This is a genomic window from Collimonas rhizosphaerae (assembly GCF_038896935.1).
GTDB lineage: Bacteria > Pseudomonadota > Gammaproteobacteria > Burkholderiales > Burkholderiaceae_D > Collimonas > Collimonas rhizosphaerae.
The window spans coordinates 171,438-283,981 of the sequence record NZ_JBANDC010000001.1; the positions used below are offsets into that span (position 1 = coordinate 171,438).

General features: G+C 60.5%; 112 protein-coding genes, 2 tRNA genes and 1 pseudogene (2 of these 115 cut by a window edge). 75 read left to right on the top strand and 40 right to left on the bottom strand.

The annotated features are described in order from the left end of the window. A protein-coding gene (gene modB / locus V8G57_RS00790; RefSeq protein ID WP_342827782.1) for a molybdate ABC transporter permease subunit crosses the window boundary here: on the bottom strand, window positions 1-419 show its 5' portion. Its footprint begins 259 nt before the window's first position; the window shows 419 of its 678 coding nt (coding positions 1-419); it begins with the start codon at window positions 417-419; the stop codon falls past the left edge of the window. A gap of 83 nt (window positions 420-502) precedes the next feature. Next, entirely contained in the window at window positions 503-1,264 is a 762-nt protein-coding gene (gene modA, locus V8G57_RS00795) for a molybdate ABC transporter substrate-binding protein (protein ID WP_342827783.1), read from the bottom strand. 170 nt (window positions 1,265-1,434) lie between these two features. Between modA and V8G57_RS00800 the strand changes: the two genes are divergently transcribed. The 8 genes from V8G57_RS00800 (at window position 1,435) to pnuC (ending at window position 9,991) form a co-directional block, all read left to right on the top strand. After that, a complete protein-coding gene (locus V8G57_RS00800) occupies window positions 1,435-1,803 on the top strand; it encodes a winged helix-turn-helix domain-containing protein (protein WP_342827785.1) in 369 nt (122 codons plus the stop codon). 41 nt (window positions 1,804-1,844) lie between these two features. Next, entirely contained in the window at window positions 1,845-3,608 is a 1,764-nt protein-coding gene (locus V8G57_RS00805; protein ID WP_342827787.1) for a ClcB-like voltage-gated chloride channel protein, read from the top strand. 143 nt (window positions 3,609-3,751) lie between these two features. Then, a complete protein-coding gene (locus tag V8G57_RS00810; RefSeq protein WP_144736001.1) occupies window positions 3,752-4,006 on the top strand; it encodes a GlsB/YeaQ/YmgE family stress response membrane protein in 255 nt (84 codons plus the stop codon). Then, window positions 4,006-4,551 (top strand): hypothetical protein, encoded by a 546-nt coding sequence (locus V8G57_RS00815; RefSeq protein WP_342827788.1) that lies wholly within the window; start codon window positions 4,006-4,008, stop codon window positions 4,549-4,551. Before V8G57_RS00810 ends, V8G57_RS00815 begins: the two co-directional genes overlap by 1 nt. A 401-nt stretch (window positions 4,552-4,952) precedes the next feature. Beyond that, window positions 4,953-5,861: a 23S rRNA (adenine(2030)-N(6))-methyltransferase RlmJ gene (locus tag V8G57_RS00820; protein WP_092357568.1), complete on the top strand. Its 909-nt coding sequence runs from the start codon at window positions 4,953-4,955 to the stop codon at window positions 5,859-5,861. A 43-nt stretch (window positions 5,862-5,904) separates the two neighbouring features. Beyond that, window positions 5,905-8,166, top strand: a complete 2,262-nt coding sequence (locus tag V8G57_RS00825) for a TonB-dependent siderophore receptor (RefSeq protein ID WP_342827789.1) — start codon at window positions 5,905-5,907, stop codon at window positions 8,164-8,166. A gap of 20 nt (window positions 8,167-8,186) precedes the next feature. Further along, window positions 8,187-9,398, top strand: coding sequence for a phosphotransferase enzyme family protein (locus tag V8G57_RS00830; protein ID WP_342827790.1), 1,212 nt, complete (start codon window positions 8,187-8,189; stop codon window positions 9,396-9,398). Then, window positions 9,398-9,991 (top strand): nicotinamide riboside transporter PnuC, encoded by a 594-nt coding sequence (gene pnuC / locus V8G57_RS00835; RefSeq protein WP_342827791.1) that lies wholly within the window; start codon window positions 9,398-9,400, stop codon window positions 9,989-9,991. Before V8G57_RS00830 ends, pnuC begins: the two co-directional genes overlap by 1 nt. A gap of 22 nt (window positions 9,992-10,013) precedes the next feature. Here the strand turns inward: pnuC and V8G57_RS00840 are convergent, their stop codons facing one another. Continuing rightward, complete coding sequence (locus V8G57_RS00840) at window positions 10,014-11,234, bottom strand: EAL and HDOD domain-containing protein (RefSeq protein ID WP_342827792.1); 1,221 nt, start codon at window positions 11,232-11,234, stop codon at window positions 10,014-10,016. Between the two features lie 478 nt (window positions 11,235-11,712). On the opposite strand from V8G57_RS00840, the gene V8G57_RS00845 reads away from it, so the two are divergent. From V8G57_RS00845 to V8G57_RS00860, 4 genes are all read left to right on the top strand, one after another. Then, on the top strand, window positions 11,713-12,252 hold the full coding sequence (locus V8G57_RS00845) for a fimbrial protein (RefSeq protein ID WP_425458206.1): 540 nt from the start codon (window positions 11,713-11,715) through the stop codon (window positions 12,250-12,252). A gap of 234 nt (window positions 12,253-12,486) precedes the next feature. After that, window positions 12,487-13,272, top strand: a complete 786-nt coding sequence (locus V8G57_RS00850) for a fimbrial biogenesis chaperone (protein ID WP_342827796.1) — start codon at window positions 12,487-12,489, stop codon at window positions 13,270-13,272. An 87-nt stretch (window positions 13,273-13,359) separates the two neighbouring features. Then, window positions 13,360-15,930, top strand: coding sequence for a fimbria/pilus outer membrane usher protein (locus V8G57_RS00855; protein WP_342827798.1), 2,571 nt, complete (start codon window positions 13,360-13,362; stop codon window positions 15,928-15,930). A gap of 27 nt (window positions 15,931-15,957) precedes the next feature. After that, complete coding sequence (locus V8G57_RS00860; RefSeq protein WP_342827800.1) at window positions 15,958-17,013, top strand: fimbrial protein; 1,056 nt, start codon at window positions 15,958-15,960, stop codon at window positions 17,011-17,013. A gap of 27 nt (window positions 17,014-17,040) precedes the next feature. Here V8G57_RS00860 and V8G57_RS00865 read toward each other — a convergent pair whose 3' ends face one another. Further along, window positions 17,041-17,979, bottom strand: a complete 939-nt coding sequence (locus tag V8G57_RS00865) for a methylglyoxal synthase (protein ID WP_342827802.1) — start codon at window positions 17,977-17,979, stop codon at window positions 17,041-17,043. A 122-nt stretch (window positions 17,980-18,101) separates the two neighbouring features. On the opposite strand from V8G57_RS00865, the gene greB reads away from it, so the two are divergent. Beyond that, window positions 18,102-18,662 (top strand): transcription elongation factor GreB, encoded by a 561-nt coding sequence (greB, locus tag V8G57_RS00870; RefSeq protein ID WP_092399644.1) that lies wholly within the window; start codon window positions 18,102-18,104, stop codon window positions 18,660-18,662. Window positions 18,663-18,688: 26 nt separating this feature from the next. On the opposite strand, the gene V8G57_RS00875 is transcribed toward greB, so the two are convergent. The 4 genes from V8G57_RS00875 to V8G57_RS00890 all read right to left on the bottom strand — a co-directional run bounded on the left by V8G57_RS00875 (window position 18,689) and on the right by V8G57_RS00890 (window position 22,112). Continuing rightward, complete coding sequence (locus tag V8G57_RS00875) at window positions 18,689-19,381, bottom strand: glutathione binding-like protein (RefSeq protein ID WP_342827804.1); 693 nt, start codon at window positions 19,379-19,381, stop codon at window positions 18,689-18,691. Between the two features lie 41 nt (window positions 19,382-19,422). After that, entirely contained in the window at window positions 19,423-20,520 is a 1,098-nt protein-coding gene (locus V8G57_RS00880) for a pyridoxal phosphate-dependent aminotransferase (protein WP_425458210.1), read from the bottom strand. Between the two features lie 185 nt (window positions 20,521-20,705). Then, entirely contained in the window at window positions 20,706-21,185 is a 480-nt protein-coding gene (locus V8G57_RS00885) for a putative toxin-antitoxin system toxin component, PIN family (RefSeq protein ID WP_092399638.1), read from the bottom strand. Between the two features lie 30 nt (window positions 21,186-21,215). Beyond that, window positions 21,216-22,112 carry a type 1 glutamine amidotransferase domain-containing protein gene (locus V8G57_RS00890; RefSeq protein ID WP_342827807.1) on the bottom strand — a complete coding sequence of 299 codons (897 nt, stop codon included), beginning with the start codon at window positions 22,110-22,112 and terminating at the stop codon, window positions 21,216-21,218. Between the two features lie 108 nt (window positions 22,113-22,220). Here V8G57_RS00890 and V8G57_RS00895 point away from each other — a divergent pair, with 108 nt between their 5' ends. From V8G57_RS00895 to V8G57_RS01005, 23 genes are all read left to right on the top strand, one after another. Next, the gene (locus V8G57_RS00895) at window positions 22,221-22,730 is read left to right on the top strand and encodes a GNAT family N-acetyltransferase (protein WP_175501084.1); all 510 of its coding nucleotides are present in this window, start codon (window positions 22,221-22,223) and stop codon (window positions 22,728-22,730) included. Between the two features lie 81 nt (window positions 22,731-22,811). Then, a complete protein-coding gene (locus V8G57_RS00900; RefSeq protein ID WP_175501083.1) occupies window positions 22,812-23,063 on the top strand; it encodes a transcriptional regulator in 252 nt (83 codons plus the stop codon). An 89-nt stretch (window positions 23,064-23,152) separates the two neighbouring features. Then, window positions 23,153-23,929 carry a peroxide stress protein YaaA gene (gene yaaA / locus V8G57_RS00905; protein ID WP_342827808.1) on the top strand — a complete coding sequence of 259 codons (777 nt, stop codon included), beginning with the start codon at window positions 23,153-23,155 and terminating at the stop codon, window positions 23,927-23,929. A 54-nt stretch (window positions 23,930-23,983) separates the two neighbouring features. Beyond that, window positions 23,984-24,979 carry a threo-3-hydroxy-L-aspartate ammonia-lyase gene (locus tag V8G57_RS00910; protein WP_342827809.1) on the top strand — a complete coding sequence of 332 codons (996 nt, stop codon included), beginning with the start codon at window positions 23,984-23,986 and terminating at the stop codon, window positions 24,977-24,979. A gap of 127 nt (window positions 24,980-25,106) precedes the next feature. Further along, window positions 25,107-25,856 (top strand): triose-phosphate isomerase, encoded by a 750-nt coding sequence (gene tpiA / locus V8G57_RS00915; RefSeq protein ID WP_144736021.1) that lies wholly within the window; start codon window positions 25,107-25,109, stop codon window positions 25,854-25,856. A 49-nt stretch (window positions 25,857-25,905) separates the two neighbouring features. Further along, window positions 25,906-26,328 (top strand): preprotein translocase subunit SecG, encoded by a 423-nt coding sequence (secG, locus tag V8G57_RS00920; RefSeq protein WP_092399624.1) that lies wholly within the window; start codon window positions 25,906-25,908, stop codon window positions 26,326-26,328. 85 nt (window positions 26,329-26,413) lie between these two features. Further along, a tRNA-Leu gene (locus tag V8G57_RS00925) sits at window positions 26,414-26,498 on the top strand. A 181-nt stretch (window positions 26,499-26,679) separates the two neighbouring features. After that, window positions 26,680-27,039, top strand: a complete 360-nt coding sequence (locus V8G57_RS00930) for an NADH-quinone oxidoreductase subunit A (RefSeq protein WP_092399622.1) — start codon at window positions 26,680-26,682, stop codon at window positions 27,037-27,039. Window positions 27,040-27,042: 3 nt separating this feature from the next. Continuing rightward, the gene (locus tag V8G57_RS00935; protein WP_014005578.1) at window positions 27,043-27,519 is read left to right on the top strand and encodes a NuoB/complex I 20 kDa subunit family protein; all 477 of its coding nucleotides are present in this window, start codon (window positions 27,043-27,045) and stop codon (window positions 27,517-27,519) included. Window positions 27,520-27,528: 9 nt separating this feature from the next. Beyond that, window positions 27,529-28,125, top strand: a complete 597-nt coding sequence (locus tag V8G57_RS00940) for an NADH-quinone oxidoreductase subunit C (protein ID WP_092399620.1) — start codon at window positions 27,529-27,531, stop codon at window positions 28,123-28,125. Beyond that, a complete protein-coding gene (locus V8G57_RS00945; protein WP_092399618.1) occupies window positions 28,125-29,378 on the top strand; it encodes an NADH-quinone oxidoreductase subunit D in 1,254 nt (417 codons plus the stop codon). The genes V8G57_RS00940 and V8G57_RS00945 overlap by 1 nt, the downstream gene beginning before the upstream one ends. A 131-nt stretch (window positions 29,379-29,509) precedes the next feature. Further along, window positions 29,510-30,001 carry an NADH-quinone oxidoreductase subunit NuoE gene (gene nuoE, locus V8G57_RS00950; RefSeq protein ID WP_342827811.1) on the top strand — a complete coding sequence of 164 codons (492 nt, stop codon included), beginning with the start codon at window positions 29,510-29,512 and terminating at the stop codon, window positions 29,999-30,001. Then, window positions 29,998-31,293, top strand: coding sequence for an NADH-quinone oxidoreductase subunit NuoF (nuoF, locus tag V8G57_RS00955; RefSeq protein WP_014005582.1), 1,296 nt, complete (start codon window positions 29,998-30,000; stop codon window positions 31,291-31,293). The genes nuoE and nuoF overlap by 4 nt, the downstream gene beginning before the upstream one ends. 48 nt (window positions 31,294-31,341) lie before the next feature. Beyond that, complete coding sequence (nuoG, locus tag V8G57_RS00960; RefSeq protein ID WP_342827813.1) at window positions 31,342-33,684, top strand: NADH-quinone oxidoreductase subunit NuoG; 2,343 nt, start codon at window positions 31,342-31,344, stop codon at window positions 33,682-33,684. After that, window positions 33,684-34,751 carry an NADH-quinone oxidoreductase subunit NuoH gene (nuoH, locus tag V8G57_RS00965; RefSeq protein ID WP_342828050.1) on the top strand — a complete coding sequence of 356 codons (1,068 nt, stop codon included), beginning with the start codon at window positions 33,684-33,686 and terminating at the stop codon, window positions 34,749-34,751. Before nuoG ends, nuoH begins: the two co-directional genes overlap by 1 nt. A gap of 16 nt (window positions 34,752-34,767) precedes the next feature. Beyond that, window positions 34,768-35,256 (top strand): NADH-quinone oxidoreductase subunit NuoI, encoded by a 489-nt coding sequence (gene nuoI / locus V8G57_RS00970; protein ID WP_014005585.1) that lies wholly within the window; start codon window positions 34,768-34,770, stop codon window positions 35,254-35,256. Between the two features lie 83 nt (window positions 35,257-35,339). Beyond that, complete coding sequence (locus tag V8G57_RS00975; protein ID WP_342827814.1) at window positions 35,340-36,002, top strand: NADH-quinone oxidoreductase subunit J; 663 nt, start codon at window positions 35,340-35,342, stop codon at window positions 36,000-36,002. Window positions 36,003-36,014: 12 nt separating this feature from the next. Then, window positions 36,015-36,323, top strand: coding sequence for an NADH-quinone oxidoreductase subunit NuoK (gene nuoK / locus V8G57_RS00980; RefSeq protein ID WP_014005587.1), 309 nt, complete (start codon window positions 36,015-36,017; stop codon window positions 36,321-36,323). Between the two features lie 86 nt (window positions 36,324-36,409). Continuing rightward, the gene (gene nuoL / locus V8G57_RS00985; RefSeq protein WP_342827815.1) at window positions 36,410-38,506 is read left to right on the top strand and encodes an NADH-quinone oxidoreductase subunit L; all 2,097 of its coding nucleotides are present in this window, start codon (window positions 36,410-36,412) and stop codon (window positions 38,504-38,506) included. Between the two features lie 33 nt (window positions 38,507-38,539). Next, the gene (locus V8G57_RS00990; protein WP_342828051.1) at window positions 38,540-40,030 is read left to right on the top strand and encodes an NADH-quinone oxidoreductase subunit M; all 1,491 of its coding nucleotides are present in this window, start codon (window positions 38,540-38,542) and stop codon (window positions 40,028-40,030) included. Between the two features lie 42 nt (window positions 40,031-40,072). Then, entirely contained in the window at window positions 40,073-41,584 is a 1,512-nt protein-coding gene (gene nuoN, locus V8G57_RS00995) for an NADH-quinone oxidoreductase subunit NuoN (RefSeq protein WP_342827817.1), read from the top strand. 4 nt (window positions 41,585-41,588) lie between these two features. Beyond that, a complete protein-coding gene (locus tag V8G57_RS01000; protein ID WP_342827818.1) occupies window positions 41,589-41,903 on the top strand; it encodes a DUF2818 family protein in 315 nt (104 codons plus the stop codon). 90 nt (window positions 41,904-41,993) lie between these two features. Beyond that, a complete protein-coding gene (locus tag V8G57_RS01005; RefSeq protein ID WP_092399604.1) occupies window positions 41,994-42,551 on the top strand; it encodes an NUDIX domain-containing protein in 558 nt (185 codons plus the stop codon). A gap of 80 nt (window positions 42,552-42,631) precedes the next feature. Here the strand turns inward: V8G57_RS01005 and V8G57_RS01010 are convergent, their stop codons facing one another. Beyond that, window positions 42,632-44,323, bottom strand: coding sequence for an electron transfer flavoprotein-ubiquinone oxidoreductase (locus V8G57_RS01010; RefSeq protein ID WP_342827819.1), 1,692 nt, complete (start codon window positions 44,321-44,323; stop codon window positions 42,632-42,634). 136 nt (window positions 44,324-44,459) lie between these two features. Between V8G57_RS01010 and V8G57_RS01015 the strand changes: the two genes are divergently transcribed. Further along, window positions 44,460-44,879, top strand: coding sequence for an acyl-CoA thioesterase (locus V8G57_RS01015; RefSeq protein ID WP_342827820.1), 420 nt, complete (start codon window positions 44,460-44,462; stop codon window positions 44,877-44,879). A gap of 3 nt (window positions 44,880-44,882) precedes the next feature. Here V8G57_RS01015 and V8G57_RS01020 read toward each other — a convergent pair whose 3' ends face one another. After that, window positions 44,883-45,458, bottom strand: coding sequence for a LuxR C-terminal-related transcriptional regulator (locus V8G57_RS01020; RefSeq protein ID WP_092399598.1), 576 nt, complete (start codon window positions 45,456-45,458; stop codon window positions 44,883-44,885). 127 nt (window positions 45,459-45,585) lie between these two features. On the opposite strand from V8G57_RS01020, the gene V8G57_RS01025 reads away from it, so the two are divergent. The 6 genes from V8G57_RS01025 (at window position 45,586) to V8G57_RS01050 (ending at window position 50,898) form a co-directional block, all read left to right on the top strand. Further along, the gene (locus V8G57_RS01025; protein ID WP_092399596.1) at window positions 45,586-46,284 is read left to right on the top strand and encodes a CoA transferase subunit A; all 699 of its coding nucleotides are present in this window, start codon (window positions 45,586-45,588) and stop codon (window positions 46,282-46,284) included. A 22-nt stretch (window positions 46,285-46,306) separates the two neighbouring features. Continuing rightward, entirely contained in the window at window positions 46,307-46,960 is a 654-nt protein-coding gene (locus V8G57_RS01030; RefSeq protein ID WP_092399594.1) for a 3-oxoacid CoA-transferase subunit B, read from the top strand. A gap of 246 nt (window positions 46,961-47,206) precedes the next feature. Next, on the top strand, window positions 47,207-48,073 hold the full coding sequence (locus tag V8G57_RS01035) for an alpha/beta fold hydrolase (protein WP_144736037.1): 867 nt from the start codon (window positions 47,207-47,209) through the stop codon (window positions 48,071-48,073). A gap of 30 nt (window positions 48,074-48,103) precedes the next feature. After that, the gene (locus tag V8G57_RS01040; protein WP_092399592.1) at window positions 48,104-48,454 is read left to right on the top strand and encodes a RidA family protein; all 351 of its coding nucleotides are present in this window, start codon (window positions 48,104-48,106) and stop codon (window positions 48,452-48,454) included. A gap of 10 nt (window positions 48,455-48,464) precedes the next feature. Next, window positions 48,465-50,732 carry a RelA/SpoT family protein gene (locus V8G57_RS01045; RefSeq protein WP_342827821.1) on the top strand — a complete coding sequence of 756 codons (2,268 nt, stop codon included), beginning with the start codon at window positions 48,465-48,467 and terminating at the stop codon, window positions 50,730-50,732. Between the two features lie 91 nt (window positions 50,733-50,823). After that, window positions 50,824-50,898, top strand: a tRNA-Val gene (locus V8G57_RS01050). A 480-nt stretch (window positions 50,899-51,378) separates the two neighbouring features. On the opposite strand, the gene V8G57_RS01055 is transcribed toward V8G57_RS01050, so the two are convergent. The 3 genes from V8G57_RS01055 to V8G57_RS01065 form a co-directional block, all read right to left on the bottom strand. Further along, window positions 51,379-52,140 (bottom strand): SDR family NAD(P)-dependent oxidoreductase, encoded by a 762-nt coding sequence (locus tag V8G57_RS01055; protein ID WP_342827822.1) that lies wholly within the window; start codon window positions 52,138-52,140, stop codon window positions 51,379-51,381. Between the two features lie 38 nt (window positions 52,141-52,178). After that, window positions 52,179-52,769 carry an NADPH-dependent F420 reductase gene (locus tag V8G57_RS01060; RefSeq protein ID WP_342827823.1) on the bottom strand — a complete coding sequence of 197 codons (591 nt, stop codon included), beginning with the start codon at window positions 52,767-52,769 and terminating at the stop codon, window positions 52,179-52,181. 66 nt (window positions 52,770-52,835) lie between these two features. Next, entirely contained in the window at window positions 52,836-53,261 is a 426-nt protein-coding gene (locus V8G57_RS01065; RefSeq protein ID WP_342827824.1) for an Rrf2 family transcriptional regulator, read from the bottom strand. 465 nt (window positions 53,262-53,726) lie between these two features. Here V8G57_RS01065 and V8G57_RS01070 point away from each other — a divergent pair, with 465 nt between their 5' ends. The 3 genes and pseudogenes from V8G57_RS01070 to V8G57_RS01080 all read left to right on the top strand — a co-directional run bounded on the left by V8G57_RS01070 (window position 53,727) and on the right by V8G57_RS01080 (window position 56,448). Continuing rightward, window positions 53,727-54,299 (top strand): TetR/AcrR family transcriptional regulator, encoded by a 573-nt coding sequence (locus V8G57_RS01070; protein ID WP_342827825.1) that lies wholly within the window; start codon window positions 53,727-53,729, stop codon window positions 54,297-54,299. Between the two features lie 832 nt (window positions 54,300-55,131). After that, window positions 55,132-55,614 (top strand): DinB family protein, encoded by a 483-nt coding sequence (locus tag V8G57_RS01075; RefSeq protein ID WP_342827826.1) that lies wholly within the window; start codon window positions 55,132-55,134, stop codon window positions 55,612-55,614. 177 nt (window positions 55,615-55,791) lie between these two features. Continuing rightward, window positions 55,792-56,448 (top strand): annotated as a pseudogene (locus V8G57_RS01080) (DsbA family oxidoreductase). A 190-nt stretch (window positions 56,449-56,638) separates the two neighbouring features. Here the strand turns inward: V8G57_RS01080 and V8G57_RS01085 are convergent. Next, window positions 56,639-57,571, bottom strand: a complete 933-nt coding sequence (locus V8G57_RS01085; RefSeq protein WP_342827827.1) for an alpha/beta fold hydrolase — start codon at window positions 57,569-57,571, stop codon at window positions 56,639-56,641. 19 nt (window positions 57,572-57,590) lie between these two features. Beyond that, on the bottom strand, window positions 57,591-58,358 hold the full coding sequence (locus V8G57_RS01090) for an SDR family oxidoreductase (RefSeq protein WP_342827829.1): 768 nt from the start codon (window positions 58,356-58,358) through the stop codon (window positions 57,591-57,593). Between the two features lie 178 nt (window positions 58,359-58,536). Between V8G57_RS01090 and V8G57_RS01095 the strand changes: the two genes are divergently transcribed. Beyond that, a complete protein-coding gene (locus V8G57_RS01095; protein ID WP_342827830.1) occupies window positions 58,537-59,439 on the top strand; it encodes a LysR family transcriptional regulator in 903 nt (300 codons plus the stop codon). Between the two features lie 46 nt (window positions 59,440-59,485). Here V8G57_RS01095 and V8G57_RS01100 read toward each other — a convergent pair whose 3' ends face one another. Then, entirely contained in the window at window positions 59,486-60,031 is a 546-nt protein-coding gene (locus V8G57_RS01100; protein WP_342827832.1) for a hypothetical protein, read from the bottom strand. 134 nt (window positions 60,032-60,165) lie between these two features. Between V8G57_RS01100 and V8G57_RS01105 the strand changes: the two genes are divergently transcribed. Further along, complete coding sequence (locus V8G57_RS01105; protein WP_342827834.1) at window positions 60,166-62,097, top strand: eCIS core domain-containing protein; 1,932 nt, start codon at window positions 60,166-60,168, stop codon at window positions 62,095-62,097. A 35-nt stretch (window positions 62,098-62,132) separates the two neighbouring features. On the opposite strand, the gene V8G57_RS01110 is transcribed toward V8G57_RS01105, so the two are convergent. Continuing rightward, a complete protein-coding gene (locus V8G57_RS01110; protein ID WP_342827835.1) occupies window positions 62,133-63,056 on the bottom strand; it encodes a LysR family transcriptional regulator in 924 nt (307 codons plus the stop codon). 96 nt (window positions 63,057-63,152) lie between these two features. Between V8G57_RS01110 and V8G57_RS01115 the strand changes: the two genes are divergently transcribed. From V8G57_RS01115 to V8G57_RS01130, 4 genes are read left to right on the top strand one after another with little or no spacing between them, the layout of a single operon-like run. Next, entirely contained in the window at window positions 63,153-63,782 is a 630-nt protein-coding gene (locus V8G57_RS01115) for an HAD family hydrolase (protein WP_342827836.1), read from the top strand. 14 nt (window positions 63,783-63,796) lie between these two features. After that, window positions 63,797-64,957, top strand: a complete 1,161-nt coding sequence (locus V8G57_RS01120) for a DSD1 family PLP-dependent enzyme (protein WP_342827837.1) — start codon at window positions 63,797-63,799, stop codon at window positions 64,955-64,957. 45 nt (window positions 64,958-65,002) lie between these two features. After that, window positions 65,003-65,395, top strand: coding sequence for a Rid family hydrolase (locus V8G57_RS01125; RefSeq protein WP_144736055.1), 393 nt, complete (start codon window positions 65,003-65,005; stop codon window positions 65,393-65,395). 46 nt (window positions 65,396-65,441) lie between these two features. Continuing rightward, window positions 65,442-65,846 (top strand): SRPBCC family protein, encoded by a 405-nt coding sequence (locus V8G57_RS01130; protein WP_342827838.1) that lies wholly within the window; start codon window positions 65,442-65,444, stop codon window positions 65,844-65,846. Here the strand turns inward: V8G57_RS01130 and V8G57_RS01135 are convergent. From V8G57_RS01135 to gcvA, 3 genes are all read right to left on the bottom strand, one after another. Continuing rightward, window positions 65,843-66,361, bottom strand: a complete 519-nt coding sequence (locus V8G57_RS01135) for a DUF1697 domain-containing protein (protein ID WP_342827839.1) — start codon at window positions 66,359-66,361, stop codon at window positions 65,843-65,845. The two genes, V8G57_RS01130 and V8G57_RS01135, sit on opposite strands and share 4 nt — an antisense overlap. A 7-nt stretch (window positions 66,362-66,368) precedes the next feature. Next, window positions 66,369-66,974, bottom strand: a complete 606-nt coding sequence (locus V8G57_RS01140; protein ID WP_342827840.1) for a pyridoxamine 5'-phosphate oxidase family protein — start codon at window positions 66,972-66,974, stop codon at window positions 66,369-66,371. Between the two features lie 101 nt (window positions 66,975-67,075). Further along, a complete protein-coding gene (gene gcvA, locus V8G57_RS01145) occupies window positions 67,076-68,002 on the bottom strand; it encodes a transcriptional regulator GcvA (RefSeq protein WP_342827841.1) in 927 nt (308 codons plus the stop codon). Between the two features lie 97 nt (window positions 68,003-68,099). Between gcvA and V8G57_RS01150 the strand changes: the two genes are divergently transcribed. After that, the gene (locus V8G57_RS01150) at window positions 68,100-68,816 is read left to right on the top strand and encodes an FMN-dependent NADH-azoreductase (protein ID WP_342827842.1); all 717 of its coding nucleotides are present in this window, start codon (window positions 68,100-68,102) and stop codon (window positions 68,814-68,816) included. 74 nt (window positions 68,817-68,890) lie between these two features. Then, on the top strand, window positions 68,891-70,261 hold the full coding sequence (locus tag V8G57_RS01155; RefSeq protein WP_342827843.1) for an alpha/beta hydrolase family protein: 1,371 nt from the start codon (window positions 68,891-68,893) through the stop codon (window positions 70,259-70,261). Between the two features lie 2 nt (window positions 70,262-70,263). On the opposite strand, the gene V8G57_RS01160 is transcribed toward V8G57_RS01155, so the two are convergent. Beyond that, window positions 70,264-70,698, bottom strand: coding sequence for a hypothetical protein (locus V8G57_RS01160; protein WP_092391936.1), 435 nt, complete (start codon window positions 70,696-70,698; stop codon window positions 70,264-70,266). A 164-nt stretch (window positions 70,699-70,862) separates the two neighbouring features. Between V8G57_RS01160 and V8G57_RS01165 the strand changes: the two genes are divergently transcribed. Beyond that, entirely contained in the window at window positions 70,863-72,776 is a 1,914-nt protein-coding gene (locus V8G57_RS01165; RefSeq protein WP_342827844.1) for a sigma-54-dependent Fis family transcriptional regulator, read from the top strand. A gap of 8 nt (window positions 72,777-72,784) precedes the next feature. Here the strand turns inward: V8G57_RS01165 and V8G57_RS01170 are convergent, their stop codons facing one another. Continuing rightward, complete coding sequence (locus V8G57_RS01170) at window positions 72,785-73,303, bottom strand: spore coat protein U domain-containing protein (RefSeq protein ID WP_342827845.1); 519 nt, start codon at window positions 73,301-73,303, stop codon at window positions 72,785-72,787. A gap of 167 nt (window positions 73,304-73,470) precedes the next feature. After that, window positions 73,471-75,195: a CocE/NonD family hydrolase gene (locus V8G57_RS01175; RefSeq protein ID WP_342827846.1), complete on the bottom strand. Its 1,725-nt coding sequence runs from the start codon at window positions 75,193-75,195 to the stop codon at window positions 73,471-73,473. Between V8G57_RS01175 and V8G57_RS01180 the strand changes: the two genes are divergently transcribed. From V8G57_RS01180 to V8G57_RS01190, 3 genes are all read left to right on the top strand, one after another. After that, window positions 75,194-75,406: a hypothetical protein gene (locus V8G57_RS01180; protein ID WP_139219954.1), complete on the top strand. Its 213-nt coding sequence runs from the start codon at window positions 75,194-75,196 to the stop codon at window positions 75,404-75,406. The genes V8G57_RS01175 and V8G57_RS01180 overlap by 2 nt on opposite strands. Window positions 75,407-75,532: 126 nt before the next feature. After that, on the top strand, window positions 75,533-76,414 hold the full coding sequence (locus V8G57_RS01185) for an alpha/beta fold hydrolase (protein ID WP_342827847.1): 882 nt from the start codon (window positions 75,533-75,535) through the stop codon (window positions 76,412-76,414). Window positions 76,415-76,436: 22 nt separating this feature from the next. Further along, entirely contained in the window at window positions 76,437-77,843 is a 1,407-nt protein-coding gene (locus tag V8G57_RS01190) for an HdeD family acid-resistance protein (RefSeq protein ID WP_342827848.1), read from the top strand. Between the two features lie 21 nt (window positions 77,844-77,864). Here V8G57_RS01190 and V8G57_RS01195 read toward each other — a convergent pair whose 3' ends face one another. From V8G57_RS01195 to V8G57_RS01215, 5 genes are all read right to left on the bottom strand, one after another. After that, window positions 77,865-78,359, bottom strand: a complete 495-nt coding sequence (locus tag V8G57_RS01195) for a DinB family protein (RefSeq protein ID WP_144736065.1) — start codon at window positions 78,357-78,359, stop codon at window positions 77,865-77,867. 119 nt (window positions 78,360-78,478) lie between these two features. Further along, on the bottom strand, window positions 78,479-79,249 hold the full coding sequence (locus tag V8G57_RS01200) for a slipin family protein (protein WP_342827849.1): 771 nt from the start codon (window positions 79,247-79,249) through the stop codon (window positions 78,479-78,481). Window positions 79,250-79,425: 176 nt separating this feature from the next. After that, window positions 79,426-80,055, bottom strand: a complete 630-nt coding sequence (locus V8G57_RS01205; RefSeq protein ID WP_342827850.1) for a 2OG-Fe(II) oxygenase — start codon at window positions 80,053-80,055, stop codon at window positions 79,426-79,428. A gap of 152 nt (window positions 80,056-80,207) precedes the next feature. Continuing rightward, window positions 80,208-80,894: a Fe2+-dependent dioxygenase gene (locus tag V8G57_RS01210; RefSeq protein WP_092391952.1), complete on the bottom strand. Its 687-nt coding sequence runs from the start codon at window positions 80,892-80,894 to the stop codon at window positions 80,208-80,210. Window positions 80,895-80,906: 12 nt separating this feature from the next. Next, the gene (locus V8G57_RS01215) at window positions 80,907-83,132 is read right to left on the bottom strand and encodes a TonB-dependent receptor (RefSeq protein ID WP_342828052.1); all 2,226 of its coding nucleotides are present in this window, start codon (window positions 83,130-83,132) and stop codon (window positions 80,907-80,909) included. A gap of 435 nt (window positions 83,133-83,567) precedes the next feature. Between V8G57_RS01215 and dkgB the strand changes: the two genes are divergently transcribed. Both dkgB and V8G57_RS01225 read left to right on the top strand, forming a co-directional pair. Next, a complete protein-coding gene (gene dkgB / locus V8G57_RS01220; RefSeq protein ID WP_342827851.1) occupies window positions 83,568-84,377 on the top strand; it encodes a 2,5-didehydrogluconate reductase DkgB in 810 nt (269 codons plus the stop codon). Window positions 84,378-84,504: 127 nt separating this feature from the next. Beyond that, the gene (locus tag V8G57_RS01225) at window positions 84,505-85,503 is read left to right on the top strand and encodes an aldo/keto reductase (RefSeq protein ID WP_342827852.1); all 999 of its coding nucleotides are present in this window, start codon (window positions 84,505-84,507) and stop codon (window positions 85,501-85,503) included. 31 nt (window positions 85,504-85,534) lie between these two features. Here the strand turns inward: V8G57_RS01225 and eutC are convergent, their stop codons facing one another. From eutC to adh, 5 genes are all read right to left on the bottom strand, one after another. Continuing rightward, entirely contained in the window at window positions 85,535-86,341 is an 807-nt protein-coding gene (eutC, locus tag V8G57_RS01230) for an ethanolamine ammonia-lyase subunit EutC (RefSeq protein WP_092391958.1), read from the bottom strand. 9 nt (window positions 86,342-86,350) lie between these two features. After that, the gene (locus V8G57_RS01235) at window positions 86,351-87,754 is read right to left on the bottom strand and encodes an ethanolamine ammonia-lyase subunit EutB (protein WP_092391960.1); all 1,404 of its coding nucleotides are present in this window, start codon (window positions 87,752-87,754) and stop codon (window positions 86,351-86,353) included. Between the two features lie 47 nt (window positions 87,755-87,801). Further along, window positions 87,802-89,193, bottom strand: a complete 1,392-nt coding sequence (gene eat / locus V8G57_RS01240; protein ID WP_342827853.1) for an ethanolamine permease — start codon at window positions 89,191-89,193, stop codon at window positions 87,802-87,804. Between the two features lie 196 nt (window positions 89,194-89,389). Then, a complete protein-coding gene (locus V8G57_RS01245) occupies window positions 89,390-89,788 on the bottom strand; it encodes a DUF779 domain-containing protein (protein WP_342827854.1) in 399 nt (132 codons plus the stop codon). Between the two features lie 76 nt (window positions 89,789-89,864). Next, on the bottom strand, window positions 89,865-91,385 hold the full coding sequence (adh, locus tag V8G57_RS01250; RefSeq protein WP_092391966.1) for an aldehyde dehydrogenase: 1,521 nt from the start codon (window positions 91,383-91,385) through the stop codon (window positions 89,865-89,867). A 430-nt stretch (window positions 91,386-91,815) separates the two neighbouring features. On the opposite strand from adh, the gene V8G57_RS01255 reads away from it, so the two are divergent. Both V8G57_RS01255 and V8G57_RS01260 read left to right on the top strand, forming a co-directional pair. Beyond that, complete coding sequence (locus V8G57_RS01255) at window positions 91,816-92,841, top strand: patatin-like phospholipase family protein (RefSeq protein ID WP_092391968.1); 1,026 nt, start codon at window positions 91,816-91,818, stop codon at window positions 92,839-92,841. 5 nt (window positions 92,842-92,846) lie between these two features. Further along, the gene (locus V8G57_RS01260) at window positions 92,847-93,734 is read left to right on the top strand and encodes an alpha/beta fold hydrolase (protein ID WP_092391970.1); all 888 of its coding nucleotides are present in this window, start codon (window positions 92,847-92,849) and stop codon (window positions 93,732-93,734) included. A gap of 20 nt (window positions 93,735-93,754) precedes the next feature. Here the strand turns inward: V8G57_RS01260 and V8G57_RS01265 are convergent, their stop codons facing one another. Genes V8G57_RS01265 through V8G57_RS01285 form a run of 5 tightly spaced genes read right to left on the bottom strand, consistent with a single transcriptional unit; the run spans window position 93,755 to window position 98,656 of the window. Then, window positions 93,755-93,937 carry a hypothetical protein gene (locus V8G57_RS01265; protein WP_092391972.1) on the bottom strand — a complete coding sequence of 61 codons (183 nt, stop codon included), beginning with the start codon at window positions 93,935-93,937 and terminating at the stop codon, window positions 93,755-93,757. 27 nt (window positions 93,938-93,964) lie between these two features. Then, window positions 93,965-94,393 carry a MarR family winged helix-turn-helix transcriptional regulator gene (locus V8G57_RS01270; protein ID WP_342827856.1) on the bottom strand — a complete coding sequence of 143 codons (429 nt, stop codon included), beginning with the start codon at window positions 94,391-94,393 and terminating at the stop codon, window positions 93,965-93,967. Between the two features lie 36 nt (window positions 94,394-94,429). Further along, window positions 94,430-95,968 carry a DHA2 family efflux MFS transporter permease subunit gene (locus V8G57_RS01275; RefSeq protein WP_342827857.1) on the bottom strand — a complete coding sequence of 513 codons (1,539 nt, stop codon included), beginning with the start codon at window positions 95,966-95,968 and terminating at the stop codon, window positions 94,430-94,432. An 18-nt stretch (window positions 95,969-95,986) separates the two neighbouring features. Then, window positions 95,987-97,177: an HlyD family efflux transporter periplasmic adaptor subunit gene (locus V8G57_RS01280; RefSeq protein WP_342827858.1), complete on the bottom strand. Its 1,191-nt coding sequence runs from the start codon at window positions 97,175-97,177 to the stop codon at window positions 95,987-95,989. 24 nt (window positions 97,178-97,201) lie between these two features. Beyond that, on the bottom strand, window positions 97,202-98,656 hold the full coding sequence (locus V8G57_RS01285; protein ID WP_342827859.1) for an efflux transporter outer membrane subunit: 1,455 nt from the start codon (window positions 98,654-98,656) through the stop codon (window positions 97,202-97,204). 184 nt (window positions 98,657-98,840) lie between these two features. Between V8G57_RS01285 and V8G57_RS01290 the strand changes: the two genes are divergently transcribed. The 8 genes from V8G57_RS01290 (at window position 98,841) to V8G57_RS01325 (ending at window position 105,895) form a co-directional block, all read left to right on the top strand. Further along, a complete protein-coding gene (locus V8G57_RS01290; protein WP_342827860.1) occupies window positions 98,841-99,440 on the top strand; it encodes a TetR/AcrR family transcriptional regulator in 600 nt (199 codons plus the stop codon). 116 nt (window positions 99,441-99,556) lie between these two features. Then, complete coding sequence (locus V8G57_RS01295; protein ID WP_342828053.1) at window positions 99,557-100,387, top strand: 3',5'-nucleoside bisphosphate phosphatase; 831 nt, start codon at window positions 99,557-99,559, stop codon at window positions 100,385-100,387. Between the two features lie 206 nt (window positions 100,388-100,593). Then, a complete protein-coding gene (locus tag V8G57_RS01300; protein WP_342827861.1) occupies window positions 100,594-101,094 on the top strand; it encodes a hypothetical protein in 501 nt (166 codons plus the stop codon). A 162-nt stretch (window positions 101,095-101,256) separates the two neighbouring features. Next, the gene (locus tag V8G57_RS01305) at window positions 101,257-102,417 is read left to right on the top strand and encodes a c-type cytochrome (RefSeq protein ID WP_342827862.1); all 1,161 of its coding nucleotides are present in this window, start codon (window positions 101,257-101,259) and stop codon (window positions 102,415-102,417) included. A gap of 12 nt (window positions 102,418-102,429) precedes the next feature. Further along, window positions 102,430-104,196, top strand: a complete 1,767-nt coding sequence (locus V8G57_RS01310; protein ID WP_342827863.1) for a cytochrome c oxidase subunit I — start codon at window positions 102,430-102,432, stop codon at window positions 104,194-104,196. Beyond that, window positions 104,193-104,858, top strand: a complete 666-nt coding sequence (locus tag V8G57_RS01315) for a cytochrome c oxidase subunit 3 family protein (RefSeq protein ID WP_092391986.1) — start codon at window positions 104,193-104,195, stop codon at window positions 104,856-104,858. Before V8G57_RS01310 ends, V8G57_RS01315 begins: the two co-directional genes overlap by 4 nt. Window positions 104,859-104,867: 9 nt before the next feature. After that, complete coding sequence (locus V8G57_RS01320; protein ID WP_342827864.1) at window positions 104,868-105,572, top strand: heme-copper oxidase subunit III family protein; 705 nt, start codon at window positions 104,868-104,870, stop codon at window positions 105,570-105,572. Window positions 105,573-105,580: 8 nt separating this feature from the next. Continuing rightward, window positions 105,581-105,895, top strand: a complete 315-nt coding sequence (locus tag V8G57_RS01325; RefSeq protein WP_092391990.1) for a cytochrome C oxidase subunit IV family protein — start codon at window positions 105,581-105,583, stop codon at window positions 105,893-105,895. Between the two features lie 31 nt (window positions 105,896-105,926). On the opposite strand, the gene V8G57_RS01330 is transcribed toward V8G57_RS01325, so the two are convergent. Next, window positions 105,927-107,015, bottom strand: coding sequence for an acyltransferase family protein (locus V8G57_RS01330; protein ID WP_342827865.1), 1,089 nt, complete (start codon window positions 107,013-107,015; stop codon window positions 105,927-105,929). 45 nt (window positions 107,016-107,060) lie between these two features. Next, on the bottom strand, window positions 107,061-108,200 hold the full coding sequence (locus V8G57_RS01335) for an SLC13 family permease (protein WP_342827866.1): 1,140 nt from the start codon (window positions 108,198-108,200) through the stop codon (window positions 107,061-107,063). 169 nt (window positions 108,201-108,369) lie between these two features. On the opposite strand from V8G57_RS01335, the gene htpX reads away from it, so the two are divergent. From htpX to V8G57_RS01360, 5 genes are all read left to right on the top strand, one after another. Further along, window positions 108,370-109,254, top strand: a complete 885-nt coding sequence (gene htpX, locus V8G57_RS01340; protein ID WP_092391996.1) for a protease HtpX — start codon at window positions 108,370-108,372, stop codon at window positions 109,252-109,254. Between the two features lie 70 nt (window positions 109,255-109,324). Then, window positions 109,325-109,948, top strand: coding sequence for an L-threonylcarbamoyladenylate synthase (locus tag V8G57_RS01345; RefSeq protein WP_092391998.1), 624 nt, complete (start codon window positions 109,325-109,327; stop codon window positions 109,946-109,948). 154 nt (window positions 109,949-110,102) lie between these two features. Next, window positions 110,103-110,768 carry a site-2 protease family protein gene (locus V8G57_RS01350; RefSeq protein ID WP_092392000.1) on the top strand — a complete coding sequence of 222 codons (666 nt, stop codon included), beginning with the start codon at window positions 110,103-110,105 and terminating at the stop codon, window positions 110,766-110,768. Window positions 110,769-110,803: 35 nt separating this feature from the next. Beyond that, on the top strand, window positions 110,804-112,006 hold the full coding sequence (locus V8G57_RS01355) for a tryptophan--tRNA ligase (protein WP_092392002.1): 1,203 nt from the start codon (window positions 110,804-110,806) through the stop codon (window positions 112,004-112,006). Between the two features lie 48 nt (window positions 112,007-112,054). Beyond that, a protein-coding gene (locus V8G57_RS01360) for a class I SAM-dependent methyltransferase (protein ID WP_342827867.1) crosses the window boundary here: on the top strand, window positions 112,055-112,544 show its 5' portion. Its footprint extends 77 nt past the window's final position; only the first 490 of its 567 coding nucleotides appear in the window; it begins with the start codon at window positions 112,055-112,057; its stop codon lies off the right edge, out of view.

Genomic DNA, 112,544 nt, shown 5'->3' on the forward strand with positions numbered 1-112,544 from the left:
GGCAAGGTGACGCGGAAGAACACGCCGACCTCGGATACGCCCAGCACGCGGGCGGCGTTTTCGAGCTGTACGTCGACATTGTCAAAAGCGGCGCGGGCTGACTTGAGCACCAGCGGAAAGGCGACGATGGTGGCCGCGATCACCGCGCCTTGCCAGGTGAATACCAGTTCGATGCCCCATTTTTCCAGCCAGGCGCCGAACACGCCGCGGCGGCCCAGCAGCACCAGCAGATAGTAGCCGAGCACGGTCGGCGGCAGCACCAGCGGCAGGGTCAGGACGGCGTCGACCAGGTCGCGCGCCGGCGAACGCCAGCGCGACAGGCCATAGGCGGCGGCGACCCCAAGCAGCATGTTGAGCAGGGTAGCCCAGCCGGCAACTTTCAGCGACAGCAGGAGGGCGACCCAGGCCCCATTGTTCATGGCTTCTGCTTTCTATTCACTACTTACCCTTGATGTGATGCGCCTGATCCCGTGCGGAAGAACTTGACGATAACACTCTGTCATCAGGGTTTCAAGAAACCGTAGCGCGCCAGCGTGGCCTGGCCGGCCGGCGACAGTACGTAGGCGACGAACTTGGCCGCCATGTCAGCCTGTTTGGTGTTGCTGGTGACGGCGATCGGATAACTGACCGCGGTTTGCGAAGGCACGCGCAGTGCGACCTTGACCTTGTCCGGCATGATCGCGGCGTCGGTGGAAAAAACGAAGCCGGCGTCGACTTCGCCGCGCGCCACATAGTCCAGGCTCTGGCGCACGTTTTGCGCCGGCACGCCCTTGGCGGCAACCGCGTCCCACAGGCTGGCGTGTTCCAGGGCGGCCTTGGTGTAGCGGCCGACCGGCACCGAAGCCGGATTGCCGTAGGCTACGCGCTTGACCGCCGGCTGCGCCAGGTCCTGCAATTGCTGAATGTGCAGCTGGCTGTCGGCCGGCACGATCAGCACGATCTGGTTATTGGCGAAATTCTTGCGGCTGCCGGCCGCCACTGCCTTTTCGGCTTCGGCCTTGTTCATGGCTTCCTGGTCGGCCGAAGCGAATACGTCGGCCGGCGCGCCTTTGATGATCTGCTGCAGCAAGATATCGGAGGCGGCAAAGTTGAGGATCACCTTGGTGTCCGGGTTCTGCGCTTCAAACGATTGGCTGAGATCCTTGAAAGCGTTGGTCAGGCTGGCCGCAGCGGAGACCACCAGGTCGGCCGCATGAACTGCCGGCGTCAACAGCAACAGGGGAAGGGCGCTGGCAAGAACGAGGCGTTTGAGGCGGCACAACATGGAATGTCTCCTGGGCGGTGGGTGGCAAGATCGGACAACATCGAAATATATGGCAGGATATAGCGTAGGTCAACTTTAAAACACCGAGCCTGCGTGAAATCTTGCCGGCATGGCGAGTCTGCCAACAAAATAGCTGATTTGCCGCCGACCTCCTTGCTACAATCCCGCATATGGCAAATTCCAAATCGATTCGGCTCAGAGTGCTGCAGGGCGATGCAATCGCCTTCGGTCCCGGCAAGGCAGCGTTGCTGCTGGCCATCCATCAGAGCGGTTCGATTTCTGCGGCGGCGCGTTCGCTCGGCATGTCATACCGCCGGGCCTGGCTGCTGGTGGAGGCGATGAACCAATGTTTCAAGCTGCCGCTGGTGGCCACTGCGACCGGCGGCGCCAAAGGCGGCGGCGCGCAGGTGACGGCCAGCGGGCATGAAGTCATCGCCCGTTACCAGGCCATGCAAAGCAAGGCGGAAGCGGCGGTAGCCGCGGATATGGCGTACTTCGACGCGCTGATGGCGGCGCCCGGCAACCCCCCAGCCAATTGATGCGGCAGCATTCCAACCATATCTCCTTGCGACCAGCCACCATGTCCTCACGCAGTACCGCGCGCAGCACACTCCTAAGATACCGGATCCGCCTGCAACGCCTGTTCCATTTTTCCGAAAGCCATTCGATGCTGCTATGGGCAGCGGTGGTCGGTTTCCTGGGCGCGCTGGCGACAGTGCTGTTCCGCGAGTGCATCTACGGTTTGCAGTCGCTGCTGACCGGCCATAGCGGCAGTTTTGTCGCCATGGCCAAGAGCCTGCCATGGTGGATGCGCCTGATGCTGCCGGCGGCGGGCGGCCTGCTGGCCGGGGCGATCCTAGTGCTGGCGAAGCGCGTGCCGTCCAGCGCGACCTCGGATTACATGGAAGCGGTAGCCATCGGCGACGGCAACATCCCGGTGCGGCAAAGCCTGCTGCGCAGCCTTTCCTCGCTGGCGACTGTGGTTTCCGGCGGCTCGATCGGGCGCGAAGGGCCGATGGTGCAGCTGGCGGCGCTGGCGGCATCGCTGGTGGGCCGCTTCACGCATTTCAGTCCGGCCCGCTTGCGCCTGCTGGTGGCTTGCGGCGCGGCGGCAGGGATTACTTCGGCATACAACGCACCGATCGCCGGCGCTTTTTTCGTTACTGAAATCGTGCTGGGCGCGATCGTCATGGAAAGTTTCGGGCCGGTGGTGGTGGCGTCGGTGGTCGCCAACATCACCATGCGCGAATTGCCCGGCTACCATCCGGCCTACGAGATGCCGCCGTTCCCGCCGGTCGCCGGCATCGAGATCCTGTGGTTCGTCCTGCTGGGCATCATGGCCGGAGTTGCGGCGCCGCAATTCCTGCGTTTGCTGGCATTTTCCAAGAAATTGTTTACCCGGACCGCCTTGCCGCTGCCGCCGCGGCTGGCGCTGGGAGGTTTGCTGGTGGGCCTGATTTCGATCTGGCTGCCGGAGGTATGGGGCAATGGCTACAGCGTGGTCAATTCGCTGCTGCATACGCCCTGGCTGTGGTGGAGCGTATTGCTGATGCTGGTGTTCAAGGTCCTGGCCACCGCCATCACCACCGGTTCCGGCGCGGTCGGCGGCATCTTCACGCCGACCTTGTTCGTCGGCGCCGCCATCGGCTATCTGTTCGGGCAGCTGCTGCATATCGTGCTGCCGGACCTTACCTCGGCGCCGTTCGCGTATGCCATGGTGGGCATGGGCGCCTTCCTGGCGGCGGCCACCAGCGCGCCGCTGATGGCGATCCTGATGATTTTCGAGATGACCCTGAGCTACCAGGTGGTGCTGCCGCTGATGCTGTCCTGCGTGGTGGCTTATTTTGTTGCACGCAGCATCAACGGCGCCTCCATGTACGACATCACGATCAAGCGCAACCGCGATGCGCAGGAACGGGTGCGCCTGCGCGGCATCCACATGAGCGAGCTGATCCGGCCGGCGGACACCGTGCTGCCGCTGACGGCGCCGTTTGCCGAAATCAGCGGCATGTTCCTGAAGTATCCGGTGAAATACATCTACATCGTCGACCAGCGCAATCGTTATTGCGGCGTGGTGGCCTTGCAAGACATTACTTCCTGCCTGCTGGAAAAGAGCGAGACACAAGAGAAGGTGGCTGCCGATTTCGTGCGGCGCGAATTCCTGCATGTGGTGACGCCCGAGATGTCGCTGGGCGACGCCTTGCAGTCTTTCCTTGACCACCAGGGCGAGCGGCTGCCGGTGGTGCGCAGCCATGAAGATCCGGAACTGCTGGGCGCGGTCTACAAGACCTCCTTGCTGGATGCGTATTTCCGGCTGGACCGCTCGAAGGAGCTGCACGCCTGAATAATGTTGCCGAGACAATATTTCACATAAATTTACCTCGCAATCGCTGCGTGCGGCCGGAGTTTGCTCTATATTGGACAGCGGGCCACCGGCTTTGCCCAAGGCAGCCGCCCCGCAAACAATATCAACTCTTAGGAGCAGCAATGGAAATTCTGTGGACAATCATCGTAGGTTTCATCGTCGGCGTGATTGCTAAATTTCTTCATCCAGGGAGGGAAAACATGGGTTTTATCGTGACTACCTTGCTGGGTATTGCCGGTTCGTTTTTGGCTGGTTATATCGGCCAGGCCCTCGGCTGGTACCACGCCGGCCAAGGTGCGGGTTTTATCGGCTCGATCGTCGGGGCTTTTATCCTGTTGCTGATTTACGGCTTTGTCAAAGGCAAGGCAGCTAGCTGATGCTGGACGCCTTGCGTGGCCGCCTGCCTGGACGCAAGATGCCGTCCAGGCAGGCTGACCTGGTCCTGATCCCCGCTACCGAGCGTGCGCTGCACGCGGTGCGCCACCGCTGCCGCCAGATGGTGGCGAAGCGGGCCTTGCTGTCGGCCGGCGCTTCGGCGCTGCCGATCTTGGGCGTCGATATCGCGGTCGACATCCACCTGCTGTCGCGGCTGATCGAAGATATCAACGCCGAGTTCGGCCTGACGCCGCAGCAGATCGACAAACTCCAGCCAAAACTCAAGGTGGCTACCTACAGCACCATCGTCGGCCTCGGCAGCACGCTGATCGGGCGGGCGGTGACGCGTGAACTCATGCTGAAAATCCTGACCCGCAGCGGCGTCAAGGTGCTCTCCAAGAACGCCACCCGGCTGGTGCCGATCGCCGGCCAGATGGTGTCGGCGGCAATCGGCTTTTCTGCCTTCCGGGCCATAGGCAACCGCCATATCGAAGCCTGCGTCAAGGTGGCGGAAGAGATGTTGAAAATGCAATCTTCCGCCGAATAGCTTTTTCTTATCGAATGCTGCGATGGTTAACCTAGATTCGGTAGTTGAACGGGAGCGAGTGTGCATTTTTCCGGCCCTCTGGCTAGGCGCGACGACGACGTGGACTGTAATTCCACTAGGAGGAGCAACGACGCCAGAGGGCCGGAAAAGTGTGCAATCGCTCCCGTAGCGTTCTCAATCCAGTAGCGGGATTTATCGAAAGAGCGGCGGCAGATGCCTATCGGGCTTCACGGGGCCAATGAGCGGTCAACTACCGAATCTAGGTTAAAATGCGGGTCGTTTGCGCTGCGGGGTTGTGCTACGCAGCCTCCCCAAGCCATCTACGCCTCACCTCTACACGGCAGCCGACCGGCGCTTTGATGTAGAGTGTGGCAACACACTTCACCACGATAGAGTTTCCTATGTTGAGTTACCGCCATGCCTTCCATGCGGGCAATCATGCCGACGTGCTGAAGCACTTGGTCACCATCCAGCTGTTGCGTTACCTGGGTCAGAAAGACACTTCCTACATGGTGATCGACACCCATGCCGGCGCCGGCGTGTATGCGCTGGATGGCGGCTACGCGTCGAAAAACGCCGAATTCGAAACCGGCATCAGCCGCCTCTGGGACCGCAAGGACCTGCCGCCGGCGGTGGCGGAATACGTGGATGTCGTCAGGCAGCTCAACCCGGACGGCAAGCTGCGTTATTACCCGGGTTCACCGTATTGCGCCGATGCCGTCATGCGCGAGCAGGATCGCCTGCGCCTGTTTGAGCTGCATCCGAGCGACGGCAAGATCCTGACGGATAATTTCCGCCGCCTGGAAGCGGAGCGCAACCCGCGCGGCAACGGCCGCGGCAAGCGCGTCATGATCCAGCTGGGCGACGGTTTCCTCGGCCTGAAGGCCTTGCTGCCGCCGCCGTCGCGCCGCGGCCTGGTGCTGATCGATCCGCCGTATGAGGTGAAAGAAGACTACCGCCACGTCAAGAACACCATCGAAGACGCGCTCACGCGTTTCTCCACCGGCACTTACGCCGTCTGGTATCCGCTGCTGAACCGCATGGAATCGCGCCAGATGCCGGACAAGCTAAAGCGCATGAAGGCGAATGGCTGGCTGAACGTCACGCTGACGGTGAAGACGCCGTCGCCGGACGGCTTCGGCCTGCACAGCAGCGGCATGTTCGTGATCAACCCGCCGTGGACGCTGGAGCCGATGCTCAAAGAGCTGATGCCCTACCTGGTGAAAGTGCTGGGCACCGATTCCGGCGCCGGGTTTACGCTGGAATCGGGCCAGACCAAAGCGGTCGACACCGGCACCCGCCGGGTATAAGGACAGGCAGCGCGGACTTCGGTTTTGGACTGGCAATAAAGTAATGATAAATATAAAAGCGTTTTACCCGGCGTTTGGCGGCGGCTTGCCGCTCCCGGCCAAAAGAAAATTCCTGATCACCCTGATTGCCGCGGCGGCCGCCCAGATGGCGCATGGACAGGGCGTTCCCGATCAAAAGGAAACGGCGCCAGGCGCGTCGGCCAAGGCGGATGGCGATCCGGTCCTGCCGACCATTACCGTGACTGGCGCCGGTACCGGCGCCGACAGTTATCGCAAGAGCTCGGCTTCGGTTGCTACATTCGGCCAGGCTTCGCTGCTCGATACCCCCGCTTCGATTTCGGTCGTCACGCGCGGTCAGCTCGACGACCAGCAATCGCGCCTGCTGAGCGAGGTGGTGCGCAACGATGCCGCGGTCGGCGACAATTACACGCCGGTCGGCTATTACGAAAACTTCACCATCCGCGGTTTTGCGCTGGACCTTGCCTCCAGCTACCAGATCAACGGCATGAGCATTGCCGGCGAACAGAACGTGGCGCTGGAAAACAAAGAGAGCATCGAAATCCTGAAGGGTTTGGCCGGCCTGCAAAGCGGCATGGCGGCGCCCGGTGGCCTGATCAACTACGTGACCAAGCGGCCGGCCGACGTGCGTTCGGTGACGCTGGAAACCGATTCGCGCGGCTCGCGTTACCTGGCGGCCGATATCGGCACCCTGTTCGGCCAGCAAAAGCAGTTCGGCATCCGCATCAATGCCGCACATGAAACCCTGCATTCATATGTGAACGATACCGACGGCCAGCGCAATTTCGCCTCGCTGGCGGCCGACTGGGTGATCACGCCGCAGGCGCGGCTGCAGTTCGACGCCGAATACCAGCATCGCGAACAACGCTCGGCGCCCGGCTACCAGCTGCTGGGCGGCACCGGCATTCCAAGCGACGTTGCGCCGAGCAAGCTGCTGGGCGCGCAGCCGTGGGCCAAGCCGGTGACGATCAATTCGCTGAACCTGAACTTGCGCCTGGACCTCGACCTGGCGCCGGACTGGCGCGCTTATGTGGCGGCCAGCCGCAGCCGGGTGGTGATCGACGATAACTCGGCGTTTCCATATGGGCATTGTGTTGATCCTAGTACATGTACCAATGACGGAACACCGTCGCGTTATTTTGGTGCAAACGGTGACTTTGATATTTACGATTACCGATTTCCAGATGACACGCGTCGCAATGACCAACTGCAAGCTGTACTGCAAGGCCATCTAGATACTGGCAAGTTGCGTCATGAACTGACTATGGGAGCTAGCTTTTTTCGGCGTACCGTGTCACAAAGTGATGGAGTGAATATTCCAGTCGGCAGCGACAATATCTATAATCCGAACCCGATCGTCTACGCACCATCGGCATTGACGCCGGACGCTTCCTACCTGCGTCTGGACAGCCGGCAGAAAGCCCTGTTTGCGGTCGATCGCCTCAGCTTCAATCCGCAGTGGCAGCTGATCGCCGGCGCGCGCCAGGTGTGGGTCAACGAACGAGCGCTGGACATCACCGGCGCGGCGACGCGCACCACCGACAAGACATTGCTGTTGCCGCAGATCGCCCTGGTCTACAAGCCGCAAGCCGACCTGTCGCTGTACACCAGCTACAGCAAAGGCTTGACGATGGGCGGCCAGGCGCCGTGGTGGACCGAGAACGCTTTTGCCTTCCTGCCGCCGACCGTGTCGCGCCAGATCGAGGCCGGCGTCAAATACGACTGGCTGGACCAGCTCAGCCTGAGCGCGGCGATCTTCCAGATGCGCAAGCCTTACGAATATCCGATGCCGGACGCAGGCGGTTTCAGCTACGTCCAGCAAGGTACCGAAACCCACCGCGGGATCGAACTGAGCGCGGCCGGGCAGGTCAGCAAGCAGTTGCGGCTGACGGCCAGCCTGGCCTTGATCCAGGCGCGCGCCGAAGACACAGGCACGCCGGCCTACGACGGCCACCAGGCGCTCAACGTGCCGCGCCTGCGCGCCGCCCTGTATGCCGCTTATGCCGTACCCGAGGTCGCCGGCCTGAGCCTGCTGGGCGGCTGGCAGTACAGCGGCAGCAAGGCGGCGACGCGGGAAGGCAACGTCGATGTGCCGGCCTACCATCTGTTCAACGCCGGCTTGCGCTACAAGACCAGCTGGCGGGGCCACTCCACCGTGCTGCGCCTGAGCGTGGACAATCTGTTCGACAAGCGTTACTGGAAAGATGTCGGCGAATACATCGGCGACGGTTACCTGCACCTGGGTGCGCCGCGCACGGCTCGCCTGTCGGTCCAGTACGACTTCTGATCCGGACCGGGAAACGCTGCATGAGCGACGCGAGACAAGATGGCGTGGACGGACACGGGACGGTGTTGAGCCACGGCATGGGCCTTGACGCGGTGGCGTCGAGCTGGCCGGCGCTGACCCTGGACGAGGTGGCGCGGCTGTTGCGCCACTATCCGCAAGCCGGCGTCGTCACGCGCCTGGAGTGGCACAGCCCGCGGCCGTTTTCCAGCGCCTGCGTGGCCGCCACCGAATCGGGTCCGCTGTTCGTCAAGCGCTTGCTGCGGGCGATCCGCAGCGCCGACGAATTGATGGACGAGCACCGCTTCATGGCGCACCTGCGGCAGCGCGGCCTGGCGGTCAGCGAGGTATTGCAGGCCAGCGACGGCAGCACTGCCCACGCAGACGGCGGCTGGATCTACGAGGTGCAGAGCCTCGGCCAGGGCGTCGACCGCTATCGCGACGCCACCTCGTGGACCCCGTTTGCCAGCACCGAAGACGCGGCGGCGGCAGGCAGCGCGCTGGCCAAGCTGCATCTTGCCGCGCGCGGTTACGATGCACCCGCACGCCGCACCAAATTACTGGCCTCCGGTTTCACCTTGTTCAATACCGACAATCCGCAACAGGTGCTGGAACGGATCCGGCACTACATACAGGAAAGGCCGGCGTTGGCCGGCTACCTGGCGCAGCGCGACTGGCCGCAGGAGGTAACCCGTGCGCTGCTGCCGTTCCACGCCCGCCTGAGTCCGATGCTGCACGGCCTGGCGCCGTTGTGGACGCATAACGACTGGCATGCCTCCAACCTGCTATGGCAGGCGCACGGACCGGCCGCGGTAACGACGATAGTCGATTTCGGCCTGGCCGACCGCACCTGCGCGGTCTATGATCTTGCCATCGCCATCGAGCGCAACATGATCGAGTGGCTGGCTTTGCCGTCGACGCCGCCGCCCGAACAGCGGCCGCTGGTGCACATCGGCCAGCTGGACGCCATGCTCGACGCCTATGAAGCGCTGCGGCCATTGTCGCTGCTGGAAGCGGCTGCCTTGCCGGCGCTGCTGCCGCTGGCGCATGCCGAATTTGCGTTGTCGGAGCTGGCGTATTTCCACGGCGTGCAGCAGTCCGCCGAAAACTCGGCACTGGCCTACGACATCTATTTCCTCGGCCATGCCGAGTGGTTCAACAGCGACGCCGGCCAGTATTTGCTGGATCACCTGCAGCGCCGCTGCGCGCGTAAAACCGGTCAACAGGAGCCTTGATGTCAGCTCTGGAAATCGTTGCAGTCATATTGAGCGCCCTGGCAGTCTGGCTGACTGCGCGCCGTCATTTGTGGTGCTGGCCGATAGGGTTGGTATCGGTGCTGCTGTATGCGCGCATCTTCCTGGTGGCGAAACTGTACTCGGACCTGCTGCTGCAGCTGATCTTTGCCGTCATGCAGCTGTACGGCTGGTGGCAGTGGAAGCGGGGAGCGCCAGGGCAGGACAGCCAGCATATCCAGCCGCAGCGCTTGCCGAAGCAAGGTTTGCTGATCGGCCTGCTGGCCGGCGTGGCGGGCAGCGTTATGCTGGGTTATGTCATGGCCAGTTTTACCGACGCCCACATTCCATGGCTGGATTCAGCCCTGACCAGCTTCAGCCTGGTGGCCCAGTTCTGGATGGCGCGCAAATACGTCGCCAACTGGTGGCTGTGGATCGCGGTCGACATTATCTACGTCGGCGTATATGTCTATAAAGACCTGAACCTGACCGCGGGCTTGTATGCCGGTTTCATCGTGCTGGCGGTGATCGGCTTGCGCAGCTGGCAGCGGCAGCTGCCGGGGAACCACCCGCCGGCAGCCGCCGCGGCACTGTAGCCGGCCCGGAAACCGGCAGCGCCTAAGAAGCCGCCGGCACGCCCAGTTTCTGCGCCCATGCCAGCGCCGACAGGTGCGCCAGGTTGGCTTCCATCGGGCTGATCTTGAGCGAACTCGCCAGCGGCCCGACCAGCGGCGAATTCAGTTCGCAAGCCTCGGCCAGCGCCACGTAAGGACCGTACGGCCCGGAACGGGTCAGCAAGGCCGCAGCCACCTGGTCGGACAGCTTGATGCTGGCCAGCACTTCTTCCATGCTGACGCCCAGCAGCCGGTCCAGCAGTGAAAAAATCCCCGCCACGAACAGGTTTTCCGATTCGCCCTTGGGCAGGTATTTTTGTCCCAGCAGCTCCGAGAAACGGCCGCGGATGATCGCGGTTTCCATCAGCACCGGCGAATAACCGCTGCTGCTGGCGGTGGCCAGCAGCAAGGACAGCCACTGGAACAGCGCCTCGTAGCCGAGCAGGGCGAGGGCGGCGCGCAATGACTGGACTTCCGTCTTCAAGCCGAATGCGGCGGAATTGATGAAACGCAGCAGCTCATAGGACAAGCCGGGATCGCGCTTGAAGATTTCTTCGATCTTTTGCAGGTTCTCATTCTTGGCGACCAGGTTCATGATCTGCACGATGATCTGCTGCGCCGGGTTCAGGCCGGTGGCGCGTTTGCCCGGGCGCGGCGTCAAATGCAGCTTACCGACGAAGGCGTCCAGCCCCAGCATGGCGCAAGCATCGTAGTCTTGCCAGTTGCTGACCGGCCGGCCGACCATGCGCAGCGACGATTTTTTCAGCGCGGCGTAGCGCCGCGCTTGCGCTGCAAAATCGCCGGCGGAGAACCGCACTTCAAGATGCGAGATGTCGGTGGGCAGCGCACCGCCGCCGAGCTCGGCGCCACGCAGGGAAATGCCGTAACCCGCGGAGCGCAGGTTTTTTACCGCCGCCAATGTGGCGGGGTCGGCCAGGTCGTCGTGCTTGAGGGTCAGCACCGTGCTGGCGGCTGGCATCCTTTGGATCGCTGCGCTGTTCAGCAGGGCCGGGGATGCTTCCAGGAACAGCAGTTTATTGCCCAGCAGCCAGCCGTTTTTCTCGTCGCTCAACTGGCCGGCGACGAAATCCAGCAAGGCATGCAAATCCTCTTCATCCGCTTGCCCGTCGGCGCCGCCAGTTTCCTGCCAGGTGAGGTCGTAACCGACCACGCCTTGTTTCGGATCAAGCAAAGGTTCTCGAACTATGAAATTTTCATTACGCATCTTGGATTTTTTTATGTGGATGGTGAAGGGGACTGAAAATCGGTTTTCCTGAATAGTGTTAACGGTTGTTTGCAGGAAAAATTAAGCAGATATCTTGATTCGCAAGGAAATGTGTCACGGGATTTAATAAAGTTGTCGTATTTGCACGACAAAGTTACATATTGCCGCCAGGCATTGATGATGTTTCCGCCGAATAATTGATTGCTTTAAGGATCCTTTCAGATTTCTTTCATCGCCCGGAAAGGTAATCCAGTATTGAAGTTTCCGCGTTTAATTGATTGTTGAAGATAGTAATAAAGATACAAATCCCCCTAAATTCCCATGTCATTTATTGCACATTAATAATTAGTGATGGTTAGTAATTGTTAAACATTGTCATGAATGCATTTTTGTGTCTTTTTGCCCCTAGAATGTGTTTCGCCGTGTTGGCAATTCATTAATTTGAATCGAACATCTACTTTTATATTTGAGGGTAAAAATGAAACAAATGACTATCGCTAAGTTGGTTGCAGTTGCTGCTGCAGGTCTGTTGTCCCAAGCGGCCTTCGCTGACGGCGGCACGGTTAACTTCAACGGCAATATCGTTGACTCCCCATGCACTGTCGACCCGTCCAGCCAAAACATCACCGTACCCCTGGGCGACGTGTCGCGCACAGTGTTCGGCAGCGTTGCCGGCAAGAAGTCGACACCGTCGAAGTTCACGATCCTGCTGACCGACTGCGGCCCGACAGCCAAGGGCGCAACCGTGACCTTTACCGGCACCACCGACGCTACCGTGAAAGACGACCTGGCTATCGCTAACGCCGGCCAAGTCGGCGTGACTGCTGCAACTGGCGTGGCGATCGAGCTGGGCGACTCGGCCGGCACCAAGATCCCTGTCGGTTCGGCATCGGGCACTTACGTTCTGGGCCTGGGCAACAATCCTTTGAAGTTCCAGGCTGCCTACATTTCGACCAGCACTGCGGTGACAGTCGGTCCAGCTAACTCGACAGCACAGTTCGTCGTTTCTTACCTGTAATCGACGCGCTTCGCAAAAATCCTAAAACGGCTTTATCCCGTTTCGCGCAGTTGCGCGAAACGGGCAGCCTGGCGCTTGCGACGGCCAGGCTTTAAGGATGGGCTGGCCTGCGGCAACGGTAGCGGCAAGCCAGCCATCATTTTCCCGCATTACCCATGCATCAATTTGTGAGCACGCTAGCCTGTGCTTGCTTAGAAATTTGTGCATAGGACATTTTGATAGACGAGGTCTTCCATGTTGAGCAAACAATTCTTTTCTTCCCTTGCGGTCGGGAGCGTGCTGGCGTTCAGCGCACTGTCGGCCGGCGCCGGCGTGATGCTGGGTGGCACCCGCGTGATCCTGGGCGAGAAAGACCGGCAGGCGTCGATTCCGCTGAAGAACACCGGCACCGCGCCCTATGTCGTGCAAACCTGGATCGATGCCGGCGAAGGCAAGAACAAGACGCCGCTGCTGGTGACGCCGCCGCTGGCGCGCATGGATCCCGGCGCGGAAAACATCTTGCGCATCGTCCGCATTGGCGGCGACCTGCCGAGCGACCGCGAATCGGTGTTCTGGCTCAACGTCAAGGAAATCCCGGAAAAATCGGACCAGCAAAATGTACTGCAGGTCGCCGTGCGCACCCGCATCAAGGTGTTCTACCGGCCCGCCGGCCTGGCGGGCAAGCCTGACGAGGCGCGCGGACTGGTCACCTTGTCGGTGGTGCCTGGCGAGGACGGCAAGGGCGCCGCGCTGCGGGTGAGCAATCCAAGCGCTTACAACGTCACGTTTACCGGTTTCAAAATCAACGGCAACAAAGAGCAGACCAGGGCTGGCATGGTGCCGGCTTTCGGCGCGCTGGATTTCCCGCTGACCGTTATCGGCGCCCCGCAGGCGATCGAAGCCAGCTACACCACGATCAACGACTACGGCGGTGAAACGCCGGAAGTAACGGCCAAGGCCGCGGTTGGCGGCGCCGGGTCGCAAGTATTGCAGCAAGTGCAGCAGCCGATCCCGGAAGCCGCGCCTGCCGCAGGCAAATAACACCGTCGTCTCCCAGATAGCAAGCAACAGATCCTGTCAAGGCAAGTCAGTCTGCCGCGCAAGGCAGAAACAAAGGAAGGGAAAACTGTGATCAGATTGTCGCATCAACGCAAACCGGTACGCCTGGCGCTGTCCGCGATTACGCTGGCCGTGCTGGCGCAGGTAGCGCACGCCCAAGGCCAGGGCGGCTCGGTATTCAACGAGCAGTTCCTGGACATCGGCGGCGATCAAAGCCGTGCCGACCTGTCCTTGTTCGCGTTCGGCAACCGGGTCTTGCCCGGCAGCTACCTGGTGGACGTCAGCCTCAATGAAAGCAGCGTTGGCCAGAGCCAGGTCAATTTTGTCGACAATCCAGACGATGCTGCGGACAGCAAGAGCGCCCAGGCCTGCATCACCCGCAGCATGCTGGAAGGCTGGGGCGTCAAGGTCGAAGTATTCCCGGCGCTGATGGCGGCCGGCGACCAGTGCATTGACCTGGCAAAGGCGATTCCCGGTTCCAGCGTTTCTTATAACGGCGAGAAACTGCGCCTGACGCTCAGCATCCCGCAGGCCGCCATGAAGCGCCAGGCGCGCGGCGCCATCAGTCCTGACAAGTGGGACAAGGGCATCAATGTCGGCATGCTGGACTATCAGTTTTCGGCGGCGCGCTATGATGGTGGCAACAACTTCGGCGGCACCGGCAACAGCATTACCGATTTCAACGCCAACCAGAACACCACCAGCCAGGCGCGCAATACCTTGTATGCCGGCCTGCGCGGCGGCTTCAACCTGGGTGACTGGCGCTTCCGCAATTTCTCGACCTACAACCGCGGCCTCGACGGCCAAGGCCATTGGCAATCGGTGACTTCCTACCTGCAGCGCGACATCGCTGCGCTGGGCGGCCAGCTGACGCTCGGCGACAGCACCACGCCGGGCAATTTTTTCGATTCCTTCCAGTTCCGCGGCGTCCAGCTGGCGTCCGACGACGGCATGCTGCCCGACAGCCAGCAAGGCTATGCGCCAACCATCCGCGGCGTGGCGCAAACCAACGCCCGCGTCACGGTGCGCCAGAACGGCTTCGTGGTGTACAGCACTTACGTCGCACCTGGTCCATTTGTACTGGACGATCTATACCCGACGTCCACCAGCGGCGACCTGGAAGTGACGATTACCGAAGCGGATGGCCGCGAAACCAGGTTCAAGCAAGCGTTCTCCGCCGTGCCGACCTTGCTGCGCGAAGGCGTCTGGCGCTACAGCGCTACCGCGGGCCAATACCGCAACGGCCTGGGCTCGAATGTCAGCGGCGCCAAGCCGTTTTTCATGCAAGGCACGCTGGCACGCGGGCTGGGCCGGGAATTTTCGCTGTACGGCGGCGTCATCGGTTCCGAGATCCACCAGTCGGTGGTGTTTGGCGTCGGCAAGAACTTGCGCGATTTCGGCGCCATCTCGGCGGACCTGTCGCAAGCGCATACCAAGGGACCGTTCAACCAGAGCTACGACGGCCAGTCGCTGCGTTTCCTGTACGCCAAGTCTTTCGAGAATTACGGCACCAGCGTCCGCATGGCCGGTTATCGTTACTCCACCGGCGGCTTCCGTACGTTCCAGGAAGCGGCGCAGATGCAGGACCTGCAAAACGGCCAGGTGCTCAACAACCGCCGCAGCCAGCTGCAGCTGGATTTCGCCCAGCAGCTGGGCAGCAGGGGCGGCAGCGTCTACGCCTCGGCGCAGCAGCAAAGCTATTGGGGCACGAGCCAGAAGACACGCCTGATCCAGCTCGGTTATTCGAATTTCTACAAACAGTTCACCTACAGCTTTTTCTATAACAACAGCACCAACCTGAGCGGACCGTCCAGCCGCCAGCTGATGGTGACCTTGTCGATGCCGCTGGGCGATAGCCGCTCCTACGCCCGCTACTCGGCGGCGCAGGGCAACAACGGCGAAGTCAGCCAGCAAGCCAGCGTCTACGGCTCGGCGCTGGACGACGGCCGCCTGACCTATAACGTATCGACAACCCATTCGAACCGCAGCGACAACAGCGGCAGCGCGTCCGCCAGCTACCTCTCGCAATACGGCCGGTTCGACTTCGGCCGCGCACAAGGTTCCGGCTACGGCCAGACCACGCTGGGCGTGGCGGGCGGGCTGGTGGTGCATGGCGGCGGCGTGACCTTGTCGCAGCCGCTGGGCGAAACCATGGCGCTGGTGGAAGCGCCGGACGCCGCCAATGTCGGCTTCGAGGTGTATCCGGGCGTCCGTACCGATAGCCGCGGCAATGCGGTGCTGGCGAACCTGAGCCCGTACCGGGTCAACCGCCTGGCGGTGCGCACCGAGGACCTGGGCGACGAAGTGGAAATCAAGAACGCCGCCATGGATGTGGTGCCGACCCGCGGCGCGGTGGTGCTGGCCAAGTTCGCGACTTCGATAGGCTTGCGCTTGATGCTGAACCTGGCCGACAAGAGCGGCAAGCCGCTGCCTTTCGGCGCCAAGGTCGAGGATGGGCAGGGGCAAGAGATGGGCATCGTCGGCAGCGAGGGCCAGACTTTCGTTACCGGCGCCAAGGATGCCGGCGTGTTCAAGGTCAAGTGGGGCCAGGGCGCGGCCGAACAATGCAGCATCAAATACCAGGTGCCGGCCGAGAAAAATCCGGCGCCGATTCGTCAAATGAATGCGCAGTGCGAATGAGCACACCATGAAAACCAGGATGATGTCATGAACAACGGAAATACCATGTTAAGCAGATGCGCGCAAAAATTGGCGGGACGGCATCGCGGCCTGGCCGGCATGCTGGTCTTCATGTGCTTGCTGGCCGGCGCCCAGGTAGCGCAGGCGGCCTGCTTTAAAAATCCGGCATATACGGAAAAAACGATCAACATGTTTTTCGGCAAGGTCTATCTGCCGAGCGACCTGGCTGTGGGGGCGCTCATCGCAAGAAAAGAATTCAACTTGCCGCTGCAGGGCGGGCAACTCGACAAACCATGGAATTGCACCAACGGCGGCACGGTAAACGGCGACATGCTGCAAGGACAGATGATCACGGGATACGACCATGTGTATTCCACCAACGTCACCGGAATCGGCGTTCGCCTGTCACGCTATTTCACTGGGGTCAGCTCCACTTATTATGCCCATACTCGCTCCACTACTACCGATTTCGGCCTATTCGACGTCAACTCCAAATTTGTCGTCGAGCTGTTCAAGACCGGTCCCAAGACCGGCAGCGGTCCTCTGGCGCCAGGCATCTATACCAAGTACTACAGCGTCGCGGACAATTTGTCCGTGCTCACCACCTATCTCGATGTCAACGCAATTACCATCGTTACGCCCACCTGTACGGTTGACGTCGGTTCAAAGAACATCGCGGTGAACCTGGGGGCCGTTTCCAGGAGCAATTTCAAGGGAGTCGGCAGTACGGCCGGCGAAAAGGATTTCAATATCAAGCTGAATTGCCAGCGCGGCGAGAATACCCAGAACATCATCGCATTGAACATGGCGGCGACCTCCGATCCCGCCAACAAGCCGGGCGTCCTGCAGCTGACCCAGGAGCCCGGCGTGGCGACCGGGGTCGGCATCCAGGTGCTGGACCAGACCAGGACGCCGGTGAAATTCACGACATCGACGGTTGCCGACACCAACTCCATCAATGTCGGTCCTTCCGACGACATACAGTACGTCGTGCCGTTCAAGGCCCGGTACTACCAGACCACGCCCAACATCAATACCGGCAAGGCCAACGGCACCGCAACCTTCACCATCGTTTATCAATAGCGGATTGCGCCGGCTGCCGCTTAAAGCCTAGCGCGGCGCGGCAGGCTGGTTTTGCGCGGCGCGCTGCTGCAACAGCGTGAGCCAGCGCTCGCCGCATTCGGCGTCGCTGATGCACAGCGCATAGTCGGTGACGGTGCGGGCGGCGCGTTCCAGCAGCTGGATGTCGGCTTCGTGCTGGCGGGCGACATGCGGGTCTTCCAGGAACAATACGCGCCGGCATTGCTGGCGGTCGAGGATCAGCTCGGCGATCTGGGCGTCGCCGCCGAGCGGGCCGCTGAGAAAGGGCTTGACCCAGTTGCGGCCGGCTTCTTCGCCCTTGATTTTCTGCGCCAGCTTGTTGAGCAGGCTGCCGGTAGTGCCGGTGGCGCAGCGGAATGCGAACTGGTCAAGCAGGGCGAAATGGCGTTCCGCAATTTCCAGCATCCGGTCTTTCATGGCGTCGTGGGCGATCAGGGCGATGCCTTCCTGCGCCAGGTCGAAGGTCGGATCCAGTGCCGGATTTGGCGCGGCGCCGTCCGCCGTGGCCTCCAGCTCCAACCATTCGCGGGCGCCGGCCAGCGTCGACAAAAACGGTTTGCCATGGATCACGCATTGGCGTTTCAAGGCTACCGCTTCCGGAAAGATCGAAGAAGGATCGACCGGATCCATCAGGTAAATCACCGCATCCAGGGTGCGCGCCGGATCGGCGTCGACCACCCGCGACACCAGCTTCATCAAGCCGCCGTGACGGCCGTAGGGGAAGCGTTCGATGTGCGGATAATTTTCCAGCAGGCCCAGCTGCTGCATGGCGTCCAGGGTGCGGCCGACCACGACCAGCTGCGGCTTGAGCTGCTGTTCGATGCTGCTGCGGCTGCCGGTCAGCAGCTGCGCCAGCGCCGATTCCGGGCCTTGCTGGTGGCTGCGGTTGGCGGCGAGGCCGATCCGGAACGGAGCGGAAGATGTATTGCGGGAAAGGGAGGAAGGCATATGGCGGAAGTCAGCACGGGCAACATTGCACTAATCCGACTTTACCATACCGCTATGCAAGAAAAGCCATGGTTCGGGGCAAAATCGGCAGCCGTAGTGTATTTGGAACTACAATGTCAGCTATGAACAAGGCATTTGTAAAAGAATCCGAAGGCGATGACGACGATCTCGAATTCGGATTGCCGGCGATTCCGCCCGGCACCAAGAATTACATGACTCCCGAAGGCTACCAACGCATGAAGGACGAGCTGTTGCGCCTGATCGACGTCGACCGGCCGGAAGTGGTGCGCATCGTTTCCTGGGCCGCCTCGAACGGCGACCGTTCGGAAAACGGCGATTACATCTACGGCAAGCGCAGGCTGCGTGAAATCGACCGCCGCATCCGCTTTCTCACCAAGCGGCTGGACCTGGCGGAAGTAGTCGATCCAAGCGTGCACCATGGCCGCGACCAGGTGTTTTTCGGCGCCACCGTGAGTTACCAGAACCATGCCGGCGAAGAACATACGGTGACCATCGTCGGCATCGACGAACTCGATCCGCTGCATGGCAAGATCAGCTGGATTTCGCCGGTGGCGCGCGCCTTGACCAAGGCGCATGAAGGCGAGAGCGTGACCCTGATGACGCCGGCCGGGATCGACGAACTGGAAATACTGGCGGTCAGCTACCCCGCACCGCAGTCGTAGGACGGGCGCCGCCCGCCACGAGGGTTTTACCGCTTCTGGTACTGCTGGCTGCCGAACAGGATATCCCGCGCCTTGTCGTCGGTCAGCGGCTTGCGCGCCGAGGCCAGCACCTCGACGCCGCGTTTCACCGCCGGCCGTTCGCTGATGGCGTCGAACCAGGTTTTCAGGTGCGGATATTCGCTCAGCTCTATGCCTTGGTTTTTCCAGGAACGGAGCCACGGGAACGTGGCGATATCGGCGATCGTGTATTCATTGCCGGCCAGGTATGGGTGTTGCGACAACTGCTTGTCGATCACGCCATAGAGACGCTTGGCTTCATTGGTATAGCGGTTGACCGCGTACTCGATCTTTTCCGGCGCGTAGATGCGGAAATGGTGAGCCTGGCCCAGCATCGGCCCGACGCCGCCCATCTGGAACATCAGCCATTGCAGGGTATTGAATTTTTCACGGTCGGTATGGCCGAGGAAACGGCCGCTCTTGCCGGCCAGGTAAAGCAGGATCGCGCCGGATTCAAACAGCGAGATCGGTTTGCCGTCGGGGCCGTCGGCATCGACGATGGCGGGGATCTTGTTGTTGGGCGAGATCGACAGGAAATCCGGCTTGAACTGGTCGCCGGCGCCGATATCGATGGCGTGTACGCGATACGGCAGGCCCAGCTCCTCCAGCAGGATGTGGATCTTGTGGCCGTTAGGCGTGGCCCAGCTATAGACATCGATCATGGCTATTTCCTTTGTTGTGCGGTTGCGTGTTCGGGTTGTATCTAGATTTTTGCCAGCCGCTGCAGCGCCTGCTGCAAGGTCTGCTCTTGTTTGGCGAAGCAGAAGCGGACGATGCCCGATTCGCGCGGGGACTGGTAGAACGCCGATACCGGAATCGCCGCGACGCCGATTTCGGACGTCAGCCAGATCGCGAAATCGGCTTCGCTCAGCGATGAAATGGCGGAGTAGTCGACGCACAGGAAGTAGGTGCCGTCGGCCGGCAGCAGCTTGAAGCGGGTGTGCTTCAGGCCGTCGCGGAACAGGTCGCGCTTGCGCTGGTAAAACGCCGGCAGTTCGAGATAGGGCGCGGGGTCCTGCATGTACTGCGCGATCCCATGCTGCACCGGCGTATTGACGGTGAAGATATTGTATTGATGCACCTTGCGGAATTCCGCGGACAGCATCGCCGGCGCCGCCACATAGCCGATTTTCCAGCCGGTCACGTGATAAGTCTTGCCGAAGCTGGAAACGACAAAGGCGCGCGCCGCCAGTTCCGGATCGCGGCAGACTGATTCGTGGCGCGCGCCGTCGAACACCATGTGTTCATAGACTTCGTCCGACAGGATCAGGATTTCGGTGCCGCGCACGATATCCTTGAGCGCCGCGATGTCCGCCGGTTTCAGCACGCTGCCGGTCGGATTGTGCGGCGAATTGATCATGATCATGCGGGTGCGCGGGCTGACTGCCGCTGCAATCCGGTCCCACGGCACCTGGTATCCGTCCGCGCCCAATGTCATCTGCACCAGCACCGGCTTGCCGCCGGCCAGTTCGATCGACGGCACGTAGCTGTCGTAGGCCGGTTCGATCACGATCACTTCGTCGCCCGGATGCACTGCGCACATGATGGCGGTCAGCAAGCCCTGGGTGGCGCCGGCGGTGACGGTGATTTCGGTGGCCGGATCGTAGCTGTGGCCGTAGATTTTTTCTATCTTGGCGGCGATGGCCTGGCGCAAGGCGGGTACGCCGGGCATCGGCGGATACTGGTTGAAGCCGTTCTTCATGGCGCCGCTGACGGCGTCGACCAGCGCCGGATCGCAGTCGAAATCGGGGAAGCCTTGTCCCAGGTTGACTGCCGATTTCTCGCTGGCCAGCGTCGACATCACCGTAAAGATGGTAGTGCCGACTTTGGGCAGTCTGGATTGAAGTTGTGTGGGCTTGGTGTCTGCGCTGGCTGCGCTGTCGGGAATTCTTAAATCGCGGTTCATCTGCTGTCAATCCTGGTGTCTGGATTTCGCATTTTAGCGTTTTGTCCGAGACTGCACAGGGTTGCGCGTTTTCCTGGCTCCTAGGTGCCGGCCGGGTCCCATGCCTGCGGCGCGACGATGGCGAAAAGCCCGGCCTTGGCGGTCTTGCGCGCCAGTTTCAGCAGCGCCTTGTCCTTGGTGATCAGGGTGACGGCGTTGGCGCCCAGCGCCAGCTCCAGGAATTTCTGGTCGTCGCGGTCGGTGCAGATGGGCAGGCGGACGCCGGGACGCGGGCTTAGCGCCTCGGCCTCCAGGCAGGTGATCAAGGCGTCGAATTCAGCATTGCAGGCCGGCCGGGTGTCGTCGGTGACGGGCAGATGCGAATAATGCAACACCATTTGCCATTCCTGGCGGCAGTCGGCGCGGGTGACTGCTTCGACCGCGCCGCTCTGCAAGGCGGCCATCAGGCTGGCCCAACGGGGGTCGCGAAAGACAAACAGGTCAAGGCAGACATTGGTGTCGATGACGATGCGCGGTCTGGTCTGGCTGGCTTGGGCCGGCGCCGGTAAATCTGGGTTCATGCGGGTTTCCATCAAACGATAGCGCGCATTTTACCTCGGTTGCTGACGCGGCAAACGATCTTCCAGCAGCAGGGAGAAAGTGGCGGCGAAGTGGTGCACGTCGCCCGGCCAGCGCGCAGATACATAGTTGTCGTCTTGCACCACGAAAGCCGGGCGGCTGTCGCCGGCGCTGTCGCGGAACAAGCCGCTGCTTTTGCGGAAATGATCCGGCGCACCGGCGGCGATGTCGACAAAGTCGCCGGGCTGGGCCAGCGCTCGCGTCACTTCCGCCTGGACTCCGCGATAGCCGGCGGCTTCGCCTTCTTGTTCGCCGTAGGTGCGGTAATAGGCGGGGTCCCAGAAGCGGCCGCAGAATTTCATCAAGGTCCAGGCGCTGTGCTCCAGCTGCCATGTCAGCGCGGTGGTTTTGCGCCCGTGAAGGGCGGATTTCCCGCTGCGCGGCGAACGGCTGCGGGCGGCCAGGACGACACCATGGCAGATTGCCGCCACCGGTTTGCCGCTGTCGAAGAACGCGCCGGTGAAATCCTGCAGCGGCTGGCTTTCCAGGTAGGCCAGCATGCCGCGCGCGCGATGGCCGCCGGGCAGCAGCAGGCCGTCGTAGTCGGCTACCTGCAGCGCGGCGTAGGGCAGCGGCGCCTGGAACGCGCCATCGTCCGCAAGCGCGGCATAGTCGGCGCGTGCCGCGGCATTGGCGCGCAGCGCCAGCCCCAGCAGCCTGATTTTCCTGAGCAGCGGTATCCAGCCCCAGGCATCCAGGCCTTCGCCGGACAGCATCAGCGGATCGGCTGATGCCGCCTTGCCGTCTGGCGTGGCGAATACTACATGGTGTCCGCGCGAAGTCAGGATGCGCCACGAGACCGCCACTTCGCTGGGATCGAAATCCAGGTTGGGCAAGGGAATCAGGACGGTTTTCGGGGTTGGGTTCATTAGTGGTCTTCTAGACGGGGTCGCCGAGACGGGGTCGCCTAGACAAGCTTCAAGGCATTGCTTATGCTGCGATCCTACAGGGAAATGCCCGATCTCAAGGAAAAATCGATGACAGTTCTAGCAACAGAACGGCTGGTCTTGCGCAAGCTGACCACGGACGACGCCGGGTTCTACCTGCGCCTGGTGAACGAACCCTCATGGCTGCAGTTCATCGGCGACAAGGGCATACGCACTGTCGAGGCGGCGCGCTCTGCCTTGCTCAACGGGCCGATGGCGATGTACGAGAGCCACGGCTTCGGTTTCTACATGGTGGAACTGAAGGACAGCGCCACGCCGATCGGCATGTGCGGCCTGATCAAGCGCGAGAGCCTGCCGGACGTCGATATCGGATATGCCTTCATGCCGGACTTCTGGGGCAAGGGCTACGCTTGCGAAGCGGCGTCGGCGGTGCTGGCGTTCGGCCACAAGACCTGCGGCTTGCAGCGGATCGTGGCGATTACGGCGCCCGACAACCAGCAGTCGATCAGGTTGCTGGAAAAGATAGGCTTGCAGTTTGAAGGATTGCTGGAGCTAAAGGGCGACGGCGAGAAAACCAAATTGTTTGCCCGTCAATTCTAGGCCGCCGCCGCTGCGGCGGAAAGCGCGGCCGGCGCCAGCGTGCTATGGTGGCAGTTCGCAATCTCACTCCAGGAGGCGGCAATGAAGCTGATTGAGCCGGATGAAATGGATGATTTCCAGGCAGTCCTGCGGGCGCGCCACCTTCCTGCGGACGACTTCGAATTGCACCAGGTGGATACGACCGATCCCAAAACCGATGAAATCTTCGGACTGACCGGTTTTGTCACCGTCAGCAGGAAATCCAGTGGACACAAACAGCAATATCCGATCGGAGACGGTTCGAGCTGGGTGGCCGAATTCGAGCGCGACCTGCTGCGGGGCGCTTTCGGCTAAGCGCCGATGGCAGGGCGGGGCGGCCGCCAGCGCCGTTGCCTTTGTTTCGGTATCATTGCGGACATTCTCAGGTTTATTTGGATGTTCACATGCTGATTGTTTTGTCGCCCGCAAAATCCCTCGATTACAGCACCCCCAGCAAGACAGAAGTCCACACCACCCCCGATTTCATCGATCATTCCGCCGAACTGATCGGCGTCCTGAGGCAGCTGTCGCCGGCCCAGATCGGCAGCATGATGAAAATCTCCGATCCGCTGGCGCAGCTGAACACCGCGCGGTTCGCCTCGTGGTCCAGGAAATTCACCAGCGCCAATTCCAAGCAGGCGATCATGGCGTTCAACGGCGATGTCTACGAAGGCCTGGATGCGCCCTCCCTGAACGCGGCGCAGCTGACCTATGCACAGAGCCGCATCCGGATCCTGTCGGGCTTGTACGGCGTATTGCGGCCGCTGGACCGGATGCAGCCGTACCGGCTGGAGATGGGGACCAGCCTGGCCAATCCGCGCGGCAAGAATCTTTATGCGTTCTGGGGCGACACCGTGACCCAGGCGCTGAACCAGCAGCTGGACGAACAAAAATCCGACACGCTGGTGAACCTGGCTTCGGAAGAATATTTCAAGGTGGTGCGGCCAAAGGTGCTGGCCGCCGGCATCGTCACGCCGGTATTCGAGGATTGGAAAAACGGCAAGTACAAGATCATTTCCTTCTACGCCAAGCGGGCGCGCGGGCTGATGGCGCGTTACGCGGCGCTGAACAAGATCCGCGATGCGGAAAAGCTGAAAGCCTTCGACCTGGACGGTTATCGCTATGTGCCGCAGGATTCCGACGGCGGCCGCTGGATGTTCCGGCGCCGCCTGGCGGAGTGATTGGCGAGATGCGAGTATTGTTGTCTGGCGCGGATTAACTACAAAGGATGAAAAATGGCTGCAACCGAACTTGCCGGATTGGCGGTAACTTACAAGGATATCGCCGCTGCGGCTAAACGCCTTGAGAGCGTTGCTTACAAGACGCCGGTGCTGACTTCCAGCCAGGCCGACCACCAGGCGGACGCCAGCGTATTTTTCAAATGCGAAAATTTCCAGCGGGTGGGCGCCTTCAAGTTCCGCGGCGCCTATAACGCCATCAGCTGCCTCAGCGAAGAGCAGAAGCAGCAGGGCGTGGTGGCTTTTTCATCCGGCAACCATGCGCAAGGCATGGCGCTGGCGGCGCGCATGCTGGGCGTGCACGCAACCATCGTCATGCCAAGCAACGCGCCGGCGATGAAACTGGCGGCGACGCGTGAGTATGGCGCCGAGATCATCCTGTACGACCGCGAGCGCGAAGACCGCGAAGTGATCGCCGCGCAGTTATCTGTTGAGCGCGGCTGCGCCGTGATTCCTGCGTATGACCATGCGGACATGATCGCCGGCCAGGGTACGGCGGCGAAAGAGCTGTTTGATGAAGTGGGGCCGCTCGATTACCTGTTCGTGTGCACCGGCGGCGGCGGCTTGCTGTCCGGCTGCGCCATCGCCGCGGCGCAGCTGTCGCCCGGCTGCATCGTGATCGGCGTCGAGCCGGAGGCGGGCAATGACGCCCAGCAGTCGTTGCGGACCGGCAATATCGTCCACATCCCGGTGCCGGACACGATTGCCGACGGCGCCCAGACGCAGCATATCGGCAAGCTGGTGCTGCCTATCCTGCAGGCATATGTAAAAGACATCGTCACCGTCAGCGACGACCAGCTGCGCACCCAGATGCGCTTTTTTGCCGAGCGCATGAAGATCGTGGTCGAGCCGGCCGGCTGCCTGGCTGCCGCCGCGGTCCTGCACCGGGTGCTGCCGTTTGCGGGAGAGAAGGTTGGAGTCATAGTGAGCGGCGGTAATGTCGATATGGAACTTTTCGCGCGCAGTATTGCTGCTGCGAAACCATTTGCTTGAGCTTCCACAGGCAAAACCGGCCGCCGGCAGAGCCCATGCCGCCCGTCATATATTTCTTGCCGGTTTGACCGCCTTCCCTGCGAAGCGTTAGAATGCCGGGTTATTGAAAACTTGGGCCTCGGTAAATATGCGTCGTAAACTTGTAGCCGGTAACTGGAAAATGAACGGCAGTCTGGTTGCCAATGCTGCATTGCTGGCGGAAATCAAGGCTGGGCTGGCCGCTCCTGCTTGCGACATCGCTGTCTGCGCGCCGGCTCCTTACCTCGCGCAATGCCAGTCCGAGCTTGCCGGATCGGCAATTGCCTGGGGCGCGCAAGATGTTTCCGCGCATGCCGCAGGGGCTTATACCGGCGAAGTCGCGGTCGGCATGTTGCAGGATTTTGCTTGTCAGTACGTTATCGTCGGCCATTCCGAGCGGCGCGCTTATCATGCCGAAAGCGATGAGCTGGTGGCGCAGAAGGCGTTGCGCGCCTTGCAGGCGGGTGTCGTTCCTATCGTGTGCGTCGGCGAGACCCTGGCTGAGCGCGAAGCCGGTCAGACCGATGCAGTCGTAGGGCGGCAGCTGGCGGCGGTGCTGGATGTGCTGGATGCCGCCGACCTGGCCAGGATCGTGGTGGCGTATGAGCCGGTATGGGCGATCGGCACCGGCAAGACGGCGACGCCGCAGATGGCGCAAGATGTGCATTCGGCCTTGCGCGCCAAGCTGGCAGGGAAAAATCCCGCAGCGGCAGTTGAAGTAAGGATTTTGTATGGCGGCAGCATGAAGCCTGACAACGCTGCCGAATTGCTGGCCATGCCGGATATAGACGGCGGCCTGATTGGCGGCGCAGCGTTGAAGGCGGTTGATTTTCTGGCGATTGTCGCTGCAGCCCGGTAATTCGGATTTAGTAAAAATAAAGCATTAACTCTCCTTGGAAATCTATTAAATGAACACAGTATTTAACATCATTGTCATCGTTCAGGTGTTGTCGGCGTTGACGATCATCGGCCTGGTGCTGCTGCAGCATGGCAAAGGCGCCGACATGGGTGCGGCTTTCGGCTCCGGTGCTTCCGGCAGCCTGTTCGGCGCCACCGGCTCTTCGAATTTCCTGTCGAAATCGACCGGCCTGGCGGCAGCGATTTTCTTTATCGCGACACTGGCTCTGGTATACCTCGGCAATCATCGCTCGGCGGTTACCGGCGGCGTGATGGAAAACCTGCCGGCGGCTTCGGCGCCTGCAGCAGCAATTCCAGAGACATCGGCAGCGCCGGCTGCAGCTTCCGCGGCGGCTTCGGGATCGGCTAGCGCGGCGGCTTCAGTGCCGGCGCCATCGACTGGCAGCGCGCAGTCGAATCAAATTCCAAAGTAAGGCTGCTTTCGCAGTGAAATTGCTGACTTTTAATCCGATTGTGCATTGAACAAAAGTACCAAATCAGGTTAAAATACGCGCTTATGCCGACGTGGTGAAATTGGTAGACACGCTATCTTGAGGGGGTAGTGGCGAAAGCTGTGCGAGTTCGAGTCTCGCCGTCGGCACCAAAGAATATGAGGCCAGCAACGGTTGCCCCTGCGCTGGCTTTTTGTCGAGGAACTTGTGGCGTGGTTTGCCGGATTGGGGGCGTCAGGTTTGATCATTCAAACCGGCAAATCATTCTGCAAAGGGGCTGCGAGGGGATAACTCTCTCGTAGCCTCGATTGTTCAAACTACTGGCGCAAAAACGTGAACCTCGAAAATTATTTTCCCGTCCTGCTGTTTATCCTGATCGGTATCGCGGTTGGCATTGCCCCGCAACTGCTGGGTCGCATACTTGGGCCGCACCGGCCTGATTCCCAAAAAACTTCTCCATACGAATGCGGTTTTGAAGCATTCGAAGACGCGCGCATGAAGTTCGATGTGCGTTATTACCTTGTCGCCATTTTGTTCATTTTGTTCGATCTGGAAACCGCATTTTTCTTCCCGTGGGGGGTTGCCATGCGCGACCTCGGTTGGCAGGGCTTTGTCACGATGATGGTGTTTATCGCCGAATTCGTGGTGGGCTTCTGGTACATCTGGAAACGCGGCGCTCTGGATTGGGAGTAAGCCATGTCTATTGAAGGTGTATTGAACGAAGGTTTTGTCACTACTACTGCTGACAAACTGATCAACTGGACCCGCACCGGCTCGCTGTGGCCGATGACTTTCGGCCTGGCCTGCTGCGCCGTCGAAATGATGCATGCCGGCGCCTCGCGCTACGACATGGACCGTTTTGGCGTAATCTTCCGGCCGTCGCCGCGTCAGTCTGACGTGATGATCGTGGCCGGCACGCTGTGCAACAAGATGGCGCCGGCCTTGCGCAAGGTGTACGACCAGATGCCGGAGCCGCGCTGGGTGATTTCCATGGGTTCCTGCGCCAACGGCGGCGGCTACTATCACTACTCGTATTCGGTGGTGCGCGGCTGCGACCGCATCGTGCCGGTCGACATTTACGTGCCGGGCTGCCCGCCGACCGCGGAAGCGCTGCTGTATGGCATCATCCAGCTGCAAAACAAGATTCGCCGCACCAATACGATTGCGCGCTAAGAGAGCACCATGACGACCAAACTGGAAAACCTGGAAGCCGCCGTGCGCAATGCGCTTGGCGACGACCTCCAAAGCCTGGCTGTGGCCTTCGGCGAGATCACGATCGTGGTCAAGGCTGCGAACTACCTGTCGGCGATGCGCGTGCTGCGCGACCACGCCGATACCCGTTTTGAAGAACTGATCGACCTGTGCGGCGTCGATTATTCGACCTATGGCGACGGCGCCTGGGACGGCGCCCGTTTTGCGGCGGTTTCCCATCTGTTGTCGATAGAACACAACTGGCGCCTGCGGGTGCGCGTGTTCGCGCCGGACGACGAGATGCCGCTGCTGGCTTCGCTGACCGATATCTGGCCCTCGGCCAACTGGTACGAGCGCGAAGCATTCGACTTCTTCGGCATCCTGTTCGAAGGCCACAACGACTTGCGCCGCATCCTGACCGACTACGGCTTCATCGGCCATCCGTTCCGCAAGGATTTCCCGGTCTCGGGTTATGTCGAGATGCGCTACGACGCTGAACAAAAACGCGTAATTTATCAACCCGTAACGATCGATCCGCGCGAAATCACGCCGCGGGTGATTCGTGAAGAACATTACGGGATCAAATAATGGCAGAAATCAAGAACTACACGCTGAACTTCGGCCCGCAGCATCCGGCCGCGCACGGCGTTTTGCGCCTGGTGCTGGAGCTGGACGGTGAAGTGATCCAGCGTGCCGACCCGCATATCGGCCTGCTGCATCGCGGCACCGAAAAGCTGGCGGAACAGAAAACCTACCTGCAGTCAGTGCCTTACATGGATCGCCTCGACTACGTGTCGATGATGTGCAACGAGCACGGCTACGTGATGGCGATCGAGCGCCTGCTGGGCCTCGAAGTGCCGCTGCGCGCGCAGTACATCCGCGTCATGTTCGACGAAATTACGCGCCTGCTGAACCACCTGATGTGGATCGGCGCGCATGCGCTCGACGTCGGTGCGATGGCGGTGCTGCTGTACGCATTCCGCGAACGCGAAGACCTGATGGACTGCTACGAAGCCGTTTCCGGCGCCCGCATGCACGCTGCCTATTATCGTCCGGGCGGCGTTTACCGCGACCTGCCGGACACCATGCCGCAGCACAAGGCATCGCTGGTGCGCAACGCCAAGGCGATCAGCGCCCTGAATGAAAACCGCCAGGGTTCGCTGCTGGACTTCATCGAAGATTTCACCGTGCGCTTCCCGAAATACGTGGATGAGTACGAAACCCTGCTGACCGACAACCGCATCTGGAAACAGCGCCTGGTCGGCATCGGCGTGGTGTCGCCGGAGCGCGCCAAAGCGATGGGCTTTACCGGCCCGATGCTGCGCGGTTCAGGCGTCGAGTGGGATTTGCGCAAGAAGCAGCCGTACGAAGTGTACGACTTGCTGGACTTCGACATCCCGGTCGGCAAGAACGGCGATTGCTACGACCGTTATCTGGTGCGGGTGGAAGAAATGCGCCAGTCCAACCGGATCATCAAGCAATGCGTAGAATGGCTGCGCAACAACGGCGGTCCTGTGATGACGACCAACCACAAGGTTGCGCCTTCGTCGCGGATCGACATGAAATCGAACATGGAAGAGCTGATCCATCACTTCAAGCTCTTCACGGAAGGTTTCCATGTGCCGCCGGGCGAAGCGTATGCAGCGGTGGAGCATCCGAAGGGCGAGTTCGGGGTGTACCTGGTATCGGACGGCGCCAACAAGCCTTACCGCCTGAAAATCCGCGCGCCTGGCTTCCCGCACCTGCAAGGTTTGAACGAAATGGCCAAGGGCCACATGATCGCCGATGCCGTCACCATCATCGGTACGCAGGATATCGTGTTCGGTGAGATCGACCGTTAAGGCTGTCGTTATCAATTGCTGTTGGTGCCAAGCAGTCATTGCCACGCAGTTATTACCAACGCAGTTATTACCAACGCAGTTATTACCAATTTAACTACTCGCGCAAAACATCGCGCACGAATGGCCAACACATGTTGTTAAGTCAAGATACATACAAAAAAATCGATCGCGAAGTAGCGAAATTTCCCGCCGACCAGAAACAGTCGGCGGTGATGGCTGCGCTGGCGATTGCGCAGGATGAAAAGGGCTGGCTGGCGCCGGAAACCATGCAGGATGTCGCAGACTACCTGGGCATGCCGGCCATTGCGGTGCAGGAAGTCGCAACCTTTTACAATATGTACAACACCAAGCCGGTCGGCAAGCACAAGATCAGCATCTGCACCAATCTGCCATGCCAGTTGTCCGGCGGCGATCGGGCGGCGGAGCATCTGAAGCGCAAGCTCGGCATCGATTTCCGCGAAACCACCGCAGACGGCCAGTTCACGCTGATTGAAGGCGAGTGCATGGGAGCTTGCGGCGATGCGCCGGTGCTGCTGGTCAATAACAAACGCATGTGCAGCTGGATGTCGAACGAAAAGATTGACGGCTTGCTCAAGGAACTCAGCGAGGTAGCCCCGAAATGACCAGCCTGCACAACCGTCATATCAATCCGCTGATCCTGGCCAACCTGGATGGCGACAACTGGCACTACGCCGATTACGTCAAGCGCGGCGGCTATACCGCCCTCAAGCGCATCCTCTCCGAAGGCATTACCCCGGAACAAGTCATCGCCGAACTGAAGGCCGGTTCGCTGCGCGGCCGCGGCGGCGCCGGTTTCCCGACCGGCCTGAAGTGGAGCTTCATGCCGCGCCAGTTCCCGGGGCAGAAGTACCTGGTCTGCAATACCGACGAAGGCGAGCCGGGCACATTCAAGGACCGCGACATCATCCGCTACAATCCGCATTCGCTGATTGAAGGCATGGCCATCGGCGCTTACGCCATGGGCATTTCGGTCGGCTACAACTACATCCACGGTGAAATCTGGTCCGGCTACGAACGCTTTGAAGAAGCGCTGGACGAGGCACGTGCCGCGGGCGCCTTGGGCGACAAGATTTTCGGCAGCGAATTCAACTTCCAGCTGCATGCATTCCACGGCTACGGCGCATATATCTGCGGCGAAGAAACCGCCTTGCTGGAGTCGCTGGAAGGCAAGAAAGGGCAGCCGCGCTTCAAGCCGCCTTTCCCTGCCAGCTTCGGCCTGTACGGCAAGCCGACCACGATCAACAATACCGAGACTTTCGCAGCCGTGCCGTTCCTGCTGAACATGGGCGGCGCAGCCTACCTGGAACTCGGCAAGCCGAACAACGGCGGCACCAAGATTTTCTCGATCTCGGGCGACGTCGAAAAGCCGGGCAACTACGAAGTGCCGCTGGGCACGCCGTTCGCCAAGCTGATGGAGCTGGCCGGCGGCATGCGCGGCGGCAAGAAGATCAAGGCCGTGATCCCTGGCGGTTCATCCGCACCGGTGATCAAGGGCGACGTCATGATGGACACCGATCTCGATTACGATTCAATCGCCAAGGCCGGCTCCATGCTCGGTTCGGGCGCCGTGATCGTGATGGATGAAACGCGCTGCATGGTGAAATCGCTGCTGCGCCTGTCCTACTTCTACTTTGAAGAATCCTGCGGCCAGTGCACGCCATGCCGCGAAGGCACCGGCTGGCTGTACCGCCTGGTGCACCGGATTGAAACCGGCCACGGCCGTCCGGAAGACATGGACCTGCTGGATACGGTCGCAGGCAACATCATGGGCCGCACCATCTGTGCGCTCGGCGATGCTGCAGCGATGCCGGTGCGCGGCTTCCTGAAGAATTATCGCGAAGAATTTGAATATCACATCGAGCATAAGCATTGCTTGGTGCCGGCATACGTTTAAGCCTGCGCAAGCAGCGTGCAAAACACTTAGGCAAGAAAAGCAAAAGCCATGGTTGAAATCGAAATAGACGGCAAGAAAGTGGAAGTCCAAGAGGGCAGCATGGTAATGGATGCTGCCAACAAGATCGGCACTTACATTCCACACTTCTGCTATCACAAAAAACTCTCCATCGCGGCCAACTGCCGCATGTGCCTGGTCGAGGTGGAAAAAGCGCCGAAGGCGCTGCCGGCCTGCGCCACGCCGGTGACTGCCGGCATGATCGTGCGCACCGCCAGCGAAAAGGCCACCACCGCGCAAAAGAGCGTGATGGAATTCCTGCTGATTAACCATCCCCTGGATTGCCCGATCTGCGACCAGGGCGGCGAATGCCAGTTGCAGGACCTGGCGGTCGGCTACGGCAAATCGTCTTCCCGCTACGAAGAAGAGAAGCGTGTCGTGGCGCCGAAAGACGCCGGTCCGCTGATCTCGATGCAGGAAATGAGCCGTTGCATCCAATGCACGCGTTGCGTCCGCTTCGGCCAGGAAATCGCCGGCGTGATGGAGTTCGGCATGGTCGGCCGCGGCGAACACTCGGAGATCACCACGTTCGTCGGCAAGACTGTCAATTCCGAACTGTCGGGCAACATGATCGACCTGTGCCCGGTCGGCGCGCTGACATCCAAGCCTTTCCGCTACAGCGCCCGTACCTGGGAATTGTCGCGCCGCAAATCGGTCAGCCCGCATGATGGCCTGGGCGCCAACCTGGTGGTGCAAGTCAAGTCCGGCAAGGTGATGCGTGTGCTGCCGCTGGAAAACAACGACGTCAACGAATGCTGGCTGTCGGACAAGGATCGCTTCGCCTATGAAGGCCTGAACAGCGATGAGCGCCTGACCAGGCCGATGCTGAAGCAGGACGGCAAGTGGCAGGAAGTGGAATGGCAAACCGCGCTGGAATATGTGGCGCACGGCCTGCGCAACATCCGCCATGAGCATGGCGCTGACGCCATCGCTGCCGTCGGCACACCGTATTCGACGCTGGAAGAATTGTCGCTGCTGCAAAAAGTGACGCGCGGCCTGGGTTCGGAAAACATCGATTTCCGCCTGCGCCAGTCAGACTTCGCACTGGATGGCAAAGTCATGCCATGGCTGGGTATGTCGATCAACGAATTCGCACAGCTGGACCGCACTTTCATCATCGGCTCGTTCCTGCGCAAGGATCATCCGCTGCTGTCAGCACGGCTGCGCCTGGGTATCAAGCGCGGCGCCAAGCTGAGCATCCTGCATGCCACCGACGATGACCTGCTGATGCCGGTCGCCAACAAGATGATCGTGGCGCCGTCGGCCTGGCTGTCGGCGCTGGGACAGGTGGCCGCCGCCGTGGCGCAAGCCAAGGGCGTGGCCGCGCCTGCCGGTTTCGAAAATGCCGAAGTGTCGGCTGAAGCCAAGCAAACCGCCGCCAGCCTGCTGTCCGGCGAATCCAAGGCAGTATTGCTGGGCAACGCTGCCGCACAGCATCCGCAAGCTTCGCAACTGCACGCAGTGGCGCAGTGGATCGCAGAGCAGGCCGGCACGAAGTTCGGTTACCTGACCGAAGCCGGCAACACCGTCGGCGGCTACTGGGCCAACGCCCTGCCTGCAGCGGGCAAGGGCCGTAACGCACAACAGATTTTCGCGCAGCCGCACAAAGCGTATGTGCTGCTGAACGCCGAACCGGAGCTGGACAGTTTCGACCCGCAAACGGCAGTTGCAGCGCTGAAGCAAGCCGAGATGGTTGTGACCCTGTCGGCGTATAAGCACGGTGCTGAATACTCCGACGTGCTGCTGCCGATCGCGCCGTTCACCGAAACCTCCGGCACTTTCGTCAACTGCGAAGGCCGCGCCCAAAGCTTTAACGGCACCGTCCGCCCAATGGGCGATGCCCGTCCGGCATGGAAGGTGCTGCGTGTGCTGGGCAACCTGCTGGGCTTGCCTGGTTTTGACTACGATACTTCCGAAGCGATCCGCGATGAAGTGCTGGGTACCGGCGAAGTCGCCGAAGCTAACCTGGCCGCACGCCTGAACAACTTCAGCGACCTGGCTCCGCAGGCTGCGGCCCAAGCCGCCAACGGCGCGCTGGAACGCATCGCCGATGTGCCTATCTATTTTGGCGATGCAGTGGTGCGCCGCGCGGTTTCGCTGCAGGAAACCGTTGACGGCCAGGCGCCGCAGGCATGGCTGTCGGCCGCACTGGCTGCAAAACTGGGTATCGCCGCCGGCGATCGCGTCAACCTCAAACAAGGGCAGGGCGCTGCCGCGCTGACAGCGGCGATCGATCCTGCGCTGCCGGAAAATGTGGTGCGGGTAGCCGCTGCGCATGCCTCGACCTCGGCCCTGGGCGGAATGTTTGGTTCTATCGTAGTGGAGAAAGCATGATGGATCACTTCATCGCCGTCATCAATGCCACCGGCGCCGACTGGTTCGGCTTCATCTGGCCGCTGGTCTGGAACCTGATCAAGATCATCGTCGTAGTCGTGCCGCTGCTGTTGTGCGTGGCCTACATGACTTATTGGGAACGCAAGCTGATCGGCTGGATGCATATCCGCCTCGGCCCTAACCGCGTCGGCCCGGCTGGTTTGCTGCAACCTATCGCCGACGCCCTCAAGCTGCTGCTGAAGGAAGTCACGCTGCCGGCGCGCGCCAACAAGGTACTGTTCTTCATTGCCCCGATCATGACCATCATGCCGGCGCTGGCCGCCTGGGCAGTGGTGCCGTTCGGTCCGGAAACCGTGCTGGCCAACGTCAACGCCGGCCTGCTGTTCGTGATGGCGATCACTTCGATGGAAGTCTACGGCGTGATCATCGCCGGCTGGGCATCCAACTCCAAGTACGCCTTCCTCGGCGCGATGCGCGCTTCGGCGCAGATGGTGTCCTACGAGATCGCCATGGGTTTTGCGCTGGTCATCGTGCTGATGGTGTCCGGCAGCCTGAACCTGATCGATATCGTGATGGCGCAAAGCAAGGGCTACTTCTACGACCACGGCGTCGGTTTCCTGTCGTGGAACTGGCTGTCCCTGCTGCCGGTGTTCCTGATTTATTTTATCTCGGGCATCGCTGAAACCAACCGCCATCCGTTCGACGTGGTGGAAGGCGAATCGGAAATCGTCGCCGGCCACATGATCGAATACTCGGGCATGTCGTTCGCGATGTTCTTCCTGGCCGAATACGCCAACATGATCCTGGTCTCGATCCTGACCACGCTGCTGTTCATGGGCGGCTGGGCTTCGCCGCTGGCGATGCTGGACTGGATTCCGGGCTGGATCTGGCTCGGCGCCAAGACCTTCTTCATGCTGTCGGTGTTTATCTGGGTGCGTGCCTCGTTCCCGCGTTATCGCTATGACCAGATCATGCGTCTCGGCTGGAAAGTGTTCATCCCCTTGATTCTCGCCTACCTGGTGATTGTCGCTGCCTGGATTCAAAGTCCATGGAATATCTGGAAGTAATGGAAGGTTAGTGAAAATGGAAGCCATCAAGGATTTTTTCGGCAGTCTGATGCTGCTGGAGTTGCTCAAAGGGTTGCGGCTGACAGGCCGCTACCTGTTCGCCCGCAAGATTACGGTGCTGTTCCCGGAAGAGAAGACGCCGCAATCGCCGCGTTTCCGCGGCCTGCACGCGCTGCGCCGCTATCCGAACGGCGAAGAACGCTGCATCGCCTGCAAGCTGTGCGAAGCGGTTTGCCCGGCAATGGCGATCACGATCGAGTCGGAGCAGCGCGCCGACGGTTCGCGCCGCACCACGCGTTACGACATCGACCTGACCAAGTGCATTTTCTGCGGTTTCTGCGAAGAGTCTTGCCCGGTCGATTCGATCGTCGAGACCCACATCCTGGAATACCACGGTGAAAAGCGCGGCGACCTGTACTACACCAAGGAAATGCTGCTGGCCGTGGGGGATCGCTACGAACCCGAGATTGCCGCGGCGCGTGCTGCGGATGCTGCATATCGCTAACTGTTTGATTAGTTGGGGACAGAGTAATTCGTCGCGCTACGGCGACTCTTAAACTCTGTCCCGCAATTTGTTTATAGGCCATTATGGAATTTAAGACCTTCTTGTTCTACGCGTTTTCGGTGGTGCTGGTAATCGCCGCCTTGCGCGTGATTACCGCACGCAATCCAGTGCACGCCGCGTTGTTCCTGGTATTGTCGTTTTTCTCCGCGGCCGGCATCTGGATGCTGCTGAAAGCCGAGTTCCTGTCCATCGTGCTGGTGCTGGTGTATGTCGGCGCGGTGATGGTGCTGTTCCTGTTCGTGGTGATGATGCTGGATATCAACCTGGACAAGATGCGAGAGGGATTCTGGGGCTACTTCCCGCTGGCGGCGACCGTCGGCACCGTCATCGTGCTGGAAATGGCCGCGGTCATCTTCCACGGCTTCCAGGGTTCCGAATCCGATGTTCCTGCCATCTCGGCCAACATCGGCAACACCAAGGAACTGGGCAAGCTGATCTACACCGAATACGTGTACGCCTTTGAAATCGCTGCGGTCATCCTGCTGGTGGCGATCGTCGCCGCGGTTGCCCTGACGCTGCGCCGCCGCAAGGATAGCAAGTATTTCTCGCCTTCCGCGGCAGTCAAGGTCAAGAGCAGCGACCGGGTGCGCATCGTGAAGATGAAATCGGAAGCCAAGGTCGACCCGGTTGCGCCTGCGAATCCTGCTGCAACCCCGCCGGCCGCACCAGCGGCTCCACAAAAATAACAAGGACGCACCATGGCAATTTCTCTCGCTCATTATCTGATCCTTGGCGCGATCCTGTTTTCGATCGGCATTGTCGGCATTTTCCTGAACCGCAAGAACCTGATCGTGTTGCTGATGGCAATCGAACTGATGCTGCTGGCGGTGAACATGAACTTCATCGCCTTCTCGTATTACCTGGGCGATGCGGCCGGACAGATTTTCGTTTTCTTCATCCTTACCGTAGCAGCTGCCGAGTCGGCGATCGGCCTGGCGATCCTGGTGGCGTTGTTCCGTAACCTGGACACCATCAACGTGGAAGACCTGGACAGCCTTAAGGGCTAAGAGGCTTGTCTCCCGCGAACCCAGGTTTGCGGGGGCAGGCAGGTAAAGAATACACAGACAAATAACGAATAAAGATAAGGTTCATCATGGCGGGGCAACTTAACCCACAATTACTTCTTGCCGTACCGTTGGCGCCCCTGGCTGGCGCTGCGATCGCGGGCTTATTCGGCACCAAATTCTTCGGCAACCTGGTCGGACGCAAGACCTCGCATACGGTCACGATCCTGGGCGTGCTGGTCGCCCTGATCATTTCCGTGCAGACCTTGCTGGCGGTGATCGACGGCGCCAGCTTCAACGGCACCTTGTACACCTGGATGACGGTCGGCGGCGTCAAGCTGGAAATCGGCTTCCTGATCGACAGCCTGACGGCCATGATGATGTGCGTGGTGACCTTTGTCTCGCTGATGGTGCATATCTACACCATCGGCTACATGCAGGACGACGAAGGCTACAACCGTTTCTTCGCCTATATCTCCCTGTTCACGTTCTCGATGCTGATGCTGGTCATGAGCAACAACTTCCTGCAGCTGTTCTTCGGCTGGGAAGCGGTGGGCCTGGTGTCGTACCTGCTGATCGGTTTCTGGTATACCCGTCCGACTGCGATTTTCGCCAACATGAAAGCGTTCCTGGTCAACCGCGTCGGCGACTTCGGCTTCATTCTCGGCATCGGCTTGCTGCTGGCGTATTCCGGTTCGATGAACTACAGCGAAGTGTTCGCGCAAAAAGGCATGCTGGCGCAATTGACGCTGCCGGGCAGCGACTGGATGCTGCTGACAGTGGCCTGCATCTGCCTGTTCATCGGCGCCATGGGCAAGTCGGCGCAGTTCCCGCTGCACGTCTGGCTGCCGGACTCGATGGAAGGCCCGACCCCGATTTCCGCGCTGATCCACGCCGCCACCATGGTGACCGCCGGCATCTTCATGGTGACCCGCATGTCGCCGCTGTTCGAGCTGTCCGACACCGCCTTGTCCTTCATCCTGATCATCGGCTCGATTACCGCCTTGTTCATGGGTTTCCTCGGCGTGATCCAGACCGACATCAAACGCGTGGTGGCGTATTCGACCCTGTCGCAGCTCGGCTACATGACCGTGGCCCTGGGCGCTTCGGCCTACTCGGTTGCGGTTTTCCACCTGATGACGCACGCTTTCTTCAAGGCCTTGCTGTTCCTTGGCGCCGGTTCGGTCATCATCGGTTTGCACCACGACCAGGACATGCGCAACATGGGCGGCCTGCGTAAATACATGCCGATTACCTGGATCACTTCGCTGGTCGGTTCGCTGGCGCTGATCGGCACGCCGTTCTTCTCCGGTTTCTACTCGAAGGACAGCATCATCGAAGCGGCGCATGCGTCGACCCTGTTCGGTTCCGGCTTTGCCTATTTCGCCGTGCTGGCAAGCGTGTTTGTCACCGCTTTCTACTCGTTCCGCATGTATTTCATGGTGTTCCATGGCGAAGAGCGTTTCGGCAAGGCCCATGACGGCCACGATGCTCATGCTGCGCATGCCGCCAACGACGCCCATGCGGCGCATGGCGGCCACGACGATCATCACGGCGAGGCAGAAGAAGAGCACGAACACCACGGCCTGGCTCCTGGCCAGAAACCGCACGAGTCGCCTTGGGTGGTGACTTTGCCGCTGATCCTGCTGGCGATCCCGTCGGCCGTCATCGGTTTCCTGGCGATCGAACCGATGTTGTACGGCAGCTTCTTCAAGGACGTGATTTTCGTCAACGAAGCGCACCATGCAATGGAAGAACTGCGGCACGAATTCCACGGCCCGGTCAGCATGGTCAGCCATGCCTTTGCATCGGCGCCGCTGTGGCTGGCGATCGCCGGCGTGGCGGCAGCGTATTACTGCTACATGGTCAATCCGCGCCTGCCTGCGGCGATCAAGCAGAAGGCTGGTCCGATCTTCACGCTGCTCGACAATAAATACTATATGGACAAATTCAACGACGTGGTGTTTGCCGGCGGCGCCCGCCTGCTGGGCCGCGGCTTGTGGAATGCCGGCGACCGTGGCCTGATCGACGGCCTGATCGTCAATGGCAGCGCCAAGGCAGTCAGCTGGTTCTCGAAAATTACCCGTCTCTGGCAGTCCGGATATATCTATCACTACGCATTCGTGATGATTATCGGGGTGCTGGGTTTCCTGGTCTGGTTCATGCCGTTTCCGTTTGCCAAGTAAGCTGGCGAAGCAACTCAGTTAGGTAGAGCAATAATAAATATGTCAACTTTCCCTCTTCTCAGCCTCGCGATCTGGTGCCCGGTCGCGTTCGGTATCCTGGTCCTGGCAGTCGGCCGCGACGATAATCCAACCCTGGTGCGTTGGCTGTCGCTGCTCGGCGCAGCAGTCAGCTTCGTGGTGACGCTGCCCCTGGTCAGCCAGTTCGACAACGCTTTCCATGGCATGCAGTTCGTTGAAAAGACCACCTGGATCGACCGTTTCAACGTCAACTACTACCTGGGCATCGACGGCATTTCCCTGTGGTTCGTGCCGTTGACGGCGTTCATCACCGTACTGGTGGTGATCTCCGCCTGGCAAGTGATCGAGAAAAAAGTCGCGCAGTACATGGGCGCTTTCCTGATCCTGTCAGGCCTGATGATCGGCGTCTTCTGCGCGCTGGACGGCATGCTGTTCTACGTGTTCTTCGAAGCGACGCTGATCCCGATGTTCATCATCGTCGGCGTCTGGGGCGGCGCCAACCGCGTCTACGCAGCGATCAAGTTCTTCCTGTACACCCTGATGGGTTCGCTGCTGATGCTGATCGCGCTGCTGTATCTGTATATCCAGTCGGGCGGCAGTTTCGAGATCCTGACCTGGCACCAGCTGCCGCTGACAATGACGGCGCAGGTCCTTATTTTCCTGGCTTTCCTGATGGCGTTTGCCGTCAAGGTGCCGATGTGGCCGGTGCATACCTGGCTGCCGGATGCCCACGTGGAGGCGCCGACCGGCGGTTCCGTGGTGCTGGCGGCCATCATGCTGAAGCTGGGCGGTTACGGCTTCCTGCGTTTCTCGCTGCCGATCACGCCTGACGCCAGCCATTACCTGGCCGGTTTCATCATCACCTTGTCGCTGATCGCCGTGATCTATATCGGCCTGGTGGCGCTGGTGCAAAACGACATGAAAAAGCTGATCGCCTATTCGTCGATCGCCCACATGGGTTTCGTTACCCTCGGTTTCTTCATTTTCAACGAAATCGGCGTGCAGGGCGGCATCGTGCAAATGATCTCGCACGGTTTTGTGTCGGGCGCGATGTTCCTTTGCATCGGCGTCCTGTATGACCGCATGCATACCCGCCAGATCGCCGAATACGGCGGCGTGGTCAACGTCATGCCGCGTTTCGCCGCCTTGTTCGTGCTGTTCTCGCTGGCCAATTCCGGCCTGCCAGGCACCTCCGGTTTCGTCGGCGAGTTCATGGTGATCCTGGGCGCGGTCAAGTTCAATTTCTGGATCGGCCTGCTGGCGGCGACGGCCTTGATCCTGGGCGCGGCGTATTCGCTGTGGCTGGTCAAGCGCGTGGTGTTCGGCGCCATCACCAATTCGCATGTGAAAGAAATGCTGGACCTGAACAAGCGTGAGTTCGTCATGCTGGGCGTGCTGGCGATTGCCGTCATCGCGATGGGCGTGTATCCGGCGCCGTTCACCGATGCGATGCAAGTGTCGGTGGCCGATCTGCTGAAGCATGTCGCGGTCACCAAGTTAAACTGATTACATAGCGTACGCGTTGCATAAAAAATAAGCGGCAAATAAATGAATAACATGAATCTGATCCCTGTTTATCCGGAAATCTTTCTGCTGATCGCGACGTCTGTCGTGCTGCTGATCGATATGTTTGTTTCGGATGCCAAGCGCTACCTCACTTACTACCTGACGCTGGCCGTGCTGGCCGTGTGTTTCGTACTGACGTTCGGCGCATTCCAGAGCGGGGAGACGGTCTATACCTTCCACAACATGTTTGTCTCGGACCCTTTGAGCAGCCTGTTGAAGCTGGTGTCCTACGTGGCGGTGGCGATGACGCTGGTGTATTCGCGCCGTTATGTGAACGAGCGCGGCATGGTCAGCGGCCATCTCGGCGGCGAGTTCTACCCGCTGGCGCTGTTTACCCTGCTGGGCCAGATGGTGATGATCTCGGGCAGCAATTTCCTCAGCATCTACCTGGGCCTGGAACTGATGTCCCTGTCGCTGTATGCACTGGTGGCATTGCGGCGCGACAGCGCCAATGCGACCGAAGCGGCCATGAAGTATTTCGTGCTGGGCGCGATGGCTTCCGGTTTCCTGCTGTACGGGATGTCGATGCTGTATGGCGCCACCGGTTCGCTCGACCTGATCGAAGTTACCCGTGCAGCATCCTCCGGCGGCATCAACGCGACCGTGCTGGTGTTCGGCGTGGTGTTCATTGTCGCCGGCCTCGCGTTCAAGCTGGGCGCGGTGCCGTTCCACATGTGGGTGCCTGACGTCTACCAGGGTGCGCCGACTGCCGTCACCCTGCTGCTGGGCGGCGCGCCGAAGCTGGCCGCTTTTGCGATCTGCTTCCGCCTGCTGGTGGAAGCGCTGTTGCCGCTGGCGACCGACTGGCAGCAAATGCTGGTGGTGCTGGCGGTGCTGTCGATGGCGATCGGCAACATCACCGCGATTGCCCAGACCAATATCAAGCGCATGCTGGCTTATTCGACCATTTCCCACATGGGCTTCATGCTGCTCGGCCTGCTGGCCGGGGTAGTCGACGGCAACCTGTTCTCGACCGCCAATGCCTATAGCTCGGCCATGTTCTATTCGATCACTTACGTGATGACCACGCTCGGCACTTTCGGCGTCATCATGCTGCTGGCGCGTTCCGGTTTCGAAGCGGAAAACATGGACGACTTCAAAGGCTTGAACCAGCGCAGCCCGTGGTTCGCCGCGGTGATGCTGGTCCTGATGCTGTCGTTGGCGGGGATTCCGCCGCTGATGGGTTTCTACGCCAAGCTATCGGTGCTGCAAGCCGTGCTTGGCACCGGCAGCGGCCAGCTGTGGCTGGTGGTGGTGGCGGTACTGTTCTCGCTGATCGGCGCCTACTACTACCTGCGCGTCATCAAGCTGATGTATTTCGACGAACCGCAAGACAGCTCGCCGATCGTGGCCCACCTCGATGTCCGGGTATTGCTCAGCCTGAACGGCTTGGCGGTGCTGGTGCTGGGCCTGTGGCCAGGCTGGCTGATGGATGCCACCACCACGGCCATCGTGAAAACCCTGACCGCCTTCCTTGGCAGAGTGGTGCAGTAACTTCGTGAATGCCTCTCTCTCCAGCTGGTTCGTGATCCTGTTGGCGCTGCTGGCTGCCAACCTGCCGTTCATCAACGAACGCGTGTTTGCCCTGGTGCCGCTCAAATCGGGTGGCCAGGCGGCGTCCAAGCCGGTCTGGGTGCGCTTGCTTGAGCTGTTTGCCTTGTATGCGCTGGTTGGTCTGTTTGCCCATGTGCTGGAAGCGAATATCGGCAATACCTTTAGCCAGGGCTGGGAATTTTATGCCGTAACCGGCTGCATGTTCCTGGTGCTGGCCTATCCTGGCTACGTGCTGCGCTATCTGAAAAAGCACCGCTGAACCGGCTTCGTGCCTGGCGTCGGGCGGCCCGGCCAGCGCCTGCATTACAATCTTCTTCTCGTCTGCCTTATCTTCCCTCGGAGTACCCGCATGGATAGCCACCTGAAAGAAACCCGGATTGCCAGCGCCGAAGCCTATGACGGCAACTTCCTCAAAGTGCAGCGCGATACGGTGCAGCTGCCCGACGGCAAGGCGACCACGCGCGAATACATCAAGCATCCCGGTGCGGTAGTCATCCTGCCGCTGTTCGAGGACGGCACGGTCTTGCTTGAGCGGCAATACCGCTATCCGCTGGAACGCGTGTTCATCGAATATCCGGCCGGGAAGATCGATCCGGGCGAAGATCACCTGGCCTGCGCCAAGCGTGAATTGCTGGAAGAAACCGGCTACACCGCTACCGAATGGCAGCACGTCTGCACCATCCACAATGCGATTGCCTATTCCGACGAACATCTGGAGCTGTACCTGGCGCGCGGCCTGGCCGGCGGCGAGCGCAAGCTGGACGACGGCGAATTCCTGGACGTCTTCAAGGCGCCGCTGACGGATATGCTGGACTGGGTGAGGGAAGGCAAGGTCACCGACGTCAAGACCGTGATCGGCACGTTCTGGCTTGAAAAAATTGTCGCCGGCGATTGGAAGCTGCCTTAAGGCAGGATAGGGATTGCCCCAGATCCGTCGGCAAGCGGGCGGGACATAAAAAAGGCTGCATACGCAGCCTTTTTCGCACATCACATGTTCGGATAGTTCGGCCCGCCGCCGCCTTCCGGCGTCACCCACACGATATTCTGCGTCGGATCCTTGATGTCGCAGGTTTTGCAATGCACGCAGTTTTGCGCATTGATCTGCAGCCGTTCGGTATTGTCTTCATTGGTCACGAATTCATACACGCCGGCAGGGCAGTAGCGCGCTTCCGGCCCCGCATAGTCGCGCAGGTTGACGTTGACCGGCACGTTCGGATCCTTCAAGGTCAGGTGGATCGGCTGGTCTTCGGCATGGTTGGTGTTGGAGATGAACACCGACGACAGGCGGTCGAAGGTCAGCTTGCCGTCCGGTTTCGGATACTTGATCGGCGCGTAATTGGCCGCCGGCTTCAGGCATTCATGGTCGGCATGGGTGTGGCGCAGGGTCCATGGCGCTTTGCCGCCGAACACGACCTGGTCGATGCCGACCATCAGGGTGCCGAGATACAGGCCCTTGCTCATCCACGGCTTGAAGTTGCGCGCCTTGTGCAGTTCCTGGTGCAGCCAGGACTGCTCAAATGCCGCGCCATAGGCCGTCAGCTCGTCGAACTGGCGGTTGTTGCCCAGGGCTTCGAAGGCAGCGTTGGCGGCCAGCATGCCGGTCTTGATGGCGGCGTGGCTGCCTTTGATGCGGCTGGCGTTGAGGAAGCCGGCGTCGCAGCCGATCAGGGCGCCGCCGGGGAAAGTCAGCTTGGGCAGCGATTGCAGGCCGCCGGCGGTAATCGCGCGGGCGCCGTAGGAAATGCGCTTGCCGCCTTGGAAAAATTTGCTGATTTCCGGATGCGTCTTGTAGCGCTGGAATTCTTCGTAAGGCGACAGGTAGGGATTTTCGTAAGCCAGGCCGACCACGTAGCCGACCGCAACCTGGTTGTTTTCCAGGTGGTACAGGAAAGAGCCGCCGTAGGTCTGGGTATCCAGCGGCCAGCCTGCGGTATGCACCACCAGGCCCGGCTGGTGCAGCTTGGGATCGATTTCCCACAATTCCTTGATGCCGATCGCATAGGTTTGCGGATCCTTGCCCTTGTTCAGGTCGAATTTCGCCATCAGCTGCTTGCCCAGGTGGCCGCGCGCGCCTTCGGCAAACAAGGTGTACTTGGCGTGCAGCTCCATGCCCAGCTGGAAGGCATCGGTAGGCTGGCCATGGCGGTCCACGCCCATGTTGCCGGTGGCGACGCCCTTGACCGAGCCATCCTCGTTGTACAGCACTTCGGCCGCCGGGAAGCCCGGGAAAATTTCCACGCCCAGGATCTCCGCCTGCTGGCCCAGCCAGCGCACCACGTTGGCCAGCGAGATGACGTAATTGCCATGGTTCTGGAAGCAGGCCGGCAGCATCCAGTTAGGCGTCTTGTAGGCTTTTTTCTCGGTCAGGAACAGGAAACGGTCTTCGCTGACTTCGGTGGTCAGCGGCGCACCCAGCTCTTTCCAGTTTGGCAGCAGTTCGGTCAGCGCCTGCGGGTCCATCACCGCACCGGACAGGATATGGGCGCCGATTTCGCTGCCTTTTTCCAGCACGCAGACTGATACTTCGCGTCCTTTTTCGGCAGCCTGCTGTTTCAGCCGGATCGCCGCCGCCAGGCCGGCCGGCCCGCCGCCGACCACCACCACGTCATATTCCATGGCTTCGCGCGGACCGTATTGTTCCAGGAGATTCTGCTGGTTCTGCCCTTGGGTTGGAGTCATTGTCTCTTTACCTATAATTAATTTTCGAACGGATGTGCTAATTGTCCGGGATTTTGCGGCAGAATGCTAGCAGGCAGGCTAGTGTTGTTCCTCGCCTGCAGGACGCCAATTTACAGTATTGAGGAAAGTCAGGGCAATGGAAAACAGAAAACACATCCATACCACGCGCATCGCCATGCGCTGGGGCGACATGGATGCGCTCGGCCACGTCAACAACACCGTGTATTTCCGCTACATGGAGCAGGCTCGTATCGAGTGGCTGCAGCAGATCGGCAGCGATTTCAATGCGCGCCACGGGCCGGTGCTGGTCAATGCCCAATGCAGTTTCCTGCGGCAATTGAAATATCCCTGCGAAGTCGAAGTCAAATCCTACATCGGCGCCGTCGGCCGCTCCAGTTTCGAGGCCAGCTACGAAATCCGCCGCGCCGATTTGCCGGAAGTGGTGTTTGCCGAAGGCACGGCGAAGATCGTCTGGGTCGATTTCGACCTGGAAAAATCGATGCCCCTGCCTGACGACCTGCGCAAGTTGCTGCTCGATCCCGCGCCTGCGGCCTGAATACTAAACGCCTTCGCTCTGGGCAATGCCCAGCAGGCGGTGCACCAGTTCGCTGGAGGTCGACGCCGTGAACTTCTTCATCAGGTTGGCCCGGTGCATCTCCACCGTGCGCGGGCTGAGGCCGATCTGCTTGCCGATCAGCTTGCTGGTCTTGCCCTCCACCAGCAGCGCCGCGATTTCCCGCTCGCGCGGCGACAGCGTGGATGAGGCGCGGCGTTTTTCACTCAGGTCTTCAAAGGTCCAGATGCCCGCGGCGTGGGTGTCTTCCGGCACCAGGGCGTGGCCGGTGACGTGGCACCAGAACAGCTCGCCGTTGGCGCGCCGCATGATCCGTTCGTCGGAATAGATGCCCTTGGCGTTCATGATCGGTACGATGCGGGCGCCGGTGCGCTCGAACTCGTCCTGGGTCGGGTACAGCACCTTGAACGACTCGCCGTTCAGTTCGCCCGGCAGGTAGCCGAACATGCGCGCCAGCGCCAGGTTGCAGACCTGCATGATGCGGCGTTCAGAGACGCACATGCCGATCGGCGCGTGCGCAAAGATGGTTTCATAATCGACGGCTAAATTAGGCAATGGCACTTGGCAGATCAGTCTGGTGTTGGTTTCGTATTTTTACGGTATTGTTGCAAGCAGCGCTTCGTCATATGCTAACAGACTGCACGCAAAGCAATAATAGTTGGAGTTTACACAAACAGGAGGCATTGGCATGAACAAAGTTTATCCTGACGCGGCAAGCGCGTTGGCCGGCATAGTCAAAGATGGCCAGACCATCGCCGTAGGCGGCTTCGGCCTGTGCGGCATCCCTGAAGCGCTGATCCTGGCGCTGCGCAATTCGGCGGTGCAGAACCTGACTGCGATATCGAACAACGCCGGCGTCGACGGTTTCGGCCTGGGGCAATTGCTGGCGACGCGCCAGATCAAGAAAATGATCGCCTCGTATGTCGGCGAGAACAAGGAATTCGAACGGCAGTACCTGGCTGGCGAACTGGAGCTTGAATTCACGCCGCAAGGCACGCTGGCGGAAAAGCTGCGCGCCGGCGGCGCCGGCATCCCGGCGTTTTTCACCAAGACCGGCGTCGGCACGCTGGTCGCCGAAGGCAAGGAAATCCGCGAATTCGACGGCGCCAAGTACGTGATGGAACGTTCGCTGGTGGCCGACATTTCCCTGGTCAAAGCCTACAAGGCGGACCGCAGCGGCAACCTGGTGTTCAACAAGACTGCCCGCAATTTCAATCCTAACGTGGCCATGGCCGGCAAGATCACCGTGGTGGAAGTCGAGCATCTGGTGGAGGTCGGCGAGATCGATCCCGACCAGGTGCATACGCCTGGCATATTTGTCCACCGCATCGTGGTCAATGCGACGCCGGAAAAGCGTATCGAACAGCGTACTGTCCGCACTGCATAACCTAGAGAATACGGAGAACGACATGGCATGGACACGTGACGAAATGGCCGCGCGCGCGGCAAAGGAATTGCAGGACGGGTTTTACGTCAACCTCGGCATCGGCTTGCCGACCCTGGTGGCGAACCATGTGCCGCAAGAGATAGAAGTCTGGCTGCAGTCGGAGAACGGCCTGCTGGGCATCGGCCCGTTCCCGACCGACGACGCGGTCGATCCCGACCTGATCAACGCCGGCAAGCAGACTGTGACTTCGCTGCCCGGATCCTCGTATTTCAGCTCGGCGGATTCGTTCGCCATGATACGCGGCGGCAAAATCAATATCGCCATCCTCGGTGCAATGCAGGTTTCCAAAAACGGCGACCTGGCGAACTGGATGATCCCCGGCAAGATGGTCAAGGGCATGGGCGGCGCCATGGACCTGGTGGCCGGCGTGGGCAGGGTAGTGGTGCTGATGGAGCACGTCGCCAAGTCCAAGGACGGTTCGACTTCGCACAAGATCCTTGATGCCTGCAACCTGCCGCTGACCGGCGTCGGCGTCGTCAACCGCATCATCACCGACCTCGGCGTGCTGGATGTGACGCCGCAAGGGTTGAAAGTGATCGAGCTGGCGCCGGGCGTGAGCCAGCAGGACATCATCGAACAGACTGGCGCGCCATTGGAGATCGCACTGGCGCAATGACCCGGACGCAGTCGTAGGGAAGCGGCGTTTGACACCAGGTGTCAAACGCCGTTTTTTATTGCGTCATATGCTTGAGAGCGGCGTGCAACAGCTTTTTAGCGGGATTTTCGGACTTCGCCGCGTACGGGAGCGTGCAAGGGTGGGGCCATATGCGATAAGATGTTGCATATACGCAAAGCAAAACATATTGTCCGACCATCGTTTTGCCTGTCGCCACCCATCAAGTTCGACCGCAACGGGATTGCAATGACCATCGCCACCCACAAATCTGTCCAGTGTATTTCCCCCGCCGGCCTGCATAAAATGGCCTACCAGGAATGGGGCGATCCGCATAATCCGAATGTGCTGCTGTGCCTGCATGGCGTGACCCGGGTATCGGACGATTTCGACCAGCTGGCGCGCACGGTGTGCGATACCTACCGGGTGGTGTGCCCGGACGTGGTCGGCCGCGGCCGTTCCGGGTGGCTGCGCGACCCGCAATATTATGTGCTGCCGCAGTACCTGAACGATGTGGTCACCTTGCTGGCCCGGCTCAATGCCGAAACCGTCGACCTGGTCGGCACCTCGATGGGCGGCCTGATCGGCATCGGCCTGGCGTCCCTGCCGGAAAACCCGATACGCAAGCTGGTGCTGAACGACATCGGCCCGAGCCTGAATGCCGAGGCGATGGGGCGCATCGGCGCTTATATCGGCGCCGACATGCGTTTTGCCACGTTCGACGAAGCGGCCGCCTATGTGCGCGCCATCTCGGCCTCGTTCGGCCCGCATACCGACGCCGAATGGCACAAGCTGGCCAGCGATGTATTGCGCCAGAACGCGGACGGCCAGTGGATCCGCCACTACGACTTGAAACTGGCCCAGCCTTTCATTTCGACCAGCGAAGAAACCTTCAGGCTGTCCGAACAGCTGCTGTGGAAAGCGTACCAGGCGATCACTTGCCCCACGTTGCTGGTGCGCGGCGCCGAATCCGACCTGCTGTCGCCCGAGACGGCCCGCATCATGACGGAAAGCGGACCAAAAGCCAAATTGGTGGAACTGGCCGGCGTCGGCCATGCTCCAACCTTTTTGCATATCGACCAGATAAAAGTCGTCACCGATTTCCTGATCGGCTGATTTGTTAATGTTCAATTGAGGAGACGAAATATGACTATCCAGCGCCTGCACGTCGGCAAGAGACTTTCGGAAGTCGCCATCCATAACGGCACGGTCTACCTGGCCGGCCAGCTGGCCGAAGACACCACCCAGAACATCGAGGGCCAGACGCGCGAATCGCTCGGCCATATCGACCGCCTGCTGGCCGAAGCCGGCAGCGACAAGCATCACATCCTGTCCTGCCAGATCTACCTGGCCGACGTCAAGGATTTCGATGGCATGAATGCGGTCTGGGACAGCTGGGTTTCGGCCGACAACGCACCGCCGCGGGCAACGGTGGAAGCCAAGCTGGCGCGTTCGGAAATCCTGATAGAAATTATCGTGGTCGCAGCACAAAAATAAAGATGTAAGCATGGTTTCGCTCACTGCAACACAACGCGCTACGCAAATCCAGCTGTGCACCGCCGGCTTGAGTGCCGAGGATAGCGCGCGCGTGCTCGACGCGCTGGCGTTCGTCGAGCCGCTATACGCCGACAATGTCATCACCACCGGCCAGAGCACGCTCGATTTCTCGCAGGGCGTGACCAGCATCCTGGCGCTGCTCGATACCGATGTCGAAACCCGCATCGCCGGCCTGCTGTTTGAGCTGCCTTTGCTCGACGCCAGTTACGCCGATACCATCGAACAGCGCTTCGGCAAGGAGATCTCCGACCTGGTCGGCGGCATCCGCCAGCTGATGCGGCTGCACGGCTTTACCTTCGGCTTGCCGCAGGAAGTCATGCGCGGCAAGAACGCCGCCCAGCAGGCTGCCAGCCAGGTGGAAACCTTGCGCAAGATGCTGCTGGCGATGGCGACCGACATGCGCGTGGTGCTGGTGCGGCTGGCTTCGCGCGTGACGGCGCTGCGCTATTTCGCCGAACACAAGATGGAAAACGAGCGCACCAGCCGGTATGCGCGCGAGACCCTGGACCTGTATGCGCCGCTGGCCAACCGGCTCGGGATCTGGCAGCTCAAGTGGGAGCTGGAAGACCTGTCGTTCCGCTTCATCGATCCGGTCACCTACAAACGCATCGCCAAGATGCTGGAAGAGCGGCGCATCGAGCGCGAAGGTTTTGTCGACGCCGCCATCACGCGCCTGCGCAGCGAACTGGCGGCGGCCGACATCAAGGCCGAAGTATCGGGCCGGCCGAAACACATCTACAGCATCTGGAACAAGATGCAAGGCAAGGAGCTCGATTTTTCCGAGCTGTACGACGTGCGCGCTTTCCGCGTGATCGTCGACGACGTCAAGACTTGCTACACGGTGCTGGGCATCGTCCACAATATCTGGATCCCGATCCCGAAAGAATTCGACGACTACATCTCGCGGCCCAAGCAGAACGGTTACCAGTCCTTGCACACGGTGGTGCTGGCCGACGACGACCGGGCCCTGGAAGTGCAGATCCGCACCAACGAAATGCACCATTTCGCCGAATACGGGGTCGCCGCCCACTGGCGCTACAAGGAAGCCGGCGGTTCCAATTTCTCTGCGCAGAAATACGACGAAAAGATCGCCTGGCTGCGTCAGCTGCTGGCCTGGAAAAGCGAGGTGGTGGATGCCGTTGTCGAGCAAGAGGACAGCCGCCGCGAATGGCTGGAAAAGCTCAAGCAAGCCACGCTCAACGACCACATCTACGTGCTGACCCCGCAGGCGCGCGTGATCGAACTGCCGAGCGGCGCCACGCCCATCGATTTTGCCTACTACCTGCATACCGATGTCGGCCATCGCTGCCGCGGCGCGCGGGTGGACGGCAGCATGGTGCCGCTGAATACGCCGTTGAAGAATGGCCAGACAGTGGAGATCATCACCGCCAAGAACGCGCCCGGCGGTTCCGGCCCTTCGCGCGACTGGCTGACGCCGGGTTACGCCGCCAGCGCGCGTACCCGCTCGAAGGTGCGCGCCTGGTTCAACGCCATCGAACAGCAGGAAACCCTGGCCACCGGCCGCAGCCTGCTCGACAAGACCTTGCAGCGCGAAGGCAAGACCGCGGTCAACCTGGAAGAGCTGGCGCGCAAGCTTGAATTCGCCAAGCTGGAAGACCTGCTGCTGGCGCTGGGCAAGGACGAATTCAGCCTGCGCCATGTTGAGCAAGCCCTGCACGACGATCCTGGCGCCAAGCTGGCCGAGCATGGCAGCGAACTGGAAGAAGCCGCGATCACCCGCAAGAGCCGCGCTTCCAGCGTGGCGCACGGCGGCAGGTCAGGGGTGCTGGTAGTAGGCACCGACGGCTTGATGACGCAGCTGGCCAAGTGCTGCAAACCGGCGCCGCCGGACCCGGTGGTCGGCTTCATCACGCGCGGCAAAGGCGTTTCCATCCATCGTGAAAACTGCAAGAATTTCGCCGAGATGCGCATCAAGGCGCCGGAACGCGTGATCCAGACCACCTGGGGCGCGCCGGAAGCGGAAACCGTTTATCCGGTCGATATTTTCGTGCTGGCCAGCGACCGCCAGGGCTTGCTGCGGGATATTTCGGAAGTGTTCCTGCGCGAAAAAATCAACGTCATCGGCGTCAGCACCCAAAGCGCCAAGGCGCACGCGCGGATGGCGTTCACCGCCGAAATCGCGTCCACCGCCCAGCTGCAGAAGGCGCTGGCCGTGATCCGCGAGGTAAAAGGAGTGCTGGAAGCCAAGCGCCAATAAGGCTGGCGGAGCAGGGGCCGGGAAATGTGTTGCATCATCGCGGCGCCTGCTTTATTTACTGGAAATTCTATGTCATAATAGCGGCCTCTCCGGGAGGTTAGCTCAGGGGTAGAGCGATCGCCTCACACGCGATAGGTCACAAGTTCGAAACTTGTACTTCCCACCAATTCAAAGTCAATATCCATGCGGGTCTCAGCCGAAAACGGGAAATTCGTTTTTGCGTTTGGGGTGAATTTGGGTGAAAATGACTTCAAGTCGCCGTCTACGGTCCTCATCCAGCCAGCACCGATCCACTTCCCACATGTGCGCATGACCATCGTGGTATCGGTATGCCCCATTTGCGTCGCCACGTTATCGGCTTCGTCCCGGTCCAGGGTCCGCCGTGAAGGGGATTGTGAAATACGGATTTCCCAAGCTTTATTCCTGTGGCTGTATACAAGCTTTCAAGATGGCGTCGATTTCATCGATATTATCGTCTTTGCTTGTTCGATCGTTAGATGAACGTGTGAATTAAAAAATGGCGGATGTTCGTGGGATCATCCGCCGTTTTATTTTGGTTCGATAGAATTCTTCTCAACAGCTAATCAGCAGACTCTTGTCTCAGGCGCCCGGTGAGTCGCTGTCATGTGCCGAAGACATCTTCATGTCAGACCTGCGCCATGCCCCCATCGACGGCGAGATCCACACCGGTGATATATGAACTTTCATCGGAAGCAAGGAACACGACGACGGCAGCGATTTCCTCGGGCTTGCCTCTGCGGCCGAGCGGAACTTGCGAGGCGAACTGAGCTGCCGCCTGTTCTGCCTGTTCAGCTGTGAGGCCCGCCTTCTCCAAAGCTTGAGTTTCGATTGGGCCCGGACTCATCGAATTCACGCGAATCTTGCGATCCTTTAGCTCCATCGTCCAGCCGCGCGCGAAGCTGCGCACGGCTGCCTTGCTAGCGGCGTAGGCAGTAAAGGCTGGCACACCCAGTACGTTTGCGTTTGAAGAGGTTAGGATGATCGAGCCGCCATCTTTGAAAAGGGGAAGAGCTTTTTGCACGGTAAAGAATAATCCCTTTACGTTGACATCGAAGATCTTGTCGAAATGAGACTCGGTCGCCGTTGCAAGCGGCGCGACTGTTCCTCCGCCTGCGTTCGCAAAGAGAATATCGATGTGGCCATGCTTCTCTTTCACAACGGCATAGAGACGGTCGAGATCTTCTAAGTTCGAGACGTCGCCTGCGACCGTCGTCACGTTTATCCCGATGAAAGCTGCGGCTTCAGCCAGCTCTTTCTCTCTTCGCCCGGTGATCACGACATGCGCACCTTCTTCGACAAAGCGCTTGGCTGTGGCCAAGCCCATGCCACTATTGCCGCCTGTGATGACCGCGATTTTTCCTGCTAATTTTTTTGTGCCGTTGTTCATTGTTTTCACCTTTAAACGTTAATCGTTATACTTTGGATTCAGGAATTCATTCGCTTGATCAGATCCATGTGAAGTCCGCTTAAGGGAGCGCCGAATTCCTGGAGTCTTCCAGACTCAATCAGCCCCCCAAGATCCACCGGGGCAAAGCCGGCTTCGTCGAGAATGCGCGCTAGTTTCTGCTTCGCGGCTTTATCGTCGCCCGACATAAACAGAACCAATTTGCGGTCGTTCTCTGAGGGGGCTGGCATCCAATTCATGACGAGCGTATTGAGCGCCTTGATGACTCCAGCCCCAGGCGCATAACTTGCGATGATCTCGCTCGAAGTCTTGCCCTCGGCGTCCTCGCTGGAAGGTCGATTTGTCGCGTCGACAAGAATCCGCCCACTCCAATCCGAAACCTCGGCGAGCGCCTGCTTTGCCTGCTCCCACCGGACACATAAGATCGCGATATCTTGCATCGCTGCTTCCTGGACAGTGCCTGTTTTGGCATTCGAGCCGATACCACGCACGAGTTCGTTTAACGAATCCGGCCCTCTGCTGTTGCTAAGCACAACCTCGTGCCCATACCGTACCAAGTACTTAGCGTATGTTTGGGCTACGTTTCCCGCTCCGATAAATCCGATTTTCATAAAATTCGCTGCCTTTCGCTTATGTTGTAGATACTATTAAAGTATCTATTTAGATCAAAAAAAACGCTAACGAGATTTGTTCCTGATTTTTGAAACAACATCTGCTAGTGTGGTCTGCTTCAAATCATTCTCAACAGCTTTCTGCGTACCGACCAGAACCTCGCCCATCACTTCCTTGATATTACTGCTCACTACGCACCATTCCTTTTTCTCATAGGTGTGGATAGCAAAAACATCAGGAGGGTTTATTGCATGTGAGATGTTTAATAGCGAAATGTCTTTTGGATTTTTAGTAAGCGTGTAGCCCCCTGCTTTACCAACAGTGGCTTTGACCAACTTCGCTTTTGAGAGCTTCGCCAGGATTCTCTTAACAAAAATCGGGTTCGCATTCACGCTGCCGGCTAAAACTTCAGACGTAAAAGACGTTTCATAGTGGGCGATCGCCGCCAACACATGAACCGCAATTGAAAACTGAGTATTTATCGATGCCATAACGGATATTATTATCGTATCCATTTGGTAAGTCAAGCATAAAAATATGAGGAGACCATAAGCAATTGGCAGCCGCCTTCAATCCAGATTAATACAATCTGTCAAACGTCTGCAGCCGGCCAGAAGCGGCCAGTTACAAATTTTCCAGAAAGCGGTCAGACATGTGCGCGAGATATAGCGTGCTTGGCGGGCCGTTGTTTGGCGCCGACGCCATAGTCATTTAATAGCTTGAAAGATGAACTATGGACACAGTACTTTTTCTTGTCGTATTTCTGGGGCTAATAATATTTCCGAGCAAATACATCAGTGTTGGTAGATAGAGCTCAATCCACCGGTTGAATCCACAGTCGAAAGTAGTCAGTCTGCTCGGGCATTGGTAATCACTGCGATCCGATCCATTGTGGAAATAATAATAGTAAGTCAAACGCCTTGACAAGCTACCTACTAGTATGTAGAGTGCCTGGAATGAAACCCAATAACACGTCCGACGAAATCATAAATTGCGCCCGTTCACTGATAATTTCCGGTGGCTATAACGGCTTCAGCTACGCCGACATTTCCAAAGTGGTTGGAGTACGCAATGCGACCATTCATCATCACTTCCCAACCAAATCCAATTTGGTTCGAGCACTTATAGTTAACTATCGAGAGCAGGTTCAGCTGGGACTGGCGGAATTGGAGCGTAACGTCCCTGAACCAGTTGAGCAGCTTCGTGCGTACATTCATTATTGGGAGTCCTGCATCGCTGACGCTACTGCTCCGTTCTGCGTGTGCGCATTGCTCGCAACTCAATTACCAGTTCTTCCCGAAGAAGTTGCGCTCGAAGTACGAGCCCATTTTCGGACTCTATCGACCTGGTTGACCTCTGTCCTGGAGCGTGGCGTAGCACAAGGCCGCATTCGACTAACAACGTCAGCCAAAATCGAAGCCGAAAGTTTTATGGCCACGGTTCATGGCGCAATGCTCTCAGCACGCGCTTACGACGACGCGAAGATATTCGGCGCAATAACCCATCCACTGCTGAAGCGTCTTCTGTAAATCTGAAATTTCTTAAGTGGAACTTAATTTCGCCCAATTACCTGCCAACTAGTAGGTAGCTTTCAGGGGCTTGGATTTTTTTGGTTAGCAGCATCATTTTGTCAATATACGAAAGGAATCATTATGTTTGGGATAACGCCTCTAGGCTGGTTACATACAATTGGCAGCCTACCTGCCATACCTTTAGTCATCTACATGTTTGTACGGCATGGCAGGATTGCACCTCGCAGTGCTCCGGGTATTGCGTACTTTATTTCGATGCTAATAGGCGCGACTACGGTATTTCTTGTCGCACATCAGCCAGTGAGCTATGGCATTGCCACTGCTACGATTTTGCTTTTGGTGACGGGTTACGGAATAGCCCACATTACTTCCGTTGGGCGAGCGGCTATTTACATCGAAACCATTAGCCTCAGCCTTACTGCGTTCTTATTGATGGTTCCCACCGTAAGCGAGACGCTACGCCGCGTTCCGGACGGCCATCCATTCGTAACTGACCTAAAGTCTCCACTTCTTCTTGGATCTCAGGGCGGTCTATTCGTCATTCTTATCGTTGGAGTGATAGCTCAAATAATATTTCTACGCAAAAAAGGAAGAACAATTGAGCTTAAGCCGCAAAGATGATGCAGGATCGTCTAAAAATCTTGATGCGAAGTCTGCATTGGGTCGTTTGCTTGCCTGGCAAGCAGGTATCAGTTGATCATGGCGTACTGCGTGGTCAACGAGGTCCGCCGCAGTCGATCAGATCAAATCGGCGCAGAGGGCATTTCGGACCTGAGCCTGCAGCAACCGGTACTTGCCTTTAGCGGACGCAATTCCAGAAAGGTTGTACATGAGCGCACAAACCTTACTGCTTTCGGTCTTCAAGTATAAAGCTTGGGCCAACGAGGGACTCTTTACTGAACTCGCAAAGGTCGATGCAGCGGCTCGCCAATCGGAACGACACTCTGTGATTCGCCTCTTAAACCACATATACATCGTTGATCGCATCTTTGCTGCCCATCTGTCAGGGGAAATGCCCGGCTACACAGGAATTAACACGCCGGAGACACCGACAATCGAGGAGCTACGCTCTGCGGTGGTTAAATCAGACCGCTGGTATGTGGAATATATCGGGAAATTGGCAGCGGAACGGTTTTCGGAAAGCCTCCAGTTTACGTTCACGGACGGCGTGTCAGGATGCATGTTGCGCGAGGAAATGCTTGTTCACGTTGCAACTCATGGTGACTATCATCGTGGAGCCATAGGGCTGCTCTTGCCCCAAGCTTCCGTGCATCCTTTCACAGTCTATTTGCATAAGGCCGAATCTCGTTGACGGCAACGGTGATAAGGCATGCCATGACGCCTCGAATGAAACGGACGGATTCGTAGAAATGGAGTCCATATACGGACATCTCTGCGACACCCCCGGATGACGCTCGCACATCCGACTTACAATATCTTCATCCATTAACGCCACCTGACGACAGGTGCCATGCCATGAGGTATTGCCATGAATAACGCTTTGAAAATCGATTTCGTCTCCGATGTCGTATGCCCCTGGTGTGCTATCGGGCTGGCGGGTCTCAATATCGCGCTCGAACGCCTCGCTCCGGAGACGCACGTCGACTTCACCGTCCACCCGTTCGAGCTCAACCCTGGTATGCCCGCAGCCGGGCAGGAATAACTTGAACACATCACCGAAAAATACGGCATCACCGCCGATCAGGCGCGCATCAACCGTGAACAGATCCGGGCCAGGGCGGCTGCCGTCGGTTTCACCATGAACCGGGATGACGCCAGTCGTGTCTACAACACTTTCGACGCGCATCGTCTGCTTGCCTGGGCGAAAGAGAAGAATGCGCAAGCAACGCTCAAACTGGTCTTGCTCAAAGCCTATTTCACCGACGGGAAAAACATCGCGGACAGGAATGTGCTGGCGGAACTTGCCAGGCAAGCCGGCCTGGATGGCGCCGAAGCCGACGAAGTACTGGCATCGGATCGGTTTGCTCAGGAAGTGAAGGAAGAGGAAACGCTGTGGGCCCAGCGCGGCATCAGCAGCGTGCCCGCAGTCATCGTGAATGATCGCTACCTGATCTCGGGCGGCCAGCCGCCGGAGGTATTTGAAGAGAAGCTTCGGGCGATCCTGGCGAGCGACGAGCGGGAGTGATTGTCGCGGGAGAGTGTTCGCGAACTGGTGCTGACCGGGAATGGCCGGTGCCAGCCGCGGTCATTCAACCATTCCACCTAATCGAATTGATTCGTTAATGTTTGTGTGCCAGGACATACGAGCCGGATATGGGTTACGCACATGGAAAGACGAGCACCCTCGTTGGCGCACGTCCCTTCATTGAACTATGTCAGTTCGTGTTGAGGAAGGACTGCACCGTCTTCACAGTCTCTGCAGGTGCCTCGTCCATCAGCCAGTGACCGGAACCGGGCACTACAACTTCAGTGACATTAGTTGCGGCGTTGCGCATGACCGCAGCTTCGTTCGCACCAAAGGACTTCTCGCCGCCAATTGCCAGGACCGGCATGCCGAGTTTGGTCTTCACGGATTCGGCATTGTCGTCAGCGTCTTTACGGATTGACTGGAACTGGGCAAAGGCCGCTTTCATGGCGCCGGGGCGAGCATAGAGCTTCGCGTAGTGGACGCGTGTGGCCTCATCGACTTTGCTGGCATCGCCGGCGAAATCATTCCAGAACCGGTCGAGGTAGATGCGCTCACGTCCCTGGACTAAGCGCAGCATGTCCTTACCGCCGAGGTCAAAGTGCCACAGCACCGGCAGGCGGACAATTTGTTCCCAAGGAGGCACGCCTGGCACTGGTGCGTCCATCACCACCAGCTTCGTGGTCTTCTCCGGGTAGCGCGCTGCATAAGCGTAGGCCACCATGGTGCCGATGTCGTGACCAACGATGTCCGCTTTGTCGATGCCGAGTTTGTCTAAGACCGCACGGATGTCGCCAGCCTGGGTTTTCTTGTCGTAGCCGCCCTCGGGCTTGGAAGACAACCCCATGCCACGCAGGTCGGGGACAACCACCCGGTGGTCCTTGGCAAGAGCAATCGCCATTGGCGTCCACATGTCTCCGGTGTCTCCAAAGCCGTGGATGAGAACAACGGCGGGCCCGGCACCGCCGACACGTACGTGAATCGTGGCGCCATCCGTATTGATGCTTTCTGTTTTGAAGTTCGCCGGATACGGTTTGGGTTCAGAGTGTACCGGCAGCGAAGCGGTCAGCGCGGCGACTGCAAAAAGGCTGGCACCAAGGGCGCGATTAAAAGTGCTGAGCATGATGTTGTTCTCCTTGGGTTCAGGTGCGTGTAATCGAGGCGCCGCCATCCACAAGGGATGCGGTGCCGGTGACAAAGGATGAATCGTCCGAAGCGAGGTACAGGACGGACCGAGCCAGCTCCTGGGGCGTGGCGACGCGCTTCAAAGCGTGCAAGTTGGTCACGAAAGATTGCGCTTCAGGAGTGTTATTCATGCCGCGATACATGTCGGTGTCCACAGCGCCGGGCAGTACCGCATTGACGCGCACTCCTTGGGGACCGAACTCGGCAGCCAGGGCCTGAGTCAGACCGATGAGGCCGGACTTGCTTGCAGCATAGGCGGCGACCCCAGGAAAAGCAAAGGTATGGCCCACGAAGGTGGAAGTGAAGATGAGCGAGCCGCCGCCGTTCCTCAGCATCTGGGCAATTTGGTGCTTGGCGCCGAGGAAGGAGCCGGTCAGGTTGATTGCCAAGGTGTCCGTCCAACCGGCTTCGGAGACGTCAGTGGAGGGGCCGCCTTCACCCAAAGTGCCGGCATTATTGAATGCGATATCCAGGCGCCCAAAGCGTTCGACCGCCAGCGCCACCAGCGCTTTGGCGTACTCCTCGGACCGAACGTCGCCGGCCAGAGCCACGGCTTGGCCGTCCGCGCTGCGAATTTGGCCGATCAATTGGTCTAGCTCGGCCTGTCGGCGCGCTCCAACGACAACCTTGGCTCCTTCAGCGGCAAACAGTTGTGCAGTTGCAAAGCCGATGCCCGAACTTGCGCCGGTAATGATGGCAACCTTGCCCTCAAGTCGCTTGCTCATTTGAATCTCCTAGAAAGTGATTAAAGAAAAATGAATTACTGAACTCAGTGTAGTAGTCGAAGTCTGTTTGGATAAGTGGGCAACTAAAGGAATTTGTGTTCGGTATAATCGAACAATTGAAGTTGCACTACCGGATTGATTTGGTCGCAGCACACACCGCATGGGCGCCGGAGGACGCATGGTCAAGCTGGACGGGATTACGAACTTTGTTGCTATAGCGGAAGCTGGCTCTATCAGTGCAGCAGCCAGGAGGCTGCACCTTTCAAAGTCGGTTGTCAGCGAACGGCTCGCCGGACTTGAGCAAAGTCTTGGGGCGCCGTTGTTTCACCGAACAACGCGCAAACTCAGCCTGACGGAGGATGGGATAGCGTTCTTCGAAAGGGCGAGCCGCATCGTTTGGGAGGTTCAAGACGCAGTGGCAGAGGTTTCGGAGCGACGCGGCACTTTGAGCGGACCGATGCGATTGTCCGCCCCAGTCACATTTGGGCGCATGCATCTTGGCCCAGCGCTGTACCCTTTTTTGTCGAAGCATCCCGGAATTTCGCTCACATTGGAATTGGACGACCGGCGAGTTGACGCCGCGGCCGACGGGTATGATGCCGTCATACGGCATGGTACGGTCGAAGACTCCCGACTTGTCGCGTTGCCAATCGCCCCGAGCAGGCGGCTTCTTGTGGCATCCCCAGAGTACCTAAAGCATTACGGAAAACCGACGACACTCGACGCCTTAGGTGGCCACAGAGCCATTTACTATACAAATCGAAACGTCGCTGACTGGCGGTTTCTAGACTTGCGCCCAGATGCCTTCGTCCGGCCACCGGCTTCGTTGAGGGTCAACAACGGCGACATGATGAGAGATGCTGCGTTGGCTGGTCTAGGCTTGGCACTTCTGCCAAGCTTTATTGTCGGAGAAGACGTCAAAAAAGGAGCGCTCGTCAGGGTTGACGTTGGAAGTGAAGCCGCAGAAGAAATGATTTATGTTGCGCACCCCGAGGGCCGTAGGGCCTCCAAAAAACTTCAAGAACTTGTCATGGCGTTGCGCGGGGCTTTCGGCACCCCACCATATTGGGATGTGGTTTGATAGATCAGCTGGATCGTAGGTTTGACCCGCCCCTGATGCTGCTGTATCACATGCCAGGCTTCGTGCGGCAGATGCTTTTGCTGTCCCGGAGCCAGATCAGGTTTTCGATACTGTTTTTTAAGCGATCGGGAAGGCCGGTGCGATTGATTTGGGCAGGTATCGAACTCGCTGGAGCCGCTTCATGGGCAATATCCGCCCGCCTCTGGAGCGGGGAGCTTGCATATCGATAAGCGCCCATCGCGGTGAGGTCGTTGCATCCGTCGGCGAGCACGTCGGGCCGTAGAGCGGCGGCGCTTTTCACAATCGGCAGCGATGCCTGAGGCAGCGTTATCTTTTGCATGCTGGCCGTCCTCCGCGTCGGAAATCCAATGGAATTGATGCAAAGAACGTACTGCTTCTCCGGCCAGAACGCGATCTGTATTATGCGATTCTCCGATGCACCTGTTAAATTTGACAGGTCGTGCCGGGAAAGCGGCAGAGCATCTGCGGTAGCGTCAGTCCTGTTGCAGGTTCCCCCGCCGCGAAGCGGGTCACCTGCTGTTGTGATTGTTTTTTGGCTGGAATCACCGTACATTTCCTTGTGATAGCTCAATCGGCCTTACCGGACAAGGGGCGCCAGGCATGCAGAAAATGAGACCGCTAGCCCCGCTGCCGCAGCTTGTTGCACAAGACAGCTTTCCTGAGCAGCCTTGCGTATCGCATGACGACAGCGCCGGCTTGGTGGCAATGGACAATTACCACTATGCCGGCAGCGCTCTTCAGAGGCGCGCTACAGGCCTGCCGGCAGCGCAAGGCGGAGCGCCGGCTGCCGGTGTGCCTCCAGCCAGGACCGTCCGCACCGGCCTTCCCGATCGCTTGAAGTACGGTATCGAAAACCTGTCCGGGATAGCGCTGGATGGCCTCAATGTCCATTACAACTCCTCTCTGCCGGCACTTGTACAGGCGCACGCATATGCCGCGGGCAGCGAGATCCACCTGGCTCCCGGCCAGCAAAAACATTTGCCGCATGAAGCCTGGCACGTGGTGCAGCAGAAACAGGGCAGGGTAAAACCCACGCTGCAAATGAAACAAGGTGCGCCGGTCAATGATGATGCGGAACTGGAACGTGAAGCGGATACGATGGGAGCAAAAGCTGTCCAGGCCGGCAGCCGATCTCTCCATGGTGTCAAGCCATCAACCAGCCAGTCGATGGCCGTTCAGCGGATGCCATTGGCGCAAGCGGACGGCATGTCCGTCATCCAGAGAAAACTCACCCTTAAAGGCGAGGAGGCGGATAAAGACCTGGCGCTAGAGCAGTTAAACAGTCTGGCGGGTTCCGCCGCAATTACCCTGGCAGACGCGGGAGCCGGTACTTGGGAGGCGAGCATAGGGGCGAGCGCGACCAGCGGCGGCACCTTGCTGAAGAACCTGATCAATGACGAACAGCAGTTTTTTTTCGATTTTTCCTCTGCAGTGCCTCCTCAGTACGACCCTGCCAAGCATACTGTCTTCATGAACGTCAGGGGTGAAAGCACGGCTGTCCTGCCGGCCAAAGGATTGCCGGAAGGCGACTATACGCGCGAAGGCAACCAGGATATTTATCTGGGCCACGAATTCAACCATGCCCTGCGCCACTTGAAAGGCCACGCCAAAGACCGGTACAAGGATATAGACGGCGCGCCGGTCAGCGACCAGTGGGTAAGGATCGATTCGATTTCCGGAGAGCATACGCTGAGCTATTACATGCAGTTGGAAGAGGCCGAAAACATCGGGCTCAAGCCGACCCTGGATACCGGGAGCGGGGCGTGGGTCGGGACCTCGGAGAATGCCTTCCTGGCGCAGCAAGGCAAGCCGGTCAGGCTTGGCTACTTCAAGCAGGATTCGCAGGAAAACAAACTCAACCGCCTGGATTATCTCAAATCATTGACCATCACCACCGGGATACGATACGCAGAATTCCTGCGCAAGACGGCATCGCTGGCGGGCGGGGCGGCTATCGATGCTCCCTTGCAAAGTGCTGTCGCATTGGTGGCGGCGAAGAAAGCCGAGATAGAAGATTGCAAGAGAAAAGCTGAGGCAGCGGAAAAACACAAGACCGATTGGCTCGGCCACAAGAATGAAAATCTCCTGCCGCGAAAGGAAGCTGCCGAGATATCACGTGACGCCGCGGCGGAAGAATTCGGCAATTTCGACGAAGCCGAGCAATGGAGTGCATGGGTGGCACAGAACCTTGCCCTTGCGGGAGGCGAAGACAGTGGCTATGACGCGGACTGGAATAAAATCGACGATCCAGAAGATGGCTCTGCCGAATACGATTCGGCCTGGTACCAGCAAGTGCAGCTGATCAACGCGAGGCGGCTTGGACTGGAAGGCGCAAGCGCGAGGGCGGCAACGCGTTTCGGAAGTTATTCAACGCTGGCGGATAAAACTTCAGGCGAGGGGCTTGACGACTCCACTGAAACCGGCAAGCTCCATTTGGCGATCATCAAGGAGATAGGCGAAGAAGTCGATGCCGCAGAATCCCAGCTGATTCCTTTGGTGGACAGTGTGCTGGACCTGATGACAACTCAATTGAACGGCCTGCAAGCCGAGAACCTGGACAAGGCCGCAGACATAACCATCCTGAAAAACCTGGTAACTACCTGGCGGCCAGTCGCCAGCTACAATTCAAATGGATAAACGACACTGTCCTGCTCCTGGATTGCCTTCTTAAGCTAGGTCTTGCCGTCCACTTTGGCCCGCCAAGGCGGCACCGGCCCGAACTGCCGGATCGCATATTCGATGAATTTCTTCGCCCGTGCCGACATGCCCTTGCGTTGCGGCACCAGCGCGATGACATCGGCGGGCGCCAGGTTCCATTGCGGGAGAAGGGCGACCAGCTTGCCGCGCCGGATATTTTCGGCGACGTCCCATTCGGAACGGATCATGATGCCTTTTCCCATCAGGGCCCATTGATGCACCACTTCGCCATCGTTGGAGCTCAGGATCGGATCTACGCGCACGCTATGCTGAAGCGCTCCCTTGGAAAACTTCCACAAGCCCACGTCTTCGTCGTTCTCCTGCAGCACCAGGCATTGATGCCGGGCCAGCGACTGCGGATCGGCCGGCGATCCCGCGCGCCGGATATAAGATGGGGACGCGCACAGCATCCTGGCGTTGGCGCCGATCTTGTAGCGCACCAGGCTGGAATCGGCCAGGGCGCCGATGTGGAACGTGATGTCGGCCTTGTGTGCCTCGCCGGCGCTGATGCGGTCGAGCAGGGTCAGTGAAACCTTGACGCCGGGATGGTCGCTCTGGAACTGCGCCACCAGCGGCGTCAGGTAGCGGCGGCCAAAGCCGAACGGGGCGTTGATGCGCAGGTGCCCGGCAACAATGCCTTGCCGTGCTTTCAGCTTTTCAAACAGGATATCGTTCTGCTCGCAAATCGCCGCGCCTTCTTCCGCCAGCAGCTGGCCCTCGTCGGTGAGGCACATGTTCCGCGTGGAGCGGTCGACCAGGCGGACTCCCAGCCTGGCTTCGAGCTGCTGCAGGCGCTGGGTCACGGCCGAAGCGGTGACGTTGATCTCGCGCGCGGCGGCGGCAAGGCTGCCGGTTCTCACCACGATCATGAAAAAGCGGATATCGTCGATCGGTATCATTATTAAGTAAAACTTAAGTTAGCCATGTATTTCATTTAACCACAGTCTTGAAAATACGATCGATAATCCCGCCATACCAACTGGATCGAGGCTGACATGGCGAAAAAATATCAGGCAATCTTGTTCGACCTGCTGACCGCATTGCTGGATTCCTGGTCGGTCTGGGACCGTGCCGCCGGATCGGAACAGGCGGGGCGCGCCTGGCGTGCCGAATACCTGCGGCTGACCTACGGCTGCGGCGCTTACCAGCCGTATGAAGAGCTGGTGGCGCAGGCTGCGCAGAACGTCGGGCTGACGGCGGACCTGGCGCATCAGCTTGACCGGAACTGGCTCGATCTCCAGCCTTGGCCGGATGCCGCCGCGACACTGGTCCGCCTGCGGCAGGATTATCGGCTGGGCGTGGTGACCAATTGCTCCGCCAGGCTTGGCCGGCTGGCGGCCGACAGGGTCGGCGTTCCGTTCGAGGTGGTCGTGACGTCGGAGCAGGCCGGGTTTTACAAGCCTGACCCGCGGCCGTATCGGCTGGCGCTGGAGAAACTGGGCCTGCCGGCAGAGCGCGTGCTGTTTGTCGCCGGCTCAGCCTATGACATGTTCGGCACGGCGCAAGTCGGCCTCGATACCTTCTGGCATAACCGTATCGGCCTGGCCGCGCCGGCCGGCGCGCCGGCGCCGCTGGCAGAGTCGGCGCGGATAACAGACCTGCTTGAGTTTGTCGATATCAAATAAATCGGGGAAATGACATGAATGACGCCACAATAAATCTGCCGCGCCGCCTGAGCGATCTTGAAACCCCGGCGCTGGTGCTCGACCAGGACCGCATGGAGCAGAACATCGCCCGCATGCGCGCCAGCCTGGCCCGTTTCGACGTGGCGTTCAGGCCGCACGTCAAGACCAGCAAATCGATCCAGGTAACGCGCGCCACGCTAGGCCAGGCCAGCGGGCCGATCACGGTGTCGACCCTCAAGGAAGCGGAATATTTCGCAGCCAATGGCTTCACGGATATCCTGTATGCGGTCGGCATTGTTCCGGGAAAATTCGATCATGTGATCAGGCTACGGCAGCAGGGGATAAAGCTGACAGTCGTCCTGGACAGCCTGGAAATGGCCCAGGCCCTGTGCGACAGGGCGCGCCAGGAAAATACGCGCTTCGACGTGATGATCGAGATCGACTCCGACGGCCACCGCTCGGGCGTGGTGCCCGATGCGCCGGAACTGCTGGATATCGGACGTTGCCTGGCCGCCGGCGGCCAGCATCTGGCCGGCGTCATCACCCATGCCGGCAATTCCTATAACTGCCGCTCGATAACTGCCATCAGGCAGATGGCGCAGCAGGAGCGCGATGCAGCCGTCGGCTGCGCAGAACGCTTGCGCGCGGCCGGCATCGCCTGTCCTGCGGTCAGCATCGGTTCGACCCCGACCGCCATGTTTGCCGGCAACCTGGATGGCGTCAGCGAAGTGCGCGCGGGCGTGTTTGTGTTCGGCGACCTGGTCATGGCCGGCCTCGGCGTTTGCCGCCAACAGGACATCGCGCTATCCGTGCTTACCACGGTGATTGGGCACCAGAAGGAAAAAGGCTGGATCATCACCGACGCCGGCTGGATGGCCATGTCGCGCGACCGCGGCACCAGCAAGCAGGCGGTGGACCAGGGTTATGGCCTGGTCTGCGATCTCGGCGGCGCGCTGCTGCCCGACGTCCTGATGGTCGACGCCAACCAGGAACACGGCGTGATCGCGCACCGCTCCGGCGATCCTGCGCAAACGCCGGACCTGCCCATCGGCACCATGCTGCGCATCGTGCCGAACCACGCCTGCGCAACCGGCGCGCAGCATTCCCGCTACCATGTCGTCAGCCGGGATGCCGCGGATATCCTGGATGTCTGGGAACGATTCCGCGGCTGGTAGCAACGGTTCTTGTCCCATCACGTACCTCTACAATACAAATTGACCATGAAAATCATCCATGCCCCAGCCGTGCCGGCGCCGCGCGGCCACTATTCGCAAGCAGTCGAGCAGAGCGGTTTTGTCTTTTTGTCAGGCATGCTGCCGGCATCCGATACGATCGATCCCGCCACCCACGATTTCCGGCAGCAGTGTGAAGCAGTGTTCAGCCAGTGCCAGGAAGTCCTGCGAGCCGCAGGCTGCGGCTTTGGCGATGTAGTCCAGGCGACGGCGTATCTGGTCGGGGTTGAAAACTGGGGGTTGTTCAACGAGATCTACGCCAGCTACCTGGGCGCGCACAAGCCGGCGCGTGCCGTGGTGCCGGTGCCGGCCCTGCATCACGGCTATGCGGTCGAGCTGCAGCTGGTTGCTTTCGTTCCCGGCGGGGTTCAGGCATGCTAAATTAGCGTTTCGCAATTGATGCCTCCTTAGACAACAAGGAAAAACCATGTGGACTCATGAAGAGAGCATTGAAACCAGCGCCACGCCGGCGCGGATCTGGCAGCTGTTTGCAGACGTGGAAGGCTGGAAGAAGTGGAACCAGGGAATCGACAACATCCAGATCCATGGCGCATTTGCGAATGGCACGACATTCACGATGCAGCCACCCGGTGAAGACCTGTTTACCACTACCTTGATCGACGTCAAGGAGAACCAGGGTTTTACCGACGAAACGATCATAGACGGCACCCGCGTGCTGGTGCACCACAAGATCGTGCCGCTGGCGTCGGGCGGCTGCAAGGTCATCTACAGCACGGAAGTCACCGGGCCGGCCGCGGCGGATTTCGGGCCGATGGTGACCGCGGACTTTCCCGATGTGCTGGGCGCGCTGAAGAATATCGCAGAAGCTTAGCCGGCGGCCAGGGCTAGCAGCTTGGTTACCGTATTGATGTTGCGGACGGTAGCGATGCCGGTCGATGCGGGCAGCTTCAGCTTCGATCTGCCCATGCCTTCGGGATAGTGGATATAGATTTCTTTTTTCCCCGGCCGGACTTGTTCTGCGCCGGGAATGAGCAATAGCTCAAGCCAGCCCTTGGGCAGGCTTGAACTGCAAAAAACCACGGCGACTTTCGACGGCTCCGCATCCGGGAAAGGATTGGCTTTCAAGATGGCGTGCAGCTCTGCCGTTGTGCGCAGCAAGACATCGACCGGTTTGCCCATCTTTTTTGCCAGCGCCTGCGCCAGTTCCTGGCCGACGGCGTCCTTGCCTAGCGCGCTGTCGAAGACCACGTTGCCGCTCTGGATGTAGGTGCGGACATTGCCGAAGCCCAGTCCGCTGCACAGCGCGGCCAGTTCTTTCATCGGCAAGACGCTGTTGCCGCCGACATTCACCGCGCGCAGAAGCGCCGCATAAACCGTCATTCTCATGCTCCCGTCAATAGAGGGTGGCTTTGACCCGCGCCGGCAGTTCGCGGTCGTAAGCATCGGCATCGAAACCACCGCTGCTCAGGCGTTTCAGCATGGCGCCAGGGCTGGGGAAGCTGGTGCGTTCAATATGCTGCGCGGGGTCCCACAGTTTCGAGCGCACCAGCGCTTTTGAACAATGGAAGTAGGCCGCTTCTATCTTGACGGTGATGACAGTGCGCGGCAACTTGCCATCCATCGCGAATTGCTGGAGCAGGGCCGGCTCCGCTGAAATCTCGGCGCGGCCGTTGACGCGCAGGGTTTCACCGATGCCGGGCACGATGAACAGCAGGGCGATGCGTGGATCGGCGATCAAGTTGCGCAGGGTGTCGATACGGTTGTTGCCGGGACGGTCGGGGATCGCCAGCGTACGGTCGTCGAGGATCTTGACGAAGCCCGGCGCATCTCCCTTGGGCGAGCAATCCATTCCTCCCGGACCGTGAGAGGAAAACACTACAAATGGCGAGGCTTTGACGAAGGACCGGTAGTCCTCGTTCAGATGATCGATTTCTTTCCACAAGGACCGCTCATGCGGTTTGCCGTAGATTTCCTCGAGCTGCTCGACGGTGGTAAGCATATCTGTTCCCGGACGTTGGTTTGACGCCGATTTTACCGGGAAACCATCGCCTTCGCAGGCCCCAATGGCGTCCATGGATAGCAGCCGCGTCGCCGCAATCGTCAGAACAGCAGGGTTGAGGCGTCTGCCTGCGCGCCGATCCAGGCGCAAGCGTCTTGTACCTCGGTACGCCTGGCTTCCGGATACACCAGGTAGAAGGCATAGTTGCTGAGCACCGGACCGAACGGCTGCACCAGCAAGCCGCTTTGCAATTCCGGCTCGATCAATGCCGTGCTCAGCAGGGCCACGCCTTGTCCGGCGATCGCCGCCGAGATGGCATGGCTTTCGTCCGAGAACACGATGCCGCCTTGGCTGTCCAGGCTGCTGAATTTGGCGCGCTTTGCCCAGGCGCGCCAGGTCGAGGCATTACGCAGCGAAGCCTGCCATTCGTTATGGATCAAGGTGTGCTTGAGCAGGTCCTTGGGTTTCTTCACTTTCAGCAAAGGACTGCAAACCGGCGCGATGCGGTCATCGAACAATTTTTCCGCCACCAGTCCCGGCCAGGAACCGAGGCCGTAGCGTATCGCGATATCCGCGGTATGGCCGTCCAGCGGCGCGATTTCCACTGAAGTGTGGAGCCGCAGGTCCTGTTCCGGATGCGCGTTCCTGAACGCGCCCAGCCTGGGCAACAGCCAGCGTGCTGCAAACGCCGGCGTAGTGGTGATGGTGAGCAGGCGCGCTGCATCGCGCAGCCGGATGCGGCCGATGGCTGCGGCAAACAGGTCGAAGCCGTCGCGCAGCGCCACATACAGTTCCGATCCGGCAGACGTCAGGCGTAATTGCCGGGGCAGGCGCTGGAACACGGCGACACCGAGGCTGTCTTCGAGGCGCCTGATCTGGTGGCTCACCGCAGTCGGCGTGACGGACAGTTCCGCCGCCGCAGACTTGATGCTCAGGTGGCGCGCCGCGGCCTCGAACGCTTTCAGCGCGGCGAGCGGAGGCAGGCGGCGTGCGGCCTGGTTATCCAATGGATGAGTTTTATTTTCCATGAACAGGCAAAATTTGTCGTTTGTCCAAAAAATATATGGGGATTACAGTTTATCCGGAAAGCTGATGCATGAATTTAATTCACAAAGGATAACTGAAATGACTACCTTGCTACACCTGGACGCCAGCGCGCGCGAAGGACAATCCGGCCTGCAGCCGCACGGCTCCCATACGCGCAGGCTGACGCATCGTTTCATCCAGCAGTGGCTGCAGCAGCGGCCAGGCGACCTGGTCCGCGTACGCGATGTCGGCCTCAATCCGCCGTCGCCGGTGAGCAGTGCATGGATACACGCCGCCTTTACCGCGCCTTCGTCGCGCGAAGACTGGATGCACAGGGCGCTGGCGGAAAGCGATACGCTGGTCGATGAAATCCTGGCGGCCGATATCCTGGTGCTAGGCGTGCCCATGTATAACTTCAACGTGCCGGCGCAATTCAAGTCCTGGATCGACAATATCGTCAGGGTGGGCCGCACCTTCGGCTTTGACCGCCAGCGCCAGGGCGAGCCTTACTGGCCGATGCTGAAGGATGCCGGCAAGCGCGCGGTGGTGCTGTCGTCCAGGGGCGACCACGGTTATGGGGCGGGGCAGAGGATCGCCGCCATGAACCATGTCGAGCCCAGCATCCGCAGCGCCTTGGCTTACATCGGCATTGATGAGCTGCACAGCATCGCGATTGAATACGATGAGTTCGGCGACGAGCGTCTCGCGGCGTCCATTGCTGCGGCAGAGGCGGAGGTCGACAGCCTGGCCGGGAGGATGGCAAGCGAGATCGGCCAGGTTGCAGGTTGCCGGCAGGCGCCCTCGATTGCGTTGTGACGGCGAGCATGATTGCTGCATAATAATTGCCGGTGCAAGGAGTGACGCCTTGCCGCAGAAAATAAAGGAAGTCCATGCAATTGTCGAAAGCGCAGATGAGCAACGCCATCCTGTATTCCCTCCTTCTGTTTGCCTCGTCCACAACAGCCGCCATGGCTCAAGACGGGCAAGCTGCGGCGCCGGCCTGCCTTACCGGAGCCTATCGGTCGCCTGCCGGCGAGATCGTGACGCTGACGCAGCGTCCGGGGTTTCCGGCCACTCTGCTGGCCAGCAGCTTCGACGGCCGTATCGGCGTCTTCGAGGCCGATGCGGAAAATGCCATGAGCGCGGCAGCAGATGCCAACGACCGGTCCAGGCTAGCGGGCCACTTGCGTTACGCCGGGTGCCAGGATAAGCCTGTCGTTTTCCAGTTCGAGGGTGGTCCGGAGCAGCAATGGTCGCGCCTGCCGTTGCGCATTACCCGCACCCGGTTCATGTCCGGTGTCCTCAGGCTGAATGGCGAATTGATCGAGCCTCTGACGCCTGTGGACAAGCCGCCGCTGTTCGTGCTGGTGCACGGCTCCGAATCGACCGCGGCGGTAGATGCAAGCAATCGCGCTTTCCTGATGGCGAGCCAGGGTATCGCCGCATTCGTGTTCGACAAGCGCGGCACCGGGCAGTCGGAAGGCGTCTATACCCAGGATTTCGTGAAGCTTGCGGATGATGTAGCAGCTGCCGTGGTCGAGGCGCGCCGGCTCAGCGCAGGGCGCGTCGGCCGCGTCGGCGTGGCCGGGTTCAGCCAGGGCGGCTGGGTGGCGCCGCTTGCGGCGACCAAGGCGCCGGTCGATTTCATGGTGGTGGGTTACGGTGTCATAGGCACGCCGATAGAGCAGGACCAGTGGCAGGTCGACTATCAGCTGCGTAACTTCGGTTACGGCGAGGATGTGGTCGGCAAGGCGCGTTCGCTGACGGCGCTGGCCGGCACGGTAGCGGCGTCGAATTTCCGCGCCGGCCTGCCGCAGCTGCAGCAAGCCAAAGGCAAATACGCAAGCGCGCCGTGGCTGGACAAGGTTGACGGCCAGTACACGGGCGAGCTGCTGCGCGGCGAAGTGGAAAGGGCGCGCGGTGAAAGTCCCGGCGTGATCTGGCATTACGATTCGGAGGCGGCCTTGCAGCGCCTTGCGATTCCACAGTTATGGATATTTGCGCAAGATGACTCGGTAGCGCCGAGTGCGCCGTCGATTGCGCGCCTGGAGCGTTTCAGGGTTAGCCGCAAAGCGATCGATATCGCTGTCTTTCCCGGTTCCGACCACGGTATAAGGACCTTTACGGCCAAGCCTGACGGCAGCCGCAAATATGGCGGTTATGCTGCGGGATACAACAGCCTGATGGCCGGCTGGATGAAGGGCCAGCCGCCGGCGCCTGACGCCCGGGACAAAATGCTCGGGGCGCAGGATTTCCGCTGAGGTCAGGCCTTGAACTTGTTCTTGAGGGCATCAAGTTTCGAGCTTGATGCGGCTTGTGCCGGGGTGTCGTCGGCCTCGGCGTCCTGCTCGTCGGCAAATTCGTCGGCGAGGTTTTTCCAGCCCTTGCTTGCCGCGAAGTCATTGAATTCTTCCGGCGCTTCCAGCACAATCAGCTTGTCATCTTGCAAACCAAGGTCGCCGTGGCCGAAATCCGGGCCGGCATAGCCGCTGCGGCGCAACTGGGCCAGGACCTGGGCGATCAGCACCTTGTCTTCGTACAGCCGGTCCTTGCCGACCGCTGCGGCGAAATCGACATAGACGTCGATGATGCCGTAACCTTCGTCGAAGATGCGGATTGCTTTAATGTTATGAGTACGCCCGGCAGCGTCGGTGACGCTGAATGGCCCGCTGAGTTGGATGTCGGTTTCGCTGTTCATCTGGGGAGGATACACCAAATGCGGCTGAACCTAAGGCCCTGGCTAGCGTCAGAACAGTGACATCAGGTGCGAATCACCGGTAGACTGACGGATAGCAAATTTGGTTGAGAGGCGCTGCAGCGTCCGCAGAGAGAGGTTCGCAAAACCGGCCCGAAGGAGACAAAATGCGTGATATCTCATACAACAGGTCGAACAGGTCGGCTGAGCAATTTTCCTGCGATCCCGCGGTGATTGAAAAATCGCACCAAAGATCGAGCGCCTACGGCCTGGGCCAGCACGACAAGCCGGACATCATGCCGCTGGACCGCAGCTCCCTGTCGCTGCTGCTGGAGCAGAACCGGGTCTTGCATACGCATGCCTTGCCGGTCATGGAAACTTTGTACGAGCAGATCGTCAACACCCATAACATGGTGATCCTGACCGACGCCAACGGCGTGATCGTGCACGCGCTGGGCGACGACGATTTCCTGGTCAAGGCCAATCGCGTGGCCCTGAATCCGGGCGTGGCCTGGTCCGAGCAAAGCAAGGGCACCAATGCGATCGGCACCGCCATCGCGGAGGGCGCGCCGACCACGGTGCATGCCGACGCCCATTATCTTTCAGCCAATCATTTCCTGACCTGTTCGGCAGCGCCGATTTTCGACTACCGGGGCAATATCCTCGGCGTGCTGGATGTCAGCGGCGACCGCGGCAGCTATCACAAGCACACCATGGCGCTGGTGCGCATGTCGGCGCAGATGATCGAGAACCAGTTGTTTACGGCGGCATTCGAGAATGCCGTCACGCTGCATTTCCATAGCCGGCCCGAATTCATCGGCACGCTGGTGGAAGGCATCGCCTGTTTCACCCCCGGCGGCCGTTTCCTGTCGGCCAACCGCAGCGCCTTGTTCCAGCTGGGTTTGTCGCAGGCGGCGTTGCAGTCGCATACCTTCAGCTCGCTGTTCGGCTTGCCGCTGTCGACCTTGTTCGACCACTACCGTGCTGCCGCTCCGGGCCTCCTCAGCCTGTGCCTGCACAGCGGCGTCAAGGTCTATGCCCGCGCTGAATTGAGGCTGGCCAACAGCGTGTTCCAGCATTACAGCGAACAGCCGCCCCTGCCGGCGGCTGCTGCGCCGAAAACGGCGCCGCGCCGCCTGTCCAGCTTGCGTTACCTAAATACCGGCGATCCGCACATGGCGACCCTGATCGGCAAGCTCGAGAAGGTGGCGGGGCGCGACATCCCGGTCCTGATTACCGGCGAGACCGGCACCGGCAAGGAATTGCTGGCGCAGGCGATCCATAACGACTCGCCGCGCAAGGACAATGCTTTCGTCGCCGTCAACTGTGCTTCGATTCCGGAAACGCTGATCGAATCAGAACTGTTCGGTTACGAAGAAGGGGCGTTTACCGGCGCCCGCAAAAAGGGCGGGAAGGGCAAGCTGTTGCAAGCCAACGGCGGTACGCTGTTCCTGGATGAGATCGGCGACATGCCGCTCGGCCTGCAAGCGCGCTTGTTGCGCGTGTTGCAGGAGCGGGTGGTGACGCCGCTGGGCAGCACCAAGGCGATCCCGGTCAACCTCGCGGTGATTTGCGCCACCAACCGCAACCTGCGCGAACTGATCGCGGCCAATCTGTTTCGTGAAGACCTGTATTATCGTTTGAACGGCCTGGTGGTCAAGCTGCCGGCCTTGCGCGAACGCAGCGATCTCGATGTCATCGTCGACCGGCTGCTGGCGGAAGCCGGCAGCGAGGACCGCAGCTGCAGCGTCGCGCCCGACATCATGGACCTGTTTCGCAGGCACAGCTGGCCGGGGAATTTCCGCCAGCTGAGCAACCTGCTGCGGACCGCGGTAGTCATGGCCGAGGATGGCGGACTGATCCGGCTGGAGCACCTGCCCGACGACTTCCTGGAGGATGTGCAGCCTCAGCAGCCGGCCGCGATTGCCGTGGCCCCGGATAGCGGCGCCGGTAGCCTGGAAGACCTGGCGCAGGCCGCAGTCAGGAAAGCCTTTGCCGCCAGCGGCGGCAACGTCTCCGCTACCGCCAAGGCGCTGGGAGTTTCGCGCAATACCGTGTATCGCAAATTGAACTTGCGTTAGAAGGTGAGTTAGAAGGTGACCGTGGCGACGACGGTGTCGGTATATGTCGTGGCGACACCGGTTTGTCCCGACGGCACGCGGGCATATATCGTCAGCGGCGTCGCCGTGCCTGTGGCGCTCACGGCTGCCGGCGCGGTGGCTGCGGTGTTGCCCCAGGTCGTGGTGCGTCCGGAATCCGAGAACAGCGAATAATTGAGATAGGTCGGCGTGCCGCCGCCGCTGGATACCCGCCGCAACGGTGCGGCGTCGGTGGAGCCAGTATTGGCGTTGGCGCCTTGCCCCAGCGTGATGACGGGCGCGGCGCCGGGAGTGCAGGTGGTGGTGACGCTGGCGGTCACGTCCTGGTTGGTCGTGGCGTTGGTCACGATCGGATCGTAGGTGGTGGTAAAGCCGACGGTGGCGATGCTGCAGTTGCTGGCGACGGTGACCGTGTTGGTCATGGTCGCGGTGGCTGTCGCGGCAAAAGCGCTGGCTGCGCTGCATGCCGATGCGGCAAGCAAGATCAAACCCTGAGTAGTATTTTTCATGACGAATCTCCCGATTGCCACTGCCTGGTTATCCGGTACGGACCACGCTTGACCTGCGTTTGCTAGCTGTATCTATAGCACATAAATTTCTTTATGGAAATATTTATTTGCCGATTCCAGCCATCTGCAACTTGCACGGCAAGGCCGTGCAAGTTGTCATCAAGGCATTACAGCGTTGGTAAAACCAGCGTCGATTGCTGGCCAGGGCTGAATTCAAAGCGCACGCCAAACCGTTCGCCCAGGTTCACCGGCGAAGCGTACAGGCTGTCGGCGGTATCCAGCACCACGCCGATGTGGTGGCCGGCCGGCACGTCATAGGCGGTAGCCGAGAACTCGATCGGGAAATCCACGGTCTGGCCAGGCGTTGCCCAGTGCAGGGTAGTGGCGCCATGAGTGATCAGGACCCCGGTGCCGATCGCATCCACGTCATACAGGTAGGCCACCACCTGGGCGCGCGCCTGCGACGGCGTGGCGCGCAAATTCAGCTTCGGGATGCCGCGGATTTTCTGCGTGGCGCTGAGCGCCGGCGCTTCGTAGCGGACGCCGGCAGCGAGGCTGACCGTGAGCAGTGAATTGATCACCGGCAGGTTGACGGTTTCGCCCAAGGTGGAGAGGATCGGGATCAGGCCGCTGCTGGCGGTAGTGTCGAACAGGTTCTGGATCAGGTCGGAGCCGGCGTTCTGGTTTGGCGTGGCAGAGATGTAGCCTTTGTCGCCTTTGCCGCAGAAGCAGCTGAGATCGAAACGGACTGCGCCGCGCGGCGCCAGGTAATAAGTCTTGTTGCTCAGTTCAGGAGCGGGCCAGGTGGCAAACGATTCGCGGCGGTCGCTGAACTTGATCTGCATGGAAACCTGCGGTTCGGTATCGACACCGTTTTTCTCGCCTTTCAGCCAGCGGTTGAACCAGCGGTGAGCCTGGTCGTAAGGATAGTTGGGAGCGCCCAGCAGGGCGCCGGTCAGTTCTGCCGAAGCGTGGATGCCGGCATTGAGCAGTATCTTCTTGGGCCCGGTCAGCGCAGCGAACATTGCCAGCGAAGAGTTCGGCGTGAACATGTCGTCCTGGAAGTTCTTGCTGAGGAACACAGGCGCGTTGCGCTTGTTGATGGCGGCGACATAAGTGGATGGCGAGCGCGGTTTTGCCCAGGCGGTGATTTCGGCAATCCTGGCGGCGCTGGTATTGGGGTCAAGCAGGGCCAGTATGTTCTGGTTCACCTCGGGCGCAGGGCGGCCGGTGACGCTGCCGGCCAGGCCGAGCACTGTGGCCCAGGTCAGGTTGGGCGAACCGGACGTGTACAGCTGGTCCGCCAGGGTGGCCCAGCCGGATAGCGCAACCGCGGTCTTGAAGCGCGGGTCTTGCCCGAGCGCGATCAGCGACAGTCCGGCGCCGTAGGAAATGCCGCTGGCGGCGACATTGTTGATATCGATAGGCGCATTCGCTTGCAGCCAGTCGAGCACCGACGAGACATCGCGCGCATCTTCCGGCGCGGCGACGTCTACCTGGCCTTCGGACAGGTAGAAGCCGCGCGCGGTATAGCTCGCCACGACATAACCGTCTTGCGCCAGCTTCTGCTGCTGGCCGATATATTCGACGCGGCCGGGCGCCGCCCAGCTGGCGATCATGACGATCGCGGGAAATTTCTGGTCGCTGCTGCTGCGTTTCGGCAGGAACAGGTTGGCCGCCAGTTTGGTGCCGTCGAAACTGGTGATGGTCATGGCGGGGATCCAGCAGGTGCCGTCGACGGGCGAGACGATCCCCGGCGATTGCATGGGAGTGGTGTAGCCGGCCGCTTCCGCCGCACTGGCGCTGCGGCACAGTTCGGCATTGGCGGCGGAGGAAGCCAGCCCTAGCGTCAGGATGATTCCGGACAGGGTAAGCAGAGACGAGATGCGCATGCGACGTTCTCCTGAATTTATGGTTGAATGTTTTGTGCCAAAACAAGGCGGGGGACTGGCAAGGTTTGAAGCAAGGAACTGCTGGATGATGATTGCTGCGGTAGTCAAGACTGCTTGCTTCGGGAAAGCGCGGAAAGCGAATGATCGTTATCTTGCGAGCCGTTTTCCCAAGGCGTTTGAGGCAGTGGAAAGTGCGTTAATGCATAAGTGAACGATCGTTCTTTTTCTGTCTTTTATTAACCCACGCATCGCGTTGCAGCATCAACGAAAAGATTAGAAGATAGCGACTAATGATCAATGTGCACTGGCGATAGCGAAAGAGAATCGGAGGACGGCGATGTTAAAACGGGTTGATGCGGGCGTTCTTAATGTTACCTACGAGGAGAGCGGCGACGCCGGCGGCCGCGCGGTTTTCCTGATGCATGGCTTTCCATACGATATCCACGCTTACGATGAAGTGAGTGCATTGCTGGCAGCGGCCGGCTGTCGCGTCATCGTGCCGTATTTGCGTGGCTACGGCCCGACCCGCTTCCTGTCGCCCGATACGCCGCGCTCCGGCCAGCAGGCCGCGCTCGCCCACGATCTGTTATCGCTGATGGATGCGCTGGCGATCCCCGATGCGGTGCTGGCCGGCTACGACTGGGGCGGCCGTGCCGCCTGCATCGTTGCCGCGCTGTGGCCGGCGCGCGTGCGCGGCCTGGTGTCGGCGGGCGGTTACAACATTCAGGATATCGCCGCATCGGCAGCGCCGCAGGCGCCGGAAAACGAATGGCGCTACTGGTACCAGTATTATTTCCATGGCGAGCGCGGCAGGGCCGGGCTGGCGCAAGACCGCTACGCATTTTGCAAACTGCTGTGGCGCCTTTGGTCGCCGAACTGGCGCTTTGACGAAGAGACCTACCGGCGCAGCGCCGCCTCTTTCGATAATCCCGATTTCGTCGATGTCGTCATCCATTCCTATCGCCACCGGTTTGGGCTGGCGCCAGGCGATCCTGCGTACGAGGACACCGAATCATTGCTGGCCGCGCAGCCGCAGATCAGCGTGCCGGCCATCGCGCTGGACGGCGGCGGCGACGGCGTCAGCCCGATCGGTGGTTCGGAAGGGCATGGCAGGTTTTTCAGCGGACCGTACCAGCGCCGGGTGATCCCGGTTGCCGGACACAACTTGCCGCAAGAAGCTGCGCAGGATTTTGCCGGTGCTATATTGGCGCTGCCCTGATCATTTTTTGAAAGGCTGCCTTATGCTGCGTCTGGTGCTGCTGCTGTTGGGTGTCGATTACTTGCGCGACCGCTGGCGCGGATTGCGGATCATCGGCTGGATATGGGCGGTCGCCGGGGTCGTGATTTTTGTCGACGCCCTGGATAATGCACTGTATTTCCCGATCAGTTTTTTCGCCTATTTCTTGCTGGCCGAAGGAATCGCGACGTTGGCGGTGGCGTGGACCGGGGTCGCCGGGCAGCGCATCTTGCGCAACATCAAAGGCGCGGCGTTTATCGTCGCCGCGCTGCTGATCCTGGCGGGGCACCATCACGGCAATTTCATCCTGTCGATGATTTTCGGCACGCTGTTCCTGGCGGACGGATTGCTGCAATCGATCTCGGCGGCGGTGGTGCGTTATCCGCGCTGGCGGCTGGCGTTCGCCGGCGGCATCGTCGAGTGCGGCATCGCGATCTTTTTCTACCAGCCTTATCCGACCCACTACGTAGGCACCGTGCCTTACTGCATCGGGCTGGGCCTGGCGTTCGGCGGCTGGCAGATGCTGCTGCTGGCGTACCGGGTGCGCCGCTTGTCGGCCAAGGCGACGGTCGAGTCGGTGCTGCAGAGGGCGGAGACCGGCTCGGCCCAGCAGTATGCGGGAGAGGCCGCCGAGAACGCCGCGCGGGAATGGGACGGGCCGCCCGCTGCCGGCGAAAAAGCCTTGACCGTCCATGTCTGGACGCCGGTCGGTTCGTCAAGGGCGCAGGCGCAGCGGCTGCCGATCATCGACCGTTATATTGCCGCGGTTGATTCGGAAGGCGTCATTTCAACCGGCCATGCGGCGCTTGAGACGCCCGAAGGCGTCTACATCAGCCTCTATCCCGGCGTTGAAATCGACAGGTCTCCGGATGAATTCGGGCGCCTGCTGCGGGCGACGCATGACAACGATGTGCCGGGACTGTTCCAGCCGGACTATCCGACCGAATCGCGCGCATGGTGCGAATCCACCGTCAAGGTCAGGATCAGGAACTATAGCGCGCAGCGGCTGGCGGCTTTCTGGGAGAGCTACAGGCAGGACAGCACCTATAACCTGACCTACCGCAATTGTTCGAGTTCGGTTGCGCGTGCGCTGGAAGCGGCGCTTGAGGGCGCGGCCGGCAGGATCCGCGGCGGCAACGGCTGGGGCGCTTTTGTACGGTTGTTCCTGACGCCGGAATTGTGGGTCGCCGCGCAGATCCGCAAGCGCGCCAAAACCATGGCGTGGACGCCGGGGCTGACCCTGGACTATGCGCGCGCCATGAGCATGCTGGCGGACCCGAGGCCGTTCGGCTGGCTGAAGATGGCGCGCCTGGCAGTGCGGACCATGTCGCGTTCGCGCCGGACATGGCGTCAGGAGCAGGCAAAGGCCAGGAGGCCAATGCCGGGCAATCAAGAAAACCTCTCTCCCTGAAAACCTGGCGCGGTTTACTGCCTACAGCCGGCTTGCCTCTATCTTGCCTAGCAGCCACTGCAGGCCGGCCAGGTGCTGCTGGTCGTGGCTGCACAGGTAGTGCGCCAGGCTGCGCAGCGTCAACCGGCCGTACCCTTCGAATTCGGCGCTGCGCCTGAACTGTTCCTGATCCAGGCCGGACAGCAGTTCAACCGTCTTGGCGCGCGCCGCGCGGAACGACATGAAAATTTCAGCCGGATCGGCGGCGGCGTAATTGCGTTCTCTGGCAAGGATGTCGCTGTCGATCGACGCCAGCAGCGGATTGGCTTCATCCAGGGTGCGCTGGAAGCGCAAGTGATAGCCGTCGATTTCGATGTCGCGCACATGGCAGATCTGTTCGATGGCGGTGAATGGTTCGCTTGGCACGCCTTCCCAGGACGCTGGCGCCCAGTGCCGGAACTCGGCGGGAATGGCGGCGTAGTGCGCTTCCAGCTGCGGCGGAAAAGCGGCGAGGGCGGCGATCGTGATAGGGTGCATTGCTGGTGTGCCGGGAGGTATGGGTTTTCGGACAGGCAATTATATGGCAGCGCCAAAAATGCGTTGCGGCGCCGCTGTTTTTTGCCATGCCGCTGTGCGGCCCGCATGTCCGGTCCCGGCTACGGGATCTTTCTTTTGTCGCCCAGGAACGACGACAGCAGGTCCATCGGCAGCGGGAATACCACCGTGGTGTTCTTGTCGGCGCCGATCACCGTCAGCGTTTCCAGGTAACGCAGCAGGATTGCCTGCGGCTCTTGCGCCAGGACATGGGCCGCCTGGTAGAGTTTCTCGGAAGCCTGCAGCTCGCCCTCTGCATGGATCACCTTGGCGCGCCGTTCGCGTTCTGCCTCGGCCTGGCGGGCGATGGCGCGTATCATCGATTCGGTCAGGTCGACCTGCTTGATCTCGACATTGGATACCTTGATGCCCCAGGAGTCGGTTTGCGCGTCGAGCGCCTGCTGGATGGCGAGGTTCAGTTTTTCGCGTTCGGCCAGCATGTCGTCCAGCTGATGTTTGCCCAGCACCGAGCGCAGCATGGTTTGCGACAGCTGGCTGGTGGCGTTGAAAAAGTTGGCGACTTCGACGATGGCCTTTTTCGGATCGACGACGCGGAAATACACCACGGCGTTTACCCGCACCGAGACGTTGTCGCGCGAGATGACGTCTTGTGTCGGCACCTCCAGCACGACGGTGCGCAGGTCGACCCGGACCAGCTGCTGGATTGCAGGAACCAGCAGCACCAGTCCCGGGCCCCTGACGCCGGAAAAGCGTCCGAGGGTGAACACTACGCAACGTTCGTATTCCCGGAAAATGTAAATTGCCGCGTTGAGCAGGATGAGCAGGACGAAGATGATTGCGGCTAGTCCGAACCAGGCGAAATTCCAGGGCATTTTGTGCCTCCTTCCTTGTCGAGGATGGCCTGCTCCGGCTGCCGCGTCACCGCGGGGCCGCGCCGACAGGCCATGCTTGCAGTATAGGTCACCGCACGCCACTTAAACATCTCCACGCTCATGAATCGCCGGCAGCCGCCATGGGCCGGGCTTTCTCATTTCATAACAAACCGGCCTCAGGCCGGGCGCCGCCTGAACCAGCCCGCAAGCGACATGCGGTCGCGCGTTGCGGGCAATACCTCATGCAGCATGTCGGCCGACAGGAACAGCACCAGGCGGCTGCCCAGCGGTGCAATGTCTTCGGTGCATTTTCCCAGCGGATGCAGGCGCAGGGCGCCGCCTTGTTCCGGCAGCCAGTCCTGGTTGAGGTAAATGACCACCGATACGGTGCGGCAATCGTCGTCGCGAAAGCGGTCCAGGTGGGCCTGGTAGCCGGCGCCCGGCGCGTAAAACGCGAAATGGCTTTCGTATTCGTCCAGCCCCAGGTAGAGCTCGCGGTTTAGCGTCACGCGCAAGTTTTCCATGATCTGCAGATAGCGGTCGCACGCCGGCGACTGTCCCGCTTGCAGCCAGAGGATACGATCGCCGCGGATGTCCGCGCGCAGCAATTGCGCCGCGCCTTTGCCTATGCCGGCCGGATTCAATGCGCCGCTGTCTGCCAGCACGCGGCATTCCGCGGCCAGTTCCAGCGTCAGCTCGGGCGACAGGAAAACATTGTGCTGCGACCAGCCGTGTTCGGCCAGGCCATCGGCCATGTGCGGCGGCAGCGCCGCGTTGGAATGCTCGGGGAAGGCAGGGGACTGCATCGCTACCACTCTTGGGAAACATGCTTTAACTGCAGATCGTCAATATTCCAGGAGCGCTGTTTCAACGATGCCGCCAAACGAATCCAGACCAGCGGATTGCGGGGCTAACCGATCCATCATAACACCGCGGCGGGCGCCGCGGAGACCGGTCCTCAGGTCTCGCTCCATTGCCGCATTAGGTTGTGGTAGCAGCCGATCAAGGTGCGGCGCGCCTGTTCGTCGGCGTTGGTCTGGTTCAGTTTCTGGATGGCGTTGTCCATGTCGAACAGCAGGCTGCGCTGGGCATCGTCGCGCACCAGGCTTTGCACCCAGAAGAAACAGGCGCTGCGCACGCCGCGCGTGATCGGGGTGACCTGATGCAGGCTGGTGGCCGGATAAACCACCATGTCGCCGGCCGCCAGTTTGACCGAGTGCATGCCGTAGCTGTCTTCAATCTGCAGCTCGCCGCCGTCATACGACGCCGGGTCCGACAGGAACAGGGTGGCGGAGATATCGGTGCGCAGCTTGCGGCCGTCATGCGGATGGATCCGCACGCTGCCGTCGACGTGGGCGCCGAAGGCCATGCCCTCGCCGTAGCGGTTGAACATCGGCGGGTAAACAGTATTCGGCAGCGCCGCGCTGATAAAGCGCGGGTGGCGCTCCAATGCCTCCAGGATGATCTGCTGGCATTGCAGCGCCACTTCGGAACGTTCGTCGATCTGCTGGTTGAACTTGACCGCCGCTCCCTGGTAGCCGGCCGTGACGCGGCCATCGATCCATGCCGCGCCGGCCTGGTCCAGCAGCTGGCGCACCGCGTCCAGCTGGCGGGCGTCGAGTACCTTGGGAATGGCGATCAGCATAGGCTTCTTCTCTTACATGCGATAGTTGAGCGACAGCATGGCGGTGCGGCCGCTGCCTGGCACCGAACGGCCGCCGTCGGACTGGATCAGCGCATCGTAATACATCTTGTTGGCCAGGTTGAACAGATTCAGGCGGATATCGTATTTCGGTTGCGTATACGCCACCGTTGCGTCCCAGCGCGTATAGCCGCCGACCTGCACGGTGTTGGTGGGGTTGGCGTAGCGTTCCGACATGTAAGTGGCGCCGCCGCCGATTTCCCAGTGCGGCGCGACCTTGTAGGTAGACCAGGTGGTCAGCGTATTCTTCGGTGTGTTGACCGGGATCTTGCCCAGCGTGCCGTCGAGCGCGGAAGACTGGATTACCTTGGCGTTCAGGTAGGTATAGCCGAGCGCGACTTGCCAGTCCTTGGTGATGTTGCCGACCGCGCCGGCGCGGGCGCCGTTGACCCTGACCGTGCCGTCCAGCTCATACACGCCGGTGCTGATCTGGCTGCGTGCGTTTTCCTTCTTGATCTGGAAGATGGCCGAGTTGAGCGACAGCCTGCCGTTGGCCAGGTCCCATTTGCCGCCCAGTTCGTAGGAACGGTTCTTTTCCGGGTCGAGGTTTTGCTGGCCGCTGGTGCCGGTCAGCTGTTCCAGCGACGGGTTGAACGAGGTGCCGTAGGACAGGTAGTAGGACTGCTCGGCGCTTGGCTGCCAGATCCCGCCCAGGCGCACGCTGGTGAAGTTGACGGTCTGCTGGGCCGAGGCGAGGGTGGTGTTCTTGGCGGCGGCCGGGGCATTGGTCGCGTTCAGCGAATTGGTGATGCTGGCGATGTAGCGGTCGAAGCGCAGGCCGCCGACCAGCTTGAACTGGTCGTTGAGCGTCACGGTGTCGTTGAGATAGGCGGCGATCGTGTTGGCGGAGCCGCCGGCGCGGTTGCCGGCCTGGCTGGCGACACTGCTGCCGGCTGCGCTGTAGCCTGGATTGACCAGCGGTACGCAGTCGTTATAACCGGCGACCGTCGAGGTCGGATTCAAGGCCTTGCCGTTGCAGCTGCCGTTGCGGTAGTAGCCCTGGTTGTCGTAGCCGTCATGGCCGAGCTCGAAGCCGGCCAGCAGCTCATGCTTGATGCTGCCGGTGCTGAGTTTGGCCGACAGTTCGGTCTGGTTGAAAATCGAATAGTCGCGAATGTCGCGGTCATGGCTCTGGCCGCGGACATACAGGCTGCTCAGGGGCAGCGCGCTGACTGCCGACGGCGTCAGCGCCGTAAAGCCGGCGGCGGAAACCGTGCCGACGGTGTTCGGCGCGGTTTCGACCGCGCTGGTGCGTACGTAATTGAATTGCGTCTGGTTGCGCAGCACGATGTCGGGCGTGATCTTGTGGCGCACGGTGGCGTTCAGCGACGCCACGTCCTGGTTGGTATGGTCGCTGTTGAGGCCGTAGGCGGTATTGCGGTCGACCGGCGCCGGATGCCCGTTGAGCGGCGGCAGGCCGTAGTCGGGCATGTCGTGGTTGTGCTGGACCAGGGCCGACAGGGTGATTTCGGTCGGGGTGCCGATGCCGAACACGTAAGAACCGGCCAGGCCGAAATCCTGGACATCGGTCTGGTCGCGCGTGGTGGCCTTGCCGTTTTGCGCCATTGCAGAGAGGCGGAACGCCGACGTATCCGACAGCGGGTGGTTGTAGTCGGCGGTGGTGCGGACCAGGCCGTTGGTGGTGGCCGACGCCGAGACTTCAGTGGAGGCGTGCAGATTGGCTTTTTTTGTCACCTGGTTGATCACGCCGCCGGTGGAGCCGCGGCCGAACAGCATCGACGACGGGCCCATCAGCACTTCGACCTGGTCGATGGCGAAAGTGTCGCGATAATACTGGCCGCGATCGCGGAAGCCGTCCAGGTAGATGTCGGTGCGCGCGGAAAAGCCGTTCAGGTTGATATTGTTGCCGATCTGGCCGCCTTCGGCGCCGCCCAGGGTGATGCCTGCCACGTTGCGCAGGGCGTCGGCCAGCGAAGTCGCGCCTTGCGACTGCATCAGCGCCTTGTTCACCACTACCACCGATTGCGGCACGTCATGCAGGTCGGCCGCCAATTTCGTGAGGGAAGTCGCGTTGGCGTTGAAATCGCCGCGGCTGCCTGCTACCACCACTTCCTGCAAGCTGGTCTCTGGTTTCGGGGCGGGGGTTTGTTGTGCGTACAAGGGCAGGGGAGCGGCGAACACTGCGACCAGGGCAGCGGCAATCGGGTTAAGGCGGATCATTGTTTTAGTTATCAAAGGTTTGGCTTCAGGAAAGAAGCAGAAATTTTGGCTGGCTAATACGGCTATCCCCGTTTTGCTGGCTGTCAGGTATTGCAAATATTACAAATCAGGTACTGCAAATGAGAGTGATTATGTAATCGATTCTTATTTAGAGTTAATTGGCGACGCAATTATAAATGAGTCCTAACGTAAATTAATAGTCGGGAATTGTAAGAAGCACTTTATAGCAACAGTTTTCCGGCTCTTCCATTGTTCTTTTAAGGGATATATCAAGGCGCCAATTATTGATGTGAGATCAAATATCATTTGAGCATATATGTATTTTTCGCAATAAAAAATGCGTGCACAGTACGTCTTTCGCTAACCGGCGTAAATGTCGGCCGTTATGCCCGCGTCATACCAGCCGACTCGCACTGTCTCTTTCAAAGGAATTCCATGACTACCAGCATCCCCAACATCGGCCTCGGCACTTTCCGTCTGCAAGGCCAGGTGGTGATCGACTCGGTCCGCACCGGCATCGAAGTCGGTTATCGCCATATCGATACCGCGCAGATCTACGGCAACGAGGCCGAAGTCGGCCAGGCGATCGCCGCCAGCGGCATCGCCCGCGACGAACTGTTCGTCACCACCAAGATCTGGATCGACAACCTGGCGCCCGGCAAGCTGATCCCGAGCCTGAAGGAAAGCCTGCGCAAGCTGCGCCTGGAGCAGCTGGACCTGACCTTGATCCACTGGCCGTCGCCGAAGGATGCGATCCCGGTCGCGGACTACATGGCGGCCCTGGCCGAAGCCAAGGCGGCGGGCCTGACCAGGCTGACCGGCGTTTCCAATTTCACCAATGCCCAGCTGGCGCAGGCCATTGCAGCCGTCGGCGCCGCCGAGATCGCGACCCAGCAGGTCGAGATCCATCCGTTCCTGCAAAACCGCAAGGTGGCTGGATTTGCCCGCAGCCAGGGCATCCATGTCACGGCTTACATGCCGCTGGCGTATGGCAAGGTGATGCAGGAACCGGTGATTGTCCGCATCGCCGAGCGGCACCGGGTCAATCCGGCGCAGATCGCGCTGGCCTGGGCTTTGCAGCAGGGTTTTGCCGTGATCCCGTCGTCGACCAAGCGCGCCAACCTGGAACACAACCTGAAGCTGCAAGGCATCGTGCTGTCGGCGGACGACATGGCGCAGATCGCCACGCTGGAACGCAATGAACGCCTGGCCAATCCGGAAGGCTTGGCTCCTGCCTGGGATTGAATCATGTCATCTGCCCTGTCTGCATTGGGCGCCGGCGGTTTCAGTGCCGGCGCAATGGCTTGATCGATCAGCTGGCGGCGAAGCAGGCCGCCAAAGCCGCAACTGTTTAATCTACGAAGGAAATATCATGCGTATCAATTTACCCGGCAAAGTCGGATTCGGCACCGCTCCTTTAGGCAACATGTTCCGCGATATCCCGGCGCAGGAAGCGCTGGATACGGTAGAAGCGGCGTGGCAGAACGGCATCCGTTATTTCGACGCTGCGCCTTTTTACGGCGCCGGCCTGGCCGAACTGCGCCTGGGCGAGGCGCTGGCTGTTCGTCCGCGTGAGGAATATGCGCTGAGCACCAAGGTCGGCCGCCTGATCCTGGATGAAATCGAAGACACCGGCTCGCGCGACATGGGCGAGAAGGGCGGCCTGTTCGTGCACGGCTTGCCAAACAAGGTGGTCTACGATTACAGCGCCGACGGCACCCTGCGCTCCATCGAAGACAGCCTGAAGCGCTTGCGCACCGACCGCATCGACTATGTGTGGATCCACGACATCGCCCAGGATTTCCATGGCGAGAACTGGCTTGAAGTATTTGGCATCGCCATGAACGGCGCGGCCAAGGCGCTGACGCGTTTGCGCGAAGAAGGCGTGATCAGGGGCTGGGGCCTGGGCGTGAACAAGGTTGAACCTTGCATGCTGACCTTGCAGCAGGCCGATCCCGACGGTTTCCTGCTGGCCGGCCGCTATACCTTGCTTGACCACCAGCATGCGCTGGAGCAGCTGATGCCTGCCTGCACACAGCGCGGGGCCGGGATTGTCGTCGGCGGACCGTACAACTCCGGCATCCTGGCCGGCGGCGAGCACTTTGAGTATCAAAAGGCGACGCCGGAAATGATCAAGCGAGTCCGGCATCTGCAGGCTATCGCCGCGCAATACAAGGTCGACATCAAGGCCGCGGCCCTGCAATTCTCGCTAGCCCATCCGGCGGTGGCGGCGGTGATTCCTGGCGCCAGCCGTCCCGAACGCATCGCGGAAAACCTGGCGCTGGCGGCAGCGCCCGTTCCTGCCGAATTCTGGCTGGCGCTGCGCGAGCAAGGGCTGGTTGCAGCCAATGCGCCGCTGCCAGGCATCTGATTTTCAATCAGGAAGATCCGGCGGCCCGGCGCTATTCCAGCAGGAAATTGCGTTCGGGCTGTTGCAGTTTGCCGTGCTCGCTTGCGGTTTCGTCTTTCAATTGCACGCCGGACAATTGGCGCTGGCGCGCTTGCGCCAGCAGGTAGTGCAACTTGTAGGCCGCTTCCGCATAAGACAAGCCGGCCGGCCTGACGTTGGAAATGCAATTGCGGCTTTCATCGGTCAGGCCGACGCGCGGCGCCCAGGTCAGGTACAGGCCCATGCTGTCCGGCGAACTCAGGCCGGGGCGTTCACCGATCAGCACCACTACCATTTTTGCACCCAGCAGCTGGCCCACCTCGTCGCCGATGGCGACCCGTCCCTGGCGCACGATGGCCAGCGGCGCCAGCGTCCAGTGTTCCGGCTCCAGCCTTTGCTTGAGGGCGCTGAGGAAAGGCAGGGCGTTTTGTTCGATGGCCAGTGCGGACAGGCCGTCGGCGATGACGATGGCCAGGTCGTAACGGCGCGAGGCGCTGTGCGGCTGGTCAGTCAGCGCACTGCGCGAGGCGGCGTCGAGGCGGCGCCCCAGGTCCGGGCGCTGCAGATAGATGTCGCGCGTTTCTGCGGCGCTGGACAGGGTGATGCAGATGTCGCCGCTGTTGTTCAAGGCTTGCCTCAGCGCCTGGGTATCGAGCGCCAGGTGCACGGCATCGCGCGCCCGCGCATGGGCCAGCTGGAACTCCAGCTGCGCCGAAGTGGGCAGGCTGACGCCGCTGCGGCCCAGGGCGATCCGGGCCGCGGTGAATTGCCGCAGGGCCTGCCAGGGATTGTCTACTACAGTAGGATTCGAATCGCTCATGTGCATGCCTCAGGACAAACGCAGCAGGGCGTGCTGGAACGCCGGCGGCAGTTCGTCGCCCAGTTTGACCTGGCTGTCTTCAGTAAAGATTTTCATGGTTTTCAACCATGCCTCGAATTCCGGCGCCGGTTTCAGCCCAAGCACGCGCCGCGCATAGAGCGCGTCATGGAAAGAGGTGGTCTGGTAATTAAGCATGATGTCGTCCGACCCCGGGATGCCCATGACGAAGGTGCAGCCGGCGGCGCCGAGCAAGGTCAGCAGGATGTCCATGTCGTTCTGGTCGGCTTCGGCATGGTTGGTGTAGCAGACATCGCAGCCCATCGGCAGGCCGAGCAGTTTGGCGCAGAAATGGTCTTCCAGGCCGGCGCGGATGATCTGCTTGCCGTCGTACAGGTATTCGGGGCCGATGAAGCCGACCACGGAATTGACCAGCAGCGGCTTGAACTCGCGCGCCACGGCATAGGCGCGCGCTTCGCAGGTCTGCTGGTCGACGCCGTGATGGGCATTGGCCGACAGCGCGCTGCCCTGGCCGGTCTCGAAATACATGACGTTGTTGCCGACGGTGCCGCGCTGCAGCGACAGCGCCGCGTCATGCGCTTCGGCCAGCAGCTTGAGGCTGATGCCGAAACTCTGGTTGGCGGCTTCGGTGCCGGCAATCGACTGGAACACCAGGTCCACCGGGGCGCCGCGGTTGATCGCCTCTATGGTGTTGGTGACGTGGGTCAGCACGCAGGACTGGGTAGGTATCTGGTAGCGGTCGATGATGTCGTTGAGCATGCCGACGATCTTGATTACCTGCGGCACATTGTCGGTAGCAGGATTGATGCCGATGACCGCGTCGCCGCTGCCGTACAGCAGGCCGTCGAGGATGCTGGCGGCGATGCCGGTGGCGTCGTCGGTCGGATGGTTCGGCTGCAGGCGGGTCGACAGGCTGTGCGGCAGGCCGATGGTGTTGCGGAAGCGCGTCACCACCCGGCATTTTTTCCCGACCAGGATCAGGTCTTGCACACGCATGATCTTGGATACCGCGGCCGCCATTTCAGGGGTGATGCCGGGCGCCGCCGCGGCCAGCACGATGTCGTCGACCTGGTCGCTCAGCAGCCAGTTGCGGAAATCGCCCACCGTCAAATGCCTGATGGCGGCAAAGGCGGCGGCGTCATGGCGGTCGATGATCAGGCGGCTGATTTCATCCTGTTCATACGGCACCAGCAAGTCGTTCAGGAAGGTCGACAGCGGCAGCTCGGCCAGCTTCATCTGGGCCGCTACCCTTTCCTCCGCGCTGCCGGCGGCCAGCCCCGCCAGGTAGTCGCCGGAGCGGGGCGGAGTAGCCTTGGCCATCAAGTCTTTCAGGTCGCGGAACAGATAGGTCCTGGCCCCGACGATATGGCTGAACTGATGCGTTCGGTTATTCACTGACAGCGTCCTCCAGGCAGATGGCCGCACTGCTTTTTACGCAGCCCTTACGCAATATCATAGGCGCTTTGCTCGGTGCTGCGGCTGTTTTTCGTCATCAGGAACACCGCATAGCCAAAAGCCAGGAAGGCAGCGAAGATGCCGAAGATCAGCGCATTGTAATAAATCATGGTGGCCATGCAGACGCAGGCGCCGACCAGCGCAAACGCCGGGAACCATGGATACAGCGGCGCGCGGAACGGCCGCGCCATGTCGGGCGCGCTGCGGCGCAGGCGGAACAGGCTCAGCATGCTGATGATGTACATGGTGATGGCGCCGAACACCGACATGGTGACGATGTTGGCGGTCAGGGTCTGGCCGCCGAGCTTGATCAGTTCGTCGCTGTAGATGGCGGCGATGCCGATCACGCCGCCGGCCAGGATCGCCCGGTGCGGGGTCTTGAAGCGCGGATGGATCTTGGCGAAATAGCCGGGCAGGTAGCCATCCCGGGCCAGCGCGAAAATCTGCCGCGAATAACCGAGGATGATGCCGTGGAAGGAGGCGATCAGGCCGAACAGGCCGAGCCAGACCAGCATGTGCAGCCAGCTGCTGTGTTCGCCGACGATCAGTTTCATCGCCTGCGGCAGCGGATCGTTGATGTTGGCCAGCTTGGTCCAGTCGCCGGCGCCGCCGGCAAACACCATGACGCCGATGGCCAGCAGCACCAGGGTGATGATGCCGGTGATGTAGGCGATCGGGATCGAACGCTTCGGATCCTTGGCTTCTTCGGCCGCCATCGCCACGCCTTCGATCGCCAGGAAAAACCAGATGGCGAACGGGATCGCGGCAAACATGCCGGGAATGGCGGCCAGGCTGAAACTGTCCTGGCCGGACCAGCCGCCCTTGACGAAATGCGCCACCGAAAATCCTGGCGAGACCACGCCCATGAACACCAGCAGTTCGAAAATCGCCAGCAGGGTCACGCACAGCTCAAACATGGCGGCAATCTGCACGCCGACGATATTGAGCGCCATGAACACCACATAGGCGCCGACCGCGGCGGTCTTGGGGTCGAGCGACGGGAACTGCACGTTGAGATAGGCGCCGATCGCCAGCGCAATCGCCGGCGGCGCAAACACGAATTCGATCAGGGTGGCGGCGCCGGCAAAGTAGCCGCCCAACGGTCCGAAGGCTTTCTTGCTGTAGGCGAACGGCCCGCCGGCATGCGGGATGGAAGTGGTCAGTTCGGTGAAGCTGAAGATGAACGCGGTGTACATGGCGGCGATAAACAGCGCCGTCACGGTAAAGCCCAGCGTGCCGGCCGAAGCCCAGCCATAACTCCAGCCGAAATATTCGCCCGAAATCACCAGGCCGACGGCGATCCCCCAAAGCTGTATCGTGCCCAGGGTCTGTTTCAAGGCGGGGGCTGCGCTGGCGCCTGAGCCGGTTTTTGCATTCATGAGGCTTCTCCACGGGATAGGTGCACGTAAATCGAAAGGAAATGCGCCGCTCCGCGTTCCGCTGCGCTACTTTGGACAGCTTGCAGGCGAAAGCGGTGCATCTCTGTTGCCGGGTCGGCAGGCAGCGATTGCGGCCTGGTCTTGAAGGCAGGCAAGGGCAAAACAAAAGCAAAATGCGTGCCTTTGTGGTGCACAATCATTTAGCGGCTTGTCTGCCCAACAATAGCGGGACCTCGGCCAGCAGCGCATACTCATCGTCGCTGAACAGGCGGGAACGGCTCAGGAAGCGCCTGCCGCTGCCGTTATCGACAGAAAACATGCCGCCGTTGCCTGCCACTACATCAATGATCAGCTGGGTGTGTTTCCAGTATTCGAACTGGTCGGCGCCGATATAAAACGGTGCGCCGTCCAGGTCGCCCAGATAGACATCGGCATCGCCGACCTGGAAATCGCCGATGGCGTAGCACATGGGCGAGCTGCCGTCGCAGCAGCCGCCGGATTGAAAGAACATGAGCGGGCCGTGCTTTTGCCTGAGCTGCTGCAGGAATTCCAGTGCGGCGCCGGTGGCGCTGACGCGGGCGGGGATGGCGGGCATGATGTGTGGTCGCTGGTGAAGGGATAGCGGAATGCCGGCTCCTGCCCCGGTGCAGATGGGGCAGGAGCCGGTGCGTTTAGAAAAAGCCCAGGGCGTTCGGGCTGTAGCTGACCAGCAGGTTCTTGGTTTGCTGGTAGTGGTCCAGCATCATCTTGTGGTTTTCGCGGCCTATGCCGGACTGCTTGTAGCCGCCGAATGCCGCATGGGCCGGATACAGGTGGTAGCAGTTGGTCCATACCCGGCCGGCCTGGATCCCGCGTCCCATGCGGAAGGCGCGCGAGCCGTCGCGGGTCCACAAGCCTGCGCCCAGGCCGTACAAGGTGTCGTTCGCCAGGGCCAGTGCTTCTTCTTCGTCCTTGAAGGTGGTGACAGACAGTACCGGGCCGAAGATTTCTTCCTGGAAGATGCGCATCTTGTTATTGCCTTCAAAGACTGTCGGCTCGACGTAGTAGCCGGCGTCGAAGTCGCCGCCCAGCTGCTTGCGCGTGCCGCCGGTGAGCAGCTTTGCGCCTTCCTGCTTGCCGATGTCGATGTAGGACAGGATTTTTTCCAGCTGTTCCTGCGAAGCCTGGGCGCCGATCATGGTGGCGCTGTCGAGCGGGTTGCCTTGCTTGATGGCCTTGACCCGTTTCAGCGCGCGCTCCATGAAGCGGTCGTAGATCGATTCCTGGATCAGCGCGCGCGATGGACAGGTGCAGACTTCGCCCTGGTTCAAGGCGAACATGGCGAAACCTTCCAGGCACTTGTCGAAAAATGCATCGTCCTGGTCCATGACGTCGGCGAAAAATACGTTAGGCGATTTGCCGCCCAGTTCCAGCGTCACAGGAATGATGTTTTGCGAAGCGTATTGCATGATCAGGCGGCCGGTGGTGGTTTCGCCGGTGAAGGCGATCTTGGCGATGCGCTTGCTGGAGGCCAGCGGCTTGCCGGCTTCCAGGCCGAAGCCGTTGACGATGTTGAGCACGCCGGGCGGCAGCAGGTCCTGCACCAGCTCGACCCAGACCATGATCGATGCCGGCGTCTGCTCGGCCGGTTTCAACACGACGCAATTGCCCGCGGCCAGCGCCGGCGCCAGTTTCCAGACCGCCATCAGGATCGGGAAATTCCATGGGATGATCTGGCCTACGACGCCCAGCGGTTCGTGGAAGTGATAGGCGTAGGTCTGGTCGTCGATGGTGGCGACCGAGCCTTCCTGGGCTCGGATGCAGGCGGCGAAATAGCGGAAATGGTCGATCGCCAGCGGGATGTCGGCGGCGGTGGTTTCGCGTATCGGTTTGCCGTTGTCGATGGTTTCGGCGATCGCCAGCAGTTCCAGGTTGGCCTCCATGCGGTCGGCGATCTTGTTGAGGATGTTGGCGCGTTCCGCCGGCGAGGTCTTGCCCCAGGCGACTTTGGCGGCGTGCGCCGCATCCAGCGCCAGTTCGATGTCTTCGGCGCCGGAGCGGGCGATTTCACAAAAGGTCTTGCCGATCACCGGGCTGACGTTCTCGAAATATTCGCCCTTGACCGGCGCCACGAACTTGCCGCCGATGAAATTGTCATAACGTTGCTTGAATGGATTGCGAGTGGCTAGCTTGCTGATGTCTGCGAGATTCATGTCGTCCTCTGGCTTGGAATGAGTGAGTGGGATTCAGCGCTACAAACTGCATCTGTTATTGCGCAACGAATGTGCCAGTGCCGCGCCAATGCCGCGGCAGCACCGCCAGGATCGCCGAGAGTCAGGCCTGGCGCGGCTTGCGGAGGAGCGGAAAGTTGGCGATGGCGGTTTGGACGGCAGTCTGGTATTTTAAAAACACGCAACAACTGTTCCGTTACTGAACAATGGCCGGGTACAGTTGCTGCAAAATGTGCCAGGGCTGGCGCCAGCGCCGTTGCCGATCATGAACCCCCGGGAAAATACGCCCGGCACACAAAGCCAAAGATTGGTAAATTAGCAGCACAGGAGACTGTGGTCAGGCCTTGTCACCGACATGAAATTGCGGGCAAGAACCCATTTCAACCGATAGCAATCTTCAGGAATATTTTTCATGCAGAACAAGATAATGACTTTGGCGTTGCAGGGCGGCGGTTCGCATGGAGCATTCACCTGGGGCGCCCTGGATCGCCTGCTGGAAGATCCCCGGATCGAGATCGAAGGCATCAGCGGCGCCAGCGCCGGCGCCATGAATGCGGTGGCGATGAGCTACGGCCTGGCGATCGGCGGCCGCGACGGCGCGCGCCAGGCGCTGGCCGATTTCTGGGATAGCGTCAGCACGCGGGATCTCTACAGTTTCATGCGGCCGGACGCCTTGAGCGAAGCCGGCATCGCGTCGCAGGCGACATCGTCGGCGCTGCTGAAACACATGTTCTCGGTGACCAGGATGTTCTCGCCGTACCAGCTCAACCCGTTTGACCTGAACCCCTTGCGCGACATCCTCAGCAAGCAGATCGACTTTGAACGCCTGCGGGCGGAAGGCAAGGTCAAGCTGTTCATCGCGGCCACCCAGGTCAGCACCGGCCGCCTGCGCATCTTCCGCAATGACGACCTGACGCAGGACGCCTTGCTGGCGTCGGCTTGCCTGCCGTCGATGCACCATGCGGTGGAGATTGACGGCGAAGCCTACTGGGACGGCGGCCTGACTGCCAACCCGCCGATTTTCCCGCTGCTGCATCTGTGCAACTCGCCCGATATCCTGGCGGTGCTGCTGCATCCGTTTCGCCGGCCGCTGACGCCGACCGGCACCGACGAGATTGGCCAGCGTCTGAGCGAAATCAGTTTCAGCTCAACCTTCTTTACCGAACTAGGCGGCCTGGCGCTGGCCAAGCGCGAAACCGAAGCCGATCCCGACGCCCGCGGCAAGATGCATGAGCGGCTCAAGGAACTGCGCATCCACGTGATCGATTCGGATGCCCTGATGAGCCAGCTGAGCGTGGCCAGCAAGCTCAATACCAAGGCGTCTTTCATCCACGCCTTGCGCGACGCCGGCCGGACGCGCGCCGAACTATGGCTGACCGAGAAATTTGCCGGCGCCGAGCTGATATCGAATTTCGACCTCGACCAATTCCTGGCTTGATACCGATGAAACTATCCCGTTCAGAATTCCTTTCCTTGCGCGGCTTGCGTTATCACATACGTCATTGGGGCCGCGCCGGTGCCCCGAAAATTTTCATGATGCACGGCTGGATGGATGTTTCGGCTTCGTTCCAATTCGTGGTCGATTGCCTGCAGCGCGACTGGCATGTGATCGCGCCGGACTGGCGCGGCTTCGGCCTGACCGAAGGGCCGCCGGTGGAGAGTTACTGGTTTCCCGATTACCTGGCCGACCTCGACGCCATCTTGCAGCATTATTCAGCCGAGGCGCCGGTCAGCCTGCTGGGGCATAGCATGGGCGGTTACGCCGTGGGCCTGTATGCCGGCACGCGGCCGCAACGGATCAAGGCGCTGATCAACCTGGAGGGCTTCGGCGGCGAACACCTGTCAGCCGACCTGGCGCCGGTGCGTTACGCCAAATGGCTGGACCAGCTGGTTGAAGCGGCTGCCTTGCTGAGTTATCCGGACCTGGCGGCGGTCGCTGCGCGGCTGCAAAAAACCAATCCGCGCCTGGACGACCAGCGGGCGGCATTCCTGGCCCAGCACTGGTCGCGCCAGAACGACCTGGGGCGCTGGGAGATACTGGCCGATCCCGCGCACAAGATCATCAACCCGGTGCTGCCGCGGGTCGAAGAAATGCTGGCCTGCTGGCGCGCCACCACGGCGCCGGTGCTGTGCGTCGAGGCGGAATTTACCAATATGTGGCAGTGGATGGGCGGCAAGGACGTGATGCGCGGCGAGATCGACAGCCGCATCGCCAAGCTGCCGCATGCCAGGACCGCGGTCATCGCGAACGCGGGACACATGCTGCATCACGACCAGCCGCAGGCGCTGGCGGCATTGATTGAACAGTTCCTGCAAGAAGGGCAGGGCTAGCTCCTTTCCAGCCTGCAAGGCTAGCAGTGGCTTTCCTCGAAGGCGTTGATCAGCCTGATCATGTCGTCCATGCGGCTCTGTTCCTGTTGTGTGGTGCGGCGGTTCCAGAGGATGTCGAATTCGACCACGGTCAGGTGGTATTCGATTTCGCTCAGCTCGTCTATCTCGACGATAGCGCCTGCGTTCATTTCTTGCTCAAACATGTGCACCTCCTGGCATGCGGACCGACGTCAGATTTTCGACAACAGCTTATGCAGCAATTCCTTCAGTTTCCTGGTCTCGTCCTGGGTGAAATCCACCAGGACCTGCTCCAGGACACGGGTGATGCAGGCGATCAGCTTCGGGTAGATAGACCAGCCGGCCGCGGTCAGTTCGAGGGTGAATGCGCGGCTGTTGGCAGGCGAGCGCAGCCGTGTCACCAGGCCTTTCCGTTCCAGCCGCCTGACCATGCGGCTCATGGCGCCAGGATCGTATGCCAGCAGCTTGCAGAGCGCCGCGATCGACTCCGGGCGCGCGTTGGCCAGGTTGACGATGATGATGTATTGCGCCGCCGTGATATCCAGCACTTGCAATTCCTGGTTCAACCCATCCAGGATGACGGCGTGCGCCTGCTCCATCAAGGTATCCAGGCCGGCGGCGGATGGCTGTTCTCGCCGCATGAGATGACTGGTCGCCATGGCTGGTCAGTAATGTCGTCAGTGCGCTGCCGAGGTGTCGGCAATGCGTTTCGGTTTGGGCGCGAACCATACCGCGGTCGCCGCCAGCAGGAATGACAGCGCCGCCATCATGAAAATGTGGTTGGTCGACAGCATGATGCTTTGCGACTGTACGGTTTGCTCGATGCTGAGCCGCGCCTGTTCGGCGCTCAGGCCGGACTGCACCAGGGTATTGCCGGCGTTGCCGGCCTGGTCGACCAGGCCCGACAGTTCGGCGTGATAATAAATCGCCTTGTTTTCCCAGCTGGTGTTAACCAGCGAAGTGGCGATGGCGCCCGACATGGTGCGGCAAAAGCTCATCAGGCCGGCTGCCGACGCTGTCTCGGAAAAGTCGACGCTGCTCAGCGCCAGCCCGGTCAGCGGCACAAAGAACAAGGGCATGCCTATGCCTTGCAGCAGCAGCGGCCAGCCGATCTGGAAAGTGGTCATGTCGGTGCTGTTGAAACTGCGCAGCAAGGTCACCGAACCGAGCCACAGCACGCCCAGGCACACCAGTTTGCGCGGATCGACCTTGGTCGACAGCTTGGCGACGAAGGGCGCGGCCATGACCGCCAGGATGCCGCTCAGGGCGGTGGTCTGGCCCGAGTGGGTGGCGGTGTAGCCCATGTAGCCCTGCAGCCACAGCGGCGTCAGCACGGTGGCGCCGAAGAAGGCGCCGAACGCCAGGCAGATGGTGATCACGCTGGCCGAATAGCCGCGGTGCCGGAACACGCGCAGGTCGACCACCGGATTGCGTTCGGTCAGTTCCCAGATCAGGAAGGCGATGAAGCCGACGATGGCGACCAGCGCCAGGGCGATGATTTCAGGCGAGGCGAACCAGTCTTTTTCCTTGCCCTGGTCCAGCATCAGCTGCAAGGCGGCGACCCAGACGATCATCAGTCCCATGCCGACCTTGTCGATAGGCACTTTCGCCAGCGGCGACTCGTAGCGCTTGAACATTTTCCAGCCGAGGTAACCGCAGATCAGCGCCACCGGCACGTTGATGTAGAAGATGTAGGGCCAGCTGTACTGGTCGCACAATACGCCGCCCAGGATCGGGCCGGCGATCGGTGCGATCAGCGTGGTCATGGCCCACAGCCCGACCGCGGTCGGCGCTTTTTCCTTGGGAAAAACGCGCAGCAGCAAAGTCTGCGACAGCGGGATCAGCGGGCCGCCGGCCAGTCCCTGGAACACGCGGAATGCAATCAGCAGCCCCAGCGAGTTAGCCAGGCCGCACAAGGCCGAGAATACGCCGAACATGACCATCGACGTGATGAACACGCGCACTGCGCCGAAACGGTTGGCGAGCCAGCCGGTCAGCGGCACGGTGATCGCTTCCGCCACCGCGTAGGAGGTGATGACGTAGGTGCCTTGGCTGGAGGAGGCGCCGAGCGCGCCGGAGATGGTCGATACCGAGACGTTGGCGATGGTGGTGTCGAGCACCGCGATGAAGTTGGCGGCGGCCAGCAGCAGGCCGGCGCCGATCAGCTGCGCCCCGGCCAGAGGCTTGATCGGCAGCTCTGAAGAAATGGATGGCATGGTCTGCTTTCCTGTTGCTTACATGCGGGCGGCCGGGGCGTTCTTGCCGCCGCGCGTATCAATCGACACTTCCATCGACAGGCCGACGCTCAAGGGTTTGGCGACCAGTTCCTTGGGGTCTATCGAAATCCGCACCGGCAGCCGCTGCACCACCTTGATCCAGTTGCCGGTGGCGTTTTGCGCCGGAATCATGGCAAACGCCGAACCGGTGCCGCCCGCCAGGCCGACCACGGTGCCGTGGTATTCGACCGCGCCGCCATAGATGTCGGCGCTCATGGTGACCGGTTGTCCCAGCTGCACCTGGGTCAGCTGGCCTTCCTTGAAGTTGGCGTCGACGTGCATCGACCGGATCGGCACCACGGTCATCAAGGCGGTGCCGGCCTGCACCCGCTGGCCAGCCTGGACCTGGCGCCGCGCCACCACGCCGTCGACCGGGGCGCGCAATACGGTGCGTTCCAGGTCGAGCTTGGCCTGGTCGCGCTTGGCCCGCGCCAGCTCAACTTCGGGATTGGTGGCGACGGTGGTGTTGGCGGTCAGCACGGTGCTGGCTTGCTGCGCGCCGATGGTGGCGCTGCGGTTGCTCTTGGCCTGTATGGCGCCGGCTTCGGCGACTTTCATGTTGGCTTGCGCAGTCAGCAGCGCGGTGCGGGCATTGGTCAGTTCTTCGCCGGAGACCGAGCCGGACTTGGCCAGCGCTTCGCGCCGGTGCAGGTCGAGTTCCGTGCGTTGCAAGTCGGCCTGGGCAGACAATACCTGGGCGGCGGCGCGGCTCTGTTCCGCATCGCGCGCCAGCACCTGGGCCGCCAGCCCGGCGTCATTGGCGAAGTAGCTTTGCACGCGGCGCTGGGAGCGGTCCAGGTCCGCTTCTGCCTGCAGCAGCGCCAGCTTGGCGTCGCTGTTGTCGATCACGACCAGCACGTCGCCTTGCTTGACGTATTGGGTGTCGACTACCTTGACGTCGGCGACGATGCCGTTGATGGCCGGCGTGATCTGGGAAATTTCGGCTGCGGTATAGGCGTTATCGGTGCTGATGTAGCGCGAGCCGATGAAATGCCAGTAAGTGGCGTAGGAAAGACCGCCGAGCAGGATGGCGCCGCCCAGGATGGCGAACAGCTTCTTGCGTTTTTTTGCGGTGGCCGCCTGTTCCGCCTTGAGGGCGGTTTCGGTGGATGCGAGTTCTTGGACTGCCTGGGAATCGGAATGTGACATGTTGTTCTTGCCTGGTTAGTTTGATCAGATTGCAGCCTGGCGGTAGCCACCGCCCAGCGCCCGCACCAGTTCCACGTCCAGCGCGAACATGCGTGAGCGCAGCGTCGACAGGTCGCGCTGGCTGGTGAGCAGGGTGTCTTGCGCGTTGAGCACGTCGAGGTAGGTCGCCAGTCCGCCTGCATAACGGTTCTGGGCGATCTGGGCCGCGGCGGCGGCGGCATCGACCGCTTCCTGCACCTTGCCCAGGCGCCCCGACAGGGCTTTTTCGCTGACGGCGGCATCGGCGACATCCTGCAATGCCTGCGTCACGGCGCCATCGTAGTTGGCGACGGCTTCGTCATAGCTGCCGCTGGCCTGGCGGTACTGGCCACGCAGGCGGCCGCCTTCGAAGATCGGCAGCGAGATGGCCGGGCCGATGCTGCCGATATCGGAACCGGCCTTGGTCAGCATGCTTAGTCCCAGCGACTGGAAGCCGAGGTAGGCCGTCAGGTTGACGTTCGGATAGAACTGCGCCTTGGCGACCTTGATCTGCTTGGCGGCGGCCTCGGCGCGCAGGCGCGCGGCAACCACGTCCGGCCGCCGGCCCAGCAGGTTAACGGGCAATTGCGACGGCAAGACAAACGGCTTGGACAGGTCGAGCACCGGCCGCTGCAATGACAGGCCGCGGTCCGGTCCGGCGCCGACCAGGGCGGCCAGCTTGTTGCGTTGCAGGGCTATCGATTCGTCCAGGCTCAGCAGGTCGGCTTCGGCGCTTGCCTTGCGCGCCAGCACCTGTTTGACGCTGCCCAGCGTCTCCAGGCCGTTGAGGCGGCGCTGTTCAAACAGGTCCAGCGTCTGTATCCGTACCTGCAGCGCTTCTTGCGCCGTATCGTGCTGGCTCAGCAGGCGTTCGAATTCGGCGTAGGCGGCGGCGATCGAAGTCGCCAGCGCGATGCGGGCCTGGGCGGCGTCGGCCCTGGCGGCTTCCAGGTCGGAAGTGGCGGCGGCCAAGGCGGCGCGGTTCTTGCCCCAGAAATCGATTTCATAACTGAGGTTGAGCGTGGCCTTGCCCTCGACGTTGTAGTTCTGCGGCACGAACTCTGGCGGCACGCCGTTGTTGTAGCTCTGCTTCATGTAGTCGGCCGAGGCATTCGCGCTGACTTGCGGCAGCAGGGCCGCGCCTTGCTGCTGGGCCACGCCTTGCGCTTTCAGCAAGCGCGCCTGGGCTGCCGCCAGCGACGGCGCGCCTTTCAAGCCTTCAACGATCAGGGCATCCAGTTGCCGGTCGCCGTAAATCGTCCACCAGTTGTCATCCGGCCAATTGACGGCGTTGCCCGCCAGCAGGTGTCCGCTTTGATAACTGCTGATGTCCTTGGGCTCGGCTCGCGGGCCGATTTCGGAAAACGGGGCGCAGCCGCTGATGCTCAGCGCCAGAACGCACATGCTGGCGATGCCGCGCAGGCTGAGGGCGGCGGAGGGTGGGAAATAAGGGTGTGGCATAGGAAATATCCTGTTGTAGATCGGTATGGTCAGAATTTATAACTGAACTGTACGGTATAGTATAGTATTGACTTTTCGGCGTCGTCAAGTAAAACTGTTGGCCCTAACGAGGGTAGGTTTTTTACAACAATGGCGCGGCAATTTGCCGCCGGCGCCACAGGCAGGCAAGGACAAGGAACCAGCGATGCGCAAGAAAAGTGAAGAACGACGACAGGCGATCCTGGATATCGCGGCGCAGATGTTCAATGAATCGGGATTCGAGGGGACTTCGATGTCGGAAATATCGGTGCGCTTGGGCGGATCGAAGGCGACGCTGTACAACTATTTTTCGTCGAAAGAAGAAATCTTCATCGAAGTCTTGCTGCAGCAGGCCGGGGACCAGTTCAACCTGACTTTCGCCAGCCTGGTCGAATCCGACGATTTGCGCGCCACCCTGCAGCGTTTCGGCGCGATGTACCTGCAGGCCATATTGCGGCCAGAGATCATTGCTGCGCGCCGTCTCATCCTTTACCACGCCGAGCGTTCCAAGATGGGGCAGGTGATGTACGAGCGCGGACCGAAAAGGGGCTGGACCATGGTGGCCGAATTCCTGAAAACGGCGATGGCCAGGAAACAGATACGCGAAACCGATGCCTGGATCGCGGCTTTGCAGCTGCGCGGACTGCTGGAAGCGGAGTGGATGGAAACCAGGATGCTGGGCGTCGCCACCAGCGTGACGGCGCCCAAGATACGCGATTCGGTGGAGCGCGCCACCGATGCCTTCATGCGCATCCTTGCCCTATGAGAAAAGCCGCTTGCCTGCCGGTATTTCAGGAGGAACGAAATGTGCGTTCGCAGCATGAGGCGGTCAAGGAGCGTACAATCGCGGCATGACGGTTGCTTTCCCTGTATGGACTAATGATGTTGAACGTTGATCTCCATTGCCATTCCAATGTTTCCGACGGCACCTTGACGCCGGCGGCTGTGGCTGCGCGCGCCAAGGCCAATGGCGTCGATATCTGGGCCCTCACCGACCACGATGAAATAGGCGGCGTCGCCGCAGCGCGGGCGGCGGCGGCGGAGCTCGGCTTGCCATATGTCGCGGGTGTCGAGATCTCGATCACCTGGGCCGGGCAGACCATCCATATCGTCGGTCTGCAAATCGATGAGACCAATCTTGAACTGGTGCAAGGACTGGCTGCCACGCGCGGCGGCCGCGAACGGCGTGCGCGCGAAATGTCGGAACAGCTGGCGGCGGCAGGAATTCCCGGCGCCTTTGAAGGCGCCTTGAAACATGTCGGCAATCCCGACCTGATATCGCGTACCCATTTTGCCCGCTACCTGGTGGAGATCGGCCGCTGCGCCGACACCAGCGAAGTATTCCGCAATTTCCTGACGGAAGGCAACCCTGGCTATGTCCCGCACCGCTGGGCCTCGCTGGAACAATCGGTGCGCTGGATCCACGGCGCCGGCGGGATAGCGGTAGTGGCGCATCCGGGACGCTACAAGCTGAGCGACCTGGCGTTCGACGCTTTTTTCAACGAGTTCAAACAGCTGGGCGGCAGCGCGATCGAAGTCGTTACCGGCAGCCATACGCCGGACCAGTACGGCTACTACGCCAAGGTTGCAACCGACTATGGTTTCCTGGCGTCGCGCGGTTCCGATTTCCACAGCCCGAGCGAATCGCGCATCGATCTCGGCGCTTTGCCGCCGCTGCCTGACAGCTTGACGCCGGTGTGGCACAACTGGTAGCTCGCGCGACGTTCCCTGCGCAATAATCCTTCCGCCAAGCCTTAAAAAGGCCGGCTCTGCTGCTGCGTCGCAGCATAGTTACTGCCTTTGCATGTCCATGATTCTGTACTACTCTGAAATAGAGTCTGCTGCAGTGTTCTTGCGCAGGGTCTTGTCATATCTGTAGCAACGATGTGGCTGTTGCTTATCGTTTTCAGGAGGTCATCATGGAACTTCACATGCATTCGCATCACCTGGAGCGTCGCTTGCCGGACTGGCCGGCGGCAGCCGTCTCCGGTTTTGCCGCCGGTGCGGTCGTGATGGTGCTGGAACTGGTCTGGTCAAGCCTGTTCATGGATACCAGCCCCTGGATCACTTCGCGCATGGTTGCCGCCATCGTCCTCGGACCGGATACGATGCAATCGAGCACATTCAGCGTCGGCGTGGTTGCGGTGGCGCTTGCCACCCACTATGTGCTGGGCATCGTCCTCGGACTGATCCTGGCCGCCATCGTCGCGCCTTTCCACTTTGACTCCAGCATCGGCATGATACTGCTGACTGGCGCTGTGTTCGGCCTGGCTGTCTACCTGTTCAATTTTTACGGCATGGCCCGCTTCTTCACGTGGTTCAACGACATGCGCGGCTGGGCGACCATGGTGGCCCACCTGATCTTCGGCATGTCGGCAGCGATAATCTATTGGAAGCTGGAACGGCCGTTGGGGGAATAACGACTTGCAATAACGGCCTGCATCAGCCAGGGGTTGCCGGCGGAGCGGGACTGCGGTCCCGGTCCGCCGCGGACGGGTTTCGCTTCGCTGCTGCCTGCAGCGATCAAGGGTAGTCTTCATTGCATCTAAATCGCTGCACCAGGCGTGCAGGAGAGGATAGCTATGGTCATGGCTGTTGCGCTCGTCTTGATGGTTGTCGCCTCGCTGCTGTTTCATTTTCTCAGCCCTTGGTGGCTAACGCCGCTGGCGTCTAACTGGCGCCAGATGGACGATACGCTCACCATCACGCTGGTCGTCACTGCCGTTTTCTTCGTTGCCATCAATCTGTTCATCGTCTACACGCTGCTGCGCTTTCGCCATCGCGAAGGACGGCGCGCTGCCTATCAGCCCGACAACAAGAAACTCGAACACTGGCTGATCGTCGCCACCAGCATCGCCATCATGGGCTTGCTGGCGCCTGGCTTGTTTGTCTACGCCGCTTATGTCACGGTGCCGGCGAATGCGCTGGATGTGGAAGTGGTCGGCCAGCAGTGGCAATGGCGCTTCCGTTATCCGGGAGCCGGCGGCAAGCTGGGGCGTTCCAGCATCGACCTGGTCAGCGCCGCCAATCCGTTCGGCATCGATCCGCGCGATCCTGCCGGCCAGGACAACATCCTGGTCAACAACAACGAACTCCACCTGCAGATCAACCAGCCGGTCAGGATGCTGCTGCGTTCGCAGGATGTGCTGCACGATTTTTACGTGCCGCCGTTCCGCGCCCGCATGAACATGGTGCCAGGCATGGTGACCTCGTTCTGGTTCACGCCGAACAAGCTCGGCCGCTATGAAGTCTTGTGCGCGCAGCTGTGCGGCGTCGGCCATTCGGGCATGCGCGGTTATGTGGTGGTGGAGGACGCCGCCAGTTTTCAGAAATGGCTGAAGGCGCAGCCGACGTTTGCCCAGGCCATGGCGCCGCCGGCGCCGGTGGCAGCCGGAGCCGCAACCGGCGAAGCCCTGGTGGCGCAGGGCAAGGCGCTGGCGGAATCCAAGGCTTGCGTCGCCTGCCATACGGTGGACGGCAGTCCGCGCGTCGGACCGACCTGGAAAGGACTGTTCGGCAAGACCGAAACCATGGAAAACGGCACCACCGCAACAGTGGATGAAACCTACCTCAAGGATTTCATCCGCAATCCGCAGGCGCGCGTGGTCAAGGGTTTTGCGCCGATGATGCCGAAGATAGAGATGAGCGACGCCGAACTGGAGGCGCTGGTGGCCTACATCAAATCCTACGGCACGCCGGCGGCGACCCAGCAGGCGCAGCAGCAATCCGCACCATCCCGCTAACCGAGGAACGCCATGGCATACACCGAGCACAACGCAGAGCATGCACAACATGATCATGGCCCCCAAAGCTTCTTCCGGAAATACGTCTGGAGCCAGGACCACAAGGTGATTGCGGTCCAGTACGCCAGCGTCGCCATCCTGGCCGGCCTGGTGGGGGTCGGGCTGTCCAACCTGATGCGCCTGCAGCTGGGTTTTCCCGGCAAGTTTGCCTTCATCGATGCGCCGCATTATTACCAGTTCATGACCATGCACGGCATGATCATGGTGATCTACCTGCTCACCGCGCTGTTCCTCGGCGGTTTCGGCAACTACCTGATTCCATTGATGGTGGGCGCGCGCGACATGGTTTTTCCTTACCTGAACATGCTGAGTTTCTGGGTTTACCTGCTCTCCGTGATCGTGCTGATGGCGAGTTTTTTCGTGCCGGGCGGGCCGACCGGCGCCGGCTGGACGCTTTACCCGCCGCAGGCGATCTTGCCGGGCACGCCGGGTTACGAGTGGGGCATCATCCTGATGCTGGTGTCGCTGCTGATTTTCATCGTCGCCGCCACCATGGGCGGCCTGAACTACGTCACTACCGTGCTGCAGGCGCGTACCCGCGGCATGACGCTGCTGCGCATGCCGCTCACGGTGTGGGGGATTTTTGTCGCCACCATCCTGGCGCTGCTGGCTTTCCCCGCGCTGTTCGTGAGCGGCATCATGATGCTGCTGGACCGCACGCTGGGCACCAGCTTCTTCATGCCCGCGCTGGTGTCGATGGGGCAGGTCAGCGGCTACAAGGGCGGCAGCCCTTTGCTGTTCCAGCACCTGTTCTGGTTTTTCGGCCATCCCGAGGTATATATCGTTGCCTTGCCGGCGTTCGGCATCGTGTCGGACCTGATCAGCGTACACGCGCGCAAAAGCATCTTCGGCTACCGCACCATGGTGTGGGCGATCCTGGCGATCGGGGTGCTGAGCGTAGTGGTGTGGGCGCACCATATGTTCGTCAGCGGCATGAATCCGTATTTCGGATTCTTCTTCGCCACCACTACGCTGATCATTGCGGTGCCTACCGCCATCAAGGTCTATAACTGGGTGCTGACCTTGTGGAACGGCGATATCCACCTGTCGGTGCCGATGCTGTTTGCGCTGGCTTTCATCAGCACTTTCCTGATCGGCGGCCTGACCGGGCTGTTCCTGGGCAACGTCAGCGTCGATATTCCTTTGTCCAATACCTATTTCGTGGTGGCGCATTTCCATATGGTGATGGGTGTGGCGCCATTGCTGGTGGTGTTTGGCGGGATCTATCACTGGTATCCGAAGGTAAGCGGCCGCATGCTTAACGAAGTGCTGGGAAAAATCCATTTCTGGGCCACGTTTCTCGGCACTTACGCCATCTTTTTCCCCATGCATTACCTGGGCATCCTCGGCATGCCGCGCCGCTATTACGCCTTCGACGGCTATAAATTCATCCCCGATTCGGCCCATGCGCTCAACGCCTTCATCAGCGTGGTGGCGCTGACCGTGGCGACGGCGCAGCTGGTTTTCATCTTCAACCTGGTCTGGAGCGTGTTCCGCGGCAAGCCGGCTGCGGCGAATCCATGGCGGGCTGCATCGCTGGAGTGGCAGACGCCTGAGACGCCGCCCGCCCATGGCAACTGGGGCGAGCAGCTGCCGGTGGTGTATCGCGGCGCTTATACCTATAGCGTGCCTGGCGCCAAGGAAGATTTCATCGCGCAAAACGTGCCGCCGGTAGCCGGCGACGCCGAGTCGCTGGTGGTCAAGGAGACCTACGCATGAGGACGCTCGATTCAAATTCGGCCGCCATCCTGAAACCGCCGGCTGCCGGCTACGTGCGTTATGGCTTTGGCGGCGAGGGCATGCCGCCTGACTTGCACGATGCGGCTGTCAGCGCAGCCTTGTGGGTATTCATCGGGGTCGCCACATCGCTGTTCCTGCTTTTCCTTGCAGCCTATGGCATGCGGATGGATGCCGGCGACTGGTCGCCGCTGGCGATGCCTTGGCAGCTCTGGCTGAGCAGCGGCTTGCTGCTGCTTGCCAGCGTGCTGTTGCAGCTGGCGGCAACGGCAGCCGGCACGCTTCATCTGCGACGCGCCCGTTCCTTGCTGGCGGCGGCCGGCGTGTGCGGTTTCGCTTTCCTCGGCGTGCAGCTATGGGGATGGCAAGCGCTGCTGGCCATCCATGTGACGGCCAGCGGCAACCCGGCCGCCAGTTTCTTTTATCTGCTGACAGCCATGCATGGCTTGCACGTCGCGGGCGGGCTGGTCGGCTGGGGCATGGCCGCGCATGGCGCCTGGCGCCAGGATGCCAGCCGCCTGGCCCGGCGCATCCGCTTGTGCGCGCGTTACTGGCATTTCTTGCTGGCGCTGTGGGTGTTGCTGTTTGCTGCATTGGGCTGGCTGACGCCGGAGCTGGTGCGGATGGTCTGCGGTACGCGCTAAGGAGGACATATGAACACGACAACTGCACCATCGCCTGCAGCAGCGCCGGCCACCGGACGCTGGCGGCAGCTGGTGGCGGACTGGTCGTCGGACCAGCAGGCATTCCAGGTGTCGTGGGGCAAAGCCATGATGTGGATTTTCCTGCTGTCGGACACCTTCATCTTCAGCTGTTTCCTGACCGGCTACATGACGGTGCGCATGGCCAACACCGTTCCCTGGCCGAATCCGAGCCTGGTGTTCAGTCTCAATATCGGCGGCGTCGAAGTGCCCTTGCTGCTGATCGCGATCATGACTTTCGTTTTGATCAGCAGCAGCGGCACCATGGCGATGGCGGTCAATTTCGCCTATCGCCGCGAGCGCGTGCGCGCAGCCATCCTGATGTTCGTCACTGCCGGATTCGGCGTGTGTTTCGTCAGCATGCAGGTGTTCGAATGGAGCAAGCTGATTTTGCAGGAAGGAGTGCGGCCCTGGGGCAACCCGATGGGCGCGGCGCAATTCGGTTCGACTTTTTTCATGATCACCGGTTTCCACGGCTTGCACGTTACCGCCGGCGTGATCTACCTGATTACGGTGGCGGTGCGCCTGCTGCGCGGCCGTTATGACGCAGTCGGCAAGACCGGCGGGAATTACCAGATCGTCGAAATCGCCGGCCTCTACTGGCACTTCGTCGACCTGGTCTGGGTTTTCATTTTTGCCTTGTTCTATCTTTGGTAGGTGCGCTCATGACTTCCGCCACAGGACAACAACATCCGATCAGCCTGTACCTGAAGATATGGGGCCTGCTGTTCGTGCTCAGCACGCTTTCCTATCTGGTCGACTACTTCAATTTCCACAGCTACCTGCGCTGGACCCTGATCCTGGCCCTGATGCTGATGAAGGCGGGACTGATCGTCGCCTTCTTCATGCATATGGCCTGGGAGCGCCTGGCGCTGGTGTTCGCCATCCTGATACCGCCGCTGTGCCTGCTGGTGCTGGTGGGGCTGATGGCGACCGAAGCCGACTACACTTTCCTGACCAGGCTTTCGTTCTTTCGCTGAAGCTTGAATCAAAGTTTGAATTAAAGTTGGGTCAAAGTTTTATATACCAGCGCTGCCTGTCCATCGCATACACGATCAGCCACCAGGCAGCGACAAACGTCGCCGCGAACGCCAGCGAGGCAACGTAAGGACCGGCCAGCGGCGTGATCCAGCCGGCGAACCATCGTTGATACAGTGCTTCCTGGCCGAGGCCGGGCAGCACGATCTGCATCAGCTCCGAACCGGCATACGCGGCCACGGCATTGAGGCCGAAGCGGCGCCCCAGTGCCGGCCAGTTGCGCTGGTCCACCAGCCAGTGGAACAGCAGCAGCGCCAACGTCGCCCATCCGGCGCACCACAGCACAAACGATGAAGTCCACAGATTCTTGTTGAGCGGCAGCGCCAGCGACCACAGCGCACCTAGCGCCAGCGCTGCGGCCGCCCCGATCAGCAGCCGCTGCAACCGGTCCTCGCGCAGCCAGCGGCCGACGCACAAGCCGAGCAGGCTGGTCGCCAGCGACGGCAATGTGCCGAGCAAGCCTTCGGGATCATGGCCACGGCCGCTGGCGGCGTCGACCTGGTAGACGAAATGGCCGAACAGGGCGCTGTCGCTGCGGCTGGCCAGGTTGATCCATGGCTCCAGCGAACCTCCCAGCGCCAGCAAGCCCCAGTAGCCGAGCAAGATCGCGGCGACCAGGTTCCATTGCGTGCGCGGCCTGGTGTAGATCGAGCACAGGGCGGTAGCGGCGAAGCACAGTCCGATGCGCTGCAGCACGCCCGGCAAGCGCAGGTGGGCGCCGGGCATGATGAGCCAGGCCAGCATATTGATCAGCAAGCCCAGGGCCACGATGCGCAGCGCCCGCAGCATGGCGGCGCGCGCCAGCGCCGATGGCGCGGCGCCTTGCGCCAGGCGCGGTTCGATGCCTAGCGCGGTCGATACGCCGACCACGAACAGGAAGAACGGAAACACCAGGTCGGTCGGGGTGCAGCCGTGCCAGGCCGAATGTTCCAGCGGGGCGTAGACATGGCCCCAGTCGCCGGGGTCGTTAACCAGCAGCATCGCGGCCACGGTGCAGCCGCGCAATGCATCAACCGACGCCAGGCGGCGCGTCATGGAGCGGCAAACCGTTGTAATGGGCAAGGCATGATGTCCCCGAGTGTTTTTATCCGGCAAAGATAGCAGAGTTCAAAGCAGCAGCAGCCAGGCAATCAAGGCCGATATGGCAAGGAAGGGAAAGGAATACAGGTGGAAGCGCAGCCAGAGGTGGCGTTCGGGCGCCATGCGCAGCGCGATGATGTTGGCCAGCGAGCCGGTCGCCAGGCCGAAGCCGCCGGCGTTGACGCCGTATGCGATCACCTTGTAGGCATCGGAATAATTGACCAGCAGGATTGCCGCCGGCACGTTGCTGATGGCCTGGGAGCCGAGCAGGGCTGTCATGAACAGTTCAAGCCGGGAAAACTGCGGGATCGCCGCCACCCAGTCCTGGATCAGATGCCATTGCGTCAGCAGGCGGATATCGATGAACATCAGGATGAAGACCAGGATCAGGCTCCAGTCGACTTTGGCGATGATCTCCCGGCAAAACAGCAGCGCCGCGGCCGCCACGCCAAGCAGGCCCCAGCCCGCGTGTCCCAGTTCCACCGAGGCCAGGAACGCCAGGTAGAGCAGCCCGCAAATGCGCAGCAGCCCGACCCGGTAGGAAGCCGGATTGTCTTCCAGCTCGACATGTATGGTTTGTTTGGGAAAGCAAAACCAGGCCGCCAGCAGCAACAGCAGGAAAACCGCCAGCGCCAGCGGCGCCATCTGCCAGGTGAAGCTGGCAAAGGACAGGTGCGAACGCTGCCAGAGCAGGATGTTTTGCGGATTGCCGATCGGCGTCAGCAGGGAGCCGGCGTTGACCGCCAGCGCCTCGAAGATCACCAGGCGGCCGATCGGCAAGCCGCTGATGCTGCCCAGGCCGACGGTCAGCGGGACCATGATGAACAGCGCGATATCGTTGGTCAGCACGGTGGACAGCAGCGCGGATGCCGACACCAGGAAGATCGCCAGCACGCGTTCCTGCTGCAGCCGGTTGATGACGGTCCGTCCCAGGTGTTCCAGGTAGCCGCTGACTTCGATGCCCGTGGTCAGCAGCAGCATGCCGGCCAGCGTGGCGATGGTGTTCCAGTCGACCCAGCGGCGGTATTCCGCCGACGGCTGCGGCGACAGGATGGAGAGGATGATCGCGATGGCCAGCAGCAGATGCATCAATCGATCGCGCAGGAACGGCAGGCAGATTTGCTGGATGAAAGTTGGCGCCGTGGTCGGCTCGGTGATTGCAGGCATGGATGTTTTCTGAAATGGGGGCAGATCGGCTGTTTTTGTTGTGAAAATATTATGCGGGCGTGGCGTTTTACGAGGCCGGCACTCTGGCATAATTGCTTCCCGCGCCCTTGAAATTTGCAGCGGCGACCTTATTTTAAATGCACTTCCTTCCCATTCCGGAGTTTTCTACATGAAACGTATTTTCTTGTTCCTTGCTACCAATATTGCGGTGATGGTTGTGATGAGCATCGTGCTGTCGCTGCTGGGCGTAGACCGTTTCCTCACGCGCAGCGGCTTGAACCTGCCGATGCTGATGGTGTTTTCGCTGGTGGTCGGGTTCACCGGTTCGATTTTCTCGCTGCTGATCAGCAAGCAGATGGCGAAATGGTCGACCGGCGCGCGCGTCATCACGTCGCCTTCCAATTCGACCGAGCTGTGGCTGGTGGATACGGTCGCCAAGCTGGCGCAGCGCGCTGGCATCGGCATGCCTGAGGTGGCAGTCTACCAGGGCGATCCGAATGCGTTTGCCACCGGTGCTTTCAAGAATTCGGCGCTGGTCGCGGTGTCCACCGGCCTGCTGGAAAGCATGACCAAGGAAGAAGTGGAAGCGGTGCTGGGCCATGAAATCGCCCATATCGCCAACGGCGACATGGTGACCATGACCCTGATCCAGGGCGTGGTCAACACCTTTGTGGTGTTCCTGTCGCGCGTCATCGGTTATGCTGTCGATCGCGCTTTGTCGCGCGGCAATAACGACGGCCCTGGCATCGGCTATATGGCCACGGTGCTGGTGTCGCAGATCGTGCTGGGGATAGGCGCTTCGCTGATCGTCGCCTGGTTCTCGCGCCATCGCGAATTCCGCGCCGACGCCGGCTCCGCCAAGCTGCTGGGCAGCGCCTTGCCGATGCAAAGGGCGCTGGCGCGGCTGGGCGGGGTTGAACCGGCGACATTGCCGGAATCGATGGCGGCATTGGGCATCAACGACAAGCCGGGTTTCATGGCGCTGTTTTCCAGCCATCCGCCGATCGAACAACGCATAGCTGCGCTGCGCGATCCGCAAGCAACAGCCTTGTAATCTTAATTTGCATGCAAGGCGGCGCTGGCCTTCGGTCAGCGCCGTTTTTCATTTTCCAGAATAGCGAGCCATGAGCCAGTTTTTCCAGATTCATCCGGATAATCCGCAGCTGCGCCTGATCAAGCAAGCGGTGCAGATCATCCAGTCCGGCGGCATCGTCGCCTTGCCGACCGACTGCTGTTATGCGCTGGTCTGCCAGCTGGACAACAAGGACGCGGTAGACCGGGTGCGGCGCATCCGCGGCGTCGATGACAAGCACCACCTGACCATGCTGTGCCGCGACCTGAGCGAAATCTCGCTGTACGCCAAGGTCGACAACCGCCAGTTCCGCCTGTTGAAAAACGCGACGCCGGGGGCCTATACCTTCATTCTCGAAGCGACCAAGGAAGTGCCGCGCAGGCTCAGCCATCCTGCGCGCAAGACCATCGGCCTGCGCGTGCCGGAGCACAGCATCGTCAACGCCGTGCTGGAAGAACTCGGGCAGCCGCTGATCGGCACCACCCTGATCCTGCCGGGCGCGGAACAGGCGCTGACCGATCCGGAAGAAGTACGCGACCAGCTGGAAAAGCAGATCGAGCTGGTGATCGACGGCGGCGCCTGCAGCCTGGAGCCGACCACGGTCATCGACCTTACCAGCGACGAACCCGAGCTGATACGCCAAGGGCGCGGAGACGCCGGCCTGTTTGGTTTGTAATGCTGCATGTGTGGGGCGGCCATCCGCAGGGCGGCAGTCCCACGCATGCGCATTGCTTGTCTTTTTGTAATTTTCCGCCAGCGATACAGTCCGATACAGTTCTTTTGTCAGATGCTGCATCGAGCTTTAACGCCCCTCTGATAGAATCCCGCCCATGAATGATCTAATCCAAACCGTCGCAGTGTATGCCTTGCCCGTGCTGTTCGCCATTACGCTGCATGAAGCCGCGCATGCTTACGCCGCCAAGTATTTCGGCGATTCGACCGCCGCCATGCTGGGCCGCATGAGCCTTAACCCGGTCAAGCACATCGATCCTTTCGGCACTATCCTGATTCCGATACTGCTGTATTTTTCCACCGGCGGCGCCTTCCTGTTCGGTTATGCCAAGCCGGTGCCGATCAATTTCGGCCAGCTGCGCAAACCGAAGCGCGACATGGCCTGGGTGGCGCTGGCGGGGCCGGCGGCGAATTTCGCGATGGCGCTGATCTGGCTGTTGATGTTGATCGGATTGAACGTGTTTCTTCAGCAAGGAGAACACGATTTCTTTGTCCTGATGGCGCGCGCCGGTATCCTGACCAATCTGGTGATGTTCGCCTTCAACCTGTTTCCGGTGCCGCCGCTGGACGGTGGCCGCATCCTGACCAGTTTGCTGCCGAATAAATATGCCTACAAATTTGCCCAGATCGAGCCGTATGGTTTCTTTATCGTGATGGCGCTGGTGCTGTTGAAAGTCTTGTATTTCTGGATGACCCCGGTAATGGCGATCGCCAGCGGCGCCCTGCAATTACTGGTGTCGCCGCTGTTATTCTTGTTAAACTGAAATTGCTCCTTCTTTTCTGACCGCTCACACTGACTATGTACCCTGACCGTGTTGTCTCTGGCATGCGCCCCACAGGCGCCTTGCATCTTGGCCACTACCACGGCGCCCTGAAGAACTGGGTAAGGCTGCAATCCGAACTGCCTTGCCTGTTCTTCGTCGCCGACTGGCATGCGCTGACCACGCACTACGACGATCCGAGCATGATCGAAACCAGTACCTGGGACATGCTGATCGACTGGCTGGCGGCAGGCGTCGATCCTTCGCAGGCGACCTTGTTCATCCAGTCCAAGGTGCCGGAGCATGCTGAATTGCACCTGTTGCTGTCGATGGCGACGCCGCTCGGCTGGCTGGAGCGGGTGCCGACCTACAAGGACCAGCAGGAAAAACTGACCGACCGCGACCTGGCGACCTACGGTTTCCTCGGCTACCCGCTGCTGCAGGCGGCCGACGTCCTGATTTACCGCGCCAGCCAGGTGCCGGTGGGCGACGACCAGGTGCCGCACATCGAAATGATGCGCGAAATCGCGCGCCGTTTTAACCACCTGTACGGCAAGGAAAAGGGCTTTGAAGAGAAAGCCCAGGAAGCCGTCAAGAAGCTGGGCAGCAAACGCGCCAAGCTCTACAACGAGCTGCGCACCGAATTCCAGCAGCGGGGCAGCGAAGACGCGCTGGGGCAGGCCAAGGCCATGCTGGACGACGCCCAGAACCTGTCGATGATCGATCGTGAGCGTCTGTTCGGCTTCCTGGAAGGCAGCCGCAAGCTGATCCTGTCTGAGCCGCAGGCGTTGCTGACCGAGGCGTCGCGTTTGCCGGGGCTGGATGGGCAGAAGATGTCCAAGAGTTATGGCAATGCCATCGCCCTGCGCGAAGACAAGGATGTCGTCAGCAAGAAGGTGCGCACCATGCCGACCGATCCGGCGCGCGTACGCCGCACCGATCCCGGCGATCCCGATAAATGTCCGGTATGGCAGTTCCACCTGGTGTATTCCGACGATGCAACCCGCCAGTGGGTAGGCAAAGGCTGCCGCAGCGCCGGCATCGGCTGCCTCGAATGCAAGCAGCCGGTAATCGACGCCATTATCCGGGAACAGGAACCCATGCACGAGCGCGCCCAGCAATACCTGGACGATCCGTCGCTGGTGCGGGCGATTGTGGCGGACGGCTGCGATCACGCGCGCAAGCTGGCGCAGGACACGATGCGCGACGTGCGCGAGGCGATGGGCCTGAGCTATAGCTGAGCCCGGATCCCATCAAATTGAATCAATGCAACCGATAAGCGGGCAAGCGTGCCGATAAGTCCGGTATCTCCCTGGGTCAGCCGCTTCGGCGGCCTGCTGCCTGCCGGCCTGGTGCTGGACCTGGCTTGCGGCAACGGCCGCCATGCCGCGTGGCTGGCGCAGCGCGGCCTGGAGGTGCTGGCGGTCGACCGCAATCCCGAGCTGCTGGCAGAGATAACGGCGCCGGGCGTACAGACCCAGCAGATCGATCTGGAAGCCGGTCCTTCGGAGCCGCTGTCGTCGCTGTTCCTGCCGCAGCGCTTCAGCGCCGTGGTGGTGACCAACTACCTGCACCGGCCCTTGTTTCCCCTGATACTGGCCAGCGTGGCAAGGCAGGGCGTCTTGCTATATGAAACGTTTGCCGCCGGTAATGAGCAATTCGGCAAGCCGTCCAACCCCGATTTCCTGCTGCAGCCCGGCGAATTGCTGGCGCTGCTGGCAGCCGATGCCGCAAGCAGCTGGCGCGTGCTGGCTTTCGAAGACGGTTACCTGGCAGGGC

Bases quoted from the DNA above. Each gene is read 5' to 3' on its own strand.
- modA (WP_342827783.1), bottom strand. From the start codon at position 1,264: ATGTTGTGCCGCCTCAAACGCCTCGTTCTTGCCAGCGCCCTTCCCCTG.
- V8G57_RS00800 (WP_342827785.1), top strand. From the start codon at position 1,435: ATGGCAAATTCCAAATCGATTCGGCTCAGAGTGCTGCAGGGCGATGCA.
- V8G57_RS00805 (WP_342827787.1), top strand. From the start codon at position 1,845: ATGTCCTCACGCAGTACCGCGCGCAGCACACTCCTAAGATACCGGATC.
- V8G57_RS00810 (WP_144736001.1), top strand. From the start codon at position 3,752: ATGGAAATTCTGTGGACAATCATCGTAGGTTTCATCGTCGGCGTGATT.
- V8G57_RS00815 (WP_342827788.1), top strand. From the start codon at position 4,006: ATGCTGGACGCCTTGCGTGGCCGCCTGCCTGGACGCAAGATGCCGTCC.
- V8G57_RS00820 (WP_092357568.1), top strand. From the start codon at position 4,953: ATGTTGAGTTACCGCCATGCCTTCCATGCGGGCAATCATGCCGACGTG.
- V8G57_RS00825 (WP_342827789.1), top strand. From the start codon at position 5,905: ATGATAAATATAAAAGCGTTTTACCCGGCGTTTGGCGGCGGCTTGCCG.
- V8G57_RS00830 (WP_342827790.1), top strand. From the start codon at position 8,187: ATGAGCGACGCGAGACAAGATGGCGTGGACGGACACGGGACGGTGTTG.
- pnuC (WP_342827791.1), top strand. From the start codon at position 9,398: ATGTCAGCTCTGGAAATCGTTGCAGTCATATTGAGCGCCCTGGCAGTC.
- V8G57_RS00840 (WP_342827792.1), bottom strand. From the start codon at position 11,234: ATGCGTAATGAAAATTTCATAGTTCGAGAACCTTTGCTTGATCCGAAA.
- V8G57_RS00845 (WP_425458206.1), top strand. From the start codon at position 11,713: ATGAAACAAATGACTATCGCTAAGTTGGTTGCAGTTGCTGCTGCAGGT.
- V8G57_RS00850 (WP_342827796.1), top strand. From the start codon at position 12,487: ATGTTGAGCAAACAATTCTTTTCTTCCCTTGCGGTCGGGAGCGTGCTG.
- V8G57_RS00860 (WP_342827800.1), top strand. From the start codon at position 15,958: ATGAACAACGGAAATACCATGTTAAGCAGATGCGCGCAAAAATTGGCG.
- V8G57_RS00865 (WP_342827802.1), bottom strand. From the start codon at position 17,979: ATGCCTTCCTCCCTTTCCCGCAATACATCTTCCGCTCCGTTCCGGATC.
- greB (WP_092399644.1), top strand. From the start codon at position 18,102: ATGAACAAGGCATTTGTAAAAGAATCCGAAGGCGATGACGACGATCTC.
- V8G57_RS00875 (WP_342827804.1), bottom strand. From the start codon at position 19,381: ATGATCGATGTCTATAGCTGGGCCACGCCTAACGGCCACAAGATCCAC.
- V8G57_RS00880 (WP_425458210.1), bottom strand. From the start codon at position 20,520: ATGTCGACGCTGGCCAGCGAGAAATCGGCAGTCAACCTGGGACAAGGC.
- V8G57_RS00885 (WP_092399638.1), bottom strand. From the start codon at position 21,185: ATGAACCCAGATTTACCGGCGCCGGCCCAAGCCAGCCAGACCAGACCG.
- V8G57_RS00890 (WP_342827807.1), bottom strand. From the start codon at position 22,112: ATGAACCCAACCCCGAAAACCGTCCTGATTCCCTTGCCCAACCTGGAT.
- V8G57_RS00895 (WP_175501084.1), top strand. From the start codon at position 22,221: ATGACAGTTCTAGCAACAGAACGGCTGGTCTTGCGCAAGCTGACCACG.
- V8G57_RS00900 (WP_175501083.1), top strand. From the start codon at position 22,812: ATGAAGCTGATTGAGCCGGATGAAATGGATGATTTCCAGGCAGTCCTG.
- yaaA (WP_342827808.1), top strand. From the start codon at position 23,153: ATGCTGATTGTTTTGTCGCCCGCAAAATCCCTCGATTACAGCACCCCC.
- V8G57_RS00910 (WP_342827809.1), top strand. From the start codon at position 23,984: ATGGCTGCAACCGAACTTGCCGGATTGGCGGTAACTTACAAGGATATC.
- tpiA (WP_144736021.1), top strand. From the start codon at position 25,107: ATGCGTCGTAAACTTGTAGCCGGTAACTGGAAAATGAACGGCAGTCTG.
- secG (WP_092399624.1), top strand. From the start codon at position 25,906: ATGAACACAGTATTTAACATCATTGTCATCGTTCAGGTGTTGTCGGCG.
- V8G57_RS00935 (WP_014005578.1), top strand. From the start codon at position 27,043: ATGTCTATTGAAGGTGTATTGAACGAAGGTTTTGTCACTACTACTGCT.
- V8G57_RS00940 (WP_092399620.1), top strand. From the start codon at position 27,529: ATGACGACCAAACTGGAAAACCTGGAAGCCGCCGTGCGCAATGCGCTT.
- V8G57_RS00945 (WP_092399618.1), top strand. From the start codon at position 28,125: ATGGCAGAAATCAAGAACTACACGCTGAACTTCGGCCCGCAGCATCCG.
- nuoE (WP_342827811.1), top strand. From the start codon at position 29,510: ATGTTGTTAAGTCAAGATACATACAAAAAAATCGATCGCGAAGTAGCG.
- nuoF (WP_014005582.1), top strand. From the start codon at position 29,998: ATGACCAGCCTGCACAACCGTCATATCAATCCGCTGATCCTGGCCAAC.
- nuoG (WP_342827813.1), top strand. From the start codon at position 31,342: ATGGTTGAAATCGAAATAGACGGCAAGAAAGTGGAAGTCCAAGAGGGC.
- nuoH (WP_342828050.1), top strand. From the start codon at position 33,684: ATGGATCACTTCATCGCCGTCATCAATGCCACCGGCGCCGACTGGTTC.
- nuoI (WP_014005585.1), top strand. From the start codon at position 34,768: ATGGAAGCCATCAAGGATTTTTTCGGCAGTCTGATGCTGCTGGAGTTG.
- V8G57_RS00975 (WP_342827814.1), top strand. From the start codon at position 35,340: ATGGAATTTAAGACCTTCTTGTTCTACGCGTTTTCGGTGGTGCTGGTA.
- nuoK (WP_014005587.1), top strand. From the start codon at position 36,015: ATGGCAATTTCTCTCGCTCATTATCTGATCCTTGGCGCGATCCTGTTT.
- nuoL (WP_342827815.1), top strand. From the start codon at position 36,410: ATGGCGGGGCAACTTAACCCACAATTACTTCTTGCCGTACCGTTGGCG.
- nuoN (WP_342827817.1), top strand. From the start codon at position 40,073: ATGAATAACATGAATCTGATCCCTGTTTATCCGGAAATCTTTCTGCTG.
- V8G57_RS01005 (WP_092399604.1), top strand. From the start codon at position 41,994: ATGGATAGCCACCTGAAAGAAACCCGGATTGCCAGCGCCGAAGCCTAT.
- V8G57_RS01010 (WP_342827819.1), bottom strand. From the start codon at position 44,323: ATGACTCCAACCCAAGGGCAGAACCAGCAGAATCTCCTGGAACAATAC.
- V8G57_RS01015 (WP_342827820.1), top strand. From the start codon at position 44,460: ATGGAAAACAGAAAACACATCCATACCACGCGCATCGCCATGCGCTGG.
- V8G57_RS01025 (WP_092399596.1), top strand. From the start codon at position 45,586: ATGAACAAAGTTTATCCTGACGCGGCAAGCGCGTTGGCCGGCATAGTC.
- V8G57_RS01030 (WP_092399594.1), top strand. From the start codon at position 46,307: ATGGCATGGACACGTGACGAAATGGCCGCGCGCGCGGCAAAGGAATTG.
- V8G57_RS01035 (WP_144736037.1), top strand. From the start codon at position 47,207: ATGACCATCGCCACCCACAAATCTGTCCAGTGTATTTCCCCCGCCGGC.
- V8G57_RS01040 (WP_092399592.1), top strand. From the start codon at position 48,104: ATGACTATCCAGCGCCTGCACGTCGGCAAGAGACTTTCGGAAGTCGCC.
- V8G57_RS01045 (WP_342827821.1), top strand. From the start codon at position 48,465: ATGGTTTCGCTCACTGCAACACAACGCGCTACGCAAATCCAGCTGTGC.
- V8G57_RS01055 (WP_342827822.1), bottom strand. From the start codon at position 52,140: ATGAACAACGGCACAAAAAAATTAGCAGGAAAAATCGCGGTCATCACA.
- V8G57_RS01060 (WP_342827823.1), bottom strand. From the start codon at position 52,769: ATGAAAATCGGATTTATCGGAGCGGGAAACGTAGCCCAAACATACGCT.
- V8G57_RS01065 (WP_342827824.1), bottom strand. From the start codon at position 53,261: ATGGCATCGATAAATACTCAGTTTTCAATTGCGGTTCATGTGTTGGCG.
- V8G57_RS01070 (WP_342827825.1), top strand. From the start codon at position 53,727: ATGAAACCCAATAACACGTCCGACGAAATCATAAATTGCGCCCGTTCA.
- V8G57_RS01075 (WP_342827826.1), top strand. From the start codon at position 55,132: ATGAGCGCACAAACCTTACTGCTTTCGGTCTTCAAGTATAAAGCTTGG.
- V8G57_RS01085 (WP_342827827.1), bottom strand. From the start codon at position 57,571: ATGCTCAGCACTTTTAATCGCGCCCTTGGTGCCAGCCTTTTTGCAGTC.
- V8G57_RS01090 (WP_342827829.1), bottom strand. From the start codon at position 58,358: ATGAGCAAGCGACTTGAGGGCAAGGTTGCCATCATTACCGGCGCAAGT.
- V8G57_RS01095 (WP_342827830.1), top strand. From the start codon at position 58,537: ATGGTCAAGCTGGACGGGATTACGAACTTTGTTGCTATAGCGGAAGCT.
- V8G57_RS01105 (WP_342827834.1), top strand. From the start codon at position 60,166: ATGGACAATTACCACTATGCCGGCAGCGCTCTTCAGAGGCGCGCTACA.
- V8G57_RS01110 (WP_342827835.1), bottom strand. From the start codon at position 63,056: ATGATACCGATCGACGATATCCGCTTTTTCATGATCGTGGTGAGAACC.
- V8G57_RS01115 (WP_342827836.1), top strand. From the start codon at position 63,153: ATGGCGAAAAAATATCAGGCAATCTTGTTCGACCTGCTGACCGCATTG.
- V8G57_RS01120 (WP_342827837.1), top strand. From the start codon at position 63,797: ATGAATGACGCCACAATAAATCTGCCGCGCCGCCTGAGCGATCTTGAA.
- V8G57_RS01125 (WP_144736055.1), top strand. From the start codon at position 65,003: ATGAAAATCATCCATGCCCCAGCCGTGCCGGCGCCGCGCGGCCACTAT.
- V8G57_RS01130 (WP_342827838.1), top strand. From the start codon at position 65,442: ATGTGGACTCATGAAGAGAGCATTGAAACCAGCGCCACGCCGGCGCGG.
- V8G57_RS01135 (WP_342827839.1), bottom strand. From the start codon at position 66,361: ATGAGAATGACGGTTTATGCGGCGCTTCTGCGCGCGGTGAATGTCGGC.
- V8G57_RS01140 (WP_342827840.1), bottom strand. From the start codon at position 66,974: ATGCTTACCACCGTCGAGCAGCTCGAGGAAATCTACGGCAAACCGCAT.
- gcvA (WP_342827841.1), bottom strand. From the start codon at position 68,002: ATGGAAAATAAAACTCATCCATTGGATAACCAGGCCGCACGCCGCCTG.
- V8G57_RS01150 (WP_342827842.1), top strand. From the start codon at position 68,100: ATGACTACCTTGCTACACCTGGACGCCAGCGCGCGCGAAGGACAATCC.
- V8G57_RS01155 (WP_342827843.1), top strand. From the start codon at position 68,891: ATGCAATTGTCGAAAGCGCAGATGAGCAACGCCATCCTGTATTCCCTC.
- V8G57_RS01160 (WP_092391936.1), bottom strand. From the start codon at position 70,698: ATGAACAGCGAAACCGACATCCAACTCAGCGGGCCATTCAGCGTCACC.
- V8G57_RS01165 (WP_342827844.1), top strand. From the start codon at position 70,863: ATGCGTGATATCTCATACAACAGGTCGAACAGGTCGGCTGAGCAATTT.
- V8G57_RS01170 (WP_342827845.1), bottom strand. From the start codon at position 73,303: ATGAAAAATACTACTCAGGGTTTGATCTTGCTTGCCGCATCGGCATGC.
- V8G57_RS01180 (WP_139219954.1), top strand. From the start codon at position 75,194: ATGCGACGTTCTCCTGAATTTATGGTTGAATGTTTTGTGCCAAAACAA.
- V8G57_RS01175 (WP_342827846.1), bottom strand. From the start codon at position 75,195: ATGCGCATCTCGTCTCTGCTTACCCTGTCCGGAATCATCCTGACGCTA.
- V8G57_RS01185 (WP_342827847.1), top strand. From the start codon at position 75,533: ATGTTAAAACGGGTTGATGCGGGCGTTCTTAATGTTACCTACGAGGAG.
- V8G57_RS01190 (WP_342827848.1), top strand. From the start codon at position 76,437: ATGCTGCGTCTGGTGCTGCTGCTGTTGGGTGTCGATTACTTGCGCGAC.
- V8G57_RS01195 (WP_144736065.1), bottom strand. From the start codon at position 78,359: ATGCACCCTATCACGATCGCCGCCCTCGCCGCTTTTCCGCCGCAGCTG.
- V8G57_RS01200 (WP_342827849.1), bottom strand. From the start codon at position 79,249: ATGCCCTGGAATTTCGCCTGGTTCGGACTAGCCGCAATCATCTTCGTC.
- V8G57_RS01205 (WP_342827850.1), bottom strand. From the start codon at position 80,055: ATGCAGTCCCCTGCCTTCCCCGAGCATTCCAACGCGGCGCTGCCGCCG.
- V8G57_RS01210 (WP_092391952.1), bottom strand. From the start codon at position 80,894: ATGCTGATCGCCATTCCCAAGGTACTCGACGCCCGCCAGCTGGACGCG.
- V8G57_RS01215 (WP_342828052.1), bottom strand. From the start codon at position 83,132: ATGATCCGCCTTAACCCGATTGCCGCTGCCCTGGTCGCAGTGTTCGCC.
- dkgB (WP_342827851.1), top strand. From the start codon at position 83,568: ATGACTACCAGCATCCCCAACATCGGCCTCGGCACTTTCCGTCTGCAA.
- V8G57_RS01225 (WP_342827852.1), top strand. From the start codon at position 84,505: ATGCGTATCAATTTACCCGGCAAAGTCGGATTCGGCACCGCTCCTTTA.
- eutC (WP_092391958.1), bottom strand. From the start codon at position 86,341: ATGAGCGATTCGAATCCTACTGTAGTAGACAATCCCTGGCAGGCCCTG.
- eat (WP_342827853.1), bottom strand. From the start codon at position 89,193: ATGAATGCAAAAACCGGCTCAGGCGCCAGCGCAGCCCCCGCCTTGAAA.
- V8G57_RS01245 (WP_342827854.1), bottom strand. From the start codon at position 89,788: ATGCCCGCCATCCCCGCCCGCGTCAGCGCCACCGGCGCCGCACTGGAA.
- adh (WP_092391966.1), bottom strand. From the start codon at position 91,385: ATGAATCTCGCAGACATCAGCAAGCTAGCCACTCGCAATCCATTCAAG.
- V8G57_RS01255 (WP_092391968.1), top strand. From the start codon at position 91,816: ATGCAGAACAAGATAATGACTTTGGCGTTGCAGGGCGGCGGTTCGCAT.
- V8G57_RS01260 (WP_092391970.1), top strand. From the start codon at position 92,847: ATGAAACTATCCCGTTCAGAATTCCTTTCCTTGCGCGGCTTGCGTTAT.
- V8G57_RS01265 (WP_092391972.1), bottom strand. From the start codon at position 93,937: ATGTTTGAGCAAGAAATGAACGCAGGCGCTATCGTCGAGATAGACGAG.
- V8G57_RS01270 (WP_342827856.1), bottom strand. From the start codon at position 94,393: ATGCGGCGAGAACAGCCATCCGCCGCCGGCCTGGATACCTTGATGGAG.
- V8G57_RS01275 (WP_342827857.1), bottom strand. From the start codon at position 95,968: ATGCCATCCATTTCTTCAGAGCTGCCGATCAAGCCTCTGGCCGGGGCG.
- V8G57_RS01280 (WP_342827858.1), bottom strand. From the start codon at position 97,177: ATGTCACATTCCGATTCCCAGGCAGTCCAAGAACTCGCATCCACCGAA.
- V8G57_RS01285 (WP_342827859.1), bottom strand. From the start codon at position 98,656: ATGCCACACCCTTATTTCCCACCCTCCGCCGCCCTCAGCCTGCGCGGC.
- V8G57_RS01290 (WP_342827860.1), top strand. From the start codon at position 98,841: ATGCGCAAGAAAAGTGAAGAACGACGACAGGCGATCCTGGATATCGCG.
- V8G57_RS01295 (WP_342828053.1), top strand. From the start codon at position 99,557: ATGTTGAACGTTGATCTCCATTGCCATTCCAATGTTTCCGACGGCACC.
- V8G57_RS01300 (WP_342827861.1), top strand. From the start codon at position 100,594: ATGGAACTTCACATGCATTCGCATCACCTGGAGCGTCGCTTGCCGGAC.
- V8G57_RS01305 (WP_342827862.1), top strand. From the start codon at position 101,257: ATGGTCATGGCTGTTGCGCTCGTCTTGATGGTTGTCGCCTCGCTGCTG.
- V8G57_RS01310 (WP_342827863.1), top strand. From the start codon at position 102,430: ATGGCATACACCGAGCACAACGCAGAGCATGCACAACATGATCATGGC.
- V8G57_RS01315 (WP_092391986.1), top strand. From the start codon at position 104,193: ATGAGGACGCTCGATTCAAATTCGGCCGCCATCCTGAAACCGCCGGCT.
- V8G57_RS01320 (WP_342827864.1), top strand. From the start codon at position 104,868: ATGAACACGACAACTGCACCATCGCCTGCAGCAGCGCCGGCCACCGGA.
- V8G57_RS01325 (WP_092391990.1), top strand. From the start codon at position 105,581: ATGACTTCCGCCACAGGACAACAACATCCGATCAGCCTGTACCTGAAG.
- V8G57_RS01335 (WP_342827866.1), bottom strand. From the start codon at position 108,200: ATGCCTGCAATCACCGAGCCGACCACGGCGCCAACTTTCATCCAGCAA.
- htpX (WP_092391996.1), top strand. From the start codon at position 108,370: ATGAAACGTATTTTCTTGTTCCTTGCTACCAATATTGCGGTGATGGTT.
- V8G57_RS01345 (WP_092391998.1), top strand. From the start codon at position 109,325: ATGAGCCAGTTTTTCCAGATTCATCCGGATAATCCGCAGCTGCGCCTG.
- V8G57_RS01350 (WP_092392000.1), top strand. From the start codon at position 110,103: ATGAATGATCTAATCCAAACCGTCGCAGTGTATGCCTTGCCCGTGCTG.
- V8G57_RS01355 (WP_092392002.1), top strand. From the start codon at position 110,804: ATGTACCCTGACCGTGTTGTCTCTGGCATGCGCCCCACAGGCGCCTTG.